The sequence below is a fragment of the Sorangium sp. So ce375 genome (genome assembly GCF_051473855.1).
Classification (GTDB): domain Bacteria; phylum Myxococcota_A; class Polyangia; order Polyangiales; family Polyangiaceae; genus Sorangium.
This window is the reverse complement of sequence record NZ_CP150335.1, coordinates 10039066-10154408: the sequence shown is the minus strand read 5'-3', so window position 1 is coordinate 10154408 and position 115343 is coordinate 10039066. Positions and strand designations below refer to the sequence as shown.

Annotated in this window: 87 protein-coding genes (2 of these 87 only partly in view); 42 read left to right on the top strand and 45 right to left on the bottom strand. The window is 71.5% G+C overall.

Annotation, left to right across the window (positions count from 1 at the left end):
- Positions 1 to 428: the start of a D-alanyl-D-alanine carboxypeptidase/D-alanyl-D-alanine endopeptidase gene (gene dacB, locus WME90_RS37930; RefSeq protein WP_437276958.1), read on the bottom strand. 1147 nt of this gene lie to the left of the window's left edge; only the first 428 of its 1575 coding nucleotides appear in the window; the start codon lies at positions 426 to 428; its stop codon lies beyond the left edge, outside the window.
- A gap of 177 nt (positions 429 to 605) precedes the next feature.
- On the opposite strand from dacB, the gene WME90_RS37925 reads away from it, so the two are divergent.
- Both WME90_RS37925 and WME90_RS37920 read left to right on the top strand, forming a co-directional pair.
- Positions 606 to 1139 (top strand): hypothetical protein, encoded by a 534-nt coding sequence (locus tag WME90_RS37925; RefSeq protein ID WP_437276957.1) that lies wholly within the window; start codon positions 606 to 608, stop codon positions 1137 to 1139.
- A complete protein-coding gene (locus WME90_RS37920) occupies positions 1136 to 1618 on the top strand; it encodes a hypothetical protein (protein WP_437276956.1) in 483 nt (160 codons plus the stop codon). Before WME90_RS37925 ends, WME90_RS37920 begins: the two co-directional genes overlap by 4 nt.
- A gap of 44 nt (positions 1619 to 1662) precedes the next feature.
- Here WME90_RS37920 and WME90_RS37915 read toward each other — a convergent pair whose 3' ends face one another.
- Complete coding sequence (locus WME90_RS37915; RefSeq protein WP_437276955.1) at positions 1663 to 2562, bottom strand: fumarylacetoacetate hydrolase family protein; 900 nt, start codon at positions 2560 to 2562, stop codon at positions 1663 to 1665.
- 453 nt (positions 2563 to 3015) lie between these two features.
- On the opposite strand from WME90_RS37915, the gene WME90_RS37910 reads away from it, so the two are divergent.
- Positions 3016 to 4701: a CTP synthase gene (locus WME90_RS37910; RefSeq protein WP_437276954.1), complete on the top strand. Its 1686-nt coding sequence runs from the start codon at positions 3016 to 3018 to the stop codon at positions 4699 to 4701.
- A gap of 282 nt (positions 4702 to 4983) precedes the next feature.
- Here the strand turns inward: WME90_RS37910 and WME90_RS37905 are convergent, their stop codons facing one another.
- Entirely contained in the window at positions 4984 to 5868 is an 885-nt protein-coding gene (locus tag WME90_RS37905) for an acyl-CoA desaturase (protein ID WP_437276953.1), read from the bottom strand.
- Between the two features lie 207 nt (positions 5869 to 6075).
- Positions 6076 to 7065, bottom strand: a complete 990-nt coding sequence (locus tag WME90_RS37900) for a diacylglycerol/lipid kinase family protein (RefSeq protein WP_437276952.1) — start codon at positions 7063 to 7065, stop codon at positions 6076 to 6078.
- Positions 7066 to 7160: 95 nt separating this feature from the next.
- Here WME90_RS37900 and WME90_RS37895 point away from each other — a divergent pair, with 95 nt between their 5' ends.
- On the top strand, positions 7161 to 8501 hold the full coding sequence (locus WME90_RS37895) for a hypothetical protein (protein ID WP_437276951.1): 1341 nt from the start codon (positions 7161 to 7163) through the stop codon (positions 8499 to 8501).
- Positions 8502 to 8537: 36 nt separating this feature from the next.
- Here the strand turns inward: WME90_RS37895 and WME90_RS37890 are convergent, their stop codons facing one another.
- The 3 genes from WME90_RS37890 to WME90_RS37880 form a co-directional block, all read right to left on the bottom strand.
- Positions 8538 to 10553 (bottom strand): DUF6029 family protein, encoded by a 2016-nt coding sequence (locus tag WME90_RS37890; protein WP_437276950.1) that lies wholly within the window; start codon positions 10551 to 10553, stop codon positions 8538 to 8540.
- An 85-nt stretch (positions 10554 to 10638) separates the two neighbouring features.
- A complete protein-coding gene (locus tag WME90_RS37885; RefSeq protein ID WP_437276949.1) occupies positions 10639 to 11163 on the bottom strand; it encodes a peroxiredoxin family protein in 525 nt (174 codons plus the stop codon).
- 118 nt (positions 11164 to 11281) lie between these two features.
- On the bottom strand, positions 11282 to 12004 hold the full coding sequence (locus WME90_RS37880; RefSeq protein WP_437276948.1) for a TlpA family protein disulfide reductase: 723 nt from the start codon (positions 12002 to 12004) through the stop codon (positions 11282 to 11284).
- Positions 12005 to 12240: 236 nt separating this feature from the next.
- Here WME90_RS37880 and WME90_RS37875 point away from each other — a divergent pair, with 236 nt between their 5' ends.
- The 3 genes from WME90_RS37875 to WME90_RS37865 all read left to right on the top strand — a co-directional run bounded on the left by WME90_RS37875 (position 12241) and on the right by WME90_RS37865 (position 16895).
- Positions 12241 to 13479: a hypothetical protein gene (locus WME90_RS37875; protein WP_437276947.1), complete on the top strand. Its 1239-nt coding sequence runs from the start codon at positions 12241 to 12243 to the stop codon at positions 13477 to 13479.
- Positions 13480 to 13622: 143 nt separating this feature from the next.
- Positions 13623 to 14723: a P-loop NTPase gene (locus WME90_RS37870; protein WP_437276946.1), complete on the top strand. Its 1101-nt coding sequence runs from the start codon at positions 13623 to 13625 to the stop codon at positions 14721 to 14723.
- A 126-nt stretch (positions 14724 to 14849) separates the two neighbouring features.
- Positions 14850 to 16895, top strand: coding sequence for a S1 RNA-binding domain-containing protein (locus WME90_RS37865; RefSeq protein WP_437276945.1), 2046 nt, complete (start codon positions 14850 to 14852; stop codon positions 16893 to 16895).
- Between the two features lie 101 nt (positions 16896 to 16996).
- On the opposite strand, the gene WME90_RS37860 is transcribed toward WME90_RS37865, so the two are convergent.
- From WME90_RS37860 to WME90_RS37845, 4 genes are read right to left on the bottom strand one after another with little or no spacing between them, the layout of a single operon-like run.
- Positions 16997 to 18229: an ABC transporter permease gene (locus WME90_RS37860; protein WP_437276944.1), complete on the bottom strand. Its 1233-nt coding sequence runs from the start codon at positions 18227 to 18229 to the stop codon at positions 16997 to 16999.
- Positions 18226 to 19446, bottom strand: coding sequence for an ABC transporter permease (locus WME90_RS37855; RefSeq protein ID WP_437276943.1), 1221 nt, complete (start codon positions 19444 to 19446; stop codon positions 18226 to 18228). Before WME90_RS37855 ends, WME90_RS37860 begins: the two co-directional genes overlap by 4 nt.
- Complete coding sequence (locus WME90_RS37850) at positions 19443 to 20210, bottom strand: ABC transporter ATP-binding protein (protein ID WP_437276942.1); 768 nt, start codon at positions 20208 to 20210, stop codon at positions 19443 to 19445. Before WME90_RS37850 ends, WME90_RS37855 begins: the two co-directional genes overlap by 4 nt.
- Positions 20211 to 20246: 36 nt before the next feature.
- Positions 20247 to 21689 carry an efflux RND transporter periplasmic adaptor subunit gene (locus WME90_RS37845; protein WP_437276941.1) on the bottom strand — a complete coding sequence of 481 codons (1443 nt, stop codon included), beginning with the start codon at positions 21687 to 21689 and terminating at the stop codon, positions 20247 to 20249.
- On the opposite strand from WME90_RS37845, the gene WME90_RS37840 reads away from it, so the two are divergent.
- The 7 genes from WME90_RS37840 (at position 21688) to WME90_RS37810 (ending at position 26255) form a co-directional block, all read left to right on the top strand.
- Complete coding sequence (locus WME90_RS37840; RefSeq protein ID WP_437276940.1) at positions 21688 to 22389, top strand: FKBP-type peptidyl-prolyl cis-trans isomerase; 702 nt, start codon at positions 21688 to 21690, stop codon at positions 22387 to 22389. The genes WME90_RS37845 and WME90_RS37840 overlap by 2 nt on opposite strands.
- Before the next feature lie 40 nt (positions 22390 to 22429).
- Complete coding sequence (locus WME90_RS37835) at positions 22430 to 22660, top strand: hypothetical protein (protein WP_437276939.1); 231 nt, start codon at positions 22430 to 22432, stop codon at positions 22658 to 22660.
- Positions 22657 to 22959 carry a DUF1844 domain-containing protein gene (locus WME90_RS37830; protein ID WP_437276938.1) on the top strand — a complete coding sequence of 101 codons (303 nt, stop codon included), beginning with the start codon at positions 22657 to 22659 and terminating at the stop codon, positions 22957 to 22959. Before WME90_RS37835 ends, WME90_RS37830 begins: the two co-directional genes overlap by 4 nt.
- Positions 22960 to 23060: 101 nt before the next feature.
- Positions 23061 to 24107 carry a S1C family serine protease gene (locus WME90_RS37825; RefSeq protein ID WP_437276937.1) on the top strand — a complete coding sequence of 349 codons (1047 nt, stop codon included), beginning with the start codon at positions 23061 to 23063 and terminating at the stop codon, positions 24105 to 24107.
- A 107-nt stretch (positions 24108 to 24214) separates the two neighbouring features.
- A complete protein-coding gene (locus WME90_RS37820) occupies positions 24215 to 25015 on the top strand; it encodes a sigma-70 family RNA polymerase sigma factor (RefSeq protein WP_437276936.1) in 801 nt (266 codons plus the stop codon).
- Entirely contained in the window at positions 25012 to 25737 is a 726-nt protein-coding gene (locus tag WME90_RS37815; protein ID WP_437276935.1) for an anti-sigma factor family protein, read from the top strand. Before WME90_RS37820 ends, WME90_RS37815 begins: the two co-directional genes overlap by 4 nt.
- A complete protein-coding gene (locus WME90_RS37810; RefSeq protein WP_437276934.1) occupies positions 25737 to 26255 on the top strand; it encodes a hypothetical protein in 519 nt (172 codons plus the stop codon). The genes WME90_RS37815 and WME90_RS37810 overlap by 1 nt, the downstream gene beginning before the upstream one ends.
- A 92-nt stretch (positions 26256 to 26347) precedes the next feature.
- Here the strand turns inward: WME90_RS37810 and WME90_RS37805 are convergent, their stop codons facing one another.
- From WME90_RS37805 to WME90_RS37775, 7 genes are all read right to left on the bottom strand, one after another.
- Positions 26348 to 27547 carry a sensor histidine kinase gene (locus WME90_RS37805; protein WP_437276933.1) on the bottom strand — a complete coding sequence of 400 codons (1200 nt, stop codon included), beginning with the start codon at positions 27545 to 27547 and terminating at the stop codon, positions 26348 to 26350.
- A complete protein-coding gene (locus tag WME90_RS37800) occupies positions 27544 to 29565 on the bottom strand; it encodes a PAS domain S-box protein (RefSeq protein WP_437276932.1) in 2022 nt (673 codons plus the stop codon). The genes WME90_RS37805 and WME90_RS37800 overlap by 4 nt, the downstream gene beginning before the upstream one ends.
- A gap of 105 nt (positions 29566 to 29670) precedes the next feature.
- Positions 29671 to 30693 carry a Holliday junction branch migration DNA helicase RuvB gene (ruvB, locus tag WME90_RS37795; protein ID WP_437276931.1) on the bottom strand — a complete coding sequence of 341 codons (1023 nt, stop codon included), beginning with the start codon at positions 30691 to 30693 and terminating at the stop codon, positions 29671 to 29673.
- An 83-nt stretch (positions 30694 to 30776) separates the two neighbouring features.
- Positions 30777 to 32696 (bottom strand): sensor histidine kinase, encoded by a 1920-nt coding sequence (locus WME90_RS37790; protein WP_437276930.1) that lies wholly within the window; start codon positions 32694 to 32696, stop codon positions 30777 to 30779.
- Positions 32693 to 34255: a sensor histidine kinase gene (locus WME90_RS37785; RefSeq protein ID WP_437276929.1), complete on the bottom strand. Its 1563-nt coding sequence runs from the start codon at positions 34253 to 34255 to the stop codon at positions 32693 to 32695. Before WME90_RS37785 ends, WME90_RS37790 begins: the two co-directional genes overlap by 4 nt.
- A gap of 86 nt (positions 34256 to 34341) precedes the next feature.
- Positions 34342 to 34917 carry a GNAT family N-acetyltransferase gene (locus WME90_RS37780; protein ID WP_437276928.1) on the bottom strand — a complete coding sequence of 192 codons (576 nt, stop codon included), beginning with the start codon at positions 34915 to 34917 and terminating at the stop codon, positions 34342 to 34344.
- A 4-nt stretch (positions 34918 to 34921) separates the two neighbouring features.
- Positions 34922 to 37642 (bottom strand): serine/threonine protein kinase, encoded by a 2721-nt coding sequence (locus tag WME90_RS37775; RefSeq protein ID WP_437276927.1) that lies wholly within the window; start codon positions 37640 to 37642, stop codon positions 34922 to 34924.
- A 692-nt stretch (positions 37643 to 38334) separates the two neighbouring features.
- On the opposite strand from WME90_RS37775, the gene WME90_RS37770 reads away from it, so the two are divergent.
- From WME90_RS37770 to WME90_RS37755, 4 genes are all read left to right on the top strand, one after another.
- Positions 38335 to 38673 carry a P-II family nitrogen regulator gene (locus WME90_RS37770; RefSeq protein WP_012239819.1) on the top strand — a complete coding sequence of 113 codons (339 nt, stop codon included), beginning with the start codon at positions 38335 to 38337 and terminating at the stop codon, positions 38671 to 38673.
- A 142-nt stretch (positions 38674 to 38815) separates the two neighbouring features.
- Positions 38816 to 40228: a type I glutamate--ammonia ligase gene (glnA, locus tag WME90_RS37765; RefSeq protein ID WP_437276926.1), complete on the top strand. Its 1413-nt coding sequence runs from the start codon at positions 38816 to 38818 to the stop codon at positions 40226 to 40228.
- Between the two features lie 367 nt (positions 40229 to 40595).
- The gene (locus WME90_RS37760) at positions 40596 to 41687 is read left to right on the top strand and encodes a serine/threonine-protein kinase (RefSeq protein WP_437276925.1); all 1092 of its coding nucleotides are present in this window, start codon (positions 40596 to 40598) and stop codon (positions 41685 to 41687) included.
- A gap of 158 nt (positions 41688 to 41845) precedes the next feature.
- Positions 41846 to 42193: a hypothetical protein gene (locus WME90_RS37755; protein WP_437276924.1), complete on the top strand. Its 348-nt coding sequence runs from the start codon at positions 41846 to 41848 to the stop codon at positions 42191 to 42193.
- A 142-nt stretch (positions 42194 to 42335) separates the two neighbouring features.
- Here WME90_RS37755 and WME90_RS37750 read toward each other — a convergent pair whose 3' ends face one another.
- Together WME90_RS37750 and WME90_RS37745 are read right to left on the bottom strand one after the other, a co-directional pair.
- On the bottom strand, positions 42336 to 44186 hold the full coding sequence (locus WME90_RS37750; RefSeq protein ID WP_437276923.1) for a permease: 1851 nt from the start codon (positions 44184 to 44186) through the stop codon (positions 42336 to 42338).
- Between the two features lie 195 nt (positions 44187 to 44381).
- The gene (locus tag WME90_RS37745) at positions 44382 to 44834 is read right to left on the bottom strand and encodes a Fur family transcriptional regulator (RefSeq protein ID WP_437276922.1); all 453 of its coding nucleotides are present in this window, start codon (positions 44832 to 44834) and stop codon (positions 44382 to 44384) included.
- Positions 44835 to 45582: 748 nt separating this feature from the next.
- Between WME90_RS37745 and WME90_RS37740 the strand changes: the two genes are divergently transcribed.
- Positions 45583 to 46491 (top strand): zinc metalloprotease, encoded by a 909-nt coding sequence (locus tag WME90_RS37740; RefSeq protein WP_437276921.1) that lies wholly within the window; start codon positions 45583 to 45585, stop codon positions 46489 to 46491.
- Positions 46492 to 46575: 84 nt separating this feature from the next.
- On the opposite strand, the gene WME90_RS37735 is transcribed toward WME90_RS37740, so the two are convergent.
- The 6 genes from WME90_RS37735 to WME90_RS37710 all read right to left on the bottom strand — a co-directional run bounded on the left by WME90_RS37735 (position 46576) and on the right by WME90_RS37710 (position 52893).
- Positions 46576 to 47343 (bottom strand): hypothetical protein, encoded by a 768-nt coding sequence (locus tag WME90_RS37735; protein WP_437276920.1) that lies wholly within the window; start codon positions 47341 to 47343, stop codon positions 46576 to 46578.
- Between the two features lie 393 nt (positions 47344 to 47736).
- Positions 47737 to 48573: a CPBP family glutamic-type intramembrane protease gene (locus WME90_RS37730; protein WP_437276919.1), complete on the bottom strand. Its 837-nt coding sequence runs from the start codon at positions 48571 to 48573 to the stop codon at positions 47737 to 47739.
- Positions 48555 to 49706, bottom strand: a complete 1152-nt coding sequence (locus WME90_RS37725; RefSeq protein WP_437276918.1) for a peptidase MA family metallohydrolase — start codon at positions 49704 to 49706, stop codon at positions 48555 to 48557. The genes WME90_RS37730 and WME90_RS37725 overlap by 19 nt, the downstream gene beginning before the upstream one ends.
- A complete protein-coding gene (locus tag WME90_RS37720; RefSeq protein WP_437276917.1) occupies positions 49703 to 50611 on the bottom strand; it encodes a hypothetical protein in 909 nt (302 codons plus the stop codon). Before WME90_RS37720 ends, WME90_RS37725 begins: the two co-directional genes overlap by 4 nt.
- Before the next feature lie 58 nt (positions 50612 to 50669).
- A complete protein-coding gene (locus WME90_RS37715; protein ID WP_437276916.1) occupies positions 50670 to 51668 on the bottom strand; it encodes an NAD-dependent epimerase/dehydratase family protein in 999 nt (332 codons plus the stop codon).
- A gap of 88 nt (positions 51669 to 51756) precedes the next feature.
- Positions 51757 to 52893, bottom strand: a complete 1137-nt coding sequence (locus WME90_RS37710) for a hypothetical protein (protein WP_437276915.1) — start codon at positions 52891 to 52893, stop codon at positions 51757 to 51759.
- 176 nt (positions 52894 to 53069) lie between these two features.
- Here WME90_RS37710 and WME90_RS37705 point away from each other — a divergent pair, with 176 nt between their 5' ends.
- Positions 53070 to 55313, top strand: a complete 2244-nt coding sequence (locus WME90_RS37705; protein ID WP_437276914.1) for a cyclic nucleotide-binding domain-containing protein — start codon at positions 53070 to 53072, stop codon at positions 55311 to 55313.
- Between the two features lie 49 nt (positions 55314 to 55362).
- Here the strand turns inward: WME90_RS37705 and WME90_RS37700 are convergent, their stop codons facing one another.
- Together WME90_RS37700 and WME90_RS37695 are read right to left on the bottom strand one after the other, a co-directional pair.
- Positions 55363 to 57030, bottom strand: a complete 1668-nt coding sequence (locus WME90_RS37700; protein WP_437276913.1) for a serine/threonine-protein kinase — start codon at positions 57028 to 57030, stop codon at positions 55363 to 55365.
- Positions 57031 to 57116: 86 nt separating this feature from the next.
- Entirely contained in the window at positions 57117 to 58148 is a 1032-nt protein-coding gene (locus WME90_RS37695) for a serine/threonine-protein kinase (protein WP_437276912.1), read from the bottom strand.
- 563 nt (positions 58149 to 58711) lie between these two features.
- Here WME90_RS37695 and WME90_RS37690 point away from each other — a divergent pair.
- Positions 58712 to 59416 (top strand): helix-turn-helix domain-containing protein, encoded by a 705-nt coding sequence (locus WME90_RS37690; RefSeq protein ID WP_437276911.1) that lies wholly within the window; start codon positions 58712 to 58714, stop codon positions 59414 to 59416.
- Positions 59417 to 59510: 94 nt separating this feature from the next.
- Here the strand turns inward: WME90_RS37690 and WME90_RS37685 are convergent, their stop codons facing one another.
- Positions 59511 to 59963, bottom strand: a complete 453-nt coding sequence (locus tag WME90_RS37685) for a hypothetical protein (RefSeq protein WP_437276910.1) — start codon at positions 59961 to 59963, stop codon at positions 59511 to 59513.
- 488 nt (positions 59964 to 60451) lie between these two features.
- On the opposite strand from WME90_RS37685, the gene WME90_RS37680 reads away from it, so the two are divergent.
- The gene (locus tag WME90_RS37680) at positions 60452 to 61969 is read left to right on the top strand and encodes a hypothetical protein (protein WP_437276909.1); all 1518 of its coding nucleotides are present in this window, start codon (positions 60452 to 60454) and stop codon (positions 61967 to 61969) included.
- A gap of 23 nt (positions 61970 to 61992) precedes the next feature.
- Here the strand turns inward: WME90_RS37680 and WME90_RS37675 are convergent, their stop codons facing one another.
- Positions 61993 to 62130, bottom strand: a complete 138-nt coding sequence (locus tag WME90_RS37675; protein WP_437276908.1) for a hypothetical protein — start codon at positions 62128 to 62130, stop codon at positions 61993 to 61995.
- 588 nt (positions 62131 to 62718) lie between these two features.
- On the opposite strand from WME90_RS37675, the gene WME90_RS37670 reads away from it, so the two are divergent.
- The 3 genes from WME90_RS37670 to WME90_RS37660 all read left to right on the top strand — a co-directional run bounded on the left by WME90_RS37670 (position 62719) and on the right by WME90_RS37660 (position 65944).
- A complete protein-coding gene (locus tag WME90_RS37670) occupies positions 62719 to 63735 on the top strand; it encodes a hypothetical protein (protein WP_437276907.1) in 1017 nt (338 codons plus the stop codon).
- A gap of 83 nt (positions 63736 to 63818) precedes the next feature.
- Positions 63819 to 65408, top strand: a complete 1590-nt coding sequence (locus tag WME90_RS37665; protein ID WP_437276906.1) for an IS1182 family transposase — start codon at positions 63819 to 63821, stop codon at positions 65406 to 65408.
- Positions 65409 to 65494: 86 nt separating this feature from the next.
- Entirely contained in the window at positions 65495 to 65944 is a 450-nt protein-coding gene (locus WME90_RS37660; protein WP_437276905.1) for a hypothetical protein, read from the top strand.
- Between the two features lie 23 nt (positions 65945 to 65967).
- Here WME90_RS37660 and WME90_RS37655 read toward each other — a convergent pair whose 3' ends face one another.
- Entirely contained in the window at positions 65968 to 67797 is a 1830-nt protein-coding gene (locus WME90_RS37655; protein WP_437276904.1) for a PE-PGRS family protein, read from the bottom strand.
- Positions 67798 to 68104: 307 nt separating this feature from the next.
- On the opposite strand from WME90_RS37655, the gene WME90_RS37650 reads away from it, so the two are divergent.
- On the top strand, positions 68105 to 69181 hold the full coding sequence (locus tag WME90_RS37650; protein WP_437276903.1) for a vWA domain-containing protein: 1077 nt from the start codon (positions 68105 to 68107) through the stop codon (positions 69179 to 69181).
- Positions 69182 to 69507: 326 nt separating this feature from the next.
- The gene (locus tag WME90_RS37645; protein WP_437276902.1) at positions 69508 to 71751 is read left to right on the top strand and encodes a hypothetical protein; all 2244 of its coding nucleotides are present in this window, start codon (positions 69508 to 69510) and stop codon (positions 71749 to 71751) included.
- A 201-nt stretch (positions 71752 to 71952) separates the two neighbouring features.
- On the opposite strand, the gene WME90_RS37640 is transcribed toward WME90_RS37645, so the two are convergent.
- Positions 71953 to 72789, bottom strand: coding sequence for a ferredoxin--NADP reductase (locus tag WME90_RS37640; protein ID WP_437276901.1), 837 nt, complete (start codon positions 72787 to 72789; stop codon positions 71953 to 71955).
- Between the two features lie 332 nt (positions 72790 to 73121).
- On the opposite strand from WME90_RS37640, the gene WME90_RS37635 reads away from it, so the two are divergent.
- The 3 genes from WME90_RS37635 (at position 73122) to WME90_RS37625 (ending at position 78202) form a co-directional block, all read left to right on the top strand.
- Positions 73122 to 73316, top strand: a complete 195-nt coding sequence (locus tag WME90_RS37635; protein ID WP_437276900.1) for a hypothetical protein — start codon at positions 73122 to 73124, stop codon at positions 73314 to 73316.
- 11 nt (positions 73317 to 73327) lie between these two features.
- Entirely contained in the window at positions 73328 to 77368 is a 4041-nt protein-coding gene (locus WME90_RS37630) for a hypothetical protein (RefSeq protein WP_437276899.1), read from the top strand.
- A gap of 81 nt (positions 77369 to 77449) precedes the next feature.
- Entirely contained in the window at positions 77450 to 78202 is a 753-nt protein-coding gene (locus WME90_RS37625; protein WP_437276898.1) for a Crp/Fnr family transcriptional regulator, read from the top strand.
- A gap of 8 nt (positions 78203 to 78210) precedes the next feature.
- On the opposite strand, the gene WME90_RS37620 is transcribed toward WME90_RS37625, so the two are convergent.
- Both WME90_RS37620 and WME90_RS37615 read right to left on the bottom strand, forming a co-directional pair.
- Entirely contained in the window at positions 78211 to 78846 is a 636-nt protein-coding gene (locus WME90_RS37620) for a sigma-70 family RNA polymerase sigma factor (protein ID WP_437276897.1), read from the bottom strand.
- On the bottom strand, positions 78843 to 79469 hold the full coding sequence (locus WME90_RS37615; RefSeq protein ID WP_437276896.1) for a cupin domain-containing protein: 627 nt from the start codon (positions 79467 to 79469) through the stop codon (positions 78843 to 78845). The genes WME90_RS37620 and WME90_RS37615 overlap by 4 nt, the downstream gene beginning before the upstream one ends.
- A 214-nt stretch (positions 79470 to 79683) precedes the next feature.
- On the opposite strand from WME90_RS37615, the gene WME90_RS37610 reads away from it, so the two are divergent.
- From WME90_RS37610 to WME90_RS37590, 5 genes are all read left to right on the top strand, one after another.
- Positions 79684 to 79992 carry a hypothetical protein gene (locus tag WME90_RS37610; protein ID WP_437276895.1) on the top strand — a complete coding sequence of 103 codons (309 nt, stop codon included), beginning with the start codon at positions 79684 to 79686 and terminating at the stop codon, positions 79990 to 79992.
- Positions 79993 to 80210: 218 nt separating this feature from the next.
- Positions 80211 to 80591: a dihydroneopterin aldolase gene (locus tag WME90_RS37605; protein ID WP_437276894.1), complete on the top strand. Its 381-nt coding sequence runs from the start codon at positions 80211 to 80213 to the stop codon at positions 80589 to 80591.
- Between the two features lie 43 nt (positions 80592 to 80634).
- Complete coding sequence (locus WME90_RS37600; RefSeq protein ID WP_437283713.1) at positions 80635 to 81354, top strand: molybdopterin-dependent oxidoreductase; 720 nt, start codon at positions 80635 to 80637, stop codon at positions 81352 to 81354.
- Between the two features lie 31 nt (positions 81355 to 81385).
- Positions 81386 to 81775, top strand: a complete 390-nt coding sequence (locus WME90_RS37595; protein WP_437276893.1) for a YidH family protein — start codon at positions 81386 to 81388, stop codon at positions 81773 to 81775.
- Positions 81776 to 82070: 295 nt separating this feature from the next.
- On the top strand, positions 82071 to 83084 hold the full coding sequence (locus WME90_RS37590) for a hypothetical protein (RefSeq protein WP_437276892.1): 1014 nt from the start codon (positions 82071 to 82073) through the stop codon (positions 83082 to 83084).
- 707 nt (positions 83085 to 83791) lie between these two features.
- Here WME90_RS37590 and WME90_RS37585 read toward each other — a convergent pair.
- The 5 genes from WME90_RS37585 to WME90_RS37565 form a co-directional block, all read right to left on the bottom strand.
- The gene (locus tag WME90_RS37585; RefSeq protein WP_437276891.1) at positions 83792 to 87754 is read right to left on the bottom strand and encodes an AAA family ATPase; all 3963 of its coding nucleotides are present in this window, start codon (positions 87752 to 87754) and stop codon (positions 83792 to 83794) included.
- Between the two features lie 97 nt (positions 87755 to 87851).
- Positions 87852 to 88877 (bottom strand): MvdD family ATP-grasp ribosomal peptide maturase, encoded by a 1026-nt coding sequence (locus WME90_RS37580; protein ID WP_437276890.1) that lies wholly within the window; start codon positions 88875 to 88877, stop codon positions 87852 to 87854.
- Positions 88874 to 89872, bottom strand: coding sequence for an MvdC family ATP-grasp ribosomal peptide maturase (locus WME90_RS37575; RefSeq protein ID WP_437276889.1), 999 nt, complete (start codon positions 89870 to 89872; stop codon positions 88874 to 88876). The genes WME90_RS37580 and WME90_RS37575 overlap by 4 nt, the downstream gene beginning before the upstream one ends.
- Positions 89873 to 89917: 45 nt before the next feature.
- On the bottom strand, positions 89918 to 90154 hold the full coding sequence (locus WME90_RS37570) for a microviridin/marinostatin family tricyclic proteinase inhibitor (protein ID WP_272103913.1): 237 nt from the start codon (positions 90152 to 90154) through the stop codon (positions 89918 to 89920).
- Positions 90155 to 90491: 337 nt separating this feature from the next.
- The gene (locus tag WME90_RS37565; RefSeq protein ID WP_437276888.1) at positions 90492 to 90707 is read right to left on the bottom strand and encodes a microviridin/marinostatin family tricyclic proteinase inhibitor; all 216 of its coding nucleotides are present in this window, start codon (positions 90705 to 90707) and stop codon (positions 90492 to 90494) included.
- 168 nt (positions 90708 to 90875) lie between these two features.
- On the opposite strand from WME90_RS37565, the gene WME90_RS37560 reads away from it, so the two are divergent.
- The 5 genes from WME90_RS37560 (at position 90876) to WME90_RS37540 (ending at position 101811) form a co-directional block, all read left to right on the top strand.
- Positions 90876 to 92042 carry an HlyD family secretion protein gene (locus tag WME90_RS37560; RefSeq protein ID WP_437276887.1) on the top strand — a complete coding sequence of 389 codons (1167 nt, stop codon included), beginning with the start codon at positions 90876 to 90878 and terminating at the stop codon, positions 92040 to 92042.
- Positions 92039 to 95056 carry an ATP-binding cassette domain-containing protein gene (locus WME90_RS37555; RefSeq protein ID WP_437276886.1) on the top strand — a complete coding sequence of 1006 codons (3018 nt, stop codon included), beginning with the start codon at positions 92039 to 92041 and terminating at the stop codon, positions 95054 to 95056. Before WME90_RS37560 ends, WME90_RS37555 begins: the two co-directional genes overlap by 4 nt.
- Positions 95053 to 97392 (top strand): ATP-binding cassette domain-containing protein, encoded by a 2340-nt coding sequence (locus WME90_RS37550; protein ID WP_437276885.1) that lies wholly within the window; start codon positions 95053 to 95055, stop codon positions 97390 to 97392. Before WME90_RS37555 ends, WME90_RS37550 begins: the two co-directional genes overlap by 4 nt.
- A gap of 419 nt (positions 97393 to 97811) precedes the next feature.
- Positions 97812 to 99758, top strand: coding sequence for a malto-oligosyltrehalose trehalohydrolase (gene treZ / locus WME90_RS37545; RefSeq protein WP_437276884.1), 1947 nt, complete (start codon positions 97812 to 97814; stop codon positions 99756 to 99758).
- Positions 99748 to 101811, top strand: coding sequence for an amylo-alpha-1,6-glucosidase (locus tag WME90_RS37540; RefSeq protein ID WP_437276883.1), 2064 nt, complete (start codon positions 99748 to 99750; stop codon positions 101809 to 101811). The genes treZ and WME90_RS37540 overlap by 11 nt, the downstream gene beginning before the upstream one ends.
- Positions 101812 to 102006: 195 nt before the next feature.
- On the opposite strand, the gene WME90_RS37535 is transcribed toward WME90_RS37540, so the two are convergent.
- The 3 genes from WME90_RS37535 to WME90_RS37525 form a co-directional block, all read right to left on the bottom strand.
- Positions 102007 to 103224, bottom strand: coding sequence for a cytochrome P450 family protein (locus WME90_RS37535; protein WP_437276882.1), 1218 nt, complete (start codon positions 103222 to 103224; stop codon positions 102007 to 102009).
- A 169-nt stretch (positions 103225 to 103393) separates the two neighbouring features.
- Positions 103394 to 104653, bottom strand: a complete 1260-nt coding sequence (locus WME90_RS37530; protein WP_437276881.1) for a metallophosphoesterase family protein — start codon at positions 104651 to 104653, stop codon at positions 103394 to 103396.
- A gap of 59 nt (positions 104654 to 104712) precedes the next feature.
- Positions 104713 to 107058, bottom strand: a complete 2346-nt coding sequence (locus WME90_RS37525; RefSeq protein WP_437276880.1) for an AAA family ATPase — start codon at positions 107056 to 107058, stop codon at positions 104713 to 104715.
- A 472-nt stretch (positions 107059 to 107530) separates the two neighbouring features.
- On the opposite strand from WME90_RS37525, the gene WME90_RS37520 reads away from it, so the two are divergent.
- Positions 107531 to 109225, top strand: coding sequence for a hypothetical protein (locus tag WME90_RS37520; protein WP_437276879.1), 1695 nt, complete (start codon positions 107531 to 107533; stop codon positions 109223 to 109225).
- A gap of 68 nt (positions 109226 to 109293) precedes the next feature.
- On the opposite strand, the gene WME90_RS37515 is transcribed toward WME90_RS37520, so the two are convergent.
- Positions 109294 to 109854 carry a hypothetical protein gene (locus WME90_RS37515; protein ID WP_437276878.1) on the bottom strand — a complete coding sequence of 187 codons (561 nt, stop codon included), beginning with the start codon at positions 109852 to 109854 and terminating at the stop codon, positions 109294 to 109296.
- Between the two features lie 236 nt (positions 109855 to 110090).
- Between WME90_RS37515 and WME90_RS37510 the strand changes: the two genes are divergently transcribed.
- Positions 110091 to 112601: a hybrid sensor histidine kinase/response regulator gene (locus WME90_RS37510; RefSeq protein WP_437276877.1), complete on the top strand. Its 2511-nt coding sequence runs from the start codon at positions 110091 to 110093 to the stop codon at positions 112599 to 112601.
- 20 nt (positions 112602 to 112621) lie between these two features.
- On the opposite strand, the gene argF is transcribed toward WME90_RS37510, so the two are convergent.
- Both argF and WME90_RS37500 read right to left on the bottom strand, forming a co-directional pair.
- Complete coding sequence (gene argF / locus WME90_RS37505) at positions 112622 to 113557, bottom strand: ornithine carbamoyltransferase (protein WP_437276876.1); 936 nt, start codon at positions 113555 to 113557, stop codon at positions 112622 to 112624.
- A 252-nt stretch (positions 113558 to 113809) separates the two neighbouring features.
- A protein-coding gene (locus WME90_RS37500; RefSeq protein WP_437276875.1) for a right-handed parallel beta-helix repeat-containing protein crosses the window boundary here: on the bottom strand, positions 113810 to 115343 show its 3' portion. It continues 521 nt past the right edge of the window; only the last 1534 of its 2055 coding nucleotides appear in the window; its start codon lies off the right edge, out of view; the stop codon is at positions 113810 to 113812.

The window sequence follows — 115343 nt, the reverse complement described above, 5'->3', positions numbered from 1 at the left end:
CCGTAGAGGCCGGTCAGGTAGCGGTAGCTCGGGCCGAGCAGGCGCAGCGCGGCGGCCGCCGTGAAGAGCTTCGCGTTGGACGCAGGGTTGTACAGGCCGCGTGGATCGAAGGCGGCAAGCGTCGCGCCGCTGGCGACGTCGAGGGCGAGCACGCCGACCCGTCCTCCCAAGTGGCGCACGTCGGTGGCGAGCTTCTCGAGGTGCGCTCGAGCGCGGTCAGGGTCGATTTTTTGAGGCCCGCGCGACGCGAGGGGCGGCCGGGGTGCGCTCGGGGCGACGGGGTTTTCTTGTGTCGGCTTCGCTGTGCGGGGAGAGCGGTCGCCGAGACCCGCGTCGCCGTCGAGCGGCTGCGAGCCGCTGGGGCGGGCGAGGATCAACGAGAGCAGGAGCGCGACCACGGAGGCGGTACGGCGGGGATGTCGAGGCATGCGATCTCTCCGGCTGTACAACGCCTCCACCGCGGACGCCTCCTCCGGTCGACCGCTCGGCGCAGCCCGGCGGCGCTCATTGGTGCGCGCGTGTGCGCTCGGGGTTGTCCTCGCAAAGGAGAGCTTGCTAGGGTGCGCGCAGACGCTCCTTCACGCTCTGTTCGAAGGGAGGACACCGTGTCCCAGCAGCATTCGACCCGCGCGCTCTTGCCGCTCCTCATCCTCGCGGCTGCAGCATGCTCCGGCGCCAAGCCCAAGCAGGCAGGGGAAGACTACAACTTCGAAAAGGCATCGTCGGATGTGGCCGATCCCGCTGACACGGGGAGCTCGGACGCCGAGACGGGCAGCTCCGGCGCCGAGGCGAGCGCGTCCTCGGGCGGCGGTGCCGGGCTCAACGCCGATCAGAAGAAGCAGATGGAGATCGCGCTGCGACGCGGGGGGGACAAGGCGGCAAACTGCGCGGAGGTCGTGTCCAACGCGCCGACCGGCGAGGGAGAGGTCAAGGTCGTGTTCGACGGCCAGAAGGGACGCGTGATCGACGTGCTGGTCGGACCGCCCTTCGCAGGGACGCCGGCCGAAGCTTGCGTGAAGCGCTCCTTCATCGGAGAGATCGTGCTGCCGTTCGATGGCGAGCCGCTCGAGGTCCCGTACACCGTGAAGCTGCCGTCCAAGAAATCCGGCGCGGGCGCTTCCGGCACCAAGACGCCATGAAGAGCGCCGCCCTCGCCGTCGTCGCCGCGCTGGCGCTGGCCGCCGCCTCCGCCGGCGCGGAGGAGCCGGCGGCACCTCCGCGGTACCCGCCGTCCTCGGCACGCACGAAGGTCATCGTCGGCGGGGTGGCGGTGACTGCGCTCGCCTACGGCGCGGCATTCCTCGCTGCATCCTCGTGGCCCGAGGTCCCTGGGGCGAGCGAGCTCAAGATCCCGATCGCTGGTCCCTGGCTCGCGCTCGCGAAGAACGGCTGCGCCGCGGACGATCCGGACTGCGGAGCGACGCTGTACCTGCGCGGGGCGCTCACTGCGATCGGTGGGCTCGCGCAGCTCGCCGGCCTCGGTCTCGTCGGCGAGGGGATCTTCATGACCACGGAGGCGCGCTCAGCGCAGCCTTCGACCCCTGCGGCGCTGACGGTGCGACCGGCCCCCGTGATCACCGCGAACGGCGTGGGCTTCGGCGTCGTCGGTACGTTCTGAACCACCGAGGAGCGCGCGCCTCGAGGTGAGGCGCCGATGCCCGCTCACCGGCGGCGCCATGGCAACGGTGCGGGGCCGCAGACGGGCTTGCCGGTCATCCGTCCGATGCGCTCGATCATCAGCTCCACGTCAGCGCCGTACGGCACGCGCTGGTCAGCGCTCCCCCCGAAGACGCGGCCCGCTCCGATCACGTCACCCGCACGCAGCTCGATGTGGTTGCTGATGTACGCGACGGATTCCGTCAGCGAGAAGGTCCACTCGCCAACGCGTGAACAGTGGCGCGTCTCGGCGTCGACGCGGACCTGGGTCCGCAACGCCTCGACCGAGCCGAGCTCGTCGGGCGTGACGAGCACCGGGCCGAGCTGCGTCGCGAAGTCCTTCGCCTCCGATGGGGGGAGCCCGCGCGCCAGCGACAGCGCCTCCGTGCCGCGCGCAGTCCAGTCGTTCAGCACCGTATAACCAGCGATCGCGCGCTCCGCTTCCTCCGGGGTGGCGCGCCGCAGATCCTCGCCGAGGATCGCCGCGAGGTTCAGCTCGTAGTCGGGCTCGTCCTCGAGCGGGGGGAAGGGGACCTCGGCAGCATGTCCCAGCAGCGCGCGGCTGTTGCCGAACCGATACCAGGGGCGCTCTGCGCCGTGCGCGTAGGGGCCGAGCTGGATGTACGCAGCGCGGTCGGCGGCGCAGGGAGGCAGCCACACGATCGTGGCAGGGTGCAGCTGCGTCGACGCGGGGCGGTCGCCGCTGAGCAGCCGATCATCCAGCGCGTGAAGGCCGGCACAACGAAGCGCCACCACGCGCGTGTGAAAGTCTGAAACGCCGCGGATGTCCGCGAGCTTCGTCCCGAAGTGACGCTCCAGCTCCGCGACGTCGTAGAGCGCTCCATCCCGTTCAAGCGCTACGATCGGGCTGGACGTCGCGAGCTCGAGCACATGGGCGATTCGCATGGCGTGACCAGGTCGCCGGGAGCCGGCGGAGCGTACCATCCCGGTCCGCCGAAGCTCTCAGGCCGGCGAAGCCCCCCGCGCCCACGCCTGCGGCCGGCGGTCGGCGTCAGATCCCGAGGGCGATGCCCATCTTGGGACATCGGATTGTCCTTTGCATTGACGCGCAGGGAGACCGGCCTAGAATGCCGGCGGATTCAGAGCGGCATCACGTCGCGCAGGCTTGCCGCGGGCACCGTTGCAGATGGGCTCGTACGGCAGGTCAGGTTCTGTTGCCGGCGCGGGGTTCCCCGTTGCGGGGTTTCCACCGGCTTCGGTCCTGCTGACGGGGCCGTGCGGCTTGTAAGCCGGGCAAGGTATTTGCCGTGGACAGCCGAACCTTGACGGCGCTCACCTTGGAGCGCCGCTCGAGGGACTGGTTACAGGCGCGCACACGGCGCTGCGGAGCGATGGGTCATGAGCAAGCGGACCAAATTCGTCTTCGTCACAGGCGGAGTCGTATCGTCGATCGGCAAGGGACTGGCTGCAGCGTCGATCGGGGCGCTGATGGAGTCCCGTGGGTTGAAGGTTACCCACCTCAAGCTGGACCCGTACATCAATGTCGATCCCGGCACGATGTCCCCCTACCAGCACGGCGAGGTCTTCGTCACAGACGATGGCGCAGAGACCGATCTCGATCTCGGGCATTACGAGCGCTTCACGCTCGCCCGGATGAGTCGGCAGAACAACTTCACCACCGGCCGCGTCTACGAGGCGGTCATCTCGAAGGAGCGCCGCGGCGAGTACCTCGGAGCGACGGTGCAGGTGATCCCGCACGTTACGGACGAGATCAAGCTGCGCATTCGGTCTGCTGCGGACGGGGCTGACGTCGCGATCGTCGAGGTCGGCGGCACGGTGGGTGACATCGAGTCGCTTCCGTTCATCGAGGCGATCCGCCAGCTCAAGGTCGAGTCGGGCGCGCAGAACGCGATCTCGGTGCACGTCACGCTGGTGCCGTTCATCGCGACGGCGGGCGAGCTGAAGACGAAGCCGACCCAGCACTCGGTGAAGGAGATGCGCGAGATCGGCATCCAGCCGGACATCCTCCTCTGTCGCTGCGATCGGCCGCTCCCGCGCAGCATGAAGGAGAAGATCTCCCTCTTCTCGAACGTCGCCGTCGACTGCGTGATCGCGGCCGTCGACGTCGACTGCATCTACGAGCTCCCCCTCGTCCTCCACGCCGAGGGGATCGACGAGAAGATCACGGAGCTGCTCAACATCTGGGCGAGGCAGCCGGACCTGTCGCCGTGGCAGCGCATCGTCGAGCGTTTCAAGAAGCCGTCCCGCGGCATCGTGAAGATCGGCGTCGTCGGCAAGTACGTGCACCTGCGCGACTCCTACAAGTCGCTCCACGAGGCGCTCGTCCACGGCGGGCTCCACAACGACGTGCGGGTCGAGCTCGAGTACATCGACTCCGAGCAGATCGAGGCGCGCGGTGCGCCCGAGCTGCTGTCGAACCTCGACGCCATCCTCGTGCCCGGCGGCTTCGGCGATCGCGGGACCGAGGGGAAGATCGAGGCCATCCGCTACGCGCGCGAGGAGAAGATCCCGTTCTTCGGGATCTGTCTCGGCATGCAGCTCGCGGTCGTCGAGTACGCGCGCCACGTCTGCGGCATGACGGGAGCGAACTCCGTGGAGTTCGATCGCAACGCCGCCTATCCGGTGATCGATCTGATGCCCGATCAGAAGGGGGTCGTCGAGAAGGGCGGGACGATGCGCCTCGGCGCGTACCCGTGCGTGCTGGACAAGGGCTCCGTCGCCGCGGATGCGTACGGGCAGACGAGCATCAGCGAGCGGCACCGGCACCGGTACGAGGTGTCGAACAAGTACCGCGAGGCGATGGTGCAGAAGGGGCTCGTGCTCTCCGGGACGTCGCCCGATCAGCGCCTCGTCGAGATGATCGAGCTGCGCGAGCACCCGTACTTCGTGGGCTGCCAGTTCCACCCCGAGTTCAAGAGCCGCCCCCATAGCGCGCACCCGCTCTTCGCGCGCTTCGTGCGCGCCGGTCTGGAGCGCCAGCGCGAGCGCAACAAGGCCGAGAAGCCGAAGCCCGGCGATTCTGCCACCGCCCACACCCAGCAAGCTGCCTCGTCCGTCAACTAGAGCGGGCGCAGGTTCGTGTGATACGGGCTCAGCCGCTAGGCAGGCGAGTGAGGCGGACGAAGTACGCCGCAGCGAGCCGAGCGACGCGGGTGAGCCCGTCGCGCACGAAGATCGCCCCGCTCTAGCGGCCCACGCCAGAGTTCCCGAGGGGCTCTGGACGCTGCACCGGCGGCGAGACGCGTGGTGCTGCGATGGTTGTCGAGGGAGCTGTCGCGAACTCTCGCGGACGAAGGCCGCCATGCAGCCTCCGTCCGCAGATGATCGCTGCTGAACGCAGTGCGATCAGACGTCGCCGAGGCTCGGCTGGCCCAGCGGCGGGGCGTCGAGCGGCTCGACGTGCGCGGCTTGAGGGGCGAGGAGCGGTGAGCGCTCGCCGACCTCCTTGATCAGGTTCCGCTGCAGCACGTGCGCCGGCGCGGTCCTGAGATCCCAGATCAGACCGAGCTTCTCCATCGCGCGCAGGATGTAGAAGCTGACGTCGATCTCCCACCAGAAGAAGCCCTGGTTCGCGCTGCTCATGTAGTGGTGGTGGTTGTTGTGCCAGCCCTCGCCGAGGGTGATCAGCGCGAGCCAGAAATTGTTGCGGCTCGTGTCGGTCGTCGCATAGCGCCGGGACCCAAACACGTGCGCGAGGGAGTTGATCGTGAACGTCCCGTGCATGAGCGCGCATGTCGATACGACGTAGCCCCACAGGAACGCGTCGTAGCCGCCCACCGCGAAGAGCAGCGCCATCATGCCGAGCGGCCCGACCACGTGGTAGCGCTCCAGCCAGCGGAGCTCAGGGAAGCCCGCGAAATCAGGGATGCGCTTCAGATCGAGCTCCTCGTGCTCGCGGCCGAGCCACCAGCCCATGTGCGCGTACCAGAACCCCTTGCGGAGCGGGCTGTGGACGTCGCGCTCGGTGTCCGAGTACTTGTGGTGGACGCGGTGCGTCCCGCCCCACCACAGCGGGCCCTTCTGGGTCGCCGTGGTCCCGAGCAGCGCGAGCAGGAACTGCAGGCCGCGGCTCGTCTTGTAGCTCCGGTGCGAGAAGTACCGGTGGTAGACCGCCGTGATCGCGAACATCCGGACGAAGTACGTGGCCGCGGCGAGCGCCGCGAGCTTCCAGGTGGCGCCTCGGACGAAGGCGACCACGGTGCCCACATGGATCGCAGCGATCCCCAGCACGTTGAAGATCTGGCCTAGGCCGGGGCCAGATTTCGGTACGACGACTCGTGTGGGGCTCGATGCAGGCGCTTGCGTTATGGGTTCCAAGGTGGATGGAGCATCGAGCACGCCCGTCACTGGGGCTCACGACGCCGGTCATGATTCCGTCATGCGACGCGGCAGGCGGCTCACCGAGGGATCGGGCGCGCTGCGTCGACGGGCCCGTGCTCAGGGGCGCAGGGAGACGACGTCGATGGATGGTCCGGCGGAGACCCGGATCTCCCTCGCTCGGAGGGGATCGCCGTCGAGGATGTACGGGCCGTCGCCGAGCGAGGTCGCGCTGACCCCGGCGCCGAACCGGACCGTGAAATCTTGGACAAGGTCGTCGAAGTGGTCCTTGCCGCCGATCCGGCGGCCCGCGAGGACGAGCGGGGCGCGCGGCCCGAGCTCGCGAGGGGGCAGGGCGCTGGCGACGAGGTGCGGGCGATCGAGATCCTCGCCCGCCCGGTAGGTGACCAGCATGTGGATCCCGAGATCACGCACTGCAGACGAGCAGATGAGCGACCAAGCGCGTGGGGAGAGCTGCCGTCCCTCCACGTCGATCGTGCAGGGCAGCGGGTCGAGGACGCGACGCGCATAGGCGCCGCCGTAGAAGGACTCGATGAACACACGCGCCACGATGCGCGCCGCGGCGCCGTAGCCGTCGCCCCCGCGCTCGTAATAGACATCGAAGAAGCTGGCCACGAGCCCGGTGCCGAAGATGAAGCCGATGCGCTCCTCGACACCGTCGCGCGTCGTCGCGCGCACGCGCAGGGTGGGTCGCCGGACGCCTCCAGGGATGGTCGACCCGCTGCGGAGGCCGCGAACCTCGCGGACGATCCGCGCGAGGAGCACGGCCGGATCGCCGGCCATGCCCCAGTTCCGCGCGACGGTCGCGACGGTGCCGCCCGGCAGCAGGACGAGAGGTGGCAGCGAGCGCTCGCCAAAGGCGCGCGCGAGGGCCGTGACGCCGGCCATGAAGCTGCCGTCTCCACCCGAGAGCGCGACGAGATCCGTACCCCGCTGGGCGAGCCGCTCACAGACCTCCGCGAGCTCCGCGACGCTCGACGTCGGGTGGAGCTCCGCCGCACCAGCGCACGCGGCCGCCATGCGGTCGATGAGCGATGGCCTCGCCCGGTACCGGCGCGCCGTGGTGTTGACGATGACGTCGATACGCATGGTGCCGGAGCGTGAGCGCCCTATAGAACGGATTCCCCGGGTGGTCGAGCCGAAGGGGCTTCGAGCGCGAACTTCGGCGCGGTAAGAGGCGCGTCATGCGCCGCGTGCTCTCCGGTTCGAGCCTCGCCGGGCTCCTCTTCCTCCCCGCCGTCATCGCCGTCGCCGGCGTCGTCGGTTGCACGAGCTCGGCCTCCCTGCGCGCAGCCGAGGCGGGCAGGTTCGACGAGCTGCGCCGCACGTTGAGCGACGAGCTGCGCCGTGGCGCGCTGGACCGCGACGACGCACGAGCGATCGCCCGCGCTGTCGCGGAGGGGGAGATCGCGCGCGCGACGCCGCCATCGGGGGCCGAGCGGCTGCGCGAGCTCCGCACATGCGCGCGCACCCTAGAGGATGCGCTCGCCGAGCGCGCCGCGGGATCGGACGCGGTCGCGACCGCCGCGGCGATGATCCTCCTCGAGGCGGGGATCTCCGACCCGGGGAGCGTGAAACGGTACGCCAGCGAAGCGGCAGCGGGGCGAGACGCCGGCAAGAACGCGGCGCTCCGCGCGCTGGAGGCGCGGGCGCTCGTCACAGCCGAGGACGGCGCGGCGCGCCGCTCGCGGATGCTCGACGGAGATCAGGAGGTTCGCGTGTCGGCGCTCCGCGCCGCCGCCGCGGCGGCGGACCCGAGCGACCGGGAAGCGCTGCTCGAGGCGGCGCGGCTCGACCCGTACCCGCTCGCGCGGACGCTGGCGATCCGCGCCGCCGGGGCGCTCGGCGGAAGGGATGTCGTGCTGGCGCTGCGCGATATCTGGACCCTCTCGGATGAACCCGGGCGCGAGGCCATCGCCGAGGCGTGGGCGACGCCGCGCGCGCTGGGCGACGGCGGGCGTGCGCAGCTCCTCTGGGTGATCTCCACCCAGCGCGGCGCGCCCGCGATCGCCGCCGCGCGCGCGCTGGTCCGCGAGGGAGGCGAGGGCGCCGGCGAAGCGATCTCCGTCCTCATCGGCGCCATCCGCTCCAGTCAGAGCCGGGATCGCGTCTACGCCATCCTCTCCGCCCCGCTCGCGGATCCGGCGGTGCGATCCGCGCTCGTCGAGGCGCAGGGCGATCCGGATGAAGCCGTGGTCTTCGCCGTCCACTCGCGCCACGTCGACGCGCCGGCGCGGGACGTCGCCGCGCGCGAGCGCTCGGCGGCCGTCGCATGGCTGATGAAGCTCGCCGCGGGGACGTCGACGCGCGCGGTGCTCGCGCGGGGAGTCCTCGCACGCGCAGGCATTCGCGCGGCCGTGCCGCTGCTGGAGCGCGATCTCCGATCCCGGGAGATCCCGGTGCGCGACGCGGCGGGGGCGGGCCTGGTCGCGCTCGGCGAGATCCCGCGCGCGGCGTCGCTCCTCGCCGACGCAGAGCCCCAGGTCAGGACCTCGGTGGCTTGCGCGATCCTCGGCGCGTCCTGAGCGCTGCCGGTACCGCTCCCGAGCTGGTCCGGCCGCTCAGAACTTCGAGACGAGCTCGAGCCGCGCGCCTTCAAACGGCGGGAAGAACCGGCACACGCCCGAAACGCAACGCAGGCCACCGCGCCGCTGGCCAACGAAGAGCTGCGCGGTGTCGACGATCCGATCGAGCGTCGTCCTCGTCGACCCGGCCTTCCACTGCAGCCCTCCGTTGAAGAAATGGCAGAGATCGCCGCCCTTGCCAGGCTCACACCCAGGCTGTGAGGTGTACTCATGGCCGAAAATTGCCGAGAGATGGGGTGACCACTGGAGCGCGAGGTAGTTGTCCCCTTCGAGCCAGGAAGATTCGAAGTTCTCTGGCCTGTAACGACGACGGCTGTTGCCCTGCACCTGGATCGAGAACGCGCCTGCGAGGTGCTTTACGACGTCGTAGCGGACGTAGCCCTCGCTGTAGAAGAGGCGGCCAGTGTCGGCCTCATCGGATTGCCGGACTCCAGCCCACGCGCGCACGTGCGAGCGGCTGCCGTCGAAATCGATCTCGGTGCCTGCCGCGGTGTCCCAGGTGTCGGTCCTGCTCGAGTCGTCCGTCTTGCACTCGTAATTCGCCTGGCGCTCGGAGAAGCTCACGTAGCGACCGAGCCAGGCATAGATGGCCGCTTTCCGGGTGAACCGGTAGTCGACGCGCCCGCGCCCGCCGGTCACGCAGACGTTGGGGGATCCGATCGGCTCGACGTAGATGGGCTCCGCCGTCGGAGGCTGGTTGTACGCCACGCCCTCGAACTCCGGCGCATTGAACCCCGGGTTCGACAGCACAGAGACATCGATGTTGGCCGAGAGCGGGAAAAATCGCCGGTAGTGCTTCCCTTCGATCGCGACGGCGAGCGGACCGCCTCGCCCGTTCGCCGCCAGATAGACCGCATAGCCCGAGACGTCCTTTGCCGGCACGTCGTCGCGGCCGAGGTGACCGTCACGGAGCTGCTGACCGGCCACCTCGACGTAGATGTCCCCGTGCTCCGCGATGGACGGAATGCTCACCGAGCCGCTGAAGGTGCGGATCGTGTTGTGCTGCCGCGCGGGGGTGTTTGTGACGAACTCAGGGAACTCACCGGCGCACAGGCGTTGCTGTGCCTGGCTCAGCTCGTCGTCCTCGATGACCTGGGCCGCGGCCATGCATCGGTTGAACTCCTCGGTGTACGACTTGCGCAGCAGCAGCGCGCCGTTCGCCGCGAGCTCGACGCCCTTCACGCCCACCTCTAGGCGTCCGCCGAGCACGGTGTCCTCCAGGTAGTTCGGCCGCGCCCCCTCGATCACCTTGTGAGGTTGGTGATTTTCATCGGTCTCGAGCATGGCCAGGTCGCTTGAGCCAGGGAAGCCGAAGAAGAGCGGCGACCCGTCGCCATGGAGCCGCCTGCCGCTCGCGTCATCGACGCGCAGCGGGTTCATCTGCCCGGCGAAGGCGGTGGCCTCGAGCCTGAACAGCTGGAAATCCTTGTCGAGCACGAGCCTGCCGCCCCTCAGGGTCGTGTCGATGGCCAGCTCGTCCATCTTCCGAACGCTGAAAACGAGGCCGCGTCCGAGCTGAGCGTAAAAGTCGCCTGCAGTCGCCTCGATGCCCGGCTGCGTGTAGGTGAGCCAGAGCTTCGCCGGATAGACCGTGTTCAAATAGCGGGAGTGAACCTCCCGTGTGGCGTCGTCCAGAGCGAACGAGACCTCGTCGTGCAGGACCTTTTCCTGCAGCTCGAGGCTCGTCGCCGAGGGCCTGGCCAGGTAGAAAGATGCGTTGAGCCGCGTCCCGAGCTGCAGGCGCCACCAGTTGAGCTGGGCGTCGAGCCGATCGACGATCTCGCCGTAGTTATCGTCGAGATAGCGCGAGGGATAGCGGCGATCGTCGTTGCGATTGTTGAAGTGATAGCTGACGGCCGCGGTGTTCACGACATCGAGCGAGATCGGTTCACCGCCGACGTTCGGGAGATCGACCGCCGCCGCCGGAGAGGCCGCGAGGAGGAGCGTCGCTATCAGACAGGAACGGACGAGGCGGAGCGGGCTGCGCACCATCCGATTTCTACCACGGACCTCGGCGCCGTGGAGCGAGCGAGCAGCGGACCCAGCTGGCAACGCGCGCCAGACGGCCGCCCCTGCGCTACTGGCCAAGCGCCTTCTCGATCTGCTCGGCGAGCGCCGCCTCGTCGCCGGGCTGGTACCCGCCGCGTTTGTGGAGAATCGAGCCGTCTCGGCCGATGAGCACGGAAAACGGAAGCTCGCGCTTCGGATTGTACTTGGCGGCCACGGTCGTCTCCTCGTCGAGGAGCACAGGGAAGATCATCTCCCTGTCGTGGACCGTGCTGCTCACCTGCGCTCGCGACTCCGGTCCGTCGAGCGACACGGCGAGCACGACGAACCCCTTGTCCCTGTGCTTCTTGTAGAGCTCGACGAGGTGGGGCATCTCCGCCAGGCACGGATCGCAGGTAGTCGACCAGAAATCGATCAGCACCACGCTCTTGCCGGCATAGTCCGAGAGCCTGACCGTCTTGCCGTCGAGGGCGGGGAGCGAGAAATCCGGCGCTGGGCTCGCCGATGAGCCGCCGGAGGCCGCCCCGCACGAGGTGGCAGCGAGCCCGAGGACGATGAACGCGAGCGAGAGGGCGCAGCGGGGTTTTCTGTTCATCTGGGTTCCGTCGCGAATGGGCCGGCCTGAGCGGCCGACCGGCATGAGGGATCAACGTCGCGGGCGCTCTGGCAAATTCTCCCACACGGGCGCGTCGACCGGCGGCTCGACGACGCGCTCACGGCGAGACTCCTTCAAGCTCGCCGCTCATGATCTTCTCAAAGGTTCGCCAGAAACCGCTGTCCTCCTCGGGCACGCCAGCGACGATCTCCATGATCTTCATGTCCTGCGTCCTGACGATCATGTTCGCCGGGAACGCATCGGCCTGGAAAAGCGCGCCGAGCTTGTACGAAGGGTCGATTGCCGACGGGTACTTCACGTCATACTGGGTCGTCCAGCGGTACAGATCGCGCGCCACCGCCGCCTCGCCCGGGTTCCTTCCGTCGGCGAGCTGAACCAGGAACTCCCCGCCCTTCGGTTGATACTCCTCGTAGAGCCTGGGCAGGACGGTCTCCGCCTCGATTTTGCAGGGGCCGCACCATACGGACGAGACGTCGATCAGCAGCGCTCTCGGCTTCGGCTCTCCGGCGCCGTAAGGCGAGCCTTCCGGAAAGACCTCCGTCCCGGTCGGGTTGTAGAAATCGGCGAGCTGAATCGGCTGCATCGTTGCGTTGTTTTCAGCGGCGTTGGCGTACCCGACGAACTGATAGTTCGCGATCACCCGGTGGAGGCTGATCCCATACGGCCCAGCCGGATATCGAGCAGCGTTGGCCGCAGGTTGACCCGTCCCCTCGGGAAACGGAGGTGCCGGGATGGGATCCTCTTCTCCCGCGCAGCCGACGAGCCCTAGGGTCGCCACGACGAAAAGGCCCATCCAACCGAGAACTGCGTCGATTCGCATGATGCCACCGCCTGAAGTATGGTGTAGGAGTGCTCATTCTTCTGGGCGGCACGGGGGGCGTCAAGGGCAACCTTGCCGTCGCCGCTTCGCTCGGGGGCGCGTTTCCGCAATCTCCGGCCAGGCCTGCCGTGCCGGCCCCGAACCGCGGGTGTTTCCCGCGCTGAGGTTCTATGCAGCAGGTTGTCGCTTCTCACAGCACCCGTCGGCCCGGTCTCCGTAGTATCCACGCCTTCCTGATGCTGTGCTGCCTGGCCAGCGGGGCGGCCGTCGCGAGCGGCGCATGCTCGTCGTCGGACACGCCGCGGGACGAATGCTTCGGGGGGGTCGTCATCGACGGCGTTTGCGAGGGCAAGTGCGAGCCAGCGCTCTGCCTGGAGGGCAACACGTGCGTCGGCAATCGCTGCATGCTCAAGTGCAGCAGCCACCTCGAGTGTGTCCCAGGCCTCCAGGACTGTATGCCGGCCCAGGAGGACGACACAAAGGCCGAAATTTCTGTCTGCAAGTCGAACGGGAAGATGGTGGGCTTCGGTGCGCCCTGCCCGTTCGGCCCCGAGTGCGGCCAGTTCGGTCGCTGCCCGGACGATACGCCGTGCAACCCGATGCAGTGCAACGGGAACCCAGGCGAGTGCCAGCGCGACACAGCGGTGTGCGGCGACGACCCCGCCTGCTCCGCCGGCAAGTGCAGCGACGGCAGCTACTGCTTCATCCCGACCTGCAGTCCGGACCAGTGCACCTCGCTCGGCCTGGAGTGCCATGGCAAGGGAGAGGGGGACGCCGAGGCCTACTGCACGCAGCCGGATTGCGCGAGCGACGCGGATTGCCCCGGCGGCTTCGAGTGCGCCGTGACCCGCGATCCTCACGAGATCTGCGGCACGGACAAAGGGAATAGCAGCTTCTGCGGTGAGACCGACGAGGCGTGCCTCGACCGCTCCACGTTCGGGAAAGGCAACACCTATGTCGAGGGCTCGCTGTGCCTGCTGCGCAGCACCTGCGTCAAGCGCACCCAGTGCGCGCCGTGCAGCGCGGATCTCGACTGCTCGCTCGTCGCAGGGCAGCGCTGCGTCACGATCGGCGGCGAGAGCCGGTGCGCCCGGTCCTGCGAGGCGGACTCCGACTGCGACCTCGACTACCGGTGCGACGACGGCGCGTGCATCCCGCGGTTCGGCGCCTGCACCGGGGAGGGCAAGTTCTGCGAGCCGTGCCGCAACGACACCGAGTGCGGCGACGCGGACTCCACGATGGAATGCACCACCACGCTGCGCGGCCAGCGGGCGTGCCTGGACGCGGCGCTCCCCATCGCGTGCACCGCGGAGAACGCGGCCGACGTGTGCCCGAAGTCGCCCAGCGGGCTCGTCGGCGCGTGCGTGTGCGTCAAGATGAATTCGAGCGGGGAGTGCGAGGACTCGCGGTGCTACCTGCCGTCGCGGCGGCTCGATCCCCGCGACCCCGATTCCATGGTCACCACCTGCTGGTGATGGCGCCGGCCGGGCGCAGGAACGGCGTGTGTGTCGCCGCGCCCGGCCTGAACGAGCGCCTGACGAGCGCCTGACGAGCGCCTGCAACGACGCCGCGCTCGCCGGTTGACGGGAATCCCGAGCAGTCCTAACTCCTCCGCCCCATGCCCATCACGAAGGACGCCGCGCTCGCTGCGCTGGCAAAGGTCAACGCGCCGGATCTCCAGCGCCCCCTCACCGACCTCGGTCGCGTCCGGGAGCTCTCGGTCGAGGGCGAGACCGTCTCGCTCACCGTCGAGCTGACCAGCCACTTCAAGCAGCGGCTCGCGGCGGACATCGACGCAGCCCTGAAGGGCGCCGGCGCGAAGGCCGTCCGGATCGCGTGGGATGTCGGCATCCCCACGCGCACGATCCTTCCGGACGACCCGTCCCCGGGCGTGCGGAACATCATCCTCGTGATGAGCGGCAAGGGCGGCGTCGGCAAGAGCACGGTCGCCGCGAACCTCACCCTGGCGCTCAGCCGCGAGGGGGCCAAGGTCGGCCTGCTCGACGCGGACATGTACGGGCCGAGCGTCCCGACCATGCTCGGCGTGATGGGCCGCCCGACGTCGGCCGACGGACAGAAGTTCCTGCCGCTCGAGCGCTTCGGCGTGAAGCTCATGTCGATCGGCTTCCTGTTGGAGGATCCGAGGTCGGCGGTCGTCTGGCGCGGACCGATGCTCCAGAACGCCCTCATCCAGTTCATGCGCGACGTGGAATGGGGTGAGCTCGACTACCTCGTGCTGGATCTTCCGCCCGGTACCGGCGACATCGCGCTGACGATTTCCCAGAAGATGAGGACCACGGGGGCGATCGTCGTGACGACGCCGCAGGAGGTGGCCCTCCAGGACGTGTACAAATCGGTCTCGATGGCCCAGAAAGTCGGGATCGCCCTGCTCGGCGTGGTCGAGAACGAGAGCTACTTCGTGTGCGACGGGTGCAGCAAGCGGCACGAGCTCTTCGGGGCCGGCGGCGGGCAGAAGATCGCCGAGTTTGCCGAGGCGCCGCTGCTCGGCCAGATCCCGATGGACCCGGCCATCCGGGAGTGGGGCGACGCCGGCACGCCGGTCGTTCAGGCCGCCCCGAGCAGCCCGATCGCGCGCGCTTTCGTGGATGTGGCGGAGCGGCTGGCCGGTCAGGTCAGCGCCCACAACCTCGCGAGCGGGGGCGGTCTCCGCATCGATCGGAGCGGCGGGACCAACAAGCACCTGCCCATCATGCGGTAGGCTCTCGCGTAAACGTCCCGGGTACGTTATGGTTCCGGCCCCTTCCCCCATTGACCCGAGGGGCCGCTGGAGAGAACGCGAGCACGTTTCGCCCCCCATCGGCATGCGCTGTCGCGCGAGGCGCGGATGAATACCCACGAAAATACCACCACGCCGGCGGACGCGCCGGCAGCTCCGGCCGACCAGGGCGGCCCGCTCGAGTCGTCAAACGCTGCACCCGAGCAAGCAGCCCAAGCCCATGAAGCGGGGGCCACCCCCCCGACCGAAGCGAGCCGCGAGCCCGGCGGAGAAGAGTCGCCGCAGGCGAGCTCGACCCAGTCCGAGGCACCACCGGCCGCTGCGGCGAGCGCCGCCGTTCAGGCGAGCGCTGCTGACGACGATTGGGAAGAGCAGCCCGGCGACAACATCGGCAACCGCGTCCCAGGCCTGCCGCGGGACGATATCGGGAATCGCAAGCCGGGGTTCTCCCCTGGCAAGCGGAACCCTCCGGCGGCCGCGAAGCCTGCGCCGGCGGCGAAGCCTGCGCCGGCCGGAGAGGCCGGTGCGGCCGCGCCGGCCGAGGGCGGCGCTGGAAAGAAGCGCCGCCGCCGCCGTCGCCGCAAGGGCGCGGAGGAGGCCGGCCAGCCCGGAGCCGAGGCAGCAGAGGCGGCCGAGGCCAGCGGCGCGGAGGCGGCCGACGCCGCAGCCGACGCTGCAGAAGATGAGGGTGAGGAGGAGCAGGCGGCCGACGAGGCGGGCGGACAGCCCCAGCCCGGAGGCGAGAAGCGCAAGCGGCGCAAGGGGCAAGGTGCGCCGCCGCCGCGAGAGCGCCCGGCCTTCAGCATCGGCGAGGAAGTGTTCGGCAAGGTCAGCAGAATCACCGACCATGCCATCTGGATCGACATCGCGGGGAAGGCGACGGGGCTGTTCGACCGTCGCGAGATCCTCGATGAAGAGCCGCCCGTCGAAGGCGATCAGTTCATCGCGACCGTGGCGAGCACCGGCGTGCGCGGAGGGATGCTCCTCCTGTCGAGGGCGCCGGTGCAGCTCGATCAGGCGCGCGCGCGCGCTGAGGCTGCGCTCCAGAGCGGCGAGTCGATCGAAGGGTTCGTGACCGGTGCGGTCAAGGGCGGGCTCGAGGTCGATCTCGGCGGCCTCCGCGCCTTCGCGCCGGCGTCGCACGTCGATCTGCGCCACGGCGCCGATCTCAACTACCTCGTGGGACAGCGGCTCGACTTCGGCGTGACGCAGTTCGCGAAGAAGGGGCGCGACATCGTCGTGTCCCGCCGCAAGATGCTCGAGGAGGAGAGCCGGAAGGCGCGCACCGAGGCGCTCACGTCGATCGAACCCGGCTCGCTGCACAAGGGCATCGTGCGCAAGGTCGTCGCGTGGGGCGTGTTCGTCGCGCTCCCCGACGCTGGCGGCGTCGAGGGGCTGGTCCACATGAGCGAGGCGAGCCACGACCGGGGCGCCAAGCTGGCCGACCTGTTCAAGCCGGGCGCGGAGATCGACGTGAAGGTCCTCCGCGTCGACGACAAGGGCAAGCTCTGGCTGAGCCGCAAGGCCGCCACGGTCGATCCGTGGGACGCGGTGAAGGAGAAGTACGCGGTCGGCACGCGCCACAAGGGCAAGGTCGCTCGCCTGCAGCCGTTCGGCGCGTTCATCGAGCTCGAGCCGGGCATCGATGGGCTCATCCACACGGCCGATCTCTCGATGAAGCCGATCCAGCACCCGAACGAGGTCGTGAAGGTCGGCGATGACGTCGACGTGGTCGTCGCGACCTGCGACGCCGCGGGCCGGCGCATCGGGCTCCACCCCGCGCCGCCCGAGGGCGAGGAGAGCGAGCCGCGCCAGCGCGTTCAGCAGGGCAAGTCGGTGAAGGTGGCCGTCACGCAGGTGACCGAAGGGGGGCTCGTCGTCCGGGTGCTCGGCGCCACGGGGCGGGCGGCCCGCGGCTTCATCCCGGCCGGCCACACCGGCACGCAGCGCGGGACCGACCTGCGCAAGGAGTTCCCCCTCGGGACCCAGCTCGACGCGAAGGTCATCGAGGTGGATCCGCGCCGGGGAGAGGCCAAGCTGTCGATCCGCGCCCTCAAGGAGGACGCCGAGAAGCAGGCGTACCAGCAGTACCGCGCGGGCGTCGCGCGCGAGGCCAAGTTCGGCACGTTCGCCGATCTGATGAAGAAGAGCTGATCCCGAGAGGCGCGCGCCGCCCGCGCAGCGGCGCCTCCGCCTCCATCCAGCCTCCGCGCCGGTGGTGCGCGGAGGCTTTATTTACCCCCAGTTACTCCCGATTACTCCCGCCCGAGCGCGTTCACGGGATCCATCCGCGCGGCCCGCCGCGCCGGGAAGAACCCGAAGACGAGCCCGATCGCCGTGCTCACCCCGAGCGCGATCGCGAGCGCGGTCGGCTCGAGCCTCATCGGCCAGCCGAGCGCGCTCGCGAACCCGAGGATGACGCCGTATCCGAGCGCGCTGCCGACGATGCCGCCCAGCGTGGCGAGCACGAGCGCCTCGAGCAGGAACTGCAGCAGGATGTCGATCTCCCGGGCGCCGATGGCCATCCGGATGCCGATCTCCCGAGTGCGCTCCGTGACGCTGACCAGCATGATGTTCATGACGCCGATGCCGCCGACGACGAGCGACACCGCCGCGATGCTGACGAGCAACGCCGAGAGCGCCGCGAAGATCGCGTCCTGCATGGCCTGGAATTCCGCCTGGCTCCGGACGGCGAAGTCGTCCTCGTCGTTCTCGCCGATGCGGTGCCGCTGGCGGAGGATCGCCTCGGCCTGCTGTCTGGCGCGCTCCGACGTCTCGGCCGACGTCGAGCTCAGCAAGATGGCGTGAACCTCTCCGGGCCGCGTGGCGACGACGTGCGACCGCATCGTGGTGATGGGCATCAGCACGATCTCGTCCTGGCTCTGCCCGAAGGGCGACGCCCCCTTCTCCTCCAGCACGCCGACCACGCGGTACATCTGGCGGCCGATCCGCACCGTCCGGCCGACCGGATCGAGAGAGCCGAACAGCTCGCGCGCGGTCTGAGCCCCGAGCACGACGACCTTCTCGGAGAGGTTCTCCGAGGCAGGGCTCCACGGCTCTCCTTGCGCGACCTTCCAGCTCCGGATCTCGAAGTAGTTAAGGCGCGTCCCGACGAGCGTCGGGCTCGCGTTCTGGCCCTCGTAGATGACCTGGGCGCTCGACCGGAGGAACGGCGCCACGAGCCGGATGCTCGTCGACTCGCGCGCGAGCGCCTGGCCGTCGAGCTCCGAGAGCTTTGTGCCCGCGGTGCTGCGGACGCCCGAGGCGCGGGCGGAGCGGGCGAAGACGATGAGCGAGTTGGAGCCGAGGTTCGAGATCTGCGCGTTGACGTTGGCGCGCGCGCCGCTCGCCAGCGCCGTGACGATGACGACGGCCGCGACGCCGATCGTGATCCCCAGGATCGTGAGCCCGGCGCGGAGCTTGTTCCGGCGGACGGCGCGCAGCGCGATCGCGACCGCCGAGGAGACGCGGGTGAGCGTGGCGCTCATTCGTGCCTCAGCGCGGCGATGGGATCCTGACGGGCCGCGCGGCGGGCGGGGAAGAACCCGAAGACGATCCCGATCGTCGCGCTCGTCCCCACCGCGACGACGATCGCGCTGGCCGGCAACGTCATGTTCCAGCCGAGCATCGCGGCGAGGGCCTTGATGACGCCGAGCCCCGCGCCGAGCCCAAGCACGCCGCCGATGAGCGACAGGGTGATGGCCTCGACAAGGAACTGGACCAGGATGTCGCCCTCGGAGGCGCCGATCGCCATGCGGATGCCGATCTCGCGCGTCCGCTCGGTGACGCTGACCAGCATGATGTTCATGACGCCGATCCCGCCGACGAGGAGCGACACCGCGGCGATCGAGGACAGGAGCATCGTCAAGGTGTCCAGGATCCGCTCCTGGGACGCTCGAAACTCCGCCTGCGTTCGGATCACGAAGTCCGGCTCGGCGTCCGGCGCGATCTCGTGGCGCTGCCGGAGGATCCTGTCGATCTGCTCGACTGCGCGATCGACGGTCCGCTCGCTCGTGGCGGCCGCGACGAGCATCTGCACCCTGCCCGGCGCGCTCGGTACGACCCGTGAACGGAAGCTGCCGATCGGCATCAGCAGCCGGTCATCCTGGTCCTCGCCGAAGGGCGATTGCCCCTTCTTCGCGAGCACCCCGATCACCCGGAACGGGTGCTTGCCGATCCGGACGTACTGTCCCACGGCTTCGCCTGAGCCGAACAGGTTCTCCCGGACGGTCTCGCCGATCAGGCAGACCTTCGTCTTGAGCTGCTCGTCGGCCTCGGTCCAGCCGTCTCCCATCCCGATGCCGTACGAGAGGATCGACAGGTAGCTCCGCGTCACGCCCATGACCTGGGTGGCGACGTTGGCCTCTCCGGCCACGACCTGCATCGACGTCGAGCTGAACGGGCTCAGCGTCGCCACGCTCGTCGACTCCTTCAGGATCGCGACCCCGTCGGCCTCCGACATCCTCGCGCTCTCGCGGCGCCGCAGCCCCGACGCCTGCGTCGACTGCGGGAAGATGTAGATCGAGCTCGCCCCCATGCCCGAGATCTCGCCCAGGACGCGGTTGCGCACGCCCGTCCCAAGCGCCACCACGATCACCACGGCCGAGACGCCGATCAGGATGCCGAGCACCGTCAGGGCGGCGCGGAGCTTCGAGCGGAGGATGGCGCGCAGCGCGATCCGGACGGCGGCGAGGTAGCCCCTCACGGCGAAAGCTCGTCGCTGTGCGTCTCGGCGAGCGGCAGCGCGGCCAGCGCCGCCGCCGCGTCGACGGGGCTATCGTTCCTGAGATCGCTGCGGATCTCGCCGTCGCGCATCGTGATCACGCGGCTCGCGCAGGCCGCGATGTCCGGCTCGTGCGTCACGAGGACGATCGTGATCCCGCCGCGGTTCAGCCGCTGCAGGAGCCCGAGCACCTCGTAGCTCGTGCGTGTATCGAGGTTGCCCGTGGGCTCGTCGGCGAGGAGCAGCGGCGGTGAGGTGACGAGCGCCCGCGCGATGGCGACGCGCTGCTGCTGCCCGCCCGAGAGCTGGTTCGGCGTGTGGTGCAGGCGCTCGGCCAGCCCCACGGCGCCGAGCGCATCGAGCGCGCGCTTGCGCCGCTCCGCCACGCCGACGCCCCGGTAGACCAGCGGCAGCTCCACGTTCTCGAGCGCCGTGGTGCGCGGCAGCAGGTTGAAGCCCTGGAAGACGAACCCGATCAGGCGGTTCCTGACGATCGCGCGCGCGTCGTTGCTGCGCCGGGTGACGTCGAGGCCGTCGAGGCGGTACGTGCCCTGCGTCGGTCGATCCAGACACCCGATGATGTTCATCAAGGTGCTCTTGCCCGAGCCGCTCTGCCCGACGATCGCGACGAAATCGCCGTGCTGGATGGTCAGATCCACGTGCCGGAGCGCCCTCACGATGACGGCCTCGGTCGTGTAGTCCTTGCCGACGCTCGAGAGCTCGATGAGCGGCTCGTCTCGGGGCATCGCGGCGACGCCTTGGCTCTGGGGCAGCATCACGCCTCAGAACAGCCGAGGGCCGCGCCCCCTGCCGCTCGCGGAAGGATCGTCGTTCTCGTCGGTGACGACCTTGAGCGGCCCGAGATCGGACGCCAGCGCGGTGAAGATGCCGTCGGTGATCCCGACGTCGACGACGCGCGGCTCGATCTTCTCCGCTCCCGGCGTCGCGTCGGTCAGCACGTAGACGCGGCCCTTCTTCGGCGGGAGCGGCTCGAGCGGCGGCGCCTTGACCTCCTTGCCATCCTTGTCGCGGGCCGGGGCCGGCTTGAACCGGAGCGCCGCGTTCGGCAGCCGCCGCACCCCCCTGGCCTCGGCAGACCGGATGCTCACCGTGGCCGTCATCCCCGGCCGGAGCTTGACGTCGGGGTTGTCGACCTCGACGACCGCCGCGTACGTCACGACGCCGGACTGGTTCAACGGGCTGTAGCGCACCTGGCTCACCGTCCCTCGGAACGTCTCGCCGGGGAACGCGTCGACGCTCACGTCCGCCGCCATGCCCTCGTGGAGCCGCCCGACGTCCGCCTCGTCGATGTCGGCGAGCACGCGCATCTTGCGTAGATCCTGGGCGATCACGAAGAGCGTGGGCGCCTGGAAGCTCGCCGCCACGGTCTGCCCGGGGTCGATCGCGCGGCTGATGACGACCCCGTCGATGGGCGAGAAGATGCGCGTGTACTGGAGGTTCGTCGTGGAGGAGCGGAGCACCGCCCTGAGCTGCGCCACCTGCGCTTTCGATGCGGCGATGTCGGCGAGCGCCACGTCGTACGCGCCCTGCGCCGTGTCCAGATCGGCCTGCGAGCCCACCCCCTCCGCAACCATCTTCCTGGCGCGGTCGAGCCGTTGCTTGGCGGTCCCCAGCGAGGCCTCGGAGCGCACGACGCTCGCGTTCGCCGCCGCGACCTGCGCCTGGTTCGAGTCGATCTGCGCCCCGAAGAGCGTCGGATCGATCTCGGCCAGGACGTCGCCGGCCTTCACGATGCTGTTGAAATCCACGTAAACTTTGGTGATCCGCCCCGAGACCTGAGCGCCGATCTGCACCTCGGTGAGCGGCTTGACCTGCCCGGTCGACTGGACGACTTCGAGCACGTCGCCCGTGCTGACGTCGCCCGTGACGTAGCGTGGCGGCGGCGGGGGCCTCGTCCGGATCCTCCACACGACGAGCCCCGCGACGACCGCTGCGATCGTCGCGAGGACGCCGAGCCGCCCGAGCCAGCGCTTCGTGCCCACCCGGGAGAGCTCCTGCTCCAGGCTCTCCTTCCCGGACCGGGGACGCGGGCCGCCCTCGCGCGGGCCCTGGGCTGCAGCGCCACCGGGGGGGGCGGGAGCGGCCGAGGCCGGTCCCGCCTCGCCTGGCGACGCCTCTCCAGGACGGAGGCCCTCCCTGCCCGCGGTGGCCTGCGCAGCAGCGGGCGACGCGCCGAGGGGGTCGCGACCGGTCGCTCGAGCCATGGAGTCCGCCATCGCACGTCCTCATAGCACGCTGCCGCGCGGGTGCGGCTCGCTTGAAACCGCGGAACCGCCGTGGCAGACCAACCGCCGCACCATGGAGTCGCTGCCCATCGCAACGGATACGGTCGTCACGCTGTCCTACGTCCTTTTCAACGAAAACGGTGAAACGGTGGACGAGGCGTCGACCGCAGAGCCGCTCGTCTACACGCACGGCTATGCGCAGATCGTGCCCGGATTGGAGCGCGCCCTGGAAGGGCTGCACGCTGGCGAGCAACGCGACATCACCGTCGAGCCGGAAGACGCCTTCGGCGAGCGCGACGACGCCGGCATCTTCGACGTGGACAAGGCGGATTTCCCCGATGGGGGTGCTGTCGAGGTCGGCGACGAATTCGTCGCCCAGGGGCCTGACGGCTCGCCGGTCGCGCTCCGGGTCGTCGAAATCCTCCCCGAGGGCTTCCGGGTGGATACGAACCACCCCCTGGCCGGCCAGAAGGTGCGCTTTCAGGTCCAGGTCAAGGACGTGCGCGCCGCCAGCGAGGAAGAGATCGCGCAGGCGCAGGCCGAGCTCGAGGAGCGCATCGAGGATTCCGAGAGCGGGGGGTGCTGCGGTCACGACCACGACCACGACCACGACCACGACCACCATCACGAGCACGGGGATGGGGAGGTGCTCGTGACGCTCTCGAAGAAGTCGTCATAAGCCCGCCGCGAACTGGTGGGTTGTCCGAGGAGATCACATCATGACCGTAGGTGAGAAGGGCAAGCTGACGGAGCTGCAGCTCGATCGCCGGGTGCGCGAGCGCCTCCTGGCGAGTGGGACGCTCAACGCGGGGACCATCGAGGCGCACCTCGCGAGCTTGCCGGATCTGGAGGAGCAGGCCGAGGGGATCGCCGTCGATCAGCCGGCGCTCGGCGCGTCAGCGCAGGGATCGCGGATCGAGCCCGAGCTCGACGACGAAGGGTCCGAGTGAGCGACGCGAAGGATCGGGAGGAGCTCCCACCGCTTGGGAGCCCTCCGGAGCTGCCGACGCTCGACTTCTCGACGTTCGTGTTGTCGATCATTGGCTCCGCCTACGTGCACCTCGGCGACGCGCCCAGCCCTGACGGCAGGGAAGAGCAGAACCTGGTCCTAGCGCATCAGGACATCGATTTGCTGTCGCTGCTCCAGGAGAAGACGAAGGGGAATCTCTCGGGCGACGAGGAGCGGTTGCTCGAGCAGGCGCTCTACGATCTGCGGATGCGCTACCTCGAGGTCTCGAAACGATCGTGACCGCCGGCGTCAGGGCTCTCTCGTGGGTCCTCCTCGCCTGGCTGGTCGCCTCGTGCAGCAAGGCCTCTCCTGGCCACTCCTCCAGCGCAAGCAGCTCCGCCGTGCCGACAGGGCCCGTGCCGGTAGCGACCGTCCCGCCGCCCCCGACCGCGCCGCCTCCTCCATCGATCGTCCGCTCCGAGGGCATGCCCGGCTCCTTCGCGCCGCTCGCGCGCAGGGCCGATCCTGCGGTCGCGACGGTCAAGGCGCGCGTCGAGCGGCAGCAGCACCCCGGCGGCCGCCGTCGCACGGTCGCGGAGGGGCTCGGGACGGCCTTCGTCTATGATCCCGAGGGCTTCCTGCTGACGAACAACCACGTCATCGAGGGGGCGACCGACATCCTCGTGAGCTTCGTCGACGGCCGCGACATCAAGGCGACCGTCATCGGCCGCGACAAACACACGGACGTCGCCGTGCTGAAGGTCGAGGAGAAGGGGTTCCCGTCGCTCCCCCTGGGCGACTCGGATACCATCGAGGTCGGCGACTGGGTGGTCGCGATCGGCAACCCCTTCGGCCTCTCCCACACCGTCTCGGCGGGCATCCTCTCCGCCAAGGGCCGCACCCGGGACGACGTGAAGGGGCTCGACCCGAGCGGCTACTTCAACTTCCTCCAGACGGACGCGAGCATCAACCCCGGCAACTCCGGCGGCCCACTCCTGAACCTCAAGGGCGAGGTGGTCGGTATCAACGCGGCCGTGCGCGCCAACGCGAACAACATCGGGTTCGCGATCCCGATCAACATGGTCCGGCAGCTTTTGCCGATGCTGCTGCGCGACGGCAAGATCCGGCGCAGCCAGGTCGGGGTGATCGTCGACGTCCTCAACTCGATCGAGGCGGGGCGGCTCAAGCGCCCCGATCGAAAGGGGGCGTGGGTGAAGACGGTGGTGGCAGGGGGACCCGCGGACCGGGCTGGAATCGCGCCGGACGACGTGATCATCGGCTTCGAAGGACAGAACATTTCCGACCCGAACGAGCTCCGGTGGATGGCCAGCATCGCCGGGGTGAACAAGATCGTTACGCTCCGCGTCGCGCGGCTCGAGCGGGTCTTCGATGTCCGCCTCACGCTGGGCGAGCTCCCCGAGCTCAGCGATGAGGCCGAGGAGCCGTGAGCCGGGCCGTCTGCCGCCCGGCACGTCCGCCGGCCGCCGCGCGCCGCGCGTGGCCGTCTGCTCCGCGACGACCCTCGTACCCCAACCTCCTCAGGTAAGCTGACCCCGTGGCCTCTGTATCTTCCCCCCCGGACGAGCTCGATCTCGTCGCACCTCCCGGCGATCCCGGCGAGGGCGATGCGGAAGGCGACGACCCGTCCGCCGAGGGCGACCACCGCGAAGCGAAGCTGCTCCACCCGCGCCTGAATAGCGCTTCCACCCGTGCGTCCAATCGCGAGGCGCGACGGCGGGAAGCGGAGGAAGATCGTGAGCTCATCGAGCGGGCGCAGAAGGGGGACCAGGCGGCGTTCCGCTCGCTCGTGGAACGGCACCAGCGCAGGGCGTTCGCGATCGCGATGGGGCTCGTCCGCGACGAGAACGACGCGCGCGAGCTGGTGCAGGACGCCTTCCTCCGGGTCTACAAGGGCCTCGGCTCCTTCCAGGGGGGCTCCTCGTTCTTCACCTGGCTCTACAGGATCGTCACGAACCTGGCGATCGACCTCATGCGCAAGCCGGGACGCCGCGACCTCGAGCTCCAGGAGAACCAGGCGGCGGATGAGCAGTCCGACTTTCCGCTCGTCGCTCGGATCGACGGCGCGGACCCCCTCAACGTCGTCCGGCGCCGGGAGATCGCCGGGCGCATCCAGGCCGCGCTCGACGCGCTGCCGCCCTACCACCGAGGCGTGATCCTGATGCGGGAGGTGGAGGGCATGTCGTACGAGGAGATGGCTCAGGCCATGGGGGTCTCGAAGGGGACGATCATGAGCCGCCTGTTCCACGCCCGTCAGAAGCTTCAGCGCGCCCTCGCGGACTGTTACGCGGAGGAAGAGGGCAAGGCCCCAGCAGAGGACCCGGAGGAGATCGCGTGAGCACCGCCAACAGCAGCAAGGCGAATCACGGAGAGGCGAGCGTCCCGCCGACGGACCTGGAGCTGATGCTCTATGTCGACGGTGAGCTCGATGAGGCTCGCCACCGGCAGGTGGAGGAGTACGTGCTCCACGACCCGCGTTGCCGAGCGAAGGTCGCAGCGCTCGTCACCGCGGCCGACATGGTCCGGGACAGCGCGCTGGCCTCCAGCGCGGCCGACGGCATCGCCGATGGGGTGATGGCGAAGATCCTCGAAGGGCAGGGGGGCGTCGCGCGGGCAGAAGGGGACTCCGTCGTGCGGCCTGTCGCGTCGCTGCCGTCGGGCGATCCGCCCCGCGCCCGGGCGCGGCTCCAGGGATCGCCGGCGAACGACAACGCGCGCGGGATCTTCGCGCTGACGGCGCTCGCGGTGGCGGCGGCGGCCGCCTTGATGGTCTGGGGCAAGATGGGCGTGGAGACGCCCACCGCGGAGCTGACGAGGTCGGCGCCCTCTGCGTTGCTCGCCCCGCCGCCCGCTGCGCCCTCCGCGTTGCCTGAGGCGCCGGCGAAGGAGCCCGCGGCCGCGCCGAGCGTCGAAGGGGAGGTCGAGCCCGGCGTCGAGATCGCCGCGGTCGATTTCGGGGCACGCATGGGCACCATCTTTTACGTCCCGAGAGAGGCCGTGGCTTCAGGCCCGGCGACCACGGTGGTCTGGCTCTCCGATGACGGTCCGGGAGGACAGTGATGAGATTTCTTGCGAGTGCGATCACCGCGACCATGGTCCTGGCGCTCGGCGTGAGCCCTTCCCCCGTTGTCGCGCAAGAGAAGGCGCCGGCCCCTGCGCAAGCGGCGCCCTCGGACGCCACGATCACGTCCGAGATCGTGATCCTCCACGCGACGAACGACGGGACCGGCATCGATCCGAAGATCGGCAAGATGCCCGAGCTCGGGAAGCCGCCGTTCTCGGCGTACAACAGCTACAAGCTCCTCGAACGGCTGAAGATCAGCCTGCAGAAGGGGAAGCCGACCACCACGAAGCTGCCGAACGGCAGCGTCCTCATGGTGTCGCTGAAGGACGTGGTGGCCGCGAAGAAGCAGGACGAGCCGAGGCGCTTCGTCATCAGCGCGAGCATCCAGCAGCCGCGCGGCAACACGTTCCTGCCGCTGCTCGAGGTGAACGCCAAAGCCGGCGAGAACTTCTTCGTGGCAGGTCAGCAGCACATGGGCGGCGTGCTCGTGCTCGGCATCAAGGTCGCGCCTTAGAGCGGGGCGCACGAGGATGCGCCCCGCTCAAAACGCCTGGCTCGGTCCGCCCCACCGGGGCAGGCTCTGCGCCGAGGGAAGCTCGCGCCTTCTCAGCGGCGGCCGGAGGACGGCAGCGCGATCGGCAGATCGAGAGAGAAGACCGTCCCGCGCGGGGCGCGCGCGTCCGCGCGGATGCTGCCGCCGTGCGAGGCAACGATGTTCCTTACGATGCTCAGGCCTAGCCCGGTGCCGGTGCCATCTGTCTTCGTCGTGAAGAAGGGGTCGAAGATCCTCGGCAGGTGCTCGGGCTCGATCCCGTGCCCGTCGTCCCGGATCGTGACCGTGATGTAGCCGTCCTCCGGGGATATCGCGGTGGCGATGCCGAGGCAGCCGCCGTGCTCGTGCATCGCGTGCGCGGCGTTCGTGAACAGGTTCACGAACACCTGCGTGAGCGGGTCGATGACGCCGCAAACCGGAGGGATCTCCCCGAAGCATCGCTCGACGGTGACGCCCGTCTGGTCGAGGAGGTGCTCGCAGAAGATGAGCGCGCGCTCGATGATGTCGTGGAGCGAGACGGCGCCCGGCTTCTCGGTCGAAGGCCGCGCGTAGGCGATCAGATCGCGCGAGAACCGGCGGATGCGATCCGCCGCGTCGTTGATCCTCGCGAGCCGCTCGATGTCCGAGGGATCGAAGCCGCAGCGCTCGCCCTTGCGGCGCAGGTACTCGGAGTAGGCGAGGATCGAGGTGAGCGGGTTGTTGAGCTCGTGCACGACGCCGGCGGCCATCTTCCCGAGCGAGGCCAGCTTCTCGGCCTGGATGACCTGAGCGCGCAGCGACTCGTGCGCGCGGGCCTCGCGGAGCGACGCTCCCAGGGTGAGCACGAGCCGATCGACGAGCGCCTGGATCGGCGCGCTGTCGAGGTACGCGGCGTCGTCGGCCGCGATGTGCATCGTCGAGCGACCTCCGGGCTCGATGGCCACGACGCGCTCGAACGCGAACTCCGGGAGGAGCCGCGCCGGATCGCGGCCGTCGTCGCGGCGAGCGCGCGGCGAGACCCGGACGGCCACCTGCGCACCCGTCGCGCCGGGGATGTAGACGCCGAGGCCGCAGGCCGTGAGCACCTTCGCGGCCGCGCCGAGCAGCGCCGAGGCGCGCTGCTCGATGGAGGCGGATGGATCCAGCTCGCTCGACGCGATCAGCAGGCTGTCCACCCACTCGAGCGGGATGTCTCGGGTGAGGGGCTTCCGGAGCGTGACGGGAGCGTCGGACAACGGCTGCTCCCCCAGGCGCTCCGCGGTCTTTCCGCTCACCCGATCACCCTGTTCGGGTCGTCGCCGCTCGACCGATCGAGATCGATGATCTTCGCGGCGCCGACATAGGATTTCGTCTCGTAGCGGGTGATCTTGCCGATCTTGCGGACGATCTCCGCCATCCGCTCGGCTTCGCTGCGGATCGTGGTCGCGGCTCCCTTGATGGGCGACGCGTCGTCGATCCGGCGGCAGATCAGCTCGGCGTAGCCGAGCACGCTGGTGAGCGGCTGGTTCAGCTCGTGCGCGGCCGCGCCCGCGAGCTCGGCGATGATGGCCTGCTTCTCGCGAGCGCGGAGCTCCTCCTGCGCCTCGGTGAGGCGAGCCTCCATCCGCATCCGCTCCCGCAGATCCGTGAAGATGCCGACGGAGCCGACCGGGACGCCGTTCTCGAAGATCAGCGCCGCGGAGAGGTGCACCGGGATGCGCGACCCGTCCCTGGCCAGGACCTCGGTCCGGTAGCCCTCGAGCCGGCCGGGGCCGCCGTGCTCCTTCGCGTGGATGAGCCTCATGATCTGCTCGGCGTTGTGGTCGGGGTAGAGCGCGCGGGCGTTCATCACGCCGACGACCTCCTTTGCGTCATACCCGTAGATCCGCTCGGCGGCGCGGTTGAAGAGCAGGACGACGCCCTCCATGTTGGCCGAGACGATCGCGTCGACAGAGCTGTCGATGACGCGCTCCAGGAACTCCTTGGTCTTGGTGAGCTCCGCCTCGGTGGCGCGCTCCGTGGTGACGTCGCGGAAGCTGACCAGGACGGCGCCGCTCTCCTCGCGAAGGACGCTGCTGAAGCTGAAGCTCAGGATGAGCCGCTCGTGCTCGCCCCGCCTCACGGTGAAGTCCACCATGTGCGGGAACGATCCCGTGGCGAAGCCGGCCCGGATCTCCTCGAGGAGGGGGTGCTCGCGGGCGTCGACGAGATCGGCCAGGTTCGCCCTCTCTAGGTCCTCGGCCGTGCGCCCGGTGATCGTCTGCGCGCGCGGGTTGGAGAAGAGGATGTGGCCGTCGGGATCGACGACGATGATGCCGTCGGCCGTCGAATAGAAGAAGTCGGCGTAGCGCTGGAGCGCCTTCAGCCGGCGCTCGGCCTCGAACCGGGCGAAGGTGCTCTGCTGCGTCTGATCGCGGAGCGACTGCAGGATGCGCGCGTTGCGCAGGGCGATCGCTGTGGCGCTCGCGACCGTGCGCGCAAGCGAGAGCTCGTGCGCGTGGGGGGCCACCGGCTGGCGGCCGCGCAAGAAGAGCACGCCGAGCGGCTTGTCCTCGAACAAGATCGGCAGGAGCGCCAGCGAGCGGAAGGCGTTCTCCGGGAGCTCCGCGCGCACGATGTCGAACAGCGGGTGCGCCTTCGCGTCGTCGATCACGAGCACGTCGCCCGTGCGCATGACGCGCTGGATCTCCGGGTACTTGCCGAGATCGATCGGCAGATCCCGCAGCTCCTTGTCGTCGCTCGCGGCGACCACGTAGCCGACGTCGCCACCGTCGCGCACGAGGACGATGCTGCAGCGATCGACGCGCGCCACCTCGGCGATGCGCCGCACGACCGTGAAGAGGATGTTCCGGAAGTCGAGCGTCGAGGAGAGCGCCTGCGTGAGCTCGAGGACGACCTTCGCGTCGTGCTCTTTGCGCGCGAGCGCGTCGACGTAGTCCCGGATCCGGAGCTGCCCGCGGATGCGCGCGATGAGCTCGGCGGGGCGGAACGGCTTTCGGATGAAATCGTCCGCGCCGAGCTCGAAGGCGCGGGCGACGTCCTCGTCCGCGTCGAGCGCCGTCAGCACGACGACGGGGACGTCCTGCGTCCGAGGGGCGTCCCGCACGGCGCTGAGGACGACGTAGCCGTCAGGGGGCGGCATCACGAGATCGAGCAGCACGAGCGCGGGCACGCTCGCCTTGAGCCACGCGAGCGCGTCCGCGCCCGACGTGACGGCGACGGCCTCGATGCCGGCGTCGGCCAGCGCGTGCAGCAACATCTGCCGGCTGACGGCGTCGTCGTCCACGACGAGCACAGGATCACGGCGAGGCACAGGCTAAGCTTAGCGATTCCAGGCTGGAGCGATGAGAGAATTCCGGGCGTCGGCGCGTGCTGGCGCGTGTTGCGCACTGCATTGCGCGGCCTGCGCGGCGTGGGATCAGGAGAAGAGATCCCCCTGCTTCGTCGCCGGAGCCGCGATGCCCAGGTGCTCGTAGGCGCGACGGGTCGCGACCCTGCCGCGCGGCGTGCGGCCGACGAAGCCCTGCTGGAGCAGGAACGGCTCGTACACGTCCTCGATCGTGTCGCGCGGCTCACTGAGCGCCGCGGCCAGGGTGTCGATGCCCACCGGGCCGCCGTCGTAGTGATCGATGATGACGCGCAAGAGCCGGCGATCCATCTCGTCGAGGCCGGCCGCGTCGATCTCGAGCCGCTCCGCGGTCTTCTGCGCGATCGCGATCGTGATCGCGCCGTTGCCCAGCACCTCGGCGAAATCGCGGACGCGGCGCAGGAGGCGGTTCGCGACGCGCGGGGTCCCCCGCGCGCGCGCGGCGATCTCGCGCGCTCCCCCGGCGTCGATCGGCACGTCGAGCAGGCCGGCGCTGCGCTGGACGATGCGCTCGAGCTCCTCGACGGGGTAGAAGTCGAGGCGGACGACGTGGCCGAAGCGCGACAGGAGCGGCGCGGTGAGCAGCCCGGTGCGGGTCGTCGCGCCCACGAGCGTGAAGGGCTTCAGCGCGAGCTGGATCGTCGTCGCGTACGGGCCGTCGCCGGTCATGATGTCGATGTTGAACGACTCGATCGCGGGGTAGAGGCTCTCCTCGACCGCCGGCGTGAGCCGGTGGATCTCGTCGATGAACAGCACGTCGTTGCGCTCCAGCTTCGTCAGCAGCCCGGCCAGCGCGCCCTTGTGCTCGATCGCGGGTCCGCTCGTGACGTGGAGGGCGACGCCCATCTCGCGGGCGAGGATGTGGGCGAGCGTGGTCTTGCCCAGGCCGGGCGGGCCGCAGAACAGCATGTGATCCAGCGGCTCGCGCCGCCGGCGCGCGGCCTCGACGAAGACCTTGAGGTTCTCCGTGTGCTTGGTCTGACCGACGTACTCGGCGAGCGAGGCAGGCCGGAAGAGGCGGTCGAAGCGATCGTCGTCGCCTGCCTCGGCAGGAGAGAGCGCCCGTTCAGGCATGCCACGGGGTTACCGCGTGCAAGCGGCGAAGGGAAGCGATCCGCGCGGCGGTAGCGCCGGTCGGCGCGGGGCTCTGGTCGAGCTCAGCCGAGCGCGGGGACCGAGGACAGGCGCGGGCGGCGAGGGGGCGGGACGCGCGGCAGACGAGCGCGGCAGAGCGGCCGGCCGTCGGGGGCGCCGTCCACCTCGAGAGAGCCGCCGTGGAGCTCGATCACCGACCGCGCATGGCTGAGGCCCAGCGTCAGGCCGCGCCCGCGCGCCGTGGTCTGCCGGCTGAACAGGGCCTCGAGCTCGTCGGGAGGAACGTCGCGGCTGCCGTACTCGATGTCGATGCGGACCTCGTTGTTGAACTCGCCGGCCATCGTCGCCGTGAGGCGAACGAGGCGCGCCGACGGGTCGGCCGCGCCGGTCCGGAGGGCGTGCGCGACGATAACCGCGATCGCGCGCGTCGCGTACGCTTGATCGACGGGGATCAGCGGCAAGGTGTCGCCGACCTCGATGACGACCTCCCCGCCAGCGTCGCTCGCGAGCTCGCGCGCCTTGCGGAGCGCGCCCGCGATGAGCCAGCCGACGGACGTCGGCTGAGGCTCGAGGGTGAGCTGCCCGGCCTCGACGCGGGCGGCGTCGAGGATCGACTCGATGAGGCCGAGGAGCTCCCGGCCGCGCGTCGCGATGAGCTCCAGGCTCTCGCGCTGCGCGGGGGTCAGATCCTCCTGCCCCACGAGCTCGGCGAACCCGAGGATCGCGTTCAGCGGGCTCTTGAGGTCGTGGCTCACGCTCGCGAACAGGAGGCCGCGCATGCGCTGCGCCGCCTCTCGGGCCTCGAGCGCGCGCTCCTGCGCCGCGGCGAAGACGCGGAAGCGCTCGGCGAGGTCCTCGATGGCGTGCCCGAGCCGGGCGACGACGGCGAACCGGGCGGGGCGCGCGATCTGGGTGGCGCCGCGCAGCACGCTGTCCGTGCCGAGCAGGCGCACCTGCTTCGTGGCGTGCACGAGATCGGCCGCGAGGACGCGCCCGAACAGGTTGCCGAGCGCGCCGGCGACCAGCACCGCGAGCAGCGCGACGAGCGCGCCCCAGATCGCGGCGGAGGGCTCGAGGTCGGCGGAGAACCGGGTGTTGACGCAGCCGTAGTCGAGCGGCGTGATCACGGCGATCTGCCCGTCGGCTTCACGGCCGAAAGAGGGCTCCGCGCCCACGCAGTCGTGCTCCACGCGCGCGAGGAACCCGAACTCCGCCGCGGAGGCCACGACGTCGTTGCGGCCGGCCGCGTCGATGGCCCCGAGCGACGGGTCGAGCGCCGTGCGCGCGACGAGCCCCGCGGTCGTGCGCCGGCTGCGCTCGATGAACGTCTGGAGGTGCGCGTTCGCGATGAGCACCGCCCCGACGCCGACGAGCAGCACCGGCGCGGAGACGGCCAGGAGCAGCTTGGAGGTGACCCGTCGGCGCGGCGTCTGGTAAAGCTCGGCGGTCTCGAGCAAGGCGCCGATCGCCTCGGCCGGGCTGATCTCGAAGAGGCTGAACGCCGCGGCGCGCGTCAGCACGTAGTGCGGGATCGCGGACGCGCTGAGGATCGTGATCGCGAGGATGAGCAGGCTGACGGCGCGGCCGTCGTCGAGCTTCTCCGGCCTGATCCCCGGGATCATCATCAGGCTCGAGATCGTCGAGCTCGCCAGCACGAAGCGCAGCGCCAGCGAGGTCGGCAGCCCGGCGAACCGATCGAGCTCCTCGTGATCGATGTCGCGCGAGCCGATCACGAGCGCGCGCAGCAGGTTCTGGTGGGTGCGCAGCCGGAGCAGCGTCAGCAGCGTGGTCGCGCAGATCGCGACGAGCGCGATCTTGCCGCCGACCGAGAGCACGCTCGCGGCGACGCGCTGCTCCAGGATGAGCAGCTTCGGAGCGAGCGCCGCGATCGCCCCGAACGCGGCGACGCCGACCAGGGCCTGGCGGACGAGCACGCGCCTCGCGAAGTGGATCGCGTCGTCCCTCATGCGCTCCTCGGTCATGCGATCCTCCCTGGGGGGCCGCCGGCGCCGGGGTCGTTCACCGGCGGCGCCGCCACGTCGGGCGCGGGCGGGGTCGGCGCGAACAAGGGCTGCTGAGTGATCAGCATCGGCAGGGTGATCGTGAAGGTCGAGCCCCGCCCGAGCTCGCTCTCGAGCTGGATCGTCCCGCCGTGCATGAGCACGAGGCGCCGCGCGATCGAGAGCCCGAGCCCCGTCCCCGCCCGGCGGGAGCGCACGTCGCCGGTCTGCCGGTACTCCTCGAAGACCGCCGACGTCTCCTCTGGCGGGATGCCGGGGCCGGTGTCCTGGACGACGATCGCCGCGTAGCGGCCGCGCCCCGTGATGTTGACCGTCACCGAGCCGCGCGCAGTGAACTTGACGGCGTTCGAGATGAGGTTCGTCAGGATCTGCCGCACCCTCCGCGGATCGGCGTGCGCGACCAGGGCGTGGTCCCCGGTGACGCGGAGCTGGAGGGGCTTGTCGCGCGCCGCCGCGGACGCCTCCCGCATCACCTGGTCGACGAGGGCGCGGAGGTTGACGGCGCGGCGGGAGAGCTGGAGCTTGCCCGTCTCGAGCGCCGAGAGGTCGAGGATGTCGTCGATGAGCGTGCGCAGGTGCTCGCCGCTCTGCCGGATGACCGACAGCGCCTCGCGCGCGTCCTGGCTGAGCGGCCCGTCGACCTCGCTCTCCAGGACGTGCGCGAACCCGAGGATGGCGTTGAGCGGCGTGCGGAGCTCGTGGCTCAGCCCCGCGAGGAACGCCGAGCGCTCGCGGTCCATCGCGGAGGCCTGCTGGAGGTCCGCCCGGTAGGTGCGCTCCGCCGCGGCGAAGCGGGTGATCAGGAGGTTGAAGGCCGCCGTCAGGAGGCCGACCTGGTCGAGCGACCTGATCGGCACGGGCTCGGCCTGGATCACGTCGGTGGGCGACGCGCCCTGTCCCTGTCCGCGCGCCATGGCCGTGATGCGCTCGCGCAGGTAGTCGACGTCATCGCGCGCCGACTTGGTGAACGAGAGCGCGACCGCGACCGCCACGCCGAGCAGCAGCATCGTGAGCGCCGCGACGGCGTTGCCGAGGGCGAGCGAGTCGGGCGGCGGGGTCGGCGCGGAGACGAAGGTGAGCACCGAGAGGTGGGAGAGCGGCGGGTGCAGCGGGCGCGCCGCGAACCGGACGCGGCCTAGCGAGGTCGTCGTCTCACCCTTGCCCTTCGTGAGCATCTGGACGATGCCGGCCCTGGACGGCACGCCGAAGCTCTCGTTGACCAGCACGTGGCCGCCCTGCTCGACGAGCAGGATCTCCGACCCTGCCCGCCGCGCCGCCTCCCCCAGGAACGCTGCCCGCTCCCCCTCGATGGTCCCGCGGAGCCGCGCCGAGAGCGTCGCGGCCAGCACCTCGGCGCGCAGGCTCGCGGCCTGATCGCTCATCTTCGCGAGCTGGCCGATGCCTATGAGCGCGATCGCCACCGCCGTGGCGATCCCCACGACGATTACGATCGCAGGCGCGAGCGGCACGAGCGGCGTCGTGCCGCGGGGCCAGCGGATGAGGCGACGACGGCGGGCCACGGCGGAGTCAGGATGCTAGCGCGCTTCGGGCGGCGCACGGGCCACCTCGGGCGCCCGGAGCGCGCGAGCGCCCTCGTGGACGGGCCTCACCTGGGATCGGTCGCCAGGAGCGCGAAGACGGAGTGGTCGAGCCAGCGGCCATCGCACCACTCGGCCTGCCGGGCGATGCCCTCGAAGCGGAAGCCGAGCCGGCCGATGACCGCGAGGGAAGGGTGGTTGTCCGTCGCGGCCGCAACGCGCACGCGGTGCGCGCCCATGTGGCCGAACGCGAACCCGAGCGCGGCCCTCGCGGCTTCCGTCATGAGGCCGCGCCCGGTCGCCTCCTTGCGGAGCCAGTAACCGAGCTCGCAGGAGCGGTGCAGGTGTACGCACGCCTCGAGCCCGACCACCCCGGCGAGCGAGCGGTGCGCGCGCTCGCGGATGACGAAGCGCAGCGCCCTGCCGTGATCCCAGTCGGCGGCGCACGCCTCGGCGAAGCGCACGCTCGCGGCCGGATCCGTGTGGAACTGCACCCAGGGCAGCCAGCGCTGGAGGTAGGCGCGCGAGCCGTTGACCGCGAGCCAGAGCTCGGGCCCGTCGGACGGGTCGATCGGCACGAGGATCAGCCGCTCGGTCTCGATGGGGCGGGCGCGGACCTCGCTTCGAGGTGGGAGGATGAGCATGGGGTCACCGGCACTGGATGCGGGCGGCGTAGGGCTCGAGATGACCCGCCTCGTAGTCAAGCCAGGCGACATACCACTCTCCGGGCTTCGCGCCGGGGCTGATCGAGGGCGCCGGCTGATCGCCGCTGACGCGGGCGAATTTCGTGGGCGCGCCGATGCCGTCGCGGGTGATCGACGCGGTGATCATGCGGCCCTGCTCGAACCAGACCAGCTGGGCCTGGCCGCTCGGTGCGATCGCGATCGACGGGCGCGCGCCCGCCTTCGAGAACCGCTTGCGCCAGAGCGGCTGGCCCTTGGCCGGATCGATGTAAGCGGCCGATGCACCCCCGAGCGGCGCCTCGCCGTGCCAGACGACGAAGCAGCCGCTCGCGCCGCAGGCGAGCGAGGGGCTGTCGCTCCGGACCCGATCGCTGTTCACGAGCGACAGATCGCCGAGCGCGCGGTCGGCGCGCTTGCCGGGGCTGGCCGGCGGGAGCCCCTTGCCGGCGTTCGCGAGCGCGAGGCGCATGTACTGGATGACCCGCGTCGGCTCGCGATCGAAGCGGAAGGCGACGTGCATCGCGTCGTTCGTCACCGCCACCGAGGGGAAGCGGACGCGCGGCTTCGAGGGGCCCGTCGGGGTGACGTCGGTCAGCCGGATGATGTCGCCCATCGGATCGAGGTTCGGCGAGAGGCGGCGCATGAAGAGGTCCTCGGAGGCGTTGTCGCCGTCGTCCGACCACGCGATCAGGAACCCCTCGGAGGAGCGCGCGAGCGAGGGCCACGAGTTCCCTCCACGAGGGAAGGGCGCGACCATGACGGCGGGGCCGTCGATCCGGCCGTTGGCGTCGAGCCAGCGCACGTGCACCCCGGCCTCCGGCCCCTTGCCGTCCCAGTACGTGAGCACAAGCCGATCGCCGGTGGAGGTCAGCTCGGGGCGCCCGATGGCGCGGCCCTCCGGCGTCACGTCGAGCGCCGGCGACGACGGCCGCAACGCGCCGTCCAGCGTCGTCGTGTACGCGTGCTCGGTGCCCTCGTGCGAGTCCGTCCAGGTGACCACCGCGCCGCGCGGCCCGAGCGCGATCGAGGGCCGGCTTGCCCCGACGGCGCGGCCGCCCTCGCGCACGAGATCGTGCGTGCGCGGCCTCGCGAGGCCGGTGAGCGCGCAAGGCGCCTTGCCGCTCGCGTCCTTCAGGGCGACCTGCACGTGCTCGAGCAGGGTGCGCGGGACGGCGTGGTTGCCCTTCTCCTGAGCGTCCTTCAGCAGCCTGACCGCCGCCTTGAGATCGCCGGCGGAGACCGCCTCCTGCGCCTGCGCGACGAGCGGCGGCCACGCCAGGCCGGGCGGCTCGACGCGGGCGTCGGCGCGCGCCGGCACATTTGTCGCGGCCGAGGCCGAGGGGGCGCCGGTGGCCGGCGGTCCTGCGGTGCTGGACGAGACGGGCGGCAGGGCCGTCGGCTTGAGGAACTGGCGGTACCCCGCGTACGCGCCGCCCGCGACGAGCGCGAGCACGCCGAACAGGACGAGCGCGCGACCGGCGCCGCCTCGCTTCGGCGGCGATGCGTGCGCCAGCGGATCGGGGACCGAGGTCTCGCCCGAGCCCCCGGAGAACGTGATCTGCTGCCCCGCGCCCTGGCTCACGCGCCCGGCCGTCGCGGCGCCGTGCGGGCCCGGGCTGTCGAGCCCGGCGAGCGGGTCACCCCCGCCGCGCTCCGCCGGCCCCGACGGTACGGTCCGCCGCGATTCGTTGGGGGTCACACGGACGACCCCAGGCGGGTCGAACGAGAGGTCGATCGGCGCGTCGCCGTTCGTCGCGGCGAGCCCCACCTGCGACGGCTCCGCGCCGCGGGTCGGCTGCGCGACGCCGAGCGCGACCGACAGCTCGTCGGCGAACTCCTTCGCGGTCTGGAACCGGCGATCGATCGAGCGGTCGAGCGCCTTCTCGAACCACGTGGTGAAGCTCGCCGGGAGATCCGGGCGGAGCGCCGCGGGCTGCGGCAAGGGCGCGTTGGCGATCTGCGCGAACGTCATCGCGACGCCCTGCTCGGTCTGCCAGACGGTGCGGCCGGTGAGGCACTCGTAGGTGATGCAGCCGAGCGCCCAGAGATCCGCGCGGTGATCGACCGCTCCCTGGCCGCGCACCTGCTCCGGGCTCATGTACGCCGGCGTTCCGAAGACCGCGCCCTCGCGGGTGAGGCGCGCCTGCGCGTCGCCTCCATCGACCGGCGCGTAGAACTTCGCGAGGCCGAAATCGAGGATCTTCGCGCAGAGCCGACCCTCCTCGTCCTTCGTGAGGAAGATGTTCTCCGGCTTGAGGTCGCGGTGGACGATCGAGGCGGCGTGCGCCTTGGTGAGCCCTCGACACACCTGGGACACCACCGTGACGGTGGTCTCGGGGTCGAGGTACCTGATGACGGTCATCCGCTCGTACAGCGACTCGCCTTCGAGGAGCTCGAGCACCAGGAAGGGGCGCCCGTCGTCGAGCTTGCCGGAGTCGTAGACGTCGCAGATGAAGGGGCTGCGGATCGACGCGGCGGCCCGGGCCTCGCGGAGGAAGCGCTCGACCACGACGGCTGAGGTCGTCAGCTCCTGGGCGAGCACCTTGATCGCCACGCGCTTGCCGATGTCGATGTGCTCGGCCTCGTACACGGCAGCCATGCCGCCGCGCCCGATCTCGCGTGTGATGCGGTATTTTCCGGCGAGGACCGTGCCTACCGGGATCTTCGCTTTGTTCGGCAAAGCCATCAGGCAGGGCTGTCCCGCGACTGGATTCGCCAGCGCAGCCTATTCGAGCCGCGTCATAAGAACAAGGCGAGCGCGGCATGACCTGTCAGGGAGGGGCCCCGCCCCGCCACCGGCGCCGCAGGAGCGAGCTCAGCCGTTCCAGGACGGCACCGTGGAAGCGGATTCCACCCCGGGCCGCATGAAGGAGGCCCGCCTCCGGTGCCGTCGTGACGGAACCGCGCTCCACCCCCCGGTGCTGCCGCTACTTCAGTAAGTGACGGAGCACCCCTGGCGCCGACACCGCGCAGGCGAGCTCTGCAGCGTACGGGTTGCGCAGTGTAAAAAAGTAAGCGGGCTCCGATTTTCGGACGCCCGATGCACTTTTCTCACGCACGCACGATGCGCGAAACATTCCGGAAACATGAGCTTGGGTACACCAGCCTGGACCTTCGGTCGCGCGCCAGCGTCCGGGGTGAAGGGTCGCCGATCCGGCTCTGCTGGATGGGTCCCTGAGTCGTTGACAGTGTCGGGGCAAGGCTCGGTCGACAGGGCCGCCCCCGTCACGGATCGGAAGCCGGGCGGCGCCCGGCACATCGATGGGAGGCCGCCGGCGGAGGCGTCCCCCCTTTACCGGCTCTGCTCCGGCGGGGCCTTTCGGGTGAGCGCACGGGTTTTCTACCCTGGCGGGCACCCGGTCACCACAGGCGTGCGCAATGAAAAAGGTCGAGGCGATCATCAAGCCGTTCAAGCTCGACGAGGTCAAGGACGCCCTCGCCGAGGTCGGGATTCAGGGCATGACGGTGACCGAGGTAAAGGGCTTCGGTCGGACCGGCGGCAAGAAAGAGGTCTATCGCGGGTCGGCGTATGTCGTCGACTTCGTGCCGAAGGTGAAGGTCGACATCGTCGTGCCGGACAGCATGGTCAGCGACGTGATCGACGCCATCGAGAAGAGCGCCAAGACGGGCCGGATCGGCGACGGAAAGATCTTCGTCGTCCCCGTCGAGGAAGCCGTTCGGATCCGGACGGGGGAGCGCGGCGAGGACGCCATCTAGGAGGCGCGCCGCCGGCAGAGCGTCAGAGGCATTCGAGGCGGGTCACAGGCTCGAGGCTCGAGGAGCAAGAAGCGCGAAGCGAGCACGAGCACCGTCGAGTCACATACAGCGAGAGCAGCGAGTCAGCGAGGTAGAGAAGATCATGAAGGCGAAAGATGTCGTCGCGTTTGCGAAGGAAAACGACGTAAAATTTGTCGATCTGAAGTTCATCGATCTGCCCGGCATCTGGCAGCACACGACCATCCCGGCGTCCCGCCTGAACGAGGATCTCTTCGAGGAGGGGATCGGCTTCGATGGCTCGTCGGTGCGCGGATGGCAGCCGATCAACGCGAGCGACATGCTGATGACGCCCGATCCGTCGACGGCGAAGCTCGACCCGTTCCATGCCCAGAAGACGCTGAGCATGATCTGTAAGATCAGCGACCCGGTGACCGGCCAGCCCTACGGCCGCGACCCGCGGTACATCGCCCAGAAGGCCGAGAACCACCTCCGCGCGAGCGGCATCGCCGACACGTCCTACTTCGGGCCCGAGGCCGAGTTCTTCGTCTTCGACTCGGTCCGCTACGAGAGCTCGCAGCGCGGCGCCTTCTACGAGATCGACAGCGACGAGGCGGTCTGGAACGCCGGCAAGGCGGGCCCGAACCTCGGGCACAAGATCCGGTCGAAGGAGGGCTATTTCCCCGTCGCGCCGACCGACACGCTCGGCGATCTGCGCGGGGAGATGATGTCCACGCTGATCGAGACCGGCATCGCGGTCGAGGTCGGTCACCACGAGGTGGCGTCGGCCGGCCAGTGCGAGATCGGCATCAAGTTCTCGACGCTGACGGCGATGGCCGACAACCTCATGTGGTTCAAGTACGTCATCAAGAACGTCGGCCGCAAGAACGGCAAGTCGGTGACGTTCATGCCGAAGCCGCTCTACGGCGACAACGGCAGCGGCATGCACTGCCACCAGTCGCTCTGGAAGGAGGGCAAGCCGCTCTTCGCCGGCGACGGCTACGCCGGGATGTCCGACACGGGCCTCTGGTACATCGGCGGCATCCTGAAGCACGCAAAGGCGCTCGCCGCGCTCACCAACCCGACGACGAACAGCTACCGCCGGCTCGTCCCGGGCTACGAGGCGCCCGTGAACCTCGCGTACTCGAGCCGCAACCGCTCGGCGTCGATCCGCATCCCGCTGGCCCCAGGCAACAGCCCGAAGGGCCGCCGCATCGAGGTCCGCTTCCCGGACGCGAGCTGCAACCCGTACCTCGCCTTCGCTGCCATGATGATGGCCGGCCTCGACGGCGTTCAGAACCGGATCGATCCGGGCGACCCGCTCGACAAGGACATCTACGCGCTCTCGCCCGAGGAGCTGAAGGAAGTGCCGCACATGCCGGGCTCGCTCGACGAGGCGCTCGGCGCCCTCGAGCGCGATCACGAGTTCCTGCTCCGCGGCGACGTCTTCACCCGCGACATCCTCAAGACCTGGCTCGATTACAAGCGCGAGCGCGAGGTCGACGCGGTCCGGCTCCGCCCGGTCCCGCACGAGTTCTTCCTCTACTACGACGTCTGATCGCCCCCCTCCCCGAGGGCAGCGCAGGCGCCGGCGCAAGAGAAAATTGCGCTGTGATCCTCGCTGCCCCGCTCTCTTCGACGCTCGCCGTCCTGTTCATCGAGCGCCGATGACGCCGAATCGAAGCGTCATGGCATCGGAAAATCGGCGGATCTCTGCGCTTGCAGAGGCGTTGAGGCGGGCTTTCGCCTCCTCGGCTCGCGAATTTTTGCTTCCTGCTGGAGTTCGCCGCGCCGCGGTACCGCTCGTCCATGGGTCGGGCTATCCTCCGCTCCAGTTCCGACGGGGGCGGTGTTAAAGGCAGCTCCTCCTAGGGTCCCCGGTTCGTCCGTTTCCTCCAGCTCCCCAGCGACACCTCGGCGCAGCAGTGAACCCCGGCGATCTCATCCAGTCCCGCTACCGGCTCGTGAAGCTCCTGGGCCGAGGCTCCAGCGGGTCGGTGTGGGCCGCGAAGAACGTGCTCATCGACCGCGACGTGGCGCTCAAGGTGATGAGCCCCGACGTGGCCGGGGACGCCGTCGCGCTCCAGCGCTTCTTCAACGAGGCGAAGGCGAGCGGACGCCTGCGGAGCCCGAGCATCGTCGAGATCCTCGACCTCGGTCAGGCCGAGGACGGCTCTCCGTTCCTCGTGTTCGAGCTGCTCGTCGGCGAGGGGCTCGACGAGTGGCTGCAGCGCGAGCACACCATCGAGCCCGAGGTGCTGGTCGATGTCTTTCTCGGCCTCGCGCGGGCGCTCGACATGGCTCATCAGCAAGGCATCGTTCACCGCGATCTCAAGCCCGCGAACATCTATGTACACCGCAACCACCTGGGCGAGCGGGTGGGGAAGATCCTGGACTTCGGGATCAGCAAGGTGCTCGAGAAGGAGCACAACTTCGCGCTGACGCGCACGGGCTGCGTCGTCGGCTCGCCGGCTTACATGTCGCCCGAGCAGGCCGCGGGGCGCGAGGACGTGGACGCCCGCGCCGACCTCTGGTCGCTGGGCGTCGTCATGTACGAGGCGCTGACCGGGACGCTGCCGCACCAGGCGCCGAACTACAACGCGCTGATGGTTCGCATCCTGAGCAAGGACTGCGATCCGATCATCGCGCGCAGGCCGGGGCTCCCGCCGCGCCTCTGCCAGCTCGTCGACGCCTGCCTCCGCCGCGAGCGCGACGAACGGATCGCCTCGGCGGGCGCGGTCGCGAAGGAGCTCGAGGCCGTGCTCCGCGAGCTGCGGGCCGCGCGCTTCCGGGGACAGAACGGGCGGCGTGCCTCGGACACCAGCCTCGGTGGAAGCGCGGATCTCGCGCCGGAGACGGAGAGCGCGGCGGTGCGCGGCGGCGGCGCCACCGGGACGCTGGGGCGGCTCGTGCAGCACGGCAGGCGGCTGCCGCCGGCCATGCTCGTCGCGGCGGGCGTCGGGGTGGTGCTCTGGGCGATGGTGCTCGTGCTCATCGGCAGGTACTGGATCCGCTGAGCGACGCGGCCCGAGAGGGCGAGCGAGCGCGGTGTGTGTGTCCACGGGAGGCGCGTCAGGTCGCGCCTTGCGGCAGTGCGTATCGGGGCCCCATGTTGGCCCCACTTCGAGCCATTCCATGAGCTCGAAGCGGGCATTGCTGGAAAGGACGCAAGTCGATGCATGACCACCGCACTCACGAAGCGCACGCCCACGTTCACGGGCAGGGATGTGGACATCAGGCGTTGCGGCACGGAGACCACGTCGATTACCTGCACGACGGACACCTGCATCATCCGCACGGCGACCACTTCGATGAGCACGTGCTCTCGGTCGGCAAGGAGAACCCCGACACGTGCACGCCGAGCCATACGTGCGCCGATCACGAGGCGGCGCACATGCACGGGGCGGGCTGCGGCCACCCGGCGGTGCCGCACGGCGATCATTTCGATTACCTCGTCGGCGCGCACCTGCACCATCCCCACGGCGATCACTGCGATCACCACGGGTCGGTCCAGCTCGGGTGATCGCCGCGTCGCGCCGCGCCGGAGCTCCGGCGCGTGAGGGGGATGCCGCGGGGCGGCGCGCGAAGGAGACCGGCGAGCGGCGCGTGCGGGAGACCGGCGAGCGAGGTCTCCTGAAGCGACGTTCTGGACAGGTCGACGTGCGTCAGCTGAGCGGCGCGCTGTGATCGTCCGGTGCGCCGCTCGCGCCGCAGTGATGCGCGTGTGCGCAGGCCGCGTGCGCCTCCTCCGGTCCGGACGCACGGGCGTCACCGGCGCTGCGCATGCCGCCGAACCATGCGCGGGGGCCGAGCCTCGCGAAGCTCGAGAGCAGGAGCGCGCCGAGCGCCGCCGCGCAGACCCACTCGACGGCGGAGCGCTCCTGGGACGCGAGCTCGTGGAGGTCCGGGATCGCCGCGCGGGGGACGAGGGCGTTCGCGACGAGACCGAGCGCGACGGCGAAGGTGATGCTGGAGAGCGCGGACGCGGCGGAGACGCGCGCGCCGAGCGACCGGCGCAGCGCGGCGAGCGACGCGAGGTGGGTCGCTGGCCCCACCACGAGGAACGCGAGCGCCGCGCCCACCGAGAGCCCCTTGTGGATCATCACCGCGGCGAGCGGCGCCGCGCCGAGCGCGCACATGCGGACGGGCACCGCGAGGAGCGCGCTCACGAGGACGTCGGCAGGCGCGCCGAGCGCACGCGCGGCGGCAGGCGCGACCGCCGCCTCGAGGACGGCGGCGAGCGCGAGGCCCACGACGTACCACGCGGCCACGTGATCGAGCGCTGGACCGACGGCCTCGGAGACGGCGGCGCGGAGCCGCGCGCGCGGCGACGCCGCGATCCCGGCGGCGAAGGGCGGCGCGCCGCCGAGGGGCGCAGCGGCCGAGCCTCTCGCTCCGGTCAGCCTGGCGATGAGGAGCGCGACCACCACGGCGAGGAGCGCGCCGCCCGCAACGCGCGCCGCGGTGAGCTGCAGGCCGAGCACCCGCAGCGAGAGCAGCGCGCCGCCGGGATCGAGCGCCGGGGCGCAGACGACGACGGCGGCGACCGCGGCGACCGGCGCGCGCGGGAGCCGCTGCAGGAGCGGCGCTACGCCGCACACGCAGAGGGGCAGCGGCGGACTGGACATCAGGCCCCGGGCGGCCTGGGGCGGCGGCGCGCCGCCGCGCAGCCACCCGGTCGGGCGATGCAGGACGCGCGGGGCGAACGCGCGCAGGAGCCCCGCGCAAGCGAGCCCGGCGAGCACGGCGGGCGCCGTCTCGACGAACAGCGGGACGAGCGACTCGGCGATCGACAGCTCGGAGGCGTGAGCGCTCGTGAAGCAGCTCTCCGGGCTGGGGAGCGCGAGCGCGACGCAGAGCCCCGAGGCGAAGGCGATCGCGCTCGCCGCCCGCGCGCGCGCGCCCCGGGGCGGCGCCTCGTGCGTGTGGACCACGAGCCGCAGGAGGACGCCGAGGCCGAACGCGATGAAGCCCTCGAGCGACTCGTGGGGGAGGCTCGCCATGGCGCGCTGGCCGAGGAGGGCGCCGAGCAGCGTGAGCAGCCCGAGGAGGCCGAGGCGCGCGGCGAGCTGCCGCCACCCCCAGGCGGGCAGGAAGCGCGCCGCGAGCGACAGCCCCTCGGGCAGCCGGTGCACGACGACGGCGCTCGCGAAGAGCACCCCGTCCGCGTTGCCGTCGGCCGCGGCCACGGCCAGCGCGAGCCCGGCGCCGTCGAGCAACCCGTGCACGGCGAGCGCCGAGAACGCGATCTCCCGCCCCAGCACCTCGCCGGTGTCACGCCGCCGGTGCTCGGTGAGCCAGAGCGCCAGGTACCCGAGCGCCGTCCAGACGATCGCCTGCGGGCCGATCTCCTCGACCGCGTGCGGCAGGTGCCGCGAGAGGACGAGGGCGGGCACGAGGCCGAGCGTCAGCCCGTCGAGCGCCGACGTCGGCAGCGCCCGGCGCCGGCCGAGCGCCACGAGGAGAGGCCCCGCGGCGAGGCCGGCGATCGACAGGACGACGACGAGCGCGAGCATGGGCCCGGGGGGCTATGCCCGAGCCGCGTAGCCTAATCAATATCAAATTGATGTTGCAACCAAGATGCACCAGCGGCCGGCAGGCGCCGCACGGCGCGTCGTTCACGCGGCTCGGGGCTCCCGGCGCTGGGAGCCGCCGGGGGCGGAGCGCCGCCGGCGACCGGGAATGCTCGCGGCCGAGGGCTGCTCAGCCGCTCAGGCCTGCACGCACCGGTCGCAGCGACCCTTGATCTGGATCTGGAGGCCCTTCCGGCGCAACGCGCGCGGCGCGCCGCGCGCCGCCTTGATCTCGATGCTCTCGTCAGGGAGGCAGAGCACATCGCCGCACGTGTCGCACATGAAGTGGGGGTGCTCGTCCGTCGCGTGGCTGCCGGTGGCCTCCCGCAGCTCGAACCGCCAGAGGTGGTCGCCCATGTCGGTGCGGCGCACGAGCCCGGCGTTGGTCAGATCGATCAGGTTCCGGTAGATGGTGGCGCGATCCCACCCCTTCGGGGCGAGCTCAGCAGCGAGCTCCGCATGGCTGACGGGCGTCCTCGAGCGGCCGAGGCTCTGCAACACGGCGATGCGCGGCGAGGTGGCTCGCAGGCCGGTCGCCCGGATCTGCTCTCGGAGCTGCTCCGCGGACTGACCTGCTTTCGAACGCGCCATGCGAGACATCTACCGTCGCAGGGAGAGCACTGCAATCACGATGCACGACGCCCGTCGGCCGCGCGGCGCCCGGGTCGGCCGCGCGCCGTCGCGAGCGAGATCGCTCGACCGCCGCCGAGCTCGACGCGCCCCGTCAGCGAGTGCGCGGTGTCTGGCCTCGCTCGGAGCGCGTGGGCGGCGCGGACCCGAGCGGGCCGGTGGTGGCGAGCGCCGACCCGGCGCCGAGAGAATGTGGCAGGCGGAGAGTTGGATAACGTCGTGCGCCTAGTTTCGAGCGTCGCTCGAGCTGCACAGGCCAGGCGGATGGGCGCGCGGCGCGGCGCTCCTCGGGAAAGCTCCTCGAAACCAGGGTGAGGTCCTCGGCCTGCCCCGAAGGCGCGGAGGACATGGAACAGGTGGAACGGCCAGGTCACCCTCGTCTGATCTCGAGTCGATGGCCGCTCCCTCGGTCAGGGCCGTTCCCGATGCGTGCTCCATAATGGAGCGATCGCTCCAAGTTGGAGCAATCGACGTGTCCGCTCCGCGCAGGCCAAGGCGCCGCGTCGCCTCGGTGCGGCCAGGGGGATCCTGTCGGTGTTCGGCGAGAGGGCGCAAGATACGCAAGACGACCAAGACGACCAGAACGACCAAGACGTGGAATCTTCCTTTATCGTCTCCGGTGGAATCATCCCTTTTGGAATTGAACCGATTGTGATCGTGGATATATATTCATGCTTCCTTTGCGGGGACCGAACCAAGGAGAATGTCCATGCGAGCTCGGACGTGTGCGGATGTATTTGCCTTAGTCTTGATCGCTGCCTTGGGCGCCGCGTGCGGCGCCGACCCCTCGACCCCCGCGGAGGATGCGCCGGCCGTCGCCGACGTCGAGCCTGAGCAGGTCGAGGATGCGCCGGCTCCGCTGCGGCGCGGCTGCGCCACGGTCGAGCTGAGCGATGTTGAGAAGGACGCCGTCGAGCAGTTCGTCCGCAGCCAGGTGGCCCTCGGGTTCTCGGCGGGCACACCCGTCGAGATCCCCGTGCACGTCCACGTCATCAGAAAGGGCCTGGGCCTGTCGAACGGCGACGTGACGGACGCGATGATCGGAGCGCAGATGGATGTGCTCAACGAGGCGTACGCGAACACCCGCTTCAGCTTCACGCTGTCCTCCGTCGATCGGACGACGAACGCGACCTGGTACACCATGTCGTCGGGCTCTGTCGCCGAGCGGCAGGCCAAGGCGGCTCTCCGTATCGGTGGGCCAGATCACCTCAATCTCTATACGGCCAACCCGGGCGGTGGTCTGCTCGGCTGGGCGACGTTCCCCTCAGGCTACGCGGCCCGTCCGACCGACGACGGCGTCGTCCTGCTCTATTCCACGTTGCCCGGCGGCAACGCGGCGCCGTACAACGAGGGAGACACGGGCACGCATGAGGTCGGTCACTGGCTCGGCCTCTTCCACACGTTCGAAGGCGGCTGCAACAAGAGCGGTGACGGCGTCACGGACACGGCGTCCGAGCGCAGCGCCGCGTATGGCTGCCCGCTGAACAGGGACAGCTGCCGGGGAGGTGGGCTCGACCCGGTCCAGAACTTCATGGATTACACCGACGACTCCTGCATGGATGGGTTCACAGCAGGGCAGGCCGATCGCATGTCGGCTCACTGGGATGCGTATCGTTGATCGGTGGATGATGTGAGAGCGGGGCCGGCGGGCGGCGGGCGATTCCGCCGCTCGCCGGCTGGACAGCGCGTCCGTTAAAGTCGATTACATCGACTTGATCTGGGCCCGGCGCTCGAAGCTCCGGCTCTCGGAGAGGACGCGCGGCGGGGGCTCGGCCGGCGCCGGCCCCACGCTCGAATCCCTGTCTCCCTGCGCCAGGCGCTGCTGGCGGCGGTTGCCGGCCTGGACGCCGAAGTACACGCCGAGGAAGGTCACGACGCCCCAGCCGAGCAGGCCGAGGGCGACGAGGCCGGTCTGGCGCGACGAGTCGCCACCGAGCTGGCTGATCTCCTCCATCGGCGCCGACAGCTTGCTCACCTCCTTCATCGGCTCACGCAGCGTCGCGACCTGCTCCATCGGCTGCTTCAGCCCCGCGACGTCGCGCATCGGTGCGTTCAGGGCGGCGACGTCACGCATCGGCGCGTTCAGGGCGGCGACGTCCGTGAGCGGGCCGCGGATGCCCGCGAGGCTCTCGTTCATCGCGGCGATGGTGGCCTTCATCTCGCTCAGCCGATCCATCGACTGCTCGAGGCTCGCGGTGTCCTTCAGGCTCCGCTGCATCGCGTCCATCGACCCCTTGAGCTCGGCGAGCCGATCCATCGCGGCCTGCATCTCGGCGAGCTTCTCCATCGGCTGACGCAGCTCGGCGAGGCGATCGATGCTCTCCTGCGAGCTCCGCAGCGTCTGATTCGAATCCTCGATCGTCGCGCGGGTCCGCCGCATCTCCTCCGTCGTTGCCTGGATGGAGCGCGTGTTCGTGTCGATCATGGTCGCCATGCCGCAGCCCGTCGACACGAGCGCGAGCAGCATCATCGGCGCAATCCGAAGGATCCTTTCGCAATGCATACGTAAGAGTTGGTTCCTCGAAGGCGCCGCGTCAATGTGCGCTTGACGCGCTGCGCTGAAATATGACATAGCCGTGTCCGAGGGGTGAGGCGCTGTGGGACGCTGCGCGTTCCCGCCCGCGCTCTGCGGCGCGCGGCACGTGCTCTCACGGCGCTGTGAAATGTCGGTGTCGGTCCGGTGGATGTGACGCGCCGAGCGCTGGAAGCCGGACGCCGGAGGTGGAACGGGAGAGGCCGAGTGCGCCGCCGCGATGGACACGGCGTTTCCAGCGCCGCCGTCCGGAGCTACAACGCAGGCGAGGCGCGCTTCATGCCGGCGAGGCGGCGAGAGCCCCGGGGCGGCGGTGCGGGGCGAGGGCGCTCACCGCGCCGGACGATCGGGCTGCGGCGCGCCGGCGCGGAGGGCGAGCGCGGCGAGGATCGCGAGCAAGGCCGCGCCGAGCCAGGCAGGCCGGCCGAAGGCCTGCGTCCCGGTGGCGAGCGCGCCGTCGACCCACGTGGCATCGAGCAGGGCGCCGCGCAGGCCCGCGCCCGCGAGCGCGGTGAAGCTCGCGTGGACGGCGACCGCCGCGAACACGCCGCGGCCGCGCAGGAAGAGCGCCGCGGCGAGCGCGCCGAGCGCGGTCGCGAGGGCGAAGCTCGACGCGGACGCGCCCGGCGCGAGCCCGAGGGCGGCGCCGTGAGCAAGGGCGGAGAAGACCAGCGCGGCGCGAGCCGAGAGGCCGGCGCGCGCCGCGGCGGCGAACGGGATGCCGGTGAGCAGGAGCTCGTCGCGGACGGCGAGGGCGATCGCGCGCGCCACGGCGAAGCCGAAGCCCACCGAGGGCGCCCCGGCCTCGACGGTCGCCCACCCGAGCACCACGGAGGCGCCGAGCGTGAGCAGCACGGCGAGCGCGCCCAGCGCCGCGCCGAGCCCGACGCGACGGGCGACGCGCGCGCGGCGATCTGGGCCCTCCCGCTCGAGCGGATCGGTCCACTGCACGCCCGCCCGCGCCGCGACGACGTCGGCGACGACCGCGCCGGCGAGCGCCGCCGCGAGCGGGCTCGACGACAGGAGCACGGAGACGATCTGCAGGCCCGCGGCGAGGCCGACGAGCCAGGCCGCGCCGAGCGCGAGCTCCGTGAGGCGGCGCTTCGGACCGGCGGGACCAGGCCGAGGATCGGCCTCTTCCGCGGCGTTCAGTGGAGCGTGTGCCACTGGCCGTTGTGCTCCACCTTCGGGACGTCCGCGTCGCCGTCGGCCTCGTTGCGGTGACGCGCGCCCAGGGTGGCCACGAGCTGGACCGTGGACGGGCGCGCGGGCCGGTGGCGCGCCTCCGGCGCCGCGCGGAACCTCCGGCGCGGCGCTGGAGCCGGCGGCGATCTCTTGGCGCGGCGCCGCCGCACGGCCAGCCCGCCGGAGATGAGCAGCCCGAGCACCAGCAGCGAGCCCGCCAGCACGGGGACGAAGCCGTAGCGGCGCGCGACGTCGGCGCGCCACGCGAGCTCGAGCTCGCGGCCCGTCGAGGCATAGGCGGCCCTGAGCGCGGCTTCGAGCGGCACGCCGGCGCGCACGTGCGCCAGGGCACGCGCGAAGCCCTGCCGCCGCTCGCCATCGACGAGGAAGCGAACGACGTCGGCCGCTTGCGCGTAGGCCAGCGAGCCGGCCGCCTCCTCGGCGCCCGGCGAGCTCGCCTCGAGCTCGTCGAGCGGAAGGAGGCGCCCCCGGAGCGCGGCGACCGAGAGCGCCTGCGCGCGCCGAGCGACGCGGTCGCCGGCCGCGTGGGCGGCGAACCCCTCGTGGAACCATCGTGGGACCACGGCGCCGCCCGTCGCCTCGTCCAGCGCGAGGTGCGCGAGCGCGTGGCGGAAGGCGCCCTCGAGATCGGGCGTCTCGACGCCGAGCCGCGGAGAGGCGCTCAGGACCGCGAGCCGCAGCGCGCCGAACGAGACGGCGGTCGCGGGGCCCGCGAGGCCCCCGGGCACGAGATCGTCGAGCTCGGCAGGCACATCCGCGATCCGGACCTTCACAGGAGCGGCCAGCACGTTGCGGCCGAGCAGGGCGCCGAGCTCGGCGCGTATGTCGCCCGCGCGGGCGATCAAGGGGCGGACGCGGTCGCGGGTCGACGGGTGATAGGCGAACTCGATCCAGCCGAGATCCTCGGTGTGGTACGCCGGCGGGGGCGGCGGGATGGCGGGGGCGGCGCTGGCGTCGACCGACGCGGCGGGCGCGTCGTAGACGCGGGGCGCGGCGCCGGCGAGCCGCGCGGGCGCGGCGAAGACCGCGACGCACAAGCACGCGGCGAGCTTCAGCCCCAACGCCGCCGGGCTGCGCCGGGAGGAGCGCGTCATGGCGCGATCCGACCCCGGAGGTGCACGGTGTCGCCGTCATCGCTGCCCGTCTGGGCGAGCACCAGCACGACGATCCCCGTCGCAACGACGCCCGCGATCGGCCCCCAGAACCAGGGGGAAGTCCACGTCGAGCGCCGCTCCGGCGAGCCGCGGCCGCTGCGCGAGGCCTCCGGCGCCGCGGGGGCGACGTCGGCGCGCGGACCCACCGGCCCGCCCCGCGATGCGGGCGCCGGCTGCGTCGCGGCGCGCCCCGCCGCGCCTCCGCCTCGTTCGTCTCCAGCGAGCAGCGCGTGAACGGCCGCGCTCGCGCCGGGCCAGTCGTAGGTCGCTACGGCGGGGGCGGCCGCGCCGTCCGCGGATCGCTGGACCGTCGCGCCGAGCTCGAGCGGCGCGTAGCTCGCGCCTGCGACCCGGAGCACGCGCGCCACGGGGTGGTCGTGCGCCGTGCTCACCGCGACGACGAGCGCCGCGCCCGCTCCCGCGCCGAGCGACGCGAGCAGCCCGCGCGCGACCGGCTCGGACTCGGCGCGCCCGGCGGAGCGACGCACCTCCGCGAGCTCCTTCACGGCGGCCGGCGCGTCGGGCCGCGGCGGATCGCCGGCGAGCACCTGCGCGGTCGCCTCGTCGATGGGCGGGCGAAGCGCGGGGTCGCCGTAGATCGCGCGAGCGAGCGAGCGAGCCGCCTCGGCGCTCGCCTCGTCCACCGCCACCACGACAGCGCCGCGCAGGGCCGACCGCGCCGCGGGGGCGCCCGGCGCTGCGCGCGGAGCCGACGCCGCGGTGCCCGCGTCCGGAGCCTCTGCGGCCGCGCCGTCACGAGGTGGCTCCGCGGCCCGCGCGGGCGCCGCCGCCAGGCCGAGCGCCATCGCGACGAGGCCCGGGGCAGCCGGCGGACAGCGGGACATGCGTTTACCGTACGGAGGGCGCGGGCGAGCGTCAAACGGCGCGCGGCGCGGCGTCACGTCACAGCCAGCCGTGCTCGCGGTACCAGGCGACCGCTCGGCGCGTGCCGTCGGCCCAGCCCACCTCGGGCGCCCAGCCGAGCTCCCTGCGGGCGTCGCTCGAGTCGCAGACCCAGTGCGACGCGGACAGCTCGTTCAGCTTGTCGCGCGTCAGCATCACGGCCTTGCCCGTGAGGCGGCCGAGCCCCTCGCTCGCGAGCGCGGCGCCGCGCATGAGCGAGAACGGGACGCCGACGCGGACGAGCGCCCGCGCGCCGAGCGCCGCCTCCACGTCCGCCAGCATGTCGCGCCACACGTACACGCTTCCGTCGTCGATGAAGTAGGCGCGGCCGCTCGGCACGTCGCTCTCGATCGCCCGGATGCACGCCGCGGCCGCGTCGGAGGCGTAGATGACGCTGAGCGTGTTCCTGCCGTCGCCGAGCATCGGGAGGAAGCGGCGCGCGACGCTCTGGAAGAACGCGAACGACTCCTGGTCGCGCGGGCCGTAGATCATCGGGGGGCGCACGACGACCACGGGCAACGCGCCCTTCTCGGCGAGGACCAGCCGCTCGGCCTCGAGCTTCGAGCGCCCGTAGCGCGTCACGGGAGCCGGGAGCGCGTCGGCGGCGACGGGGCGCCCGTCCAGGCTCGGGCCGATGGCCGCGAGGCTCGAGACGAACACGAACCGCCGCACCGCCCCGGCCGGCGCCGCCTTCGCCGCGTCGAGCAGGTTCCGCGTGCCGCCGACGTTGACCCGGAAGAACTCCGCCTCGTCGCGCGCCTTGACCAGCCCGGCCGAGTGCACGATCGCGTCGACGCCCGGCGGGCCGACGACCGCGCGGCGGACGCTCTCCGCGTCCTCGACGGCGCCGTACGCGAGCTCGACGCCGCGCAGCGACGACAGGAACCTCGTGTCCGACGAGCGCCGCACCAGGGCGACGACGCTGTGGCCCTGCCGCACGAGCTGCTCGGCGACGTGCGAGCCGAGGAACCCGCTCGCGCCCGTGACAAGCACCCTCATCGATCCGCTTCTCCTTTCCGGTCCCAGCGCGCGCCGCCGCCGCCGCGAGGCGCGGGCGCCCACGTCGAGCCGCCGGCGCCCGCGTCCATCACAGCGCCCGCTCGTAGACGCGGTACTTCTTGTGGACCCGGCCGCCCATCAGCCGGATGCCCGCGTTGATGGCGGCGTTGTCCTCCAGCGTCCACCCCAGCTCGCCGCCCTCCATGCCGAGCAGATGCGCCGCGCGGTTCATCTCGACGTAGAGGAAGGCGCTGAGCCCGGCGTAGCGCCGCACGTGGCGCCACTTCTTGCGGATGCCGAGCACGACGAGGCGCCCGCGCTTCGGGCCGCGCACGCGCAGCCGCCACAGCAGCTTGAAGATGCCGGTGGGGAGGAGCTTGCCGTGGAAATCCTTGATCAGCTGGTTGAGGTCGGGCAGCCCGAGCGACACGGCGGCCGGCTCGCCGTCGATGAACGTGATCTTGGTGAGCTCGGGCATCAGGATGAGCCGCACGTCCTTCGACCACTTGACGAGCTCTTTCTCGGTCATCGGGACAAAGCCCCAGTTGTCGCTCCAGGCGTCGTTGTAGACGTCCATGAGGATCCGGATGTCGCGGAGCAGGTTCTTCGGATCGCCGCAGCGCGTGTGCACCTCCGGCATCGCCAGGACCTCGGCGTGGGCCTTCTGCGCCCGGGCGGGGACGTTGCCGACCTCATAGCCCCACGCGTAGAGGTCCTTCACCTTCTCGAGCCCGGCCTGCTCGATGAGCCGGCCCTGGTGCGGCCGGTGGTAGGGCATCATCATCACCGGCGGGAGCTCGAAGCCCTCGATGAGGCAGCCGATCTCCTCGTTGGTCGAGAGCGAGTAGGGGCCCCGCATGCGCTTCATCCCGCGCGCGCGCAGCCAGCTCGCGGCCTCGGCGAGCAGCGCCCCGGCCGTCTCGGCGTCGTCGATCGTATCGATGAAGCCGAAGGAGCCGGTGTCGTCGCGGTGGACCCGGAGGTGCTCGTGATCGACCTGCGCGGTGATCCGGCCCGCCGGTCGGCCGTCTTTGTAGGCCACCCACGCCGTCCCCTCGGCGTGCTCGAAGAACGGGTTCTTCTTCTTGTCGAGCCGATCGGAGATGTCCAAATCGAGCGGGCGGATATAGTTGGGCTCACCCTCGTAGACGGTGTCGACCACGTTCAGGAAGTCCTTGAGGACCTTCTTGTCGCCCTTCCGAAGCTCGCGGATCTCGATAGCCATAGGGTCTGAGCCCGTACCTTCCGAGGCGCGGCGCTGCAAGTGGCTCGCACGGACGTGGTCTCGGCCCTGATCGCGGAGCACCGCGCGCTGCGCTGATCACACGACGCCGCGCGCGCGAAGCCGGTAAGCTCTCGCGGAGGGCCTGTCCGGCCCCCGGCAACTCAGGTGGACGCAGGATGATGACCCCGAAGGAGTTCCAGAGGCAGTTCAAGCGGTTGCTGATGAGCCGCGTGGAGGGCATGGACTGGGAGGACAAGCTCGCCCGGGTCCGCCAGTACCTGCGCCAGCTCGAGGCGCGTCAGAGCCCGGAGGAGGAGTCGGCCGAGCTGTCTCCGTCGCTGGAGCTCATCCCGTTCGAGCCCGGCAAGCGCCCTGTCGACGAGGCGCTCTATCCAGGGCACGGGTGCAGCGAGCGCGTCGGCTGCATCAACACCTCCGGCGACCCGTCGGAGCTGGGCGACGAGGTGTGGCTGCTCTACAGGCTGCGCGATATCTACGCGTTCGTCGCCCCCTTCGAGCGGCCGTTCGAGGTGACCATGTCCGCCTGGTTCCTCCCCGCGAGCCCCGGCGACGGCGAGCCATGCCCGGTGCCCGGGCTCATGGACGTGCCGCTCAGCCCGCAGATCGTCTCGACCTCGTCCTACCCCGTCCCGATGCTCGAGCCCGCCCCGTGGAACTCGTTCCATCAGACGGTCTACGTCGCCACCATCGCGCCGGCGCGGCAGCTCGTACCGCACCCCCCGGGCGAGGAGACCGGCGGCGGCTATGCCTGGAGCGACCTGCCCGAGTCGTTCCGGCGGCGCATCCCCGACGGCGCCGAGCCGTTCACGTTGGCGAGCCTGTTCCGGCAGCAGCTCCGGATCGAGATCAAGCTCAGCGAGGCGGGCAGGACGGTCTCCTCGGAGTCGACGGACATCGAGGTCTTCGACACCGGCCGCTTCGGCTCGCTCTATGCGCGCCTGCTCGACCGGCTCGTCAAGGCGGACACGGAGATCCAGCAGCGGGCGCTCGGGATCGACGAGCTCCACGTCGGCTATCACCCGTGGTTCCCCGTGCTGACCATCGGCATGGACAAGGCCCTCCTGTACCTCCGGGCGATCCACCAGGACCTCGAGCAGCACCGGCGCAACCTCCCCGACCCCCGCTGGCTGCTCCGGGTGGGCCTCTACCTCGAGCTGCTCACGTGCCTCGGCATCTTCGAGGCCGTGAAGCACGACTACCCGGACATGCTCTCGCCGGGGGAGCGCGAGGCCTTCGAGGAGGGCGCGGCGTTCGCGCCCATCCGCGCGTCGATCGACGTCGGCGCGTGGGCGCAGGTCTGGGACATGCGGCACATCGCGCCGCGCGCGGCCGGCTTCTTCTCGGCCGGGCCCGTGAGCCTGACGAACCTGATGCGCAAGCAGAAGGCCACGCTCGCCTTCCTGCACGCGCACCACGCGGACCTGCAGAAGGCGATCGAGCTCGCCGGCCCTAACCTGTGGAACGCGCAGGAGACGTGGCACCGCGTGTTCCGGGACGCGGAGCGGGCGGTGCTCAAGAACAACGTGCTCGCGTTCCCGGAGCTCGCGCACCTCGATCCGCGGTGGCGCGACTTCGCGCTCTGGCACCAGCGGGGGGACATGCGGCTGTTCGGGCTCAGCCTGATGCCCGAGGCGCTGACCGGGCTCTTCGGCGACCAGGACGGCATCTTCCCCGCGGCGTGCCGGCAGTACCGGAAGTCGATGAACGACGTCGCCCGGTGGGCCGCCGAGCGGAACCTCATGGATTACACGGGCGACGAGTGCATCCCGCGGAACGCGAGCCTGCTCGAGGCGTACATGGAGAAGAACCCGTCGCACCTCGCCGCGCTGCAGCGACGCGATGGCCACGGGACCGCGCCGTCGATCGAGCTCGAGGAGCCGAGCCAGGCGACGCGGGAGGCGAGCGCCGAGGACCTGATGACGCTGCTCCGGAGGACGCCGGTCTTCAAGCCGCTGCTCGATCGCGAGCTCCGCAAGCTCGCCACGAAGGCGCGCCGGATCGAGTACGGCCCGCTCGACCGGATCGTGCTGCAGGGGCAGCGGGACTCGTCGATGTTCGTCGTCGCGTCCGGCGCCGTCGAGGTCCTCGTGCGGCACCCCGACGGGCAGGACTCGACGGTCGCCGCGCTCGAGAAGGGCGCGGTCTTCGGGGAGTTCGCGCTGCTCACGGGCGAGGAGCGCACCGCGACGGTGCGCGCCGTCGACGAGGTGGTGCTCTACCAGATCACGAAGGAGGCCCTGCAGCCGATCATCGAGGCGCGCCCGCAGCTCGTGATCGAGCTGAGCCTGCTCATGGCGTCGCGTCAGGCCCACCTGCGCGACGCGGCCGAGCGCTACCTCGAGGCCGAGGAGAAGGTGCGGAGCCTCGCCGGGCGCATCCGGCGCTTCGTCCTCGGCTGATCGCGCTCGACCCCGCGTGGCCGGCCGGCGCCGCTCGGCCCCTGCGCGCTCAGCCCTTCAGGAGCCACGCGAGGGCGTCGGCCTCCGCGGTGAAGAACGAGTACTCGGGCAGCCCCATGGCAGCCGAGAGGCGGGAGATCTGCATCTTCGAGAGCGCGCTGTTCACGAGGTTCGCCGCCTTGCGCATGCCGTGCTCGACCGCGTACGCCATCGTTTGCTCGACGTAGGGGCTCACTTCGGGCCTCTGCGGAGGGAAGTCCGCGATGTCGGCGAGCACGTACCAGGGCTTCCCGAGGTGGAGCAGCGTCGCGGCCTTCTGGCGGAAATCGTCGAGGTACGCCTTGCCCTCGTCGATGTCCCAGAACCCCCAGACCTTCACGTGGAGGACCCCGGTCGACGCGTCGGCCCTGACGTGGAACCGCCGCTGCGGGATGCGCTCGCGCCGCGACGTGAGATCGAACCGCCTCGACGACTCGCTGCCGGAGATGCTCGTCCGGCCCGGCGGGTCCAGGGGCGGCGTCCGGGGCCGGGTCTCCGCGAGCTTCGATGCGAGCGGCGATGCAGGGGGCGACGGCGGAGCCGAGCGCGAAGGCGGACTCGAGGGCGACGGCGGAACCGAGCGCGGGGGCGGGCTCGGGAGCGAGGGCGGAGCGGGGTGCGAAGGAGGCGTCGTGGAGAGCTCCGGCACGGTGACCGTCGGCACCTCCGCGAAGCCCTTCGCCGTTCCGGGCTTCGACGGCAGCGTCGGGTCGGTCGGGCTCGGGTTCGGCGAGGGCGCCGGCGGCTCCGGCAGCAGGACGACGCGCGAGGCCCGTGGGACGGGGACGCCGAGCGCGGCGGCGAGCGCGCTGACCGCGACGGACGCGCGCTCGAAGCGGTCTTCCGACTTGAGCGCCGTCGCCTTGAGGAACCAGCCGTCGAACTCCTTCGGCAGCGCAGCCGAGGACCTCCGCGCCGCGCGCGCGCTGGGGGCCTCCATCGCCCCGCGCAGCAGCTCCCCCGCGAGCATGTACGGGGACGGGGTCGCCTCGGCCTCCTGGGCCCAGTACGACTCGCCGACGAGGAGCGCGTACGCGACGTGCCCGAGCGCGTAGATGTCGGCGCGCGGGCCGACGTTGCGCTCGGCCCGGATCTGCTCGGGCGCCATGTACACGGGCGTTCCGAGCATCTGCCGGGTCAGCGTGGAGGCGTGGTGCTGCTCGATGACCTTGGCGATCCCGAAGTCGAGGATCTTCACGCACGGCGACCCGTCGTCGCGGACCGTGACGAACAGGTTGTCCGGCTTGAGGTCGCGGTGGACGATGTTCGCGGCGTGCGTCTTGTCGAGCGCGAGCGCGGCCTGGAACAGGTAGAGCGCGACGTCCTCGGCGGGCAGGGCGCCGCGCTTCTTGACGAGGCTGCCGAGCTCTTCGCCCCGGAGCAGCTCCATGACGAGGAACGGGGTGCCGGTGTCGTCGTCGACCCCGGCGTCCGAGGTCCTGACGATGTGGTCGCTCTCGATGATGCCGGTGATGCGGGCCTCGAGGGCGAAGCGGGCGCGCAGCTCCTCGCTGTCGAGGAGGCTGGGCAGCATCACCTTGAGCGCGCGGCGCGTCGCGGTGACGTCGTCCATCACCTCGTAGACGGCGCCCATGCCGCCCGCCTTGATGACGCGAAGCACCTGATAACGGTTGCGAAACCGCGTGTTCGGCTGCAACAGGCCGGGCGAGGAGCTCATCCTGCGGCCCTCGAATGAGGCATGGTCTGCAACACGCTACCAGCGCCGCTTCCCGCGTCGCAAGGCGGTAGGGCCTGAGAACGTGCTCAGCGCCGGATCGCGGCGCCGGCGGGCTCGCCTCCGGCTGGATCGGCGCGCTCGAGCAGCGGCTCCAGCGCGCTCCAGAGCGCGCGGACGTCCTGGAAGCGCTCCTCGGGGGCGACGGCGAGCGCCCGAGCGACCCAGGCGTCCACCTCGGGAGGCAGGTCGGGCCGGGAGGCGTGCAGGCTCGGCCGCGGGCCGCGGGCTGCGGCGAGCAGGATGTCGACCCGGCTCGCGCCGGTGAACGGCAGGCGGCCCGCGAGCGCGCGGAAGAGCACCGCGCCGAGCGAATAGATGTCGATCCGGTGATCGATCTCCTGGGGTCGGCCTTTCCAGACCTCGGGCGCGATGTAGCTGGGCGAGCCGGGGATCGCTCCCTCGCGGGTGAGGGGGTCGGCCTGCATGACCTTGACAAGGCCGAAATCGAGCAAGCGCACCCGCCCCCGTCCCGCTGCGTCCGCGTGGCCCTGCGGGCCGTCCTCCGTGGCGCGGACCTGCGCGTCGGCGGGCGGCGCGGGGTGGGTGGCACGCGCCGGTTTCCCTCCCTGGTGAGGCGAGGGGGAGGAAGGAACGCCCGTGTCGCTGTCCAGGACGAAGATGTTCGCGGGCTTCAGGTCGCGGTGGACGATGCCGCGCGCGTGTGCGGCGTCGAGGGTGTCGACGATCGGGCGGAACAGCTCGCGGATCTCGTCGTGCGGGAGCCGCTGGTTCCGAGCTTCCAGCCGGCGCAGCGTCGTCTCGAGATCGCTGCCCTTCAGGAACTCCATGACGATGTAGAGGGTGCCGTCGGGCGCCTCGCTGAAGGCGAAGACCTGCGTCGCGCTGGTGCCGGCCAGCTCCCCCATGGCGCGCGCCTCGCGCCGCAGGCGGGCTTTCAGGGCGGGATCGCTGGCGAACTCGGATCTCAGGTATTTGACGGCGACGTGGGTGCCGGTTTGCTGGTCCAGGGCGCGGTAGACCACGCCGTGGCCTCCCTGACCGACCACCTCGATCAGCTTGTACCGGCCGTCGATCACGTCGTCGATGTCGTGGTCCATCGGCAAGCCCTCGGTGCTCGAGCGCGCTGCGTCAGCGTGCCGCACAGCGAGCCTAGGTTGTAGCCGCTTCGGCGCGCTGGCGGTAGGGACGGTTGGGCGCCGCCGGCTTTGCCGGTCGGAGCCGGACCGGACGCGGAGCGGGGAAGCGCGAGCGCCCTGGGGACGCGACCTGCGGGAAAGAGGGGGCGGGGGAAGACGCCGGCGGGGAGGCAGCCTGCGGGGAAGCGAGAGGCAGCCGGCAGGGAAGCGGGACGCAGCCTGCAGGGAAGCGAGAGGCAGCCGGCAGGGAAGCGGGACGCAGCCTGTGGGAGGCGGGGAGAGCGTCTGCGGGGAGGCGGGAAGGGAGTCTGCGGGGAGCGCGCTGGGAGGACGCGCGACGCTGCTCGGGAAGGCAAACACGCCGAGAGGAAGGCAGATGTGACAGGGACGTTGCGGCTGGGTTCAGGCGTCATCCTGAGACGTGACAGAAATCACCTGATGAGCGTCTCCACATCATGACACAGCGACGAATTTGGTTGGTTTTCCGGCCCCGAGATCCCGTGTAAAGTGGCGCCCATCCTGATATGAGATCCGTCCGACAGAACAGCGACCTTCCCCGGGGGAACGGCGCGCTGCCGGTCGCGCTCGACGTGCAGCAGGCCAGACCCGGCGCGCAGGAGCTGGATGAGGCGTGGACCTATGAGGTCGCTCACCCCGATTCGCCGTCGGATCTCACACACGTCGTCGGGGAGAACCTTCGGCGGCTGCGCACGCGGCGCGGCCTTTCACTGGAGCGGCTCTCGAAGATCTCCGGCGTGAGCCGTGCCATGCTCGGCCAGGTCGAGCTCGGCCGCAGCGCGCCCACGATCAACGTCGTGTGGAAGATCGCCCGCGCGCTCGGCGTGCCGTTCTCGGCGCTCGTCAGCGATCGCTCGGCGAGCGGTCCGATGCTGCTGCGCGGCGATCGCGCGAAGCGGCTGACGTCGCACGACGGCAAGTTCACCTCGCGCGCCCTCTTCCCGTTCGATGCACCGCGAACGGTCGAGTTCTATGAGCTGCGCCTGGCTCCCCTCGGCGTCGAGAACGCCGACCCTCACCCGCCCGGAACGACCGAGAACATCGTGGTGTGTCACGGCACCGTCGAAATCAGCGTCGACGGACAGCGATTTTTGCTGGCGACAGGGGATGTGCTTGTGTTCCAGGCGGATGTCCCGCACGTCTACCGCAACCCGGCGAACGTCGACTCCCTGATGTACCTGGTGATGACATATTCGCTGTCGGCGCCCTGAGGCGCGGCGCGCTCCTGCCCGAGGAGCGGTGGATGGACCGGAGAGGCGCTGGAACGCCGGCGCTCCGTTACTCCGAGGAGGCCTCGCGGCCGCGCTACTTGGTCGTGGCGGGCGTGCACATCATCATGGGCATCCCGCCGCACATCATCATCATGGGCATCCCGGCGGACATCATCTTCGTCATGGCCTCGCAGCGCTCCTTCAGCATGTCCATCGACATGCCCTCGGGCGGCATCATCTTGCAGATCATTCCGTCCTTGGTCATCTCACACGACATCTTGCACATCATCGGCATGCCCATGCCCATCATGCTGGGCATCATGCCCATCATGCCGGGCATCATGCCCATCATGGGCGTCATCGGCATGCCCATCATGCCGGGCATCATGCCCATCATGGGCGTCATCGGCGTGCCCATGCCCATCATGGGCATCATCGGCATGCCCATCATGCCGGGCATCATGGATGCGCCAGCGAGCATCTCCGGCGTCGCCATCATGGGGGACATCGTCTGCGGCATCATGGGCATCTGCATTGCGGTGGTCATGGGGGCTCCTGTCGTCGGCGCACGTTGCTTCCGGGAGCCGTTCTAGCCGGTCGGCGTGCGGTCGCAACGCGTTCATCGGGGTGGGGGTCGCTTTGCTCCAGTCTAGCGGAGGGGCCTCCACAGCGTTGGATGCGCCGGCGCCCCGGGCGGACGAGCGTCCACGATAGCGACGGGCCGCTCTGCCCGGGGCGCGCGATCGAGCGGCGCCCAGGCGAGGCCGGGTGTGCAGCGGTCACGATGGTTGACCTGGCGACGAGCGGGGTCGTGCGAGCGTGAGCAGGACGGGCTCGGCCATGTTCCATATAGCGATGCTGTCTCGCGTGCCTGCCCGCCGCTCAAGCTGGTCCGCGCGCGAACGCGAAGGTGCCCTCCGCCGCGAGCGAGCGGGGCAGATTCGCATCTTGCTTCACCCTTGACGGACGCGACGCCTTGGGGCCTCATACGTCACCATGCGCCGCGCTTCGCCTTTTCCGCCCCTCGTCCGCGCCATGCGCGTGCTCGTCCTCGGTGCCCTCCTGGGCACTGCGTCGTGCGCTCAGGTCCTGGGCCTCGACGAGTTCGAGGACTGCGACGAAGATTCCTGCTCAGGAGTGGTCTGGGCGAAGAGCTTCGAGAGCCATGAGGTGGTCTTTCCAGAGAGCGCTCGGCTCGACTCGAAGGGAGACATCCTCCTCTCAGGAGTCTTTCAAGGCACTGTTGATTTTGGTGGCCCGCCGCTGATATCGTCCAATTTCGCTTTCTTTCTCGCCAAGCTGAAGCCGGACGGTAGCCATGCCTTCAGCCGGTGGCTGCGGGTGAACGACTTGGATGGCGCATTGGGATCGCGTCTTTCGGTGCTGCCTGACGACAGCATCGTCTTGTCGGGCCTGTACGAGCAAGCGATCGAGTTTGACGCTGGCGATTCCATCACGGCGCCCACTCTCGATGAGCGTGGTTGTTTCGTGGCCAGGTTCTCGTCCGACAATAAGTTGATCTGGCGGCACAATTTATTCACGGGCACGGGTAGCCTCGCTGTCCTGGATTCGGCGGCTACGCCCGACGGTGACGTGATCCTGGTCGGCTCTTTCAGAGGCGAGGTGAGCCTGGGTTCGTCAACCCTGACGACTGCAGCATCGAAGGACGCCTTCATTGTAAAGGTGGACGGCGAGACGGGTAGTCCGCTATGGAGTTTTCAGTTGGGCGACCCTGAATATACCACGGCAACGACGAGCCTCGAGGCCAAGGCGGTCGCGGTGGATCCCGGCGGTAACATCGTCGTAGGGGGCCGGTTCACGGGATTCACCGACGCCGGCTTCGACAAGAGCATCGGCCCGAGCCCGTCGGGGGCTGGCGCTTTCATGCTCAAGCTCTCGTCCACGGGGGAGCGGGATTGGACCGTTGGCCTCCGAGGGGAGGGGAATGCCTGGGTGACTGACATCGACGTCGATGCGCGAGGGGATATCCTAGCGGCCGGGGCTCTCGCAGGAGCGATTGCCGTCGAGACTCACGGGGTGCGAGGCGCCCACCAGACCAGCGGACCGGCGGACTCGGATATCCTGCTCGTGAAGCTCTCGTCCGCGGGGAATCATCTGTGGTCATTGACATTCGGCGATGATTCGCCCCAGTTAGGCGTGGAACCCAATTCAGGTATTCTTGGATCGGACGTCGAGTTTCTTTCATCTTTCGGGGTTCACGTCGCCGCCGACGCTGCTGGCGACATCGTGCTCGGCGCCGGGGTCGCGGGCGCCGTCGACTTCGGGGGCGGGCCGCTCGGCGGCAGACAGGACCGCGACTGGACGGTCGCGAAGCTGAGCGCTGGCGGAGCGCACCTCTGGAGCAGGCGTTTCGGTGATGCTGCGACAGGGCAAGCGGTGGTCGGCATCGACACGGATCCGGGGACGAAAGCCCTCGTGGCCGTCGGGCTCAACGACGGAACGCTGGATTTGGGCAGTGAGATGAAGGTCGTGGCTCCGGGCGAGTTCAGCGCTGTCGTGACGAAGATCGACCTGGGACGGGTTGGGAGATAGCTTCTCGAACTCAGCAGCGCTGGTCAGTTGATCTGCAGGTTTGCCGCGGCCGTCCCGTCTCGCCCTGCGCCTGCGGCGCCGCCCCCCGGGTTCGTGCCGCCGGTGCCGCCATGGCCGGGGGCGCCCGTCGTGCAGCTGTTGTCCGCAAACGTGAAGGTCACACTGCCGGATCGCGCCAGGCAGGCGCTCGGCCCGCCTCCGCCCCCGGCGCCAGGGCCGCCATGGCCGCCGTCGCCACCTCGGCCGCCGTTACCGCCGATGCCGCTGTCGTCGTAGCCGCTGCCCCCGGTCCCTCCGTTCCCTCCCAGCTGGCGCCCGGCTCCTCGCACGAGCGAGGGGCGCCCTCGTCCCCTGTGTCTGCCCGCCGCTGAAGCAAGTCCCGCCGCCAAGTGGAGTCATGGTGGTTCATGAAGAGCCGCGGTGCCAGCGCTGGCAGACTCTTTCGCCCCGAGGTCGGCGTCGCTTCCGGGCAACAATCGAGTTCTCCGAAGCCGCGAGCGCCGTGGACGCATGCATGAAACGCGCGTCCGAGCACGGCGATCGCGTCAGCCTGTCGAACGTGCTCGGACCGATCCATCCGCGGCGAAGACTCCTGCTCGACGGAGGTGCCGCGCGACGATACCTTGCGGCATGAGCGAGCAGGACTTCTGCGCTGCTCGCTTCGCCCTTGACGGCTGGAATCGCCTGGGGCCTCATACGTCACCATGCGCCGCGCTTCGCCATCTCCTCCCATCGTTCGCGTCACCAATATGCTCGCTCTCTATGCCCTCCTGGGCACTGCGTCATGCGCTGAGGTCCTGGGCCTCGATGAGTTCGAGGACTGCGACGCAGATTCGTGCACTGGAGCGCTCTGGGCGAAGAGCTTCGAGAGCGGCGATTTGGTCGTCCCCACGAGCGTTCATCTAGACTCCAAGGGGAACATCGTCCTGTCAGGATTCTTTCGAGATACCACCGACTTCGGCGGTCCGCCATTGATATCGTCCGGTATGGATATATTTCTTGCCAAGTTGAATCCTGGCGGCGACCACGTTTTCAGTCGGCGGCTGATGGTGGACAATTCGGACGGTGTCTTTGCCTCCTATATTTCGATTCTGCCGGACGACAGTATCATTGTGTCAGGTCGCTATGAGGATGGCATTGATCTCGGCGATGGAGATCCCCTTGTGTCGCCCAATTCGGACGGAACTGGCGCTTTCGTGGCCAGGTTTTTGCCTAATGGCGACCTGAGCTGGAAACGTAACTTATTCACCGGGACGGGGGAGGCCTCCGCGTTGGGGGTGGCGGCTACTCCCGATGGGGGCGTGGTGCTGGTGGGCGCTTTCGAGGGCGAAGTAAACCTCGGATCATCAACTCTGAGGACAGCTGCCAGAGACGCCTTCATATTGAGGCTGGACTCCATGACGGGCAAGGAGCGCTGGAGTCGTCAGCTGGGCGATCCCGAAGATGCTACGATGACGGCGACCATCGACGCCACCGCGGTGGCTGCGGACCCTGACGGTAGCATCGTTGTGGGGGGGCGGTTCGTCGGATCCACCCAGTCGGTCTTCAGCGGGCGCTCCTTCGAAAGCCCGTCGGGCGCCGGCGCCTTCCTTGTCAGGATCGTATCCACCGGAAACATGGATTGGATAGCGTTCCTTCGAGGCGAGGGCGACTCGTTGGTGAGCGACGTCGACGTCGACGCACGAGGCCACGTCGTTGCCGTCGGGGCTTTCAGAGGAGCGATCGAGCTCGAAACGCACGGCGCTCTAGAGGACCGATCAGTTTGATTTTGTGGTAATCCCGAGCGCTTCGATGGAAGGCTCGACGGCCTCGCCGGGCCATGATCTCGTCCGCGCCTGGAGGTGCACGGATGGAACGATGGTTGCCGCCGGTGGAGCTGTCGCGGCAGGAACAGGCGCTCATGAAACGGTTGAATCGGGTGCGAGCCCTGTTCGGCTTTCTCAGGCTGCACCGGCACGAGCTATTCGACGAGACGTTCCAGGAGCAGCTGGAGAGCATGTACCGGACCACGGGAGCAGGTGAGCCGCCGCATCCGCCGGCGCTGATGTGCATGGTCACGCTGCTCCAAGGCTACGTCGGCGCATCAGATGCCGAGGCGGTGGAGCTGTCGATCGTCGACCTTCGCTGGCAGATGGTGCTCGGTTGCCTGGGGGCGGCCACGCCCGCGTTCGCGCAGGGCGCGCTGCAGGCGTTCCGAGAGCGGATGGTCGAGCATGAGATGGACCGGATGCTGCTGGAGCGGACCGTGGCGCTCGTTCGGTCGGGCGCGATGACGGAGAGCGAGAAGCGGGCGGTGTCCAAAGCGCTGCGCGTGGCCATCGATAGCCGCCCTTTAGCGGGAGCCGGGCGGGTTGAGGACACGATCAACCTGCTCGGCCATGCAGCACGCAGCATCGTCCGCGTCGTGTCGAAGATCACGGAGCGCCCGCCCGAGGAGATCTGTCGCAAGGCGGGCATCCCGCTGCTTCTGGCTCCCAGCATCAAGGCCGGGCTCGATCTCGATTGGAGCGACCCGAGACAGAAGGCGGCGGCGATTCAGATCCTGGAGCGGCAGGTCTCGTCCCTGCAGCAGTGGGTGGACCGCCATCTGGACGACGTTGTCGAGCAGCCGCTCCGCTTCTATCTGGATGCGGTCACACAGGTTCGGGACCAAGACCTGGAAACGGCTGAGGATGGGACCGTTCGCATCCGTCAAGGTGTTGCAGCTGACCGCCGTGTCTCCATCGAGGACGCCGAGATGCGCCACGGAAGAAAGAGCCGCTCGAAGAGGTTCGATGGCTACAAGGAACATATCGCACGCGACCTGGACCTTCCCGTCATCGTCGCCTGCGCTGTCACGCCAGCGAATCGCCCCGAAGAAGAGGGGGCCGCACCGATCGCCAAGGACATCCAACGTCAGCGGCTGTGCCTCGGCGAGCTCCATATCGATCGCGCCTATGTGAACAGTCCCGTCGTTGACGACGTGATACGCGACGGTGGCCAGGTGTTCTCGAAGCCTTGGGGACAGCGTGCTCGCAGACCCAACCTGTTCAGCAAGCGCGACTTCAAGATCGACCTGCGCACCAAGACGATCACCTGTCCGGCCGGACAGGTCGAGGTATTCGAGCCGGGCGACACCGTCGAGTTTGATCCTGAGGAGTGCGGCGCGTGCCCCCTCCGAGCCAGGTGCACCCAAGCCGCCTCGGGACGGGGACGGACCGTGTCCATCGCGGAGGACGAGGCTTTGCAGCGCAAATTCCGGAAGCTACAGCAGACGGGGGCAGGTCGCGCCGTGCTCCGCCAGCGGGTGGCTGTGGAGCATGCGCTCGCCCACATCGCGGCACGAAAGGGCCACACTGCACGCTACATCGGCGCCAGGAGAAATCTGTTCGACCTCCGGCGCGCAGCAGCGATCCAGAATCTCGAGGCGGCCCAACGCCTGATGCAGCAGGCAGCGTAACCTACCGTAATTTAATCGTTTTCAATGTGTTCGCCGCTCTAGGCGCCCAGCAGACCAGCGGGTCGACCGATTCAGATCTCCTGCTCGTGAAGCTCTCGTCCGCAGGAAACCACCTGTGGTCGTTGAGTTTCGGAGATGATTCGGCCCAGTTCGAGGTGGATGACTGGGACTCTTTCAGCAGTGGTCTCACCAATGGGCCTCGGATCGCCGTCGACGCCGCTGGAGACATCGTGCTCGGCACCGGGATCGCTGGCGCCGTAGACTTCGGGGGCGGGTTGCTTGGCGGTAGACAGGATCCGGACTGGGTGGTCGCAAAGCTGAGCGACAGCGGGGAACACCTCTGGAGCAGACGTTTCGGTGATTCTTCGGCAGGGCAAATGATCCTTGGCATCGATACGGATCCGACGACGAAGGCCATCGTGGCTGCCGGGCTCAACGACGGAACACTGGACTTTGGCGAGGAGCTGAAGGTCGCGACGCCGGGCGAGTTCAGCGCTGTCGTGACGAAGATCGACCTGAGACGGGTTGGTAAATAGTTTCTCGATCGGAGGTGCTCTCGTCAGTTGATTTGTAGATTCGCCCTCGCCGTGCCGTTCTGTCCCGCGCCCGCAGCGCCCCCGCTCGGGTTCGTGCCGCCGGCGCCGCCGAAGCCGGGGGCGCCTGTTGTGCAACTATTATCCGTGAACGTGAAGCCGACGCTGCCGGAGCGCGCCAGGCAGGCGCTCGGGCCGCCACCGCCGCCCGCGCCGGGGCCGCCGTCGCCGCCGTTGCCGCCTTTGCCACCGGTTCCGCCGCTGCCGGAGTCGTCACGACCGCCGCCGCCGGTGCCGCCGGGTCCCCCGATCTGTTGCGGGCCGCCATTGCCGCCGCGGCCGCCGGCACCGCCCGCTCCGGTCGTGATAACATTGCCAGCTATCACCACCCGTCCGGACGCTGCGAAGACGCCGAAGCTCCCGCCCCCACCGCGGCCCGCCTGGCCGCCGCGCCCACCGAGCCCGCCGCAGCCACCGCTGCCGCCGCCACCACCACGATCCTCGTAGCACCAGCAGATTCCTAGTTCACACTCGGCGCCTCCTCCTCCGCCGCCGCCGCCGCCGGCGCCGGCGCCGTTTGTGCCGTTCTGCCCGTTCGTGCCGTTTGCAGGCTGGTAGAGGCCTGACGCGATGCTACCGAGGTTCGCGCCCCCAGTCCCCGGTGTCCCCTGCTCCCCGGGCGCCCCCGCGGCGCCGTTGTGGCCTGTCGAACTGCGGCTCCTACATTCCCCCGATGCGGCCCCTCCCGTACCGCCCTCAGCGCCGCGGTTACCCGGCCTGCCAGCCTCTCCGTTCCCCGTATCATATCCGCCATTCCCGCCTCTGCCGGCGGACTCAGTGCATGTCGGCGGAAGGCCGCCAGCGCCGCCTCCGCTGCAGTCGTTGCAGCCCGCCCCTCCAGCGGTCCCCGCCGCCGCCGTCCCCACCGGGTGCGCCGCCCCGTTCGTCCCTGCGGCGCCGTCCCGGCCCTCCGCTACGCTGATCTGGTTGTACCGCACGAAGAGGTCTGCCAGCCCTCCGCCGAGGCGCACTCCATAGGTGCTCGCGCCGGACGACGACGGGCTCAGCGCCTCTATCGTGATGCCCTCGATGTGCGTCGGCTGCGCGATCGACGGCGCATGGAACACCGTGCCTGTCGCGCGTACGGTGGTGGTCACCGAGGGAGTCCTCCGGAACTTGAAGTCAGCGTCGTTGTGATCGAACCCACCGTAGATGCTGATGCCGGACACAACCGTGACCGCCTCCTCGTAGAGCTCGCCCGATAGGCAGATCGCCGGCACCCCGCCCTGCTGCGCCACCTGGATGGCCGTGGCGATCGTCTGCACCGGGGCGTTGCGCGTCCCGCTGCCGGCGTCGTCCCCAGTGCTCGCCGAGACGTAGATGCACCGCTCCACGAGCCCGTCGCCGCCGTCGCAGTTGTCGTCGATGAAATCGCCGTCGATCGGATCCTCACCCGCCTCGCCCGCCGCGGTCGGCGTACACGCGTATTCACAGCCGCACTCGCCCGTGAGCCGATTGCCGTCCACGTCATGTGTGCCCGGCAGGCACCCCAGCGCGCACGGATCCGTGACCCCGCCGCCGCCCCCCTCTTCGCTGCCCCCGTCCCCACTCGAGCCGTCTTCTCCGCCGCCCGAGCCGCCTTCTCCCCCGCCTGCGCCGGTCGTGACGGCCGCGCTGCTGCTCGATGACGCCGTCGTGGCGCTGCTGCTCGCGGATGACTCGCCACCCGCGCCCGAGCCGCCCCCCGTGCCCGATACCGGCCGGGTGGGGCCGTCGATCGAGCTGCTCTCCGCGCAGCCGAGCGCCGAGAGCCATGCGAGGAGAGACGCCGTCTCGAGGAAGAATCGCGCGCGCATGCTTAATTCTGCACCTTCGCGCGCTTTTCGAAAGGACTTTGTCTTGTTAGGTACCAATCACTATGGGGCCGTGTGCCACGTTGCGGCCCGCATTGCCGCGCGTCCGCCCACACCGTTATGTGCTGCGCCGGCGCGAGCCAGCTCACGGTTGCGCGATTCGCCCCTCGCGCCTGTCACCGTCTCCGGTACTCTGTGTCTGCGTACTTTCGCGCTCCCGTGCCGTCCCCGCTGTCATCTCTTCATCCCAATGCGCCTAGAATCGCTTCACCGCACCTCGCTCACCTCCCTGGTTGGGCTCGCCGCCGCCATGGGTCTCCATGGCGCGTGTGCACCGGACTCAGGGGCTGGCATACTCTCGTCCTCGTCGTCTTCGGACGGAACCGGCTCTGGCTCGGACGGAACCTTTGATCCCGATGGAGGGCTATCGACCGACGCGCCCGTCGATGTCCTCGATCCGGACGCCGCGTGCGGCCTCGTCACCGAGGAGGCGATCGCGGTCCCGCTCAATCTCTACATCATGATGGACAAGTCGTCCTCGATGCACGGCGACAAGTGGAGTAGCGCTAGGGCCGGTCTGACCGCGTTCGTCAACAGCGCGAGGTTCGCCGGCGTGCGCGTGGCGCTGCGCTTCTTCCCACGCGCGGCGGACAGTGCGCCGGCCTGTGACCAGGACGCCTACAAGGCGCCGCTCGTCCCGTTCGGCCCGCTCCCCGACAACGCCGGTGCCATCGCCGCGGCCATCGAGGCCGAGTCGCCGGATGGAGCGAGTACGCCCATCTATCCGGCGCTGGGCGGCGCGCTGCTCCAGGGCATCGAGGTCGCGGAGAACCACCCCGGCGAGGCCTCTGCGGTGCTGCTCGTCACCGATGGACAGCCCCAGGGGCCCGCGCCCCTGTGCGCCGGCGTGGACCCGGAAGACCCGGAGGCCATCGCCGATCTCGCGGCGGCGGGGGCGCGCTACCGCACCCCCGTGCGCACCTTCGTGATCGGGCTCCCGGGCGTGAACCAGGGCTTCGCCAACCAGGTCGCGGCCGCGGGAGGCACCGACGCCGCCGTCCTCGTCGCGGCGACCAACATCGCCGTCGAGTTCCAGAACGCGCTCGCGAAGGTCACGGGGCAGGCGCTCCCGTGCGAGGTCGAGGTCCCTTCCCAGGTCGCCGGCGGGCAGGTCGCGTTCAACGACGTCAACGTCCTCTTCGGGCTCGAGGGCGCAGCGCAGGAGATCCTGCCACAGCGCCCCGGCTGCGACGGTCCAGGCTGGCGCTACGACGACCCGGCTTCTCCAACGGCCCTCGTGCTGTGCCCCGACACCTGCGAGGCCGCGAGGAGCGCTTCCATCGCGAAGATCCAGATCCTCCTCGGCTGCGAGACCGTGATCCTCTGACCGCGAGCCCAGCAGAAGGACCGCGCGCCCCAAGGAAGGACCGGGCGCGTCCCAAAGAGAGAGGACGACCCCTCGGTGTCCTGGAGATGACGTCTGGAGGGTGCCGTCGGGGGCGACAGCGAGGCGCGACAACGGACGGCACAGACGCGGAGCGTCATGGGTGAGCGGACTCACCACGCCGCGGTCGTGGAGGCACAAACCGCGAGGCTGGCGCGAGGACGGGGCCCGGCGCGCGCCGCCGGCGCCCGGTGGGGCGGGCGCTGCCTTGCAACTCTGCACTGCGCTTTGTGGACTCCCGGCCCTCAGCACCGTAAGAGGACGGAATCATGACGACGGAGTCCTCCCACGACGCCGCGGGCTCGCCGCGGCACGCCGCCCCCGCCGCGCTCCACCCCGCCCTGGTGCTGAGCGCCTACCTCGAGCCGCTCGTGCGCGGCCGACGGGTCGCGGTGCTGGGTGACGCCACCATCGGCCTCGCCGACCGGCTGCTCCAGCGCGGAGCCCGCCTCGTCCACGCCTACGACCCCGACGCCGCGCGCGTCGCGGAGAAGCTCGCGCGGACGGCGCCCACGCGGCAGCCGCACCCGAGCGTCGCCGTGTTCGACGGCGACCTCGGCGTGCGCGACGGCGCCTTCGACACCCTCGTCATCCCCGACCTCTCGATCTTCGGCGATCCGGCCGAGGTCGTCCGGCGCGCCCGCCGCCTCACCGCCGCGAGCGGCGCCGCCATCATCGCGTCGCCGAACCCGGAGGCCGCCCGGGGCCTGCTCCCCGCGGGCGCGCGCCGCGGCGCGGCGCCCGGCTACTACGCGCTCTACGACCTCGTCGCGCTCCAGTTCAAGCAGGTGCGGATGGTCGGCCAGGCGCCGTTCGTCGGCTACACGGTCGCGGAGTTCGCGCCGAAGGGCGAGCCCGAGGTCAGCGTGGACACGTCGATCCTCGACGCCTCCGAGGAGCCCGAGTGGTTCATCGCCGTGGCCGGCGAGCGCCTGCCCCGGCTCGACGCGTTCGCCGTGATCGAGCTGCCGTTCGCCGACTTCCCGGCCGCGAGCGCCGGCCCGTCTCCCGAGGCGCTCAGCGAGGTCGAGGGCCGCGCGAAGCGGCTCGGGGGCGAGCTCGCGGAGCTGCGCACCCGCCACCAGCGCGACCGCGAGGACGCCGGGGCCCGCGCCGAGAGCGCGGTCGCCACGGCAGCGCGCCTCGCCGAGGCGGAGGCCGAGCTCGAGACCAGGGCGGCGCGCCTCCGGGAGGTCGAGTCCAGGGCGGGCGACACCCACGTCCGGGCCGAGCGGCTGGCGCACCAGATCCGCGACATGGAGGAGGAGCTCCGCAGCCAGCGCGATCGCGCGACCCGGCTCGCCAAGCAGCTCGACGACGAGAAGCGGCTTCGGACCAAGGTCGAGCTCGAGCTCGGCATGATCCGCAACAAGCCCGAGATCGCCGGCGCCCGCGATCGCCTCGACGCCGCGACGGCCGACCTCGAGGCCGCGCGCGCCAGGATCGCCGAGCTCGAGGCGCGGCCCGCCGCGGCGGCGCCCGACCCGGCGCTCGCGGCGCGCGTGGCGGAGCTCGAGGCCTCCGCCAGCGGGGCGCGGCGGGAGCTCTCGAAGCTCACGTCGGAGCGGGACACGGCGCGCAGGCGCGCGCAGGAGAGCGAGCGCGCGCTGGAGGAGGCGCGGCGCGCGGCGGCGAAGGTCGAGGAGCTCGAGGCCGCCCGCGCCGAGCTCGCGCGCGAGCGCGACCGGCAGAAGGAGCGGGCGGATCGGAACGAGCGCGAGAGCCGCGCGCTGGAGGACCAGCGGAGCGCCCTCGAAGCGCGCAGGCTGCTGCTCGAGGCGCGGATCGTGGAGCTCGAGCAGGCCGTCGTCGCGCTGGAGCAGCGGGCGTCCGAGCTCGAGAAGCGCGACGCCGGCGAGGCGGCGGCCGCCGAGATCGCGGGCCTCGAGGAGGCGCTGCGCGACCGGGGCCACGTCATCGCGTCGCTCATGACGCAGCTGCGCGAGAGCGAGCGGGTGGGCAAGGAGCTCGTCGACGAACTCGGGACGGTCTTCGTGTCGGCCACGACCGACCGCGGCGGGTCGGGCCCGGCGGCGGACGGCGGGTCGGGCGGTGCGCTCACGGGGTCGGGCGGGCAAGGCGACGCGGTGGAGGCGCTGCGCCAGCAGCTCGACGCGCTGGCGCGGAGCGCCGCCTCGAGCGAGGCCGACCTGCGCGCCGCGAGCTGGAAGATCGCGCAGCTCGAGCGCGAGGTGACCGAGGCGCGCGAGGCGGCCGGCGCGCCGGCGCTCCACGAGGAGCTCGAGCAGGCGCTCATCGCCGCGCAGGCGGAGATCGCGTCGCTGCGCCGGGCGGCGGAGCGAGAGGAGGCGAGCGCGGCGCGCGAGGACGTGGCCGTGGCGCGCGAGGACGTGGCCGCGGCGCGCGAGGACGTGGCCGCGGCGCGCGAGGACGTGGCCGCGGCGCGCGAGGACGTGGCCGCGGCGCGCGAGGATGTCGGCGTGCCGCCCGAGGTGATCGAACAGGCGGTGCTCCTCCAGCAGGTCGCCAGCGCTGTCGAAGCGAGCGCGTGAGCCACGGTCTGGACCGGGGCGGACGGTGGCCCCGGTCCAGAGGTGCGCGCGAGCGAGCTGCGCGTGCTCGATGCCCTCCGCGGTGAAACGATCTCCGACCACGTGGCCTGCGCGCCGTATCGACGCGCGCGTCACTTCAGCGAGCCGAGCAGGAGCTCCCATGCGCGGTCCCGGGCGCAGCCCGACGCGCGGCGCGCGGCGTCACGCCGGGCCGGATAGGTTCGTGCTCTCGGCCGGCGACGCGCTGGCGAGCGGGGAGCGCTTCTCGCCCGCGAAGGCCTTCTCCACGAGGTAGTCGCCCGGCTCGCCGCTGTTGCCCTCCTCGAAGCCGCGCGACTCCAGGAGCGCGGCGGTGTCGGCGAGCATCTCCGAGCTGCCGCAGAGCATCAGCCGGTCGTGCGAGGGGTCGAGCGTGGGCAGCGCCAGATCGGCGAAGATCCGGCCGGACTCGATGAGCGCGGTGATCCGACCCTCGGTCTTGAACGCCTCGCGGGTGACGGACGGGTAGTAGCGGAGCTTGGGCCGCACGATCTCGCCGAGCAGCTCGTCCGCCGCGAGGTCGTGCTCGAGGTAGCGCGCGTACGCGAGGTCCTGCACGCGGCGGCACGTGTGCGTGATGACCACGCGCTCGAAGCGCTCGTACGTCTCGGGGTCCTTGACGACGCTGAGAAACGGCGCCAGGCCGGTCCCGGTCGCCAGGAGCCACAAGGTCCGGCCCGGCCGCAGGTTGCCGATCGTGAGCGTGCCCGTCGCGCGCTTGCCGACGAGGATCGTCTCGCCGACGGCGATGTGCTGCAGGCGTGAGGTCAATGGGCCGTTCGGCACCTTGATCGAGAAGAACTCGAGCGTCTCCTCGTGGTTCGCGCTCGCGAGGGAGTACGCGCGGACGAGCGGCTTTCCCGCGACCGCGAGCCCCATCATGCAGAACTGCCCGTTGGCGAAGCGGAAGCTCGGCGAGCGGGTGGTCTTGAGCGTAAAGAGCTTGTCCGTCCAGTGGTGGACCTCGAGCACTGTCTCTTCTGTGTAGCCGGGTACCATGTCGTTCATCCTTGTCGGTGCGAAAGCATCGGGGCGTCGTGGCTCGAAAGAGCGCGCTCTCCGATCACGACAGCGGGGCGGCGCCGCAGCGCGCGGGCGACCGAGGCACGTGCAGCTCGCGTCGAGCTCCACCGCGAGGTCGTCTTCCATGAGCCCGCTGCTTCACATAGCAATGTTGCAAATGATAATCAAGATCGGCATTGGCCGATGGTCTCGCTGTCAGATGGCTTCGTAGCGCGTCGTCCTTAGGGGCGACGGCGCTCCAAGGCGATGCCCGTGGAGCCGCTGGCCATACGCCGCGGAGGCCGCTCGCCGCGGGCCAGGACGTGGCCATGGCGCGTGAGGACGTGGCGGTTGCGCGCGAGGATCGGAGGGGGCCGCCCGAGGTGAGCGAGCAGGCGGTGCTCCTCCGGCAGGTCGCCAGCGCCGCCGAAGCCGGCGTGTGGGCGATGTCATGGGACGGGGCCGGCGGCCCGTCGATCGGCGGTCCGCGCGTGAACCTGTGCGCACGCGGTCGCCCGCGCTAAGGACCGGGCTGATGCGCGCTCCTCGCACCCTCTCCACGCTCGTCCGGCTCACCGGCGCCGCCGCCCTGGCTCTCGCGCTCGGCGCCTGCGGCGCGGCCACCGCGCCCGGCGCGAAAGACCCGATCGCCTCGCTCCGCGACGCCGGCGCGCGCTCGACCGAAGGCGAGGTCGTCGGCCGGTGGCTCCTCGGAGAGCTCCTGGTCCCGGGCGGCACGCCCGCGGGCGCCAGGGCGGCGCGCAAGCGCCTGGAGGAGATCGGCGCGAAATCCATGCTCGCGTCGCTCGGGCGCGCGATCGACGACGAGGGGCACGGCCGCAACGCGCGCGCGGCGGCGGCCTACCTCGAGGCGCTGGACGCCGCCCGGGTGAGCGCGCACCCCGACGCCCCCCTCGTGGGCTGGTTCGCCGCGAATCGCCTGCTCGGCCTGCGATCCAGCGTCGCGGGCCTCTGGAAGAAGTCCCGCGACGTCGTCCTGCGCGCCATCGACCACCCGGGCACGCTCGGCTGGCGCGCGCGCGGAGAGCTCGTCGAGTGGTGGAGCCTCGACGGGCTGCCCGACGAGACCGCCGCGGCGCGCCCGGCCGGCGGGACCGCCGACGACGGCGCCGACCGCGGCGCAGCGCCCGCCGTGCCGCTCATCGACCTCGCGGCGCGCCGCTACGGGTGCATCGAGAACGCCCGCTTCGCCGGCCCGTTCGGCCACCTGGCCGCCAGCGACCACCGCGTCCACTACGAGGCGGAGCGCGCCGGCCCCTGGCCGCCCGTGTTCCCGCGCGACCCCCGCCGCGCGGACCCGCCGCGCGTGCTCGGCGCCGAGCGCCGCGGCTGCCAGCTCTCCGCCGTTGCGCCGGAGGCGCCCGGCGAGGGCGGGGCCAGCGGAGGCATCTTCTACGTCGAGACCTTCGTCGACCTGCCCGCCGAGCGCGAAATGCTCGTCGCCGTCCAGGGGGCCTACGCCATCTTCGTCGACGACGTCGAGGTGCTCACGCGCGACACGAAGCAGTGGGGGATCTGGCCCCGCTTCGGCGTCCGCCTGCGCCTCGGCCCCGGCCGGCACCGCATCCTCGCCCGCGTCGGGGGCAGCGACACCTCCATCCGCCTGCTCGCGCCCGACGGCACGCCCCTCGGCGTGGCCACGTCCGCCGATCCGACCCCGCCCTACTCGCTCCTCCCGCCCGAGGTCCTGCCGGATCCCAACCCCATCGAGCCGTTCCTTACGGCGCTCGGCGTGCCGCCGCAGCCCGCGCCGAAGGTGGCGCGCGCGCTCGGCCTGCGCGGCGCGCCCCGCGCCGAGCGCGACGTGGGCGACCCGATCGCCCGGTTCCTCGCCGCGAACATCGCGCACCTCGAGGGCCAGGACGACGTCGCCGCCGTGCTGATCGAGCCGCTCGTGGCCGATCCGGCGCGCGCGACCGGCCCCGCGCTCGCCGCGCAGGCGGTCTTCCTCGAGAAGGACCCGATCTTCCCTGTGTCCGACGCGCGCGACCTCGTGAAGGACGTGCGCGCCCGCGCCGCGGAGAAGGATCCGGATCTCTGGTACCCCCGCCTCTGGCTCGCGCTCGAGGAGGCCGACAAGGTCGGCCTGTCCGAGATGACCCGCACGATCGAGGCCCTCGCCGATCGCTTCCGGGAGGTGCCCGACCTCCTGAAGACGCTCGCCGGGATGTACTCGCGGCTCGGCTGGCGCGTCGAGCACGTCCGCACCGTGAAGGAGGCCGCCGCGCGCTTCCCGGACGACGTCGAGGTGCTGGGCGCGCTCCTCCGGATCCACGACGGCGACGGGCACATCGCGGAGGCCGACGCCCTCGCCGCGCGCATCCGGGAGATCGATCCCGACGCGGAGATCGAGCTGGAGCGGGCGATCGATCGGCGCGACTACGCGGCCGCGATCAAGGAGCTCACGCGCCTCGGCTCCGCCCGGAAGGACCGCAAGGACATCGCCGCGCGCATCGCCGACCTGCTGACCCGCGCCGGCAAGCGCGCCGAGTCCTTCCAGCAGCTCGAGCGCGCGCTCGCGAAGTCGCCGGACAGCGCCGAGGCGCGCCTCGCGCTCGCGGACGCGCGCTTCGCGCGGGGAGAGCGCGACGCGCTCCAGAAGGCGCTCATCGAGGCGATCCGCACAGGCGCCGACGCCTCGGGCCTGCGCGACGCCATCGAGCTGCTCGACGGCACGACGGAGCTCAGCCCGTACCGGCTGGACTCGAAGAAGGTGATCGCCGAGCACGAGGCCTCGGGCGAGGTCATGCCGGGCACGGCGGCGCGCGTGCTCGACTATTCGGCCATGTGGGTCCACGAGGACGGCTCGGCGCGGATGCTCCAGCACGAGATCATCCGGATCCAGTCGCGGGAGGCCATCCAGGAGCACGCCGAGCAGCGCGTGCCCGAGGGGCTCGTGCTCAAGCTCCGCACGGTGAAGCGCGACGGGTCGATCCACGAGCCGGAGTTCATCGAGGACAAGCCCACCGTGACGATGCCCCACCTCGAGGTGGGCGATTACATCGAGGTGGAGAACCTCTTCGTGCTGCGCGGCGACGGGCAGGGGGGCCTCACGTTCCAGGGCCCGCGCTGGTTCTTCCGCGAGGAGAAGGTCCCCTACTGGCGGAGCGAGTTCATCGTCGTGTCGCCGAAGAGCCGGCCGCTCGACGTGGAGGCCTCCGGCCCCGTGCCGACGCCCGAGATCGTCGAGTCCGGCGCGCTCGTCACCCGCCGTTACCGGGTCGACAAGAGCCCGGCGCTCCCGGAGGAGCCGGCGAGCGCGCCGATCGCGGAGTTCCTGCCGAACATCCGCATCGGCTGGGGCATCCGGCTGGACAGGACGATCGCGCGCATGGTCGACGCGGCCGCCGACGAGACGCCGCGAGACCCGCGGCTCGTGCGCATCGCGCGGGCGATCGCCCGAACGCCGCTCGCGCCGCGCTCGCCGGACGCGGCCGGCGGCGAGGAGGGGAAGGCCGGCGCCGCGCAGGGCGCGAGCGGCGAGGGCGGGGGAGCGGCGCCGTCGAAGGACGAGCAGGCGCGCCGGATCTACCGGTGGGTGCTCGCGAACGTGGAGGACGGGCGCGAGGACGACGGCCGCCGCGTCGTCATCGGCAAGAGCGGCAACCGGACCGAGGCGTTCCTCTACCTGTGCCGCCTCGTCGGGATCGACGCCGGCTACGGCATCGTGAGCGACCGGCTCACCGCGCCGCCGCGCGGGCCCATGAGCGAGGCCGAGACGTTCAACGCGCTCGCCGTCCGCCTCGACACCGGGGAGAAGCCCGGCGCGAGCGGGGTCCGCTGGATGTTCGTGCGCGACAAGTTCGCGCCGTACGGCTACCTGCCGAGCTCCCTCCGCGGGCAGCCCGCGATCGTGCTGAAGCCCGGGACGCCGCGGGAGGTGACGCCCTCGTCGGGCGCGCACGACGGCGTGGTCACGGAGGGCATCGCCGAGGTGCAGCGGGACGGCTCGGCCTCGCTGGCGATCGAGCAGCGCTACGACGGCAAGCTCGCGATCGCGCTGCGCTCGGCGCTGGAGTCGCTCCCCGACGCGCAGCTCCGGGACGCCGTCGAGTCGCGCCTCTTGCCGCAGATGGTGCCGGGCGCGCGGCTCCAGGAGATCGAGATCAAGGAGCTGACCGAGATCGACCGGCCGCTCACGCTGAAGATGAAGATCGCGGTCGCGAGCTTCGCGCGCGCGCAGGGCGCGGAGCTCGTCCTCTCGCCGCCCTTCGGCGTGCGCGTGGCCAGCCTCGCCAGCCTGCCGGTCCGGGAGACGCCGCTCTACCTGTCGGAGCAGATCGCGACGCGCTCGGAGGTGCGGCTCCGCGTGAAGCTCCCCGCGGGCGCGCGCGTGGCCACGAAGCTCGCTCCGTTGGCGGCGGACGACGAGGGGCGTGCCGTGCGGGTGAACGATCGCGTGGACGGCGGCGCGCTGCTCCTCGATCGCTTCCTGGAGCTGCCCGCGGGTCGCGTGCAGCCCGATGCCTACCCGAAGTTCCAGCAGTTCGCCCGCGCCGCGGACAGCGCGCTCGACCGGGACATCGTCGTTCAGCTCGACCACGACGGACGCTGATCGAAGCGCCCGCTCGCCCCGCGTCAGGCCTTCATCGCAGGGGATTCCTGTGTGTCAACCCACGCAGTATGGATTACTCTTTTGCTCCCTACTGTGAGCGATCTGGATTCCCAGTACGCACCGGATGCTGGCCGCCACCCCACGGATCCCGTGAAGGCGCGGGTGGCGCGCGCCTTCCGGCTCTCCTCGCTGTTCGCGCAGGCGGATCGCGAGGTACGTGAGGCGGTCACGGACGCCGCGGTGCTCGAGGTGGTGGCGTCCGACGCGGCGATCTTCGAGCAGGGGGCCCCCGCGGACACGCTGGTCGTGCTCGGCCGTGGGCGCGCGCGCGTCGAGCGCGTCAACGAGGCGGGGGCTGCGTTCCCGCTCAGCTACCGCGGCACGGGCGACGTGCTCGGCGAGTCGTGCCTCGGCGGGCTGGAGACGCGGACGGAGCGGGCGATCGCGATGGACGAGGCCGAGGTGGTCCGGGTGCCGCTCGCGCTCGTGCGCGAGCTCTGTGCCCAGCACCCCGGGCTCGGGGGCGCCGTGTTCGCGCTGCTCGTCACCCGGCAGCGAGAGACCGAGGACCGCATCGAGTCGATGCTGTTCAAGAACGTGGGAGGGCGCCTGGCCGAGTTCCTCCTGCACGCGGCGGAGCGGTGGGGCGTGCCGACGCCGCGGGGGATGCTGATCTCGGCGCCGATCACGCACGCGGAGATCGCCCAGGTGATCGGCTCGACGCGGGAGACGGTGACGCTGACGCTCGGGGCGCTCCGGAAGGAGGGGGTGCTCGACGTGGCAGGGCGGCGCCTCATCGTGAAGGACCGCGAGGCCCTCGCGCGTAAACGGTAGGGGCGGCGTCAGCCTGCGGCGGTGCGCGGCTGCTCCTGGAGCGCGGCGCGCAGCTTCTCGAGCGCGCGCGAGAGGCGGGACTTGACGGTGCCCACCGGCACCGCGAGGCGCTCGCCGATCTCCACGAGGGAGAGCCCCTCGAAATAGGCGAGCTCGAGCACCGTGCGCTGGTCCTCCTGGAGCGCGGCCACGATGCGCCTCACGCGGGCGCAGTCGGAGCCGAGCGCCGGGTCGAGGCCGCCGAGGTCGGCCGGGGCGCCGTCCTCCTCGCCGTCCGCGACAAGGCGCAGCTGCCGGGCCGACCGGAGCCGGTCGAGCGCGCGGCTGCGCAGGCGCATCATGAGCCAGGTGCGGGCCGACCCGCGGCGCGGCTCGTAGGTGTGGGCCTTTCGCCATACCTCCAGGCAGCAGTCGTGGACGAGATCCTCGGCTTCGGCGGGGCTCCCCAGCACCCGCTGGGCGAGCGCGAGGAGCGCGGGCGCGTACCTGTCGTAGAGGGCGGCGAGGGCCTCCCGGTCGCCGCCGGCGATGCGGGCGACGAGCTCCTCGTCGCTGCCCGGCGCCGCCGTCGGCGCGGGAGGGGCCGCGACGTGAGCCGGCGCCGCCTCGTTGGCGGGCGTGGGCCCGGTGCTCGAGGCGATCAAAGCGCCACCTCGATACCGCCCTCGCAGACGATCGCGCACAGGCACGGCCCGTCGCCGACGACGGTCGGGATGGAGTGGATCGAGCCGGCGGGGCTGTGGAGCTCTTCCCCGGCGCGGATGACGCGCCCGTCGTCCACGGAGAAGGCCCCTTCGAGGACGAGGATGCGCTCCTCGCCCAGGTGACGGTGGCGCGGGATGCACCCGCCCGGCGTGAGGCAGACGAGGATCGCGTTCGTCGTCGCGCGGCGCGGGCCGGTCTCGAGCGGCAGGACGTGCATACCCGGCAGCGCGGCGGGCATCGCCTCCGGCTCGGACAGCGCGTGGAGGGCGCGCCGGGCGTCGTCTGGCGCGACGTCGATGAGGGCGGCGAGGCGAGGCGCCATCGGGGTGAAGCGCTCGAGGCGATCGACCGACGCGAAGAGCCGCGAGCGCAGGCGCCCCTCCGGCGGGACCGGCGGCAGCGCGAGGGCGACGGCCGCGACGGCGGCCTCCGCGGCGGCGAGGCGGCGCGCGCAGTCGCCGCAAGCGCCGAGGTGCGCTTCGACCTCGGCGTCGCGCGCCCCTCCCGCGCGGGCGAGGAGCGCGTCCTCCGAGGGATCATCGAGGTGTCCGGCGAGCATCATCGGCTCCGCTCCTTTCAGGTGAGGTTGCCCCCGGACGAGTACGCGGCGGGAGGGCGAGCGGTTCCAGCGGACGTGGCGGGACGCCCCGGACACGCGCCGGTGACGACAGAGGATACGGCGCGCTCCGCGCCGCCGCGCGCGCTGTTCCCAGTTGACGTGGCGCACGAAGCGTCGATACGCCTTCGCGAGTCGACCCCGCAGGAAAGGACCGCCCATGCCGAAGCTCAGCTCCGGGACAGCCATTGCCGCCGCATTTCTCTTCGGTTGCTCCGCGTCGTACGTCGCGCCGCGCTTCCTGGTGCCGCCGGTGCATGCGGACACGGATCCGCCCCGCTGGGAGGTGAGGTGCGTGGACGTCGAGACGGCGCGCGTCACCGACAGTCAGGTCCTCGAGGTGGCCACCGCGTCCGGATGGAACCCCGTCCTCAAGCGGTTCGGGCAGGAAGGCTGGGAGCCGGTGCAGTTCCTGCGCAGCGAGATGTCCGCGAAGATCGACGCCGTGTGCTTCAAGCGGCCTCTCTGACGTGGCGCGCCGCCGCCGCGCGCCGGGACGACCGTCGCGCGCCGTGAAGGCCGCGGCGCCTGGAGGGCCGCCGCCACGCCGGTAGGTCCGTCGCGCGCGGCGAGGGCCGTCGCGCCTGGAGGGCCGCCGCGCGCCGGGAAGGCCGTGGCGAGCGGGCGAGACGGCCGCCTGGCATCCTTACGGCGGAAGCCGGCCGGAAGGCGTGCTAGGGGGCGCCGATGGAGTCTGCGATCCAGACGTACCGGATCCGCCTCGACGGCATCCGCTTTCGCGCCAAGCACGGCGTGTCCCGCGCCGAGCGCGACCTGCCCCAGGATTTCGTCGTGTGCCTGGAGGTGGAGCTTCCGACCTCCCTGTTGCCCCGCGCCGACTCGCGCGCGCGGGTCTTCGATTACGACAAGCTCGCGAGCCTCGTCGTCGAGTCGGGCACGAGCGCGTCGTACAAGCTGCTCGAGACGCTCGCCCAGCGCATCATCGAGCGGGTGCTCGACGACACGCCGGCGCTCCTGGTGACCGTTCAGGTCAAGAAGTTCGGCCCCCCGACCTCGGTGTCGGTGGATTCCGCATCGGTGGAGCTCTCGGGGCGCAAGGTCGGTTGAGCACGCTCTTGCAGGCCTCGTGGGTGGTCGCCATGGTCACGTGATGGTGGACCACGCGGGGCGGCGGGCGAGGTCGTTGATCGAGCGCAAGCAGGTGTTCGCGGAGCGGCAGGCGGCGCGCGGCAAGGGCGCCTTCGACGGGCTCGCGCCGATGGGCAGCGGGCCGTCGAACCGGCACGGGATGCCGAGGCTGCCGGTCGGGCAGCGCGAGGTGAAGAGCTGGCCGGTGCTCGACCTGGGGGACATGCCGGACATCCCGACCGAGCGCTGGCGGCTCGAGATCAACGGGCTCTGCGAGGCGCCGCGGACCTACTCCTGGGAAGAGTTCATGGCGCTGCCGCAGGCGCTCGACGTGTCCGACTTCCACTGCGTGACCACCTGGAGCCGGCTGGACAACCACTGGATCGGCGTCCGGTTCGCCGACATCGCGGATCGCGCGCGCCCGCTCGCGGACGCGCGCTTCGCGCTGATCGAGGCGAGCGACATCGCGCCTGGCACGCAGACCCCCTACACGACGAACCTCCCCATCGAGGAGGCGATGCTGCCCGACGTCCTGCTCGTCCACGCCTGGGAGGGCAAGCCGCTGCCGCGCGAGCACGGCGGCCCGGTGCGGATGATCACGCCGCAGCTCTACGCCTGGAAGGGCGCGAAGTGGATCAAGCGGATCACGTTCAGCGCCGTGGATCGGCCGGGGTTCTGGGAGGTCCGCGGCTACTCGAACACGGCGTACCCGTGGTTCGACGATCGGTACGGCCGCCCCTAGGCGGGCCGCGCGCCGAGGAGGAACAGCCACCATGCCCGGCGAAGAGAGCGTGAAGCGCACGGAGGCCTATACCCGGGAGCACCTGGCCAACGAGCGGACCCACCTCGCCTACGTGCGGACGGCGATCGCGCTGCTCAGCTTCGGCATCACGCTCAACCGGGTCAGCCTCTTCTTCCTGGAGACGGAGCCGCCGGCCATGCAGCCCGGATCGCGGTCGTTGCTGCGCGAGGTCGTCGGCGTCGGCGCGGGGATGGTCCTGCTCGGGATGGCGCTCATCGCGTGGGCCGCGGTGCGCTACCTGCGCGTCGCTCGCGCCATCGACCGCGGGGAGTACCGCCCGGATCGGACGGCGATCCTCCTCTTCACGGCGGCGGTCTTCCTGATCGGCGCGGCGAGCATCGCCTGGGTTGCGATGAGCTGACGAGCCGCGGGAGCGGACATGTCGGCGAGCGACGCGGCTTCCGGCGACAAGCGCGCTCTGGCACGGGCACGATCTGGCGAAAACTTGCGTGACGTGCGGGCGCGCGACGCGGCATAGTGCGCGCCTCGAACGACTGGCAAACGACACCTCGGCGGATTGGGGCCACCGGGGTGTCGGCGCCGCAGCCTCGTGCCGGAGGACTGGACGCATGGATAGGCCGAATGCGCATTGGTTGGTTGGTTTCATTCTTCTCATCGGCCCAGCGACGTTCTTTGCATGCGGTGACGTGCCCTATATGGGCGGAGACTGCGCGGTCACGGATGACTGCGAGTCGGACCACCAGTACGTGCCGGGCACGGTCTGCGTCGATGAGCGCTGCGTGTGCGGCGAGCCGGGCAAGGTCATCTGCTGCGCGCGCGGCGAGGAGGGCTCGCGCGGCGAGCAGGACTCGGATTGTTTCAAGGCGTGCCTCACCTGCGACGAGTGCGCGGAGGGCACCGAGGAGGGCACCGACAAGTGCTCCGGGGTGCCCGTGCCGCCCGTCGGTTGCGAGAGCGACGCAGAGTGCCCTGGCCCGCCGGACCCGCGGTGCGGCGCGGGGCGGTGCGTGGACGGCGCGTGCGCGGTGGAGATCCAGAAGGGCCCGATCGCGTCGCAGCTCCGCGGCGACTGCAAGATCGAGGAGTGTACCGCCGACGGCCGCGTGGTCAGCGTGGCGGCCCAGGATATCTACGATGATGGCAACCAGTGCACCCTCGACGTCTGCGAGGTCGATGAGCCGCAGCACCTCCTGTTGAACGAGGTCACGTGCCCCGCCTCGGGCGAGGGGCGGTGTCATGAAGGCGCGTGCGTGCAGTGTGTCGACACGGACGCGTCGCTGCGCTGTCCCGGCGGGCGAGCGTGCGATGGCGTCTGGTGCGTGCCGGAGCACTGCGTGAACGACGCGCAGGACGCCGGCCTGGGGGAGACCGGCTTCAACTGCGGCGGCCCGTGTCGCCCTTGCCAGGCGGGCGATCGCTGCCGCGTGGCCGCGGACTGCATGAGTCGCGTGTGTACGAACGAGAGCTGCATGATCCCGAACTGCAGCGATGGGGTGAAGAACGGTCTCGAGTCCGGCGTCGACTGCGGCAAGCTGTTTTGCCCGCGCTGCGAGCCGGGCGGGGGCTGCCAGACCGGCGCGGACTGCAAGAGCGGGGTCTGCTGGGCCGGCGCCTGCGAGGCCCCCACCTGCACGGACGGCGTGAAGAACGGCGACGAAGCCGGCGTCGACTGCGGCGGCGAGGGGTGCGGCGGGCCGTGTCCTGGATGATCCTGACAGACTCGCGAGCGGGACGCGTGAGTGGCCGCGCTCTTGACCTCCCGGCAGAACGGCGTTGAGCCGGGGTGTCCTCACGGGTTGATGGACACAGCCGGAGGTGCGAGGCCCGTGCCGCCTCATCGATGGCCGCGCCGCTCGGTACCCGACGGAGTGACACTACGTGTGCCCGGACGTTTACGGGGGAGCATCCGGGGTGACGGACGCGCTCCGCGGCAAACAGCCCTTCACGCGTCAACCTGTATTTCAGGAAGCTCAATCTCCCGCGCAAAATCGAGGACTGGAGCCGTCCTCCACCATTGAAATGCCGCTTCGAACTGAGGCGGTAGGGCGAATCGATCCGAGCCGTGCCGCCAGCCTCAGCGAAGAGATTGCAGAGGAGCTCGCGGGTGCCATAGATCACAAACTCCCGCCGGGGATCTTTCGCGAAAGGTTCGTCGTCGAGGCAGGCGCTGCATTCAAATGCAAGTCCCCGCGACTCGGGGTCATGGTGACGAAGCCATGAGGCCAACTCGCTCCGAGCTGCTCGTTGTCTACCGCTTCTACGCTCGGGGTATGCATGAAATCATGCGCATCTATGCGCCTCCCAACGAGCCGTTCTACGCTTGGCCCAGCTCGGGCGCGTGGACGGCGAGCGCAAGGCGAGCTGGGCGGCGCTCTCTCCGCGACGGCCAGCGCGGGCGCCAACCGCCGCAGGTCCGCTACCGCAGGCGGTGCTCGCGGAGCACGTCGGCCGGCACCGCCTCGCGCGCGAGCTCGCAGAGCCGCGCGTGGTGCGTGAAGAACAGCACCTGCGTCGTGCCCGCGAGCTCGCCGAGCACCGCGAGCGCAGCCCGGGCGCGGTCGTCGTCGAAGTGGATCAGGATGTCGTCCAGGATGAGCGGCATCGGCTCGCCCGTCCTGGCGTGGTGCTCGAGGCTCGCGAGGCGCAGCGCGAGGTAGAGCTGGTCGCGCGTGCCGTCGCTCAGGCCCGTCACGTCCACCTCGCGCTGCACCGGCGCCCTCGCCGGCTCCGCCGCTGCATCCTTCGGTGCCTTTGCGGGCTCCGCCGCAGCGTCATCCGGTGCCTTTGCGGGCTCCGCCGCAGCGTCCGCGGGCCCCCTCGCCGGCTCCGCGGCGTCCGCCGTCGCCGTCGCCTTCGCGGGCTCCGCGGCGGCGTCCGCCCTCGCGGCCACGGCCCCGCCGGCGCCCGCGCCGGACGGCGCCGCGCGGACGCAGCGGAGGCTCGCCTGCTCGCTCTCGTCGTAGCCCACCCGGAGGCCGGCGAAGGCGCCCAGGGTCAGGCGGTGGAAGAGCGCGCTCGCGCGCGCCAGGATCGGGCCCTGGTTGCGCTCGCGGTAGCGCTCGATCTCGCGCTCGAGCAGCACCGCGGCGAGGCGCGCCCGCACGTAGCGGCGCACCTCGCCGCGCAGGTGCGACAGGCAGATCTGCGCCTCCGCGGCGGCCTCCGCGGCGCCCACCGTCGCCCGGAGGTGCTCGCGCTCCTGCTCCAGGCTCCCGAGCGCCCTGTCGATCCGGCGGCGCTCGTCCTCGAGCGCCGCGAGGCGCTCCTCCGCGCGGTCGAGCTCGAGCGCGAGCGCGTCCCGCTCCACGCCCGCGGTCTCCTGCTCGAGCGCGGCGATGCCCGCGCCCTCGCCCGCCTCGAGGAGCTTGCCCTCGTTCTCGACGAGCTCGCGATCGAGCCGGCGCGCCTCGCGCGAGCGCTCCTCCGCCAGGGAGAGCGCGGCGACGTCGGCGGCGTCGTCGCCGCCGCGCGGGACGCCCGCCGCCTCGAAGAGCTTGCCCAGGCGCGCCTCGGCGGCCGCGCGGCGCGCCTCCTGCTGATCCAGCTCGCGGCGCTTGTCGGCAAGGCTCCGCGCGATCTCGCCGCGCTCGCGGAGATCGGCGCGCGCCTTGTGGTGGCGCTTGATCAGCTGATCGGCGGCCTGATCCGCCGGCAGCGGGGCGAGGTCCGGCGCGTGCCGGGACGCGAGCTCCGCGACATCGTCCGCGAACGCCCGGGCGTCGCGCTCCATGCCGCGCACCCGGCGGCGCTCGTGGGCGGCGCTGTCCGCCTTGCGGAACAGCGCGCCGAGCTCGTCGAGGATCGCCGTGGCCTCGTCCGCGGAGGCGTCGCCGGGCAGGCCGAGCGGCCGCACGCCCTCGGCCCACTCGGCCCGCCACACCTCGAGCGCGCGCGCGTGCTGCGCCTGCTCGCGCTCGAGGTCCTCGATCTCGCGCTCCAGCTCCTTGCGCTCCCGCAGGAGCTCCCTGCGCTCCCGGGCCGCACCCTCGATGGCCGCGAGCTCCTGCTCCGCGGCCTCGATGAGCGCGGGGAGGCGCACGGGCGCGTCCTCCGGCGCTCTGGCCGCGTCCGCGCGCGAGGCGCCCGGCGCGGCCGCGCGGGCGCCCTGGATCGCCGCGTGGAGCTCGGCCGCGTGCGCCTGCATCCGGGCCCGCAGCGCCTCGGCCTCGGCCTCCGCCGCGCGCAGCCGGTCGACCGTGGCGGTCAGGGCCGCGTAGCGGCCGAGCCAGCCGCGCATCTCCTCGGGCGACCGCGGGACGATACCGGCGGGCCCCCACAGCTCTAGCCACGCGGCCTCGGCCTCCTCCGCCCGGCGCGCGAGCGCGGCGCGCTCCGCGGCGAGCTGCGCCTGATCCGCCTGGGCCCGCGCCTCGTCCGCGAGCAGCCGCGCCAGGCGGGCCACCCGGTCGGCCTCGCGGCGCAGCCGATCGGCGAGGACGTCGGCGGCGCGGACAAGGTCGGCGTACTCGTCGGGCTTCCCCCGGGCGGCCGGCGGCTCGTCGCGCGCGGCGAGCGGCGGCCTGCGCCGCGCGCCGGGCGAGGCGGGCGTGTCCGTGCCGATGTCGAAGAGCGTGGCGGTGTGGATCGCCGCGGCGGCCGCGCGGGCGCCCGCCTTCGCCTGGAGGGCGCGCACCAGCGCCTTGAACGCGGCGTCCCGGCGCTCGCGCGCCTCCGCGAGGTCGGCCTCGGTGGGGACGGCGCCGGCGCGCTGGAGCGCGTCGATCTCGCGGGCGCTCTCGCGGAGGCGCGCCTCGACCTCGGCGGCGCGCTCGCCGAGCCGCTCGCGCTCGCGGCTGATCGCGCCCCACTGCGCGGCCGCCTGGTCGACCGTCTCGGGGAGCGGGACGGGCAGGGCGCTCGCCTCGGCGGCGGAGAGCGGCCGGCCTTCGGACGCGCCGCCGGCGTCGGGGCGCGTCCGCCTGGCGGCATCGACGTCAAGGAGCGTCCGCTTCGCGGCCGCGCCGAGGCCGAGCCGATCGCGCTGCGCGTCGGCGTCGCGGGCGAGCTGCGCCGCCGCGGCGGCGGCCTCGCGGAGGCGGTGCTCGAGGTCGCCCTGCTTCTGCGCGCGGGAGAGCGCGCCGCGGAGCGGGGCGGAGTCCTCGCCCGGCGGCAGCTCGGCCAGCCGGCGCGCGCAGGCGTCGCGCCGCGCGCGGTGCGCCGAGAGCAGCCGCTCCACCTCGCGCGGCTTGGCCTCGGCGGCGCCGCGCTCGCGGGCGAGCTTCTTGATGCGCGCCTCGGTCGCGACGTCGACGCGCATCGCCTCCAGCCGCTCGGGGTCGTCGCCGCCGGCGAGCGAGGCGTCCCGCCCGAGCCTGCGGAGGATCGCGCGCGCGTCCTCCTCGACGCCGTGGAGCTCCGCCCGGACCCGCGGCAGGTCGACGGCGGCCTTGCGGTGGCTCCCGAGCCGGGTCACGAGGCCGTCGATCGCGCCCGCGTCGAGGTCGGCGAGCGACGCGGGGACGTGCAGCGCGGCGTGGCGGGCCTCGAGCCCCTCGATGTCGGCGCGGAGCCTCGAGGCCTGGGCGCCCGCGTCGGCGGCGCGATCCTGGGCGTCCTCGCGGTCGCGCTGCGCGCTCTCGGGCAGCAGGACGACGTCGCCGAGGGCGGCGCGCCGGCCGAGGATCGCGCGCCGCGCCTCCAGCAGCGGGAGCACCCGGAGCGCGCGCCGGAGCCGCTTGTCGGTCGACCGGAGCGCGCGCAGCTCCGCGTCGACGCGCTCCTGCTCGGCCCTCTGCTCGTCGATCTCCTGCCGCTTGCGCGTCCAGTCCGCGGGCGGGTGAGCGGCGCTCCTCGCCCCGTTGCGGGCCACCTCGAAGGCCTTGATCGCCTCGTTGAGGGGGCGGGTCCTCGCCTGGGGCGTGAAGATCTCGTCCGCCTCCTGGCGGAGGGTGGCGAGCAGCTGCTGCAGCCCCGGCCCGCCGAGCCCGGCGCCGAACAGGCTCTGGCCGACGTCGCCCTTGCCCTGGAGCAGGGCCTCGCCGCCCTGGCGGAGCGTGTCGTGGGTGAGCCCGAAGGAGGTCCGGAAGAGCTCCTCCGTCACGCCGCCGAGCACCGGAGCGAGCGCGGCGTCGTCGAGGGGGTTGTCGTCCGGATCGCGGAGCGTCTTCACCCGCCCCTTGCGGCGGACGAGCGCGAGCGTAATGTCGCCCCTGCCCGCGAGCCGGCCGCCGACGCGGAGATCGGTGTTGTGGTGCAGGTGGGCGTCCGGCGTGATGTGCGGGATGCCGTAGAGAAGGCCGCGGATCGCCCGGAGCGCGGTGCTCTTTCCGGCCTCGTTGGGGCCGTAGACGACGTGGAGGCCCGGCGAGGGCGAGGAGAGGTCGAGCCGGAGATCCGTGAACGGGCCGAACGCGAGGAGGTGGAGCTCTAGGATCTTCACGAGATCGCTTGCCGGGCGCAGGGGGCGTTGCCCTCCCCTGAACGGATAGCAAGTGCGGAACCTCCGGGCTTTGTCAAGGCGCACCGCGCGCCACGGCTCAGCGGGGCTGCGTCACCGGGGCGTGGAGGAAGGCGCTCCACGAGCCGCGCCGCGGCGCCTTGCCGAGCAGCACCTCGGCGAGCGCCTCGCTGATCGGGAGCCCGGGGGTCCGCTCCAGCCAGAAGAACTCGCCGGACGGGTTGACCTCGAGGAATACGTGCCGGCCGTCCGGCGTGCGGAGGATGTCGAGCGCGCCGTAGTTGAGGCCGAGCTGATCCATCAGCCGGAGCACCGCCGTCTCGACGTCGGGCGGGAGCGTGTCCTTGCGCCAGGCGTCGATGAGCTCGATCCCTTGCCGCCGCCAGTCGACCTCGGCGCCGGGCGCCGCCTGCGAGTCGACAGAGGCCGTGAAGACGCGCTCGCCCACGACCGTCACCCGCAGCTCGCGCGCCTTCGGGATGTTCTCCTGGAAGGTCATCGGGCAGAGCGAGAGCCCCCGCATGTCCGCGAGGTCCTCGGCCCCGAGGGCGTTCGTGAAGACCACCTGCTCCTCGCCGTCGCGGTAGACGGCGAACGACGAGAGCATCTTGGCGATCACCCCGCCCGGGCAGGTCGCTGCGAAGGCCTGCGCCGCGTCGGCGTCGTTGGTCGTGAGCGTGCGCGGGGTGTCGAGGCCGACCTCGCGCGCGATGTCGAGCTGCACCTGCTTGTTCGCCGCGAAGCGCACCGCCGGCAAGGGGTCGACCTGCGGGACGCGGAGCGCCGCCAGCATGCCCTCCGCGGTCTGCTTCGCCTCCTGGACCGACGCCGTCCGGAGCTGTGGGTCCATCGACGACGGCAGCTTGCCGCCGTAGGCGACCCGGCGATACCAGACGGCGGTCACGTCGCCGAGGTCGAGCGCGCCCTCCTTGGTGGTCAGCGTGGAGCGGCCCGCCCCGGCCCCCGACGCCAGCGTGAGCCGCGCGCCCGCCGGGAAAGCGTCGGTGTCGAAGCGGAAGGCCCGGCCGCCCAGCCTGGCGATCGCGGCGGCGACGCGGTCGATGCACTCGTTGTCTTCGCTGTGCGTGATGATGAGGACTGTCACCGGTTCTCCGTCGGAGCGAGCAGCGCCTCCGCCAGCGCGTCGGCGATCGGCAGGCCGAGATCCCGCTCCAGCATGCCCCACTCGCCGGCGGGGTTCACTTCGAGAAAGACGTGCCGTCCGTCGGGCGTCCGGATGAGGTCGACGGCTCCGAAGACAAGCCCGAGGGCGCGCAGGAGCGCGCCGAGCTGCGCTTCGACGTCGCGCGGGAGGGCGTCCGGCTCCCACCCGATGCCGGCGTCGCTGACGTCCGGGTGGCGCCAGTCGACCGCGATCGCCTCGTAGCGGGTCGCGTCGAGCGCGCCTGGGAAGCACCGGCCGTCGACGCAGGCGACGCGCAGCTCGCGCGCCTTGGGGATGCGCTCCTGGAAGACCATGGGGCTCTGGCGCAGGCCGGAGAGGGCGTCGAGGTCGGCCTCCGAGACGGCGTGCGTGAAGACGAAGGGCGCGCCGCCGGAGAGGCTTGTCGAGAAGGGCGTGAGCATCTTGGCGACCACGCGCCCTTCGAGGCGCGCGAAGAACGCGCGGACCTCGGCCGGGTCGTTCGTCACCACCGTCTCGGGGACGCGCAGGCCGACCGACGCGGCCGCCGCGAGCTGGCGCATCTTGTCCTGGGCGCGCTCGTCGGCAGCCGGCGCGTTGATCCAGCGCCGCGCGGGGAGCCCGCTCAGCCAGCCGGTCAGCGCTGCCATCGACTCGCGCACGCAGGCGTCGCGGTACGCCTCGGGGATGCCCTCCCCGAGGCTCGGCGCCCAGAGGCGCCGGAGCCAGACCGCGGAGATCTCGTCTCCGTCGATCTCGACCCCGGCGTCCTCCAGGCGACGGCGTGCGCCGCCCGGCCCGAGCGCCGTCGAGAGAGTGATGTCGCGGGGGAATCGGTCGACGTCCAGGCGGACGGGGCGAGCGCCGCGCCTCCGCAGCGCCTCCGCCACGCGCCCGATCCCGAAGTCGTCCTGAGAGTGCGAGACCAGGAGGACGCTCGCGCTCGCGGTCGTCACGTCAGGGAACCTCTCTCGCACGGGCGCGGGCGGTCCATGCGGTGCTCAGGCCTCGTCGCCGTCCGACGGGTACTTCAGCGTGGTGAAGATGGGGTCTTTCCCGCCTCCCCCGCCGTCCTCTTGATCCGAAGGGTACTTCAGCGTCTGGAAGGGCGGCCTGCCGGCCTTGACGCCGGTACGGACGCGCTTCTGATCCTCCAGGAAGCGAGCGAAGAACGGCACCGCCTCGGCGTCATCCTTCTGCTCCTGCTGCTCGGGCTCACGGTTGTCGATATCGGCCATGGGATACCTCCAGATGGTTGCGTTGCCGCGGCGACGGAGCCGCCGAGGACAAGAGAGCTAACATAGCGAGCGGCCGGGCAGGGGAGCAAGCTCGCTGACAACCTTTGGCACGATTACGGCGGTTCTGGTTGGTGATTCCGCGATCCCGTGGTTCTGTGATTCCGCTACTGCGGCTATCTTTCAGTTTCGGGCGCTTTGTTGTGTTGAATCGTGTTGAGCTTGGTTACGCGTGGTTCCGCATGGTTACGGCGCGGCACGCGCTTTGGATGGCGATCGCGCGGTCTCGCTGAGTTCCGCTCGGCCGCGGGCGGTCAACCCGCCGCGCGGTGCTCACGGTTCACTTGTAGACCGGGTCGTCGTCGCCGTCGGAGGGGTACTTCATGGTGACCATCTCGTCCCGATCCGAGGGGTACTTGAGGGTCTGGTAGATCCCGCCGGCTTTGACGCCGGTCCGGATGCGCTTCTGATCTTCGAGGAAGCGAGCGAAGAAGGGCACCGCCTCCGCTTGCTCGTTTTGCTCGCTCTGCTCGGGATCACGATCGATGTCAGCCATTGGAAACCTCCATATCGATGTATTGCCTTGCGGCGGAGCCGCGGACGACAGGATTCATTCGATCGGCCCGCGCTGCACGTGAAGTTTTGCCAGGCTCATCGCCTTTATTCGGGCGTCGGGTGCGACTTCCTGCGCATCCTTCGCTCGTGTACCTTGGCGCGACCCCCCATGCCCGCCGGGTTCTCACGCTCGATCCACGCGATCGCGACCGACGGCCATCGCGGCTCGATCGCCGGCGCCGCGATCGGCGCGCTCCTGCTCGGAGGCTGGCTCGCGTGGTTCTTCCTCGCGCGCGTCGGGCAGTACGAGGCGAGCGTGAGCGCGCGCCTGGAGGTGGGGCGGGCGGCGCACCGCGTCGAGGCGCCGCTCGGCGGGACGGTCGCCGCGGTCCGCCTCGACCTCGGGGCCGAGGTCGCCGCGGGCGACGTGCTCGTCGAGCTCGACGTGGAGCCGCTCCGCCGCGACATCGACGACAAGCAGGCGAGGCTCTCGGCGATCGCGGGGCAGATGGGGCCGCTCCGGGCCGAGATCGCGGCGCGCTCGCAGGCGCTGCGCGACGGGGCGGAGGCGGCGCGCGCGCGCATCGACGAGGCGAAGGCGCGGCTCAAGGAGGCGGAGGCGGGCGCGCGCTTCCAGGAGCTCGAGGCGGAGCGGGCCGTGCGCCTGCGTCACGACGGGCTCGTGTCCGAGGCCGAGGCGGCGCGGCTCGCGGCCGAGGCGCTCTCGAGGCGCTCGGCGACCGAGGCGCTCGACCGCGCCGCCGCGCGGGCCAACGTCGAGCGGCGCACCGGGCAGAGCGAGCAGCAGGCCGAGCTCGCGCGCCTCGACCGCGAGGCGGCCTCGCTCGACGGCGAGCGGCTCGTGCTGGAGGCGACGATCCAGGGGCTGCTCGCCGAGATCGAGCGGCGCAAGATCCGCTCGCCGATCGCCGGGCGCGTCGGCGAGATCGCGCCGCTCAGGGCCGGCTCTTTCGTGCGCGAAGGCGACGTCGTGGCCGCCGTCGTCCCGCCCGGAGAGCTCAGGGTGATCGCGGAGTTTCCGCCCTCCTCCGTCGGGCGGATCCGCGCGGGGCAGGCGGGGCGCCTGCGCCTCGACGCGTTCCCCTGGACCGAGTACGGCACGCTGGCCACCACCGTCGAGCGCGTCGCCAGCGAGGCGCAGGAGGGCCGCATCCGCGTGGAGCTCGGCGTGCGCCCCGATCCCGCGTCGCCGATCCCCGTGCAGCACGGGCTCCCCGGCAGCGTCGTCATCGAGATGGAGCGCGTCTCGCCGGCGTCGCTGGTGCTGCGGGCGGCAGGGCAGATCGTGAGGGTCCGCGGCGGAGCGGGCGGGTGAGCCAGGGGGCGGCGAGCGCCGATCCACGATCCGCGGCGGAGCGAGCAGCGAGCGCCGATCCCCGCCGCCGAGCGCCGAGCCCGAAGCGGAGGCTGCTCGCGCCGGAGGTGGTGCAGACCTCGGCGATGGATTGCGGGCCAGCGACGCTCAAGTGCGTGCTCGAGGGCTTCGGCATCGGCGTGAGCTACGGGCGCCTTCGCGAGGCCTGCCAGACCGACGTCGACGGCACCTCCATCGACACCCTGGAAGATCTCGCGGAGCAGCTCGGGCTCGTGGCCCAGCAGATCCTCGTCCCCCCGGAGCACGTGCTCCTCGACGAGGCCCAGGCGCTGCCCGCCCTGGCGATCGTGCGGCAGTCGACCGGGCCGCTCCACATCGTCGTGATCTGGCGCCGGCACGGCGGCCTCGCGCAGATCATGGACCCGGGCACGGGGCGGCGCTGGGTCACGCGACGGCAGCTCGAAGCCGAGCTCTACCAGCACGAGCTGCCCCTGTCCGCGGCGGACTTCCGCGCGTGGGCCGCGAGCGACGGGTTCACGCGGCCGCTCGGGCGCCGGCTCGCGTGGCTCGGCGCAGGGACGCGGTCGATCGAGGCGGCGCTCTCGGACCGGGACTGGCGCGCGATCGCCGCGGTCGACGCCGGCGCGCGCCTCGTGACGTCGCTCGTGCGCTCCGGCGGCATCGGGCGCGGTCGGGAGGCCGCGCGCGTGCTGGGCGCGCTGATCGAGCGGGACGCCGGGGCCGCTCGGGAGGAGATGATCCCGCCCGCCTTCTGGACGGCGCGCCCGGGGCCGGCCGGCCCGCGCGGGGAGGAGCTGGTCCTCACGCGGGGCGCCGTGCTCGTGCGGATCCGCGGGCGGCGTCAGCCAAGCCTCGCCCGCGCGCAGGCAGGCCGCGACGCCGCGCCGAGCGCCGCTGCCCCTGCGCCGCCGGTACGCGCGGAGGGGGATGTTCGCGGCGAGGCGGATGCTCGCGGCGAGGCCGCCCCTCGTGCCGAGGCGGCCGCTCGCGAGGCGCGCCTCCCCCCCGACCTCGCGGCCGCGCTCGCGGAGCGCGAGATCCAGCCCGCGCGCGTGCTGCTCCGGATGATCCGCGAGGACGGCTTGCTGACGCCCGCCGTGCTCGCCGGCGCGCTCGTGCTCAGCGTCACGACGGTGGTGCTGGAGAGCCTCCTCTTCCGGGGCCTGCTCCAGATCTCGAACGATCTCGCGCTGTTCGAGCAGCGCCTCGCCGCGCTCGCCGCCCTCGTCGCCTTCCTCGCGGTGGAGCTCGCCCTCGATCTCTCGCTGAGCACGGGGATGATCCGGCTCGGGCGCCACCTCGAGGTCCGGCTGCGGATGGCGTTCCTCGCGAAGATCCCGCGCATCGGCGACCGCTACTTCCAGAGCCGCCCGGCCTCGGACATGGCGCAGCGCGGCCACAGCCTGCACGTGCTCCGCGGCCTCCCCGCGTTCGGCGGCCAGATCGCGCGCTCGGCGCTCGACCTCGCGGTCACCACGGCGGCGATCGTCTGGATCGATCCCGCGAGCGCGCGCCTCGCGGTGCCGGGCGCGGCGCTCGCGCTCGTGTTGCCGTTCGCGGGGAGCCGCGTCCTCGTCGAGCGGGACCTGCGCGTCCGCACCCACGCCGGCGCGCTCACGGGCTTCTACCTCGACGCGCTCCTCGGCCTCGTGCCGATCCGGGCGCACGCGGCGGAGCGGGCCGTGCGCCGCGAGCACGCGGGCCTGCTCGGGGAGTGGGCGCTCGCCGGACGCGCGCTGCTCCGCGCCGCCCTCGCCGTCGACGGGGCGCAGGCGCTGCTCGGCTTCGCGCTCGCCGCGTGGATCCTCGGCGATTTCCTCGCCCGCGGGGGCGCCCTCTCGCGGGCGCTCCTGCTCTTTTACTGGGCGCTCGCGCTGCCCGCCATCGGGCAGGCGCTCGCGAGCACGCTGCTCCAGTACCCGGCGCACCGCAACACGGCGCTGCGCCTGCTCGAGCCGCTCGGCGCGCCGGAGGAGCCGCGCGCCGGCGTCCCCTTGCGCGCGCCCACCGCGGCGGCGCCGGCGGCCCCGCGCTCCGCCGGCGGCGCGGGCTGCGCGATCGCCTTCGAGCGCGTGCGCATCCAGGCGGCCGGTCACGTGATCCTCGACGGGGTGGATCTGAAGATCGCGGCGGGCAGCCACGTGGCGATCGTCGGGGCCTCGGGCGCGGGGAAATCGAGCCTCGTCGGGGTCCTGCTCGGGTGGCACCGGGCGAGCGAGGGCAGGGTGCTCGTCGATGGCCGCCCCCTCGACGGCGAGCGGGTGCGCGCGCTGCGCGAGGAGACCGCATGGGTCGATCCGGCGGTCCAGATCTGGAACCGGTCGTTCCTCGACAACCTCCGCTACGGCGCGCCCGACGACGCGGCCGACTTCGGCGCGGTCGTGGACGAGGCCGAGCTGCGCGAGGTGCTGGAGCGGCTGCCGGAGGGGCAGAAGACCCTGCTCGGCGAGGGCGGGGGGCTCGTCTCCGGCGGCGAGGGGCAACGCCTGCGCCTCGGCCGGGCGATGCTGCGGGGCGAGGCGCGGCTCGCGATCCTCGACGAGCCGTTCCGCGGCCTCGATCGCGAGCGCCGCCGGGCGCTTCTCGCCCGGGCGCGACGGCGCTTCCGCCGGGCGACGCTCCTGTGCGTCACCCACGACGTCGGCGAGACGCGAACGTTCGAGCGGGTGCTCGTCGTGGACGGCGGGCGCGTGGTCGAGGACGGGGCGCCCGCCGAGCTCGCAGCGCGCCCCGGCTCGCGCTACCGCGCGCTGCTGGAGGCCGAGGCGGCCGTGCAGCGAGGGCTCTGGTCGAGCGGCGGGTGGCGCCGGCTGAAGGTCGCGCGCGGGCGCCTCGCCGGAGCGGCGGGCGAGGGCGCCGGAGCGGCGGGCGAGGGCGCCGGAGCGGCGGGCGAGAGCGCCGGAGCGGCAGGCGAGAGCGCCGGAGCGGCAGGCGAGAGCGTCGGAGCGGCGGGCGAGAGCGCCGGAGCGGCGCCAGAGGGCGAGCGGAGGTGACCGCTGGGGCGCAACCTGGGTGGGGAGCCCGGCCGGACGGCGCAGAGGCGCAACCCGGGTGGGGAGGCCCGCCGCAACCCGGGTGGGAAGGCCCGCCGCAACCCGGGTGGGGAGCCACGCCGCAACCTGGGTCGGGGGCCCGGCCAGAGGAGGCGGTCGACGCGCTCGGCGCCCTCGAGTGGCCAGCGGAGCGCCTCGGCGACGCGCTCGAGGCGCTCGCGGCGCAGGGCGGCCTCAGCCCGCGCGCGGTCGCGGCGCCCGTCCCGACCGCGGGGCACCTCCGCAGCGCGGACGCGCTCGGGGCGTGGATCGATCAGGCCGCGGCCTACCTCGGCGTCGAGGCGGAGCCGATCGCGGCGCGCTACGACGAGATCGGCGAGGCGCTGCTCCGCGTCGCGCCCGCGATCGTGTGGCTGCGCGACGGCGGGACGCCTCGCTTCCTCGCCGTCGTGCGGCGCAGGGGGCGGGACCTCGCCGCGCTCCGCGCCGACCGCTCCACGGCGCGCGTTCCGGTCGAGGCGCTCGCCAGCCGCATCTGCCGCCCGATCGAGGCCCAGGTGCTCCCGGAGATCGAGCACGTCCTCGCGCGCGCAGGCGTGCCGGCGCGGCGGCGCGGCGGCGCGCGGCGGGCCCTGCTCCGCGAGCGCCTCGGGCCCATCCTTGTCGACGGCATCTGGAGCCTGCGTCTGCCGCCGGGCGCGCCGATGGCGCGGCAGATCACGGCCGCGCGGGTCCCGCGCCGCCTCCTCGGCCTGCTCGCCGCCCACGCGTCGGCCTACACGCTCTGGATCCTGGTGTGGATGACCGTCGGGCGCAGCATCCTCGACGACCACCTCGACGAGGGGTGGCTCGTCGCCGGCGCGCTGCTGCTCGCGACGGTGGTGCCGCTGCGCCAGCTCATGGCGTGGCTGTCCGGCCTGGTCGCGATCGACGCGAGCGCGCTGATCAAGCAGCGCCTGCTCTCGGGCGCGCTCGCGCTCGACGCCGAGGAGGTGCGCAGCGAGGGCGCGGGCCGCTTCCTCGGCCGCGTGATCGAGTCCGAGGCGATCGAGGGCCTCGCGATGGGCGGCGGCGTCGCGGCCGTCGCGTCGGCGTTCGAGCTCGCGGCGGCGGCGGCCGTGCTCGCCCAGGGCGCGGCGGGCGCGCTCCACGCGCTCCTGCTCGCCGCCTGGGCGGTCCTGGTCGTGGCGCTCTGCGTGCGGTTCTACCGGCGGCGCGCGCGCTGGACCGCCGCGCGGCTCGCGATGACGCACGACCTCATCGAGCGCCTGGTCGGCCACCGGACCCGCCTCGCCCAGGAGCGCAGCGGCCGCTGGCACCACGGCGAGGACGAGGCGCTCGCCCAGTACCTGCTGCGGTCGCGCGAGATCGACGGGAGCCAGATCGAGCTCGGCGCGCTGATGCCGCGCGGCTGGCTCATCGCGGGCATCGCCGGCCTCCTGCCGCCGTTCCTCGCGGGCGCCAGCTCCGCCGCGGCGTACGCGGTGGCGCTGGGGGGCGTCGTGCTCGCGAGCCGCGCGCTCCAGGGCCTGTCGGCCGGCCTGTCGAGCCTCGCCAACGCGGCGATCGCGTGGGAGCAGGTCTCCACGCTGTTCCAGGCGGCCGCCCGCGGCGGGGCCCCGCCGCCGCCGCTGCCGCCCGACGCGGGGCGAACGCCGCCCCGCGCGCCCGAGATCGCCGGCGGTCCGGTCGGCGCGGGGGACGCGGGGAACGCCGAAGCCCGCGCGACGGTCCTCGAGGCGCACGAGCTGTCGTTCCGGCACAAGGGCAGGGCGCGCCCCGCGGTGATCGACGTGTCGCTGCGGATCGCGGCGGGCGACCGCGTCCTGCTCGAGGGCCCCTCGGGCGGCGGGAAGTCGACGCTGAGCGCCCTGCTCTCGGGGCTGCGCGCGCCCGACGCGGGGCTGCTGCTGCTCAACGGGCTCGACCGCCACATGCTGGGCGCCGCCGCGTGGCGCCGCCGCGTGGCCGCGGCGCCGCAGTTCCACGAGAACCACGTCCTCGCCGGGACGTTCGCGTACAACCTGCTGATGGGCAGGCGCTGGCCGCCGAGGCCCGATGACATCGAGGAGGCGGAGGAGATCTGCCACGAGCTCGGCCTGGGCGAGCTGCTCGGCCGGATGCCGGGGGGGCTGGAGCAGGCGGTGGGCGAGACGGGCTGGCAGCTCTCGCACGGCGAGCGGAGCCGGCTCTACATCGCGCGCGCGCTGCTCCAGGGCGCCGAGGTCGTCGTGCTCGACGAGAGCTTCGCGGCGCTCGACCCCGAGACGCTGGAGCGCGCGCTGCGCTGCGTGCTGCGGCGCGCGCGCACGCTCGTGGTCATCGCCCACCCGTAGCCGCGGAGGGCGCGCGGCGGCGGGCCCCTCCGCGGCTCGCTCGCGGACGGCGCGGCGCCGCCTCGCGCCATGTGTGCAGGCGTCCGAGGACGCGTGGCGGCCCATCGCTTTCGGGATACGTGTCGCAAGGTCGTCGAGCCCCCATCATGGCCTCTCCCCGTCTCGCGCCGTCGCCCCCTGTCTCGTGCTGTCTCTCTCTGGTCCACGACGCCATGGAGTGGGCCGCGCGGTCCAGGGCGAGCTCACGTCGCGCAATTTCGCCACACAGGCAGCGCGGGCCCCGATGTCGGTTCAACCCTGATCGCTCTCAGGCAACTCCGTAAAGCGCGTTGCTCTCGACGGCCAAACAGCAGCAGGTGCGTTGTCATGATGCACATCGGTGCTGGACGTCATCTGTGTTGCGCCTAGAATTCATTTCAATGCCGGAGCTCAAGATGGAGAGGCGGTTGCCGGTCGGCGCCGAGGTGCTCGCCGGGAGAGGAGTGCACTTCCGTGTCTGGGCGCCAGCCCGGCGCAGGGTCGAGGTCGTCCTCGAGGCCGGGCCGGGGAGCGGCGAGGCCGCCCCGATGCGGCCCGAGGAGGGCGGTTACTTCGCGGCGCTCGTCGCGTCCGCCGCGCGCGGCACCCGGTACCGGTTCCGGCTCGACGACGGCGAGGAGCTCTATCCCGATCCCGCCTCGCGGTCGCAGCCGGAGGGGCCTCACGGGCCCTCCGAGGTGGTCGATCCCGGCGCGTTCTCATGGAGCGATGCGGCATTCCGGGGCGCCCCGCTGAAGGGGCAAGTCGTCTACGAGATGCATGTTGGCACCTTCACCCGGGAGGGCACCTGGGAATCCGCGGCCCGCGAGCTGCCCGAGCTCGCGCGGATCGGCATCTCCCTGATCGAGCTGCTCCCCATCGCCGAGGTCCCCGGGCGCTTCAACTGGGGGTACGACGGCGTGAACCTCTTCGCGCCGACGCGCCTCTACGGCAGCCCGGACGACCTCCGCCGCTTCGTGGACGCGGCGCACCGCGCCGGGATCGCGGTGATCCTCGATGTCGTCTACAACCACCTCGGCCCGGACGGCAACTACCTCGGCCAGTTCTCGGCGGATTACTTCACCGAACGCCACAAGACGGACTGGGGAGCGGCGATCAACTTCGATGGCCCGCGATCCGAGGCCGTGAGGGAATACTTCATCGCCAACGCCGGCTACTGGATCGACGAGTTCCACCTCGACGGGCTCCGGCTCGACGCGACGCAGAACATCTACGATAGCTCGAAAGACCACATCCTCGCCGCGATCGGGCGCCGCGTCCGGGAGGCGGCGAAGGGCAAGGCGACGTTCGTCGTGGCCGAGAACGAGTCCCAGGAAGAGTGGCTGATCCGCGCCGCCGACCGGGGCGGCTACGGGCTCGACGCCATCTGGAACGACGACTTCCATCACAGCGCCAAGGTGGCGCTCACCGGCCGGAACGAGGCCTATTACACCGATCACGAGGGCTCGCCTCAGGAGCTCCTCTCCGCCCTGAAGCACGGGTTCCTCTTCCAGGGGCAGCGCTATCAGTGGCAGGGGCAGCGGCGAGGGACGCCGGCGCTCGGCGTGGATCCGGCCCGCTTCGTCCTCTTCCTGGAGAACCACGATCAGGTCGCCAACACCGCGCGAGGCGAGCGGCTCTGTCGCATCGTGAGCCCGGGCAGGCTCCGGGCGATGTCGGCCGTCCTGCTCCTCGCCCCGGGGACACCCATGCTCTTTCAAGGGCAGGAGTTCGGGTCCTCGGCGCCGTTCCTCTTCTTCGCGGACCACAACCCCGAGCTCGCCCCGCTCGTGCGCAAGGGCAGGGCGGAGTTCCTCGAGCAGTTCCCGTCCTGCTCCCTGCCCGAGGTCCGCGACCAGCTCGACGATCCGAGCGACCCTCGGACGTTCGAGCGCTGCAAGCTCGATCTCTCCGAGCGCGAGCGCAACGCCGGCATCTACGCGCTCCACGAGGATCTCATCGCGCTCCGCCGGCGCGATCCGGTGATCGCGGCCCAGCGCCCGCGCGGCGTCGACGGGGCCGTCCTCTCCGCCCACGCCTTCCTCCTCCGCTACTTCGGCGACGACGGGGACGATCGGCTGCTCCTCGTCAACCTCGGGCGCGATATCCATCGAGGCTCGTTGCCAGAGCCGCTCTTCGCCCCGCCGCCGGGGCGCCGCTGGGAGACGTCGTGGTCCAGCGAGTCGCCCCGCTACGGGGGCCAAGGCAGTCCACCTGTCATCACCGAGGATGGCGTCCACATCCCGGGCGAGGCGGCGATCCTCCTCCACCCCGTGGTCGGGACGCCGGTGCCCGAGAAGACGAGCGCCAACCCGCGCCCAGAGGAGCCCAAGAAGAATGCACGCTGACGAGATCTGCCGGAGGATGGTCTGGTCCCGGGGCGCCGCCCCCGCCTCGCAGGACGACGCCGAGCACGGCTCGGACCCGCTCACGCGGGAATGGCTCGTCACGAACGGGCTCGGCGGTTACGCGTCGGGCACCATCTCCGGCGCGGTGACCCGCCGCTTCCATGGATTGCTGATCTCCGCGCTGCCGGCCCCCCTCGGCCGCACCATGATGCTCAGCGATCTGTCCACCCGGATCCTCACCGCGGACAACAAGGTGGTTCAGGTGGGCGGTCAGGAGCCCTGGCTCGACGGCGGCGCCGCGCAGATCATCGATCTCGCCGAGTTCCGCCTCGAGGCCGGGCTCCCGGTCTGGCGCTACGAGGGCGCGGGGATGGCGATCGAGCGGCGGCTCCTCTTGCCGCACGCGCAGAACACGGTTCATGTCACGTACACGCTCGTCGAGGGGAAGGGGCCGGTCCAGATCGAGCTCCAGCCGTGGGTGAACTTCCGGCCGCACGAGGGCGCGCTCGATCGGCCGGTGGCGGGCCCCTATGCGCTCACCGTGATCGAGGATCGCTACGAGCTCGCGTCGCCGAGCGACCTGCCGCCGCTCCGGCTGAAGGTCCAGGGCGCTCGGGCCGAGTTCAGGATCGACAGCGCCCGCCTGCGCAACGTGCGTTACCGGATCGAGCAGAGCCGCGGATACGACGCGGTGGGCGAGTTCTACAGCCCTGGCCGCTTCAGCCTCGAGCTCAAGGTCTCCGGCAGCGCGACCCTGATCGCGTCCACGGAGGCGTGGGAGACGATCAACGCCCTCTCCACCGACGAGGTGCAGCGCGCCGAGCGCAAGCGCCGGACCAGGCTCCTGCTCGCGGCGACGCCCGAGGTCCGCACGGGGCCCGCGGCGGAGCTCGTCCTCGGCGCCGATCAATTCCTCATCACCCCCGCGGGCCGCGTCGAGGACGCCGCCCGCGCCCGGGCCGCCGGGGACGAGGTGCGCACCGTCATCGCGGGCTACCACTGGTTCACCGACTGGGGCCGGGACACCATGATCAGCCTCGAGGGGCTGACGCTCGTCACCGGGCGCCACTCCGAGGCGGGCTACATCCTGCGCACGTTCGCCCATTACGTGAAGGATGGGCTCATCCCCAACATGTTCCCGGAGGGCAAGAACGACGGGCTCTACCACACCGCCGACGCCACGCTCTGGTTCTTCCACGCGCTCGATCGCTACCTGACGACCACGGGCGATCGCGAGACGCTCCGGCTCGTCCTCCCCACGCTGATCGATATCGTCGAGCACCACACCCGCGGGACGCGCTTCGGGATCCGCGCCGACCCGCAGGACGGCCTGATCCGCCAGGGGGAAGAGGGATATCAGCTGACCTGGATGGACGCCAAGGTCGGCGATTACGTGGTCACGCCGCGCCGCGGGAAGGCCGTGGAGATCAACGCGCTCTGGTACAACGCCCTGCGCCTCATCGAGCGCTGGGTGCGCGAGGCCGACGGCGACGGCGCGGCGAGGCGCTACGGCGCGGCCGCCGAGCAGGTCAAGGCGTCCTTCAACCGGCGCTTCTGGTCCGATAAGCTGGGCCATCTCTACGACGTGATCGACGGCGAGCAGGGCACCGACGACGCATTCCGGCCAAACCAGCTCTTTGCCATCTCGCTGACTCATCCGGTCCTCGATCCCGCGCGCTGGAAGGGGATCGTCGATCAGGTGAAGGAGCGGCTCTGGACGCCCGTGGGCCTCAGGTCGCTCGCCCCGGGACACCCGGATTACAAGCCGAAGTACTTCGGCGACCTCCGCGCGCGGGACATGGCCTATCACCAGGGCACCGTGTGGGGGTGGCTCATCGGCCCGTTCATCGACGCGTGGCTGAAGGTGTATCCCGCCGATCGCGCCGGCGCGCGGGGCCTGCTCGAGGGCTTCGCGCCGCACCTCGACGAGGCCTGCGCCGGCTCGATCAGCGAGATCTTCGACGCCGAGCCGCCCTTCACGCCCCGCGGGTGCGTCGCCCAGGCGTGGAGCGTGGCCGAGCTGCTGCGCGCCTACGCCCGGACGGCCCCCTAGAGCGGCGGTCACCCGCTTCGGATACGGGCCCATCTCGGCGTTTTCGGTGCTCAGCGCACCGGAGTGCGCTTCCGCGCCGAAAACGCCGATCTGGGCCCGTCTCCTGTGCGGGTGACCGCCGCTCTGCTCTGCATGGTGCAGAGGTGGGCGGAAACCGCTCTAAAACTCCCAACAATAATGAGGGATTGGTCCGCTTCAGAACTCCACAGGCACCGCCACCGGGCCGCGGATCAAGGGCCATTCGCTCCACGCGATGTCGCGCGGCGAGGCGGCGAGCTCGATCCGCGGCAGCCTCCGAAGGAGCGTCGAGAAGGCGATCGCCGCCTCGATCCGCGCGAGCGTCGCCCCCAGGCAGAAGTGGATCCCGCTCCCGAAGGCGATGTGCCGGTTCGGCGAGCGGCCGATGTCGAAGCGGTCCGGATCGGGGAAGTGCTCCGGATCCCGGTTCGCGGCCAGGATCCCCGCCGAGACCGCTTCTCCCGCCGGCACGCGGGCGCCGAACAGCTCGATGTCCTCGAGCGGCCAGCGGAGCGTCGAGAGCTCTGCCGGCCCCTCGCAGCGCAGCACCTCCTCGACCGCGGAGCCGATGAGCCCGGGATCCTCTTCGAGCCGACGCCGCTCCGTGGGGTGCGAGAGAAGGAGCAACATCCCGCTCGCGATGAGGTGCACGGTGGTCTCGTGGCCCGCGACGAGCAGCAGGAACACCATGCTCGAGACCTCCGTCGGGCTCAGCTTGTGCTCCTGCTCCTCGGCGAGCAAAAGGCCGCTGATCAGGTCGTCGCGCGGGGCCTTCCGGCGCGCCTCGGAGAGCGCCAGGAAGTACGCCGTGAACTCCTCCACCACGGGCTGCGCGCGCTCCACGAACTCGCGATCTTTCGTGGGCGCGAGGAAAACCTTGGTCCACCGGCGGAACCGGTCGCGATCCTCGAGGGGGAGGCCGAGGAGCTCGGTGATCACCGCGATGGGGAGCGGAAACGCGAAGTCTGCCACGAGCTCCATCCGGCGCCGGTCGATCACGGCGTCGATGAGACCGTCCGCGATCGACTGGATGCGCGGGCGCAGCCCCTCCATCATCCGCGGCGAGAAGGCCCGCTGGACGACGGCCCTGAGCCGCGTGTGATCCGGCGGATCGGCGTCGAGCATGTGTCGATCCAGGCTGGATGAGCGCTCGCTGAGCGGCAGGTAACGCCGGCGCACCTCGGCGGGGAGCTTGCGGAAGTCGCGGATCAGGCGTGAATCCTTGAGGAGCTCCACGCAGTCGTCGTAACCCACGGCCATCCAGATAGGCACGTCGAGGCGGGGCTGGACGAGGCGATGCAGGCGCCCCGCGGCCCGCATGCGCGCATAGATCGCGTGCGTCTCGGCGCGGCCATTCGGACGGAACAGCTCCGGAAAAGCGCCCTGGTCGACCATGATTCCCCCGTTTCCTGACGTCCGGCCGTTCGAGGCGCCGCGCGCGTCACGCCGGATTGCGGGGAGTGCATGGTGGAGAACCGCGCGCCGTCAAGCGGCGGCCGGAGCGCTGCGCGCCGTCGAGCCGCGGCGTCGGATCTCGGGCGCGCCGCGGGAGCGCGCTCTGCCCTCAGGGCGCGTCGCTCGTGCCGAGCAGCCGCGAGATCAGCGTGTGCTCCACGTCGTCGAGCGCCTCGCGCAGGAACGCCGGGTCGTCGAGGCGGATCGCGTCGTCCCCCTCGCGCGCCTCGGCGGGGAGCTTGTTCCTGAGGCTCGCGAACTCGCGCAGCAGCGAGGACAGGCCCGCCTCGTCGTCGCGCAGCGACCGCAGCGACCGCGTGAGCTGGCCGATCGCGTCGTCCCGCTCCTCCAGGGCGCCCACCTGGAGCGGCGAGATCGTCCGGGAGAGCACGCGCTCGATCCAGAGCGCGCCGCCGAGATCGTTCGCGATCGCGCGGATCTGCCCCGTCCAGCGCTCGAAGTCGGCGCGGAGCGCGGCGTGCGCCTTCGTCGCGCCGCACAGGAAGACCCGCGCGGCCAGCGTGCGCCCGTCCGCCTCGGCCAGGCGCCGCTCGAGCTCCTCCCGCGTCAGATCCACGATGTCGTCGGCGCTCGCGGCCGGGGAGAGATCGACCTCGCAGGCGCACCAGCGCACGACGTCGAGGGGACGGTGCTCGACCGAGGTGATGCGGCCCTCGTCCACCGCGACCAGGAGCGCGCCCTTCTCGCCGGTCTCGCGGGCGTGGCGGCCCTGGAGGTTGCCGGGAAACGCGATGTACGGGTCGCGCGAGAGCACCTCCCGGGTGTGCACGTGGCCGAGCGCCCAGTAGTCGTATCGCTTCCCGATGAGGGTGTTCAGGCTGCAAGGAGCGTAGTTGTCGTGGCCCTCGCGCCCGCCCAGGCAGGTGTGGAGCATGCCGATGTTGAAGAGGCCGGTACGCGCGTCCGGATAACCCGCGGCGAGATCGTCGGTGACGGCCTTTGTCGCGAAGCTCTGTCCGTGGACGGCCACCCCGAGCCGATCGAAGACGATGGATTCGGGGCGGCGGGGATCGAGCCGCCGGGCGTTCTCGGGGAGCTCCAGGTGACGCGTGATGTTGCTCTCGGCGTCGTGATTGCCATAGAGGAGCACCACCTCCACCTTGGCGGCGCGCAGCCGGGAGAGCTGTGCGGCGAAGAACAGGCCGGTGCTGTAGTCCTTCCAGTCGCCGTCGTAGATATCGCCGGCGAGGAGCAAGAGATCGACCTCCTCGGCGAGGCAGAGGTTCACGAGGTTCTCGAGCGCGCGGCGGGTGGCCCCGCGGATCTGCTCGACGGGGGCGCCGGGGTAACGGTCGAGCCCGCGGAGCGGGCTGTCGATGTGGAGATCGGCGGCATGGACGAACTTCATGGGCTGGCGCGGCACCAGCGTAGCCGCTTCTCAGCGGGAGCGCTTTTCCCGCGGCCGAGCTACCCGAACCGCAGATCGAGCCCCGCGCTCCCGCCCGCCACCACGATCTCCCTGTCCCTGCACCCCGGATCCTCCGCCATGCGCGCCGCGATCGGCGTGATCACCCGCTCCTCGATCACCCGCTTCAGCGGCCGCGCCCCCCGCCTCGGATCGAACCCCGCCTCGGCCAGAAAGGCTCGCGCCTCGGGCAGGACGCGGAGCCTCAGGTTGCGCCGCAGGAGCCCGGTGCGCGCCTCGGCCTTGGCGAGCTCGAGATCGACGATCCTGAGCACGCTGTCCCGCCCGAGGCTCCGGAACTGCACCACGTGGTCGACGCGGTTCACGAACTCCGGCCGGAAGTGCTCGCGCACGCCCGCCGGCGCCGCGCGCCGCGCGCCGGGGAGCGCGCCGGCCGAAGCTCGCGCGCCGCGCTCACCGTCGTCTCCGAAGCCGACCGGCGCCCGGTCGGCGACGCCGAGGTTCGAGGTCATCACGATGAGCACCATCCGGAAATCGACGTGGCGCCCGTCCTCGTCCGTCAGCCGGCCCTCGCCGAGGATCGCGAGCAGGAGGTCGAACACCTCGCGGTGCGCCTTCTCGATCTCGTCGAGGAGCACGAGCGACAGCGGCTCCTGCCGCACGCGCTGCGCGAGCGTCGTGGCGCCCGGCCCCGCCCCGAGCAGCCGCGCCGACGAGCCAGGGTGCCTGTACTCGCTCATGTCGAGCCGGATCATCCGCCCTTCGTCGCCGAACATGGACCGCGTGAGCTCCTTCGCGAGCTCCGTCTTGCCCACGCCGGTCGGCCCGACGAAGAGCAGCGTGCCGCACGGGCGCTCCGGGTCGTTCATCCCGGCCTTGAAGCGCGCGAGCACGCGCGCCGCGGTGTCGCACGCCTCGTCCTGCCCGATCACGCGCCGCTTCAGCCCGCGCGCGATCGTCTCGGCGCTCGCGGGGATCTCGTCGGCGATGAGCTCGATCGGCAGCCCCGAGTGGCGCGCATACGCCTCGGACACGTCCCGCGGGTACAGCACGCGCGCCGGGGCCGGTCCGGCTGGCTCCGCTTCCGCGCCGCCCCGGGCGCCGGCCTCCTGCGTGAGCCAGTCGAAGAAGCGGAACGCCTTGCCGGGGAAGAGCACGTCGCGCCGGAACATCGCGAGGTGCTGGACCAGCCGCTTCTTGCCCGCCGGGTGCAGCCGGACGCGCGCGTCCTTCCGCGCCTCGTACTCCGCGAGCAGCGCCGGCACCGCGGCCGGCTCCGGCTCGCGCAGCCGCACGATCTGGAAGCACGCCACGAGCGAGGCCGCGCGGCGCTGGCACGCCTCGAGCTCCGGCTCGGTGCACTCCGCGATGAGGCTCACCTCGCCCGTCCGGAGCGCCGGCAGGAACACGTCGCCGATCGACGCGCCGTCCGGCTGCGGCCGGAGCAGCGGCAAGAGCGCGCCGACGTGGAGCAGATCCCCCTCGTGCGACAGCTCGCTCACGAGCCTCAGGCACCTCTCCTGCCACATGCCGAGGTACTTCATCCCGGCGAGGAGCCGGTCGGCCGAGGTGCCGAACAGGCCCGGCGAGCGCGCGCGCGCCTTGTCCCTCCGCCACGCCGCGAACCGACGCGCCAGCCGGTGGACCCAGGTCGTCTTGCCGACGCCCGGGCCGCCCACCAGCAGGATCGACGGCAGCGGCGCCGCGCGCGCCGCGTCGAACAGCGGCAGCGCCTGCGCGAGCTCCTCGGACTCGCCCACCGCGAGCGGGAGCCGCTGGCGCGCGGCCTTCTCGAGGAGATCCTCGGCGACGGCGTGCAGCGTCGGGCGCTCGTCCGCGGCGCGCCGAGCGCTCCGCCTGGCGCGCGCCGGGAGGCGCGGCGACCATGGGCGCACGTACTCGTCGCCCTCCCGGCGAAAATCGAAGAGCGACCGCGGGGACTCGCCGAGCAGCGCGCTCGTGACGAGCTGGCGGAGCACGTCGGGCGCAATCGAGAGATCCTCGAGGATCACGGACCAGCCGAAGCGGGGGAGCATCACGCGGACTCCGCCCTCGGCGAGCTTGCTCGCGAGGTACGTGAGCCGCAGCGGGATCTGGCGCCTGCCGACGACGGCGGTCCGCTTGACGCTGGTCTGCGGGTGGACGTCGACGTCCAGCGAGCGGACCTCGAACGACTCGTCCCACAGATAGCGATCGAGATCGTCCTCGTCCGTGGCGAGCCGCGCGTGGAGCTCGACCTCGAGCGCGCGCAGCACGTCGTCCTCGGAGGCGCCATAGGCGGACGGCGCCGGCCGATCGAAGAGAAATGCCCACGTGCGCAGGAGGATGCCGGTGAAGCGGCCGTCGTGGTGGGCGATGAAATAGACGCGGAGCGATTTCTTGGTCATACGGTGACGGTGGAAACGCGCAGCCTGAGCGTGCCAGCCTAACACAACCGGGCCACACCCCCGCGCCAGCGAACGCCGCTGCGTCGCTTTGCTGCTCCGTTGTTCCGTTGGGCCGCTGTTTCATTGCGCCATTGCCACGATTCCGCCGCCGTCGCTCCCGCCGCGCCCTGAAAGGGCCTGTCCCGGTCGAAGTGGAGCGGCGTCGGAATACGCTGACGGCCAACTCAACGTCAGATCAACTCCATGCGTCGTGGTGACGGCGTGCGTCAAAGCGGCTGCGCGCCGCGACGCGGGAACAACCGTGCTGCATAATTCTGGCGATGTGGAGATGTGTAATCTCATCCACCGTGGCCTCGTCGGGAGGTGTAGAGTGGCGATCATGCCGCAAACGCCTTATTTGATGACTCCTTGCCGCCGCGCGGCTCGAGCCGCGTTCTCGTTGTTCCTCTCTCTTGCTCCGCTCGCTGGGGCCGTGCCCGCGAGCGCCGCTGTGCAGCAGCTGGACGGCACGCGCCTGCCCACGCCCGTCAGCAAACGCGAGACGGACCTCGTGACGAGCCGGGGTTTCCCCATCAACGCCGTTACGCTCGATGGGCTCTTCATGTACCGGGGGGAGGACATCGATCCGGTGGCCGACGCGAGCACGGAGCCAGGTGTCTTCTCGCCGCTCTGCGGGTTCTCGGGAGAGCTGGTGCTGCGTGGGGGCGGGTGCAAGGTCGCGTTCGGCTGGTACAACGTGAACGCGAGCGGCACGCGCCCGCCGGACAACCAGATCTACGAGCTGATCCCCGCGGACACCTCGACGGCGTTCCGGTGCCAGGACGACGATTTCTGCCCGCTGGCCACGATGGACACAAACCAGGCGGGGCAGCACGGCTGGACGCCGCGGCAGTTCTCGGCGGCGGACATCCGGAACGATCCGCGGTACCAGGGCGGCCTGGTCGGCTTCGCGCTGATCGGCAAGCAGGGCACCTACTGCACCCAGACGAAGTTCTCGCAGCGCGACCTGAACACCGTCTGCACGAACTGCACGCCGAAAGCGCCGTGGGTGACCACGCTGATCTACACGTCGACCGCCGAGCCCGACGCGTTCTATGTCGCCTTCGAGGACCTGCCCGTGACCGAGACGAGCTGGAAGGGGAGCCAGGGCGGCTTCGAGAACGACGGCGATTTCAACGATTTCGTCTACTACATCACGGGCGTGACCTGCAAAGGCGGCGGCGAGGTCTGCGACACGGGCCTGCAGGGCGCGTGCGCCGTGGGGAGGACGGGCTGCGCGACCGAAGGCGACGTCGCGTGCCTGCCCGTGCTCGAGCCCGGCGAGCAGAAAGAGACCTGCGACAACATCGACAACGACTGCGACGGCGAGGTCGATAACGGCGAGGGGCTCTGCAACGACGGCTTCGTGTGCAATCGCGGGAACTGCGTGCCGTACTGCGGGCGCGGCGAGGTCGTCTGTGACCCCGGCCTCGTCTGCGACGACGGCCTCTGCGTGGAGGAGGCGTGCGTCGGCAAGGAGTGCACCGGCGGCCAGATCTGCGTCGACGGCACCTGTGTGGGCGGGTGCGACGGCGTCGTCTGCCCCGCGAACCAGGAGTGCCAGCTCGGGCGGTGCGTCGATCTCTGCGCCCACATCACGTGCGAGGACGGCGCGGTCTGCGAGCGCGGCATCTGCCAGTCCAACTGCGGCTGCCGCACCTGCCCTGCCGGCAAGGTGTGCTCGGCGACGGACGGCCGCTGCGTCGACGCCGGCTGCGACGGCAAGACGTGCGCTGACGGGCAGGTCTGCGTCGCCGGGAGCTGCACCGACGCGTGCGCCGGCGCCGTGTGCCCCGGCAACGCGCCGTGCGTCAACGGGGCCTGCGGCGAGCCGGTGGTCCACGGCGGCGCCGCCTCCGTCGGGAGCGGCGGGCCGACCGGAGGCGACGTGGTCCTGGACGATCCGGTGGATCTGACCACCGGCTCCGGCTCGGGCTCGGGCTCCGGCTCGGGCTCCGGCGGCGCGAGCAGCGGCGGCGCGGGCGGCAACAAGCCCGACGCGTCGTGCGCGTGCCGCGCGGGGGCGACCTCGGAGGGCTCGCCGGCCAAGGTCGGCCTGCTCGGGCTCGGCCTCCTGCTGCTCGCCGGCGGCAGGCGCCGCGCGCGCCGCGCCGCGAGTCGCCTGTAAGCCTGTAGCCCGCGCGGCGCGCCATCCGTGCGCCGCGCGCCATCCGTGCGCCGCGCCGCGCGCTCGCCTCACCAGGCGGAGCGCGCGGCCATCGCCGCGACGAAGCCCCCCACGACGCCCGCCAGGAGCCATGCGAGTCGCGCGCTGCCTGATGGCGCCGCCTCGGCGCCGGTGGGCAGCGGGAACACCACCGACCGCACCCGCCGGGATTCCGCGTCGACAAGGAGCACGCCGTCGACGTCGAACGCGATGCGGTACTCGAGCAGCTGCCGGCGCGTCGCGGGCGTATCGATGCGCGGCGCGAGCTGGCCCGCCTTCACCTCGGCGACATACCGCCTGGGACCGTGCGCCACGAGGTAATCGGCGCGGAGCCCGACGCTGACCGGCTCGCCGTCGATCTGGACTCCGTACGAGACCGCGACCTGCCGGCCGACGATCGTGTACCCGAGCTCGCGGAGGAGCACCTCGGCGCGGGCCTCTCCCGCGGCGCCCAGCTCCCGGCACCGCGACAGCCGGCGCCGCTGCCGGGCGCTCCTCCACGCGAGCCGGAGCGTCTGGACCAGCCCGAAGGAGAGCGCCGCGCCGGCCACGGCCAGGAGGAGCTCGGGCGGCATGTCGCGGAAATCCACGCAGAGCGCGTTTGCTCAGGAATCGGGATACCGGGCCAAGTTTTCTGCGCCGGATGCCCTGCGGCTTGGGTGGCGCGCACGTCCACGCGCTCTTATGACAGGGCCGAGCGAGCCATACCGCCTGCTCGTGCTCCGGTGGGGTGGCGCCGTGTTTCAAGAGCGTGCCCGGCTGATCTTGTCAGCGATGCACATCGATCGTCCGCGAGAGCTCCTTTACCCTGGAGCCGAGGGTCTCTGTGATCGAACACGAGGAGAGGCATCGTTCGCAGGTTCGCGCGCTGACCGAGGTCAGCCGCGCCCTCGCATCGGCGCCCTCGGCGTGCGCGATTCAACAGATCGTCCTCTCGGCGGCGGCGCAGCTGGGCGGCTCCGGACGGGCCGTCCTGATCGTGAACGACGCGGACGAGCGGCCGGTCGTCCGGGCGGCGCTGGGGCTCGATCCGGCGCTGCTCGACGAGCTCTGCGGCCGCCCGCTCCCGAGCGTGGACGATGGGATAGCGCGCGCGCTGCACGGGGCGGCCCATGTCGCCGCCGCGCCGTTGATCACAGGCGACCGTGTCTCCGGCCTGCTCGCGGTCGAGCGCGCCGCCCCGGCCTCGGACGGGGACGCATGGCTGCTCGAGGCGCTCGCCGACGCGGCCGCGGTCGCGCTCGCGGGCCACGCCGATGGCGCCGCGCAGGCGGGCTCCCGGGAGCGGCCGGCGCGCTCGGAGGAGGACGTGCAGGACGAGCGCTATCGCCTCCTCGCTCGAGCGGTCAAGGACCCGATCTGGGACTGGGATATCCGGACGGACCGGGTCGAGCGCAACGAGACGTTTTACGAGGTCTTCCGCTACGCTCCCGAGCAGGCGGCCCCGACCTCCGCCTGGTGGGTGAGCCGCTTGCTGCCCCCGGATCGCGACCGCGTGGCGCGCAGCTTCGAGGAGCTCCTCCGCGGCGACACCGACAGCTGGTCGGCGCACTACCGCGTGTACCGCGGCGACGGCTCCGTCGCCCGGGTGTTCGATCGCGGCGCGGTGCTGCGCGACGCGGGCGGCAAGGCGATCCGCATGGTCGGCTCGGCGGTCGATCTGACCGAGCGATTCCGGATCGAGAGCGCGCTCCAGGATCGCGAGGATCGGCTCCGGCTGGCCACGTGGGCGGCGGACGTGGGCACGTGGCGAGTCGACCTCGAGACGCGGCGCGACACGAGGGACGCGAGCCTGAACCGAATCCTGGGCCTGGACGAGCGCGAGACGACGCAGCCCATGGACGACTGGCTGAGCCGCGTGCACCCGGAGGATCTCGACGCGGTGATCGCCATGCACCAGCGGAGCATCCGCGAGCGCTGCATCTACGACCTCATCCACCGCGTCGTCCGCGCCGACGGGTCGATCCGGTGGGTCCACGATCGCGGGCGCATCGTCAGCGATCGGGACGGCTCCCCCCTGTTCTTGACGGGCGCCGTCGTCGACATCACCGAGCTGAAGCAGCTCGAGCGCGAGCGCACGGAGCTGCTCCGCCGCGAGCAGCAGGCGCTCGCCCAGTCGGAGAAGGACCGCCTCCGGGCCGAGGACGCGAACCGCATGAAGGACGAGTTCCTCGCGACGGTCTCCCACGAGCTGCGCACGCCGCTCACGGCGATCCTGGGCTGGGCGCGGCTGATCAAGGACAAGGACCTCGGCCCCGAGCGCGTCAAGCAGGGCATGGCGTCGATCGAGCGCAACGCCCACGCGCAGGCGCAGATCGTCGACGACATCCTGACGGTCTCCCGGATCATCACGGGCAAGCTGCGGCTCCGCACCATCGCCGTGGATCTCGCCGCGGTCATCGAGGCCGCCGTGGACACCATCACGCCGACGGCGAAGGCGAAGGAGATCGAGATCCGCGTCGAGCTCGGCGAGGGGCTCAGCCGCGTGAGCGGCGACCCGGATCGCCTCCAGCAGGTCATGTGGAATCTGCTCTCCAACGCGGTGAAATTCACCCCGAAGCGAGGGCAGGTCACGATCCGGGTGGGGCTCCGCGACTGCCAGATCGCCATCGCGGTCACGGACAACGGCAAGGGCATCGCCACGTCGTTCCTGCCGTATGTGTTCGACCGCTTCCGCCAGGGCGACTCCTCGCCGACGAGGGCGTACGGCGGGCTCGGCCTCGGGCTCGCGATCGTCCGCCACCTCGTCGAGCTGCACGGAGGTACGGTGGAGGCGGAGAGCCCGGGCGAAGGGGGCGGCGCGACGTTCACCGTGACGCTCCCCCTGCCCGCGGCGCCATCCCACGCGCGCGACGGGCCGCCGTCGGCGCTGGGGCACTCCCCGCTGAGGAGCGGGGAGCCGACGCCGCTCGTCGGCGTTCACGTCCTCGTCGTCGAGGACGAGCCGGACGCCCGGGAGATGCTCGCGTTCTTGCTGGAGGGAGCGGGCGCGCGGGTCACCACGGCCGGCTCGACGGGCGAGGCCATGAGCGTCCTGGAGCGGCTGAGGCCCGACGTGCTGCTCAGCGACATCGGTATGCCGGGGGAGAGCGGCTATGCGCTGATTCAGCAGGTGCGCGCGGCGGGTCGGGACGAGATCCGGCGTATCCCGGCCGTGGCCCTGACCGCCTACGCCCGCATCGAGGACAGGAGGAGAGCGCTCGCGGCCGGCTTCCAGAAGCACGTCGCGAAGCCGATCGACCCTGCCGACCTGGTGCGGGTCGTCGCGGACCTCACCGGCCGCCCGTGCGACGGCGGGGCCTCCGCCTCGTGCCGGCGCGGAGCGCCCCTCGGTTGACCCTGCGCGGCGCGTGCGCTCTAGGCCAGCTCGACGCCGAGCAGCCACAGCATCAGCGCCTTCTGCACGTGCAGCCGGTTCTCGGCCTGGTCCCACACGCGCGAGCGCGGCCCTTCCAGCGTCTCGTCGTCGATCTCCTCGCCGCGGTGCGCCGGCAGGCAGTGGAGCACGATCGCGTGCGACGCGGCCTTCGCCATCACCTTGGCGTCCACCGTCCAGCCGGCGAACGCGGCGCGGCGCTTCTCCGCCTCGGCCTCGTGCCCCATGCTCGCCCACACGTCCGTGTTCACCACGTCCGCGCCCGCCGCGCCCTCGCGCGGGTCGCCCACGATCGTGACGTGGCCTGTCTTCCGCGCGCGCTCGACCTCGTCCGCGGGCGGCATGTACCCCTCGGGCCCCGCGAGGACGAGGTGGAAGTCGAAGAGCGGCGCCGCCTCGAGCCACGAGCGCGCCATGTTGCTCGCGCAGTCGCCGAGGAACGCGATGCGCCGGCCGGCGATGCCGGTCCTGTCCCCGGTCGCCGCGAGCGCCTCCTGGATCGTGAAGATGTCGCTGAGCACCTGCACGGGGTGGCCGTCGTCCGAGAGCGCGTTGATCACCGGCACGCTCGCCTCGGCCATCTCGAGCAGGCGCGCGGTCGACGACGTGCGGAACGCGATCGCGTCGCAGTACCGCGCGAGCACGCGCGCCGTGTCGCGGATCGGCTCGCCGCGCGCGAGCTGGCTGCCCTGGGTGCTCAGCACGACCGGCTGGGCGCCGAGCTGCGCGATCCCGACCTCGAACGACACCCGCGTGCGCGTGCTCGCCTTCTCCAGGACGACCGCGATGGCCCGGCCGGCGAGCACCGTCGCGCGCCGCCCCTTCGGCTCTTCCTTGAGGCGAGCGGCGAGCCTGAGCACGCGGTGCGCTTCGGCCAGGGTCATGTCCGTGATCTTGAGGTAATCGCGCTTCGCCATTGTCCCGCCTTCCGCGTCGCCGCCGTCCGGACGCGCTCCCTCGCGCCGCGGGGCAGCCCGCGACGCAACGGCGCGCCGTACGCCCGCCGTGATGTGGCACGACCGGCATACCCCCGTCAATCGCGCGCGCGGGAGCGCAGCGGGCCCCCATCGCCCGGCCTCGCGGCGCGCGCGCCGGCCCGGGGCGAGCGGGGCGCCGCGGCCCCGTCGCCCCGCCTCACCGCGCGCGCGCCTGCCGGAGGCGGCGTCTGGCTACGGCGTGTAAACGTCGATCTCGGTGCGGATGAGCCAGTCGATGTTCTTGCCGGTCTCGCCCGTGATGACGGCCCGGAGATAATCGTATTGCACGATGACATTGAAGCCCCAGTCGGTGTCGTTCTCGACGTCGGCGCCGATCGTCTGGACCGCGCCGACGGCCTCGGCCGGCGAGCCGGTGTTCCGCCTCGCGCTCAGCGCCCGCCGGTAGACCGCGCACTCCCCGTTGTCGCTCCGCGCCGTCGCCACGACGCTGGCGTGCACGACCGAGCTGTCGGGCACAGGGTAGAGGTTGACGGGGTCCGTCGTCGCGACGCCCTCGACGCGTTTATGGTTCACCAGCGAGGCCATCCAGTTGTTCTTCTTCCAGCCGTGGACCTTGCGGTACGAGTTGCCCGTCGCGCGGTCGAGGTAGCGAGAGCCGGGCGGCGCGTACATCTTGCCCTCGGGAGAGCCGAAGAACGCGAGATCGTAGACGCCGTCCTCGACCGCATCGCTGTCGCCGCCCGCGGGGATGACCGGCGTCGAGATGGGGAACGTGCCCCCCTTCCTCACGTCGTATCCCGAGAAGTCGAGGTCGCGCAGCTTGAGGTCGGTCGTCTTCCTCCTGTTCGCGTCGACCCTGTCGATACGGATTGGCACCTCCTGGACCGAGTCCTTGGTCCGGTAGATGCGCGTCCCCTGGAGGGTGACGTCCTCCACGGAGCGCAGGTGCACGCCGCGCGAGGCGTTGTCGTAGATCTCGCAGCCGCTGATCAGGATCCTGCCCGTCTGGTCGATGGTGGGCAGCGCCTCCGCGGCCGGCGTCCCGAGGTCCGTCAGCTGGATGCCGATGCCGTTGTCGCGCAGGATGCACCCCTCCACGATCGCGTCCTCGACCCCCGCCATGAAGATGCCGTTGCTCGGGTTGCCTTCGCAGATGAGCCCTGAGATGACGAGATCTCTGCCCACCGCTCCGGGCTGGAGCGTGGTCACGCGGGCGCCGAAGCCTTCGACGAGCTGCTGGTAGGGGGGGTTCGGGTTCTGGTACACGACGACGTTGTTCTTCGCAGAGCCACCGATGATCCTGACGTTCCTGTACGGGTAATAGTTGACGAAGATCAGCGCGCCTGCCGTGATGGGCTGCGTGTTGCCCGCCGCCAGGGTGACGGCCCAGGTCTGTGTCACGGGGCTCGTGGTGGAGGACACGAGGGTGGAGGACACGCCCGGCAGCTCCTCGATGCGCTTGGTCGTGGGGTTCCAGATGCCGAGGTGTTGCATGAGCACGGGAGATTCGGCGCCGATGACCGTCACGTTGAAGGACGTCTGCGACGGCGCCGGGGAGGCGTCGACGGTGCCGGAGCCATACTCTCCCAGGCAGACGATGTTGAACCCGACGGAGCACTCGGTCGCATGGCAGTCGATGAAGCTGACCTCCCGGGCCTGCCCGAGCTGGAACCCGCCGCCCGCGTCCTCGAGGTTCGTCAACGTGCACAGGTTCTTCTTCGACATGCACCCGACCACGGTGACGCGCCTCGCCCCGGCCAGGTAA

Coding starts and splice junctions, on each gene's coding strand:
- WME90_RS37920 (WP_437276956.1), top strand. CDS start 1,136: ATGAAGAGCGCCGCCCTCGCCGTCGTCGCCGCGCTGGCGCTGGCCGCC.
- WME90_RS37915 (WP_437276955.1), bottom strand. CDS start 2,562: ATGCGAATCGCCCATGTGCTCGAGCTCGCGACGTCCAGCCCGATCGTA.
- WME90_RS37910 (WP_437276954.1), top strand. CDS start 3,016: ATGAGCAAGCGGACCAAATTCGTCTTCGTCACAGGCGGAGTCGTATCG.
- WME90_RS37900 (WP_437276952.1), bottom strand. CDS start 7,065: ATGCGTATCGACGTCATCGTCAACACCACGGCGCGCCGGTACCGGGCG.
- WME90_RS37895 (WP_437276951.1), top strand. CDS start 7,161: ATGCGCCGCGTGCTCTCCGGTTCGAGCCTCGCCGGGCTCCTCTTCCTC.
- WME90_RS37890 (WP_437276950.1), bottom strand. CDS start 10,553: ATGGTGCGCAGCCCGCTCCGCCTCGTCCGTTCCTGTCTGATAGCGACG.
- WME90_RS37885 (WP_437276949.1), bottom strand. CDS start 11,163: ATGAACAGAAAACCCCGCTGCGCCCTCTCGCTCGCGTTCATCGTCCTC.
- WME90_RS37880 (WP_437276948.1), bottom strand. CDS start 12,004: ATGCGAATCGACGCAGTTCTCGGTTGGATGGGCCTTTTCGTCGTGGCG.
- WME90_RS37875 (WP_437276947.1), top strand. CDS start 12,241: ATGCTGTGCTGCCTGGCCAGCGGGGCGGCCGTCGCGAGCGGCGCATGC.
- WME90_RS37870 (WP_437276946.1), top strand. CDS start 13,623: ATGCCCATCACGAAGGACGCCGCGCTCGCTGCGCTGGCAAAGGTCAAC.
- WME90_RS37865 (WP_437276945.1), top strand. CDS start 14,850: ATGAATACCCACGAAAATACCACCACGCCGGCGGACGCGCCGGCAGCT.
- WME90_RS37860 (WP_437276944.1), bottom strand. CDS start 18,229: ATGAGCGCCACGCTCACCCGCGTCTCCTCGGCGGTCGCGATCGCGCTG.
- WME90_RS37850 (WP_437276942.1), bottom strand. CDS start 20,210: ATGCCCCGAGACGAGCCGCTCATCGAGCTCTCGAGCGTCGGCAAGGAC.
- WME90_RS37840 (WP_437276940.1), top strand. CDS start 21,688: ATGGAGTCCGCCATCGCACGTCCTCATAGCACGCTGCCGCGCGGGTGC.
- WME90_RS37845 (WP_437276941.1), bottom strand. CDS start 21,689: ATGGCTCGAGCGACCGGTCGCGACCCCCTCGGCGCGTCGCCCGCTGCT.
- WME90_RS37835 (WP_437276939.1), top strand. CDS start 22,430: ATGACCGTAGGTGAGAAGGGCAAGCTGACGGAGCTGCAGCTCGATCGC.
- WME90_RS37810 (WP_437276934.1), top strand. CDS start 25,737: ATGAGATTTCTTGCGAGTGCGATCACCGCGACCATGGTCCTGGCGCTC.
- ruvB (WP_437276931.1), bottom strand. CDS start 30,693: ATGCCTGAACGGGCGCTCTCTCCTGCCGAGGCAGGCGACGACGATCGC.
- WME90_RS37790 (WP_437276930.1), bottom strand. CDS start 32,696: ATGACCGAGGAGCGCATGAGGGACGACGCGATCCACTTCGCGAGGCGC.
- WME90_RS37780 (WP_437276928.1), bottom strand. CDS start 34,917: ATGCTCATCCTCCCACCTCGAAGCGAGGTCCGCGCCCGCCCCATCGAG.
- WME90_RS37775 (WP_437276927.1), bottom strand. CDS start 37,642: ATGGCTTTGCCGAACAAAGCGAAGATCCCGGTAGGCACGGTCCTCGCC.
- WME90_RS37770 (WP_012239819.1), top strand. CDS start 38,335: ATGAAAAAGGTCGAGGCGATCATCAAGCCGTTCAAGCTCGACGAGGTC.
- glnA (WP_437276926.1), top strand. CDS start 38,816: ATGAAGGCGAAAGATGTCGTCGCGTTTGCGAAGGAAAACGACGTAAAA.
- WME90_RS37755 (WP_437276924.1), top strand. CDS start 41,846: ATGCATGACCACCGCACTCACGAAGCGCACGCCCACGTTCACGGGCAG.
- WME90_RS37750 (WP_437276923.1), bottom strand. CDS start 44,186: ATGCTCGCGCTCGTCGTCGTCCTGTCGATCGCCGGCCTCGCCGCGGGG.
- WME90_RS37745 (WP_437276922.1), bottom strand. CDS start 44,834: ATGGCGCGTTCGAAAGCAGGTCAGTCCGCGGAGCAGCTCCGAGAGCAG.
- WME90_RS37740 (WP_437276921.1), top strand. CDS start 45,583: ATGCGAGCTCGGACGTGTGCGGATGTATTTGCCTTAGTCTTGATCGCT.
- WME90_RS37735 (WP_437276920.1), bottom strand. CDS start 47,343: ATGATGCTGCTCGCGCTCGTGTCGACGGGCTGCGGCATGGCGACCATG.
- WME90_RS37725 (WP_437276918.1), bottom strand. CDS start 49,706: ATGACGCGCTCCTCCCGGCGCAGCCCGGCGGCGTTGGGGCTGAAGCTC.
- WME90_RS37720 (WP_437276917.1), bottom strand. CDS start 50,611: ATGTCCCGCTGTCCGCCGGCTGCCCCGGGCCTCGTCGCGATGGCGCTC.
- WME90_RS37715 (WP_437276916.1), bottom strand. CDS start 51,668: ATGAGGGTGCTTGTCACGGGCGCGAGCGGGTTCCTCGGCTCGCACGTC.
- WME90_RS37710 (WP_437276915.1), bottom strand. CDS start 52,893: ATGGCTATCGAGATCCGCGAGCTTCGGAAGGGCGACAAGAAGGTCCTC.
- WME90_RS37705 (WP_437276914.1), top strand. CDS start 53,070: ATGATGACCCCGAAGGAGTTCCAGAGGCAGTTCAAGCGGTTGCTGATG.
- WME90_RS37700 (WP_437276913.1), bottom strand. CDS start 57,030: ATGAGCTCCTCGCCCGGCCTGTTGCAGCCGAACACGCGGTTTCGCAAC.
- WME90_RS37695 (WP_437276912.1), bottom strand. CDS start 58,148: ATGGACCACGACATCGACGACGTGATCGACGGCCGGTACAAGCTGATC.
- WME90_RS37690 (WP_437276911.1), top strand. CDS start 58,712: ATGAGATCCGTCCGACAGAACAGCGACCTTCCCCGGGGGAACGGCGCG.
- WME90_RS37685 (WP_437276910.1), bottom strand. CDS start 59,963: ATGACCACCGCAATGCAGATGCCCATGATGCCGCAGACGATGTCCCCC.
- WME90_RS37680 (WP_437276909.1), top strand. CDS start 60,452: ATGCGCGTGCTCGTCCTCGGTGCCCTCCTGGGCACTGCGTCGTGCGCT.
- WME90_RS37670 (WP_437276907.1), top strand. CDS start 62,719: ATGCTCGCTCTCTATGCCCTCCTGGGCACTGCGTCATGCGCTGAGGTC.
- WME90_RS37665 (WP_437276906.1), top strand. CDS start 63,819: ATGGAACGATGGTTGCCGCCGGTGGAGCTGTCGCGGCAGGAACAGGCG.
- WME90_RS37655 (WP_437276904.1), bottom strand. CDS start 67,797: ATGCGCGCGCGATTCTTCCTCGAGACGGCGTCTCTCCTCGCATGGCTC.
- WME90_RS37650 (WP_437276903.1), top strand. CDS start 68,105: ATGGGTCTCCATGGCGCGTGTGCACCGGACTCAGGGGCTGGCATACTC.
- WME90_RS37645 (WP_437276902.1), top strand. CDS start 69,508: ATGACGACGGAGTCCTCCCACGACGCCGCGGGCTCGCCGCGGCACGCC.
- WME90_RS37640 (WP_437276901.1), bottom strand. CDS start 72,789: ATGGTACCCGGCTACACAGAAGAGACAGTGCTCGAGGTCCACCACTGG.
- WME90_RS37635 (WP_437276900.1), top strand. CDS start 73,122: ATGGCGCGTGAGGACGTGGCGGTTGCGCGCGAGGATCGGAGGGGGCCG.
- WME90_RS37630 (WP_437276899.1), top strand. CDS start 73,328: ATGCGCGCTCCTCGCACCCTCTCCACGCTCGTCCGGCTCACCGGCGCC.
- WME90_RS37615 (WP_437276896.1), bottom strand. CDS start 79,469: ATGATGCTCGCCGGACACCTCGATGATCCCTCGGAGGACGCGCTCCTC.
- WME90_RS37610 (WP_437276895.1), top strand. CDS start 79,684: ATGCCGAAGCTCAGCTCCGGGACAGCCATTGCCGCCGCATTTCTCTTC.
- WME90_RS37605 (WP_437276894.1), top strand. CDS start 80,211: ATGGAGTCTGCGATCCAGACGTACCGGATCCGCCTCGACGGCATCCGC.
- WME90_RS37600 (WP_437283713.1), top strand. CDS start 80,635: ATGGTGGACCACGCGGGGCGGCGGGCGAGGTCGTTGATCGAGCGCAAG.
- WME90_RS37595 (WP_437276893.1), top strand. CDS start 81,386: ATGCCCGGCGAAGAGAGCGTGAAGCGCACGGAGGCCTATACCCGGGAG.
- WME90_RS37590 (WP_437276892.1), top strand. CDS start 82,071: ATGGGCGGAGACTGCGCGGTCACGGATGACTGCGAGTCGGACCACCAG.
- WME90_RS37570 (WP_272103913.1), bottom strand. CDS start 90,154: ATGGCCGATATCGACAACCGTGAGCCCGAGCAGCAGGAGCAGAAGGAT.
- WME90_RS37565 (WP_437276888.1), bottom strand. CDS start 90,707: ATGGCTGACATCGATCGTGATCCCGAGCAGAGCGAGCAAAACGAGCAA.
- WME90_RS37560 (WP_437276887.1), top strand. CDS start 90,876: ATGCCCGCCGGGTTCTCACGCTCGATCCACGCGATCGCGACCGACGGC.
- treZ (WP_437276884.1), top strand. CDS start 97,812: ATGCCGGAGCTCAAGATGGAGAGGCGGTTGCCGGTCGGCGCCGAGGTG.
- WME90_RS37540 (WP_437276883.1), top strand. CDS start 99,748: ATGCACGCTGACGAGATCTGCCGGAGGATGGTCTGGTCCCGGGGCGCC.
- WME90_RS37535 (WP_437276882.1), bottom strand. CDS start 103,224: ATGGTCGACCAGGGCGCTTTTCCGGAGCTGTTCCGTCCGAATGGCCGC.
- WME90_RS37530 (WP_437276881.1), bottom strand. CDS start 104,653: ATGAAGTTCGTCCATGCCGCCGATCTCCACATCGACAGCCCGCTCCGC.
- WME90_RS37525 (WP_437276880.1), bottom strand. CDS start 107,058: ATGACCAAGAAATCGCTCCGCGTCTATTTCATCGCCCACCACGACGGC.
- argF (WP_437276876.1), bottom strand. CDS start 113,557: ATGGCGAAGCGCGATTACCTCAAGATCACGGACATGACCCTGGCCGAA.